Raw genomic sequence first — 113,985 nt, forward strand, 5'->3', positions numbered from 1 at the left:
CGCTCGGCTGGGTGGTCTACTCCTTCGACATCACCGACGCTGGGTGGTGGTACTTGGTGCCATCGGTCGCGCTCACCGGCGCGCTGATTGACGCGTTCCAGCTCGCTTTCAACGCGCCAGCGTGGCTCGCGCTCATCGGTTGGGGCATCGCAGGAGCCTTGGCGGCGGCGCGCTGGTTCCGGTTCGACGCCTAAGCGGATGGGTGGATCTGGGCAGCTGTCAGTTAAGCTAAGCCCCGAAGGCACTCATACCAAAGTTGGAGAGGAAGGGAGCGTCCGTGAGCACCACGCACGCGAGTACGGCTGGGGCGGATAAAGGGGCCGTCGATAAGCGAAAAAGCTCCGGGCCGAGCGTGAAGCTCCAGCGAACTTTGGCAATGATCCTGCTGCTGTGCCAGGGCGGCATCACCGTGACCGGCTCGCTGGTGCGAGTCACCGGATCGGGCCTGGGCTGCAATACCTGGCCCCTGTGCCACGAGGGCTCGCTTGTGCCGGTGGCCGGTGCCGCGCCGTGGATCCATCAGGCGATCGAATTTGGCAATCGTCTGCTCGCTTTCGTGGTGGCCGCGGCCGCTGTCGCGGTCCTGGTCGCGGTGTACCGTGCGTCGCGCCGCTCCGAGATCAAGAACCTCGCCATCGCCTCCCTTGCTGGCGTGGCGCTGCAGGCGATCATCGGCGGCATTTCCGTGCTGCTGGATCTGCGGTGGTGGTCTGTGGCGGTGCACTTCCTACCGTCGATGGTGCTGGTGTTCATCGCCGCCGTGCTCTACATGCGCATCGCTGAGCCGGACGATGCCGCTCCGACCACCCGCTACCCAAACGCCGTGCGGACCTGGGTGATCGCAGCCGCCGTCGCCGTGTGCTTCGTGCTGGTCACCGGCACGATGGTGACCGGTTCCGGGCCGCACTCGGGCGACTCGGGAGTGGGCATGGAGGGCCGCCTCCAGCTGGACACACAGCTGCTCGCCTACGTCCACGCCGCCTGCATGTACATCTACCTCGGCGCGACCCTGGCCAGCGTCTACCTGCTGCGCCGCCACCACGCGCCGAAGGACGCGTTCAACACCGCGCTGGTGCTCGTCGGCATGATCGTCGTGCAGTGGGCAATCGGGGTCGCACAGTTCTACCTCGGCGTGCCGCGTTGGACGGTGCCGATGCACATCGCGATGAGCTCCGTCGTGGTGGCGTTCTCCGCATTCCTCTACGCGCACGGCAAGCGCCGCCTGCCGCTGCTCACTGAACGCTCCGCCAAAGTCTAAGTACGGTGGGATGGTATGAAAGCCATCCAAGTCTCAGAACACGGCGGGCCTGAGGTCCTCCGCTACACCGATGTCGACGCACCGCAGCCTTCAGAGGAGCAATTGCTTATCGACGTCTCCTTTACCGGCGTCAACTACATCGACACCTACTTTCGCTCGGGAACGTACCCGCAGGAGGTGCCGTACATCCCCGGCACTGAGGGGTCTGGCCGCGTCGTCCACGACCCGAAGGGCGAGATCTCCGAGGGCACACTTGTGGCGTTCAACGAGGCGGTGGGTACCTATGCAGAACAGACCGTAGTGAACCGAAACCGCGTGGTCGCAGTGCCGGAGGGAGTCGCCCCTGAGGTGGCCGCGTCGATGCTGTTGCAGGGCATGACGGCGCACTACCTCACCGAGGGTGTGTGGCACGTGGACGCGGACACGTCGCTGGTAGTCACCGCAGGTGCGGGCGGCGTTGGGTTGATTCTTACCCAGATGGCGGCGGCGAAGGGGGCACGGATCTTCTCTGTGGTGTCTACCGAGGAGAAGGCCGTGCTAGCTCGCGCAGCGGGCGCTACCGAGGTGTTCACCTACTCCGACGACTTGGCTGATCGCATCAAGGCGGCCAACGGCGGCGAGGGTGTCGACGTGGTCTACGACGGCGTGGGCAAAGACACCTTCGACTTCGCACTCGACGTCACCCGGCGCCGCGGGATGGTGTGCTCCTTCGGCTCCGCCTCCGGCGACGTTGAGCCGTTTGAGATCCAGCGCCTCAACCGCGACGGCTCGCTGTTTCTCACCCGCCCGAAGCTCGGGGACTACACCGCAACTGACGACGAGTTCCGGCTCCGCGCCCAGGCCGTCGCCCGCGGCGTGGAAGACGGCACGCTGTCCTTCCGCATCCACCCGCCGTATGCACTCGAGGACGCGCGCCAAGCGCACGAGGATTTGCAGGCGCGTAAGACGACGGGATCTGTGGTCTTGCGGGTGGGTTAGAGGCCGAACACCGTCGGTAGGCCCAACACCGCGTCCACCGATAGGCCGAGGAAGAGCGCGGCGAGGTAGTTGTTCGACAAAATGAACAGCTTCAGCGGCTTCACCTCGGCACCAGCCTTGATGCCGTTGTGCAGCCGGGTGGCCATGATGAGGAATGCTGTGCCCGACGCCACCGCGACGGCCAGGTAAATCCAAGACGCCGCCGGCACAAGCAGCAGCGACGTCGCCACCGTGAGCCAGGAGTACAGCAGGATCTGCCTGGTGGTTTCCTCTGGAGAGGCGACCACGGGCAGCATTGGCACGTTGGCGCGGGCGTAGTCGTCCTTGTACTTCATGGCCAGCGCCCACGTGTGCGGCGGTGTCCAGAAGAAGATGATCATGAACATCACGATCGCCTGCCACCAGCGATCCGGGGAGCCGTCGTGGACGTTGTCGCGGATCACGGCCCAGCCGACCAGCACGGGCATGCATCCAGCTGCTCCGCCCCAGATCACGTTCTGCCAGGTCCGGCGCTTGAGCCACTTCGTATACACGAAGATGTAGAACACGTTTGTCAGCACGATGAACAGCGCCGCGAGCCACGAGTTGCAGACGAAGCCTAGGAACAACACGGACGCGACCAGCAGCGTCCAGGCGAATACCGCGGCCTTCTGCTTAGTCACCCGTTCACGCACCAGCGGGCGCGCACGTGTTCGGCCCATGAGTTGGTCGATATCGTAGTCTGCGACCATGTTGAAAGTGTTGGCTGCGGCCGCGCCCATCCAGCCGCCGAGGAGCGTGCCCAGAATCAGCCACAGGTGCACCTCGCCGCGGTGGGCCTGGAGCATCGCGGGTATTGCGGCGACGAGGAGGAGCTCGATGACCCTCGGCTTCGTCAACGCGAAATACGCCTTGATGGTCTCCAATACGTCTCCTTCACCACAGTTGCCGGTGGCTTCGACGATCCTTTGTCGGCCCCGGCATCATTCCTTTGGTTGATACTAGTCTCCGGGTTGCAGGGGCAGCGAATCGCCGGGCTTGAATTTGGTGCACGCTTGTCGACGGCCCTTTCAACGGCCCCAGTGCAACCGTTGCACAACCCACCCCCACCCCGTACCTGGCGCGGTAGAATCCCTGGTGCACCAAACACATCTACAAAGTGAGGAAACTGTGCCAGAGTCAACGCTGCCCCCCGAACTTCAGGCCATGGCCGTCCGTAACTACCCGGGCGACTGGACGGAGACCGATACAAGGGCAGTGGACACCGCGCGCGTCCTCGCTGCCGATGCCGTTGAGAACTGCGGTTCCGGTCACCCGGGCACGGCAATGTCGCTGGCACCGTTGGCTTACACGCTGTTCCAGCGCGTCATGGGCATCGACCCGGCCGACCCGAAGTGGCTCGGCCGCGACCGCTTCGTGCTGTCTAACGGCCACTCTTCACTGACCCAGTACATCCAGCTGTACCTCGGCGGCATGGGCCTAGAGATGGAGGATCTGAAGGCGCTGCGCACCTGGGCCTCGAAGACGCCGGGCCACCCGGAGTACAACCACACCGATCACATCGAGATCACCACCGGCCCACTCGGCCAGGGTCTCGCCTCCGCGGTCGGCATGGCGATGGCGGCGCGCTACGAGCGCGGCCTTCTCGACCCGGACGCTGCTCCCGGTGAGAGCCCGTTCGACCACTACATCTACGTGATCGCCGGCGACGGCTGCCTCCAGGAGGGCGTCACCTCCGAGGCATCGTCGCTCGCAGGCACCCAAAAGCTGGGCAACCTCATCCTGTTCTGGGACGACAACCGCATCTCCATCGAAGACGACACGCAGATCGCCTTCACCGAGGACGTGCTCGCACGCTTTGAGGCGTACGGTTGGCAGACGCTAACCGTGGAGTCCGGCGAGGACGTCGCCGCCATCGAGGCCGCCGTCGCAGAGGCGAAGGCTGAGACCTCCCGGCCGACCATCATCCGCGTCAAGACGGTGATCGGCTACCCGGCCCCGACGCTGATGAACACCGGCGCGATCCACGGCGCGGCACTTGGCGCAGACGAGGTCGCCCGCGTCAAGGAGGCGCTCGGCTTCGACACCGACGTGCACTTCCCCGAAGAGGCCGAGGTCATCGAACACACCCGCAAGCTGCGCGACCGCGGAGCTGAGAAGCACGCCGCTTGGCAGGAGCGTTTCGACGCCTGGGCCGAGGCGAACCCGGAGGCGAAGGCGCTGCTCGATCGCATGCGAAACCGCGGCCTGCCGGAGAACTGGGCAAACGAGTTCCCAACCTGGGAGCCGGACGCGAAAGGCCTGGCCACCCGCAAGGCATCCGAGGCCGCCATTCAGGCCGCCGCAGCAGCACTTCCGGAGCTCTGGGGCGGCTCGGCCGACCTCGCCGGTTCCAACAACACGCTGATCAAGGGCGCTGCCTCCTTCGGCCCGGAGGAGATCTCCACCGAGATGTTCACGGCACACCCGTACGGCCGCAACCTGCACTTCGGCATCCGCGAACACGCCATGGGCGCCGTGATGAACGGCATTAACCTGCATGGACCGACCCGCGTCTATGGCGGCACCTTCCTGATCTTCTCGGAGTACCTCTACCCCGCCATCCGCGTCGCGGCGCTGTCCGGCATCGACGGCTACTACGTGTTCACCCACGACTCGATCGGTCTCGGCGAGGACGGCCCGACCCACCAGCCGGTGGAGACCCTCGCTGCCCTGCGCGCCATCCCGGACCTCGCCGTGATCCGCCCGGCGGACGCCAACGAGACTTCCGCCGCGTGGCGCGCGGCGCTCGAGGCAAAGCCGCAGCCGAAAGCGCTCGCGCTCTCGCGCCAGAACCTGCCGGTGCTCGAAGGCACCAAGGAGAAGGCCTACGAAGGCATGAAGCGCGGCGGCTACGTCCTAGTGCAGGAGTCAGGCGACAAAGCGGATCTTGTGCTTATCGCAACCGGCTCCGAGGTTCAGTACGCCGTCGAGGCAGCTAATCAGCTCGAGGCCGATGGCGTTTCCACCCGCGTGGTCTCGATGCCGTGCATGGAGTGGTTCATGGAGCAGGACGATGCCTACATCGACGAAGTCCTGCCGCGCGACGTGCAGGCGCGCGTCACCGTCGAGGCCGGTGTCTCCATGCCGTGGTTCCGCTTCCTCGGCGAGCACGGCCGCGCCGTCTCGCTGGAGCACTTCGGTGCCTCGGCACCGGGTTCGGAGCTGTTCGAGCGCTTTGGCTTTACGACGGACAACGTGGTCCGCGTCGCCCGCGAAACCCTCGAGTGCGTCGCAAACAATCACACGGTGCCCGTCAGCGAGCGCGTCGGCGAGACCGAATCTGAACCCACCCGCGGCGACGGCAAGTAATCCACTCCCCACGTAAGGATGCAAAGCTATGACTGCAATCGATGACCTGTTCAACGTTGGTACCTCGACCTGGCTTGACGACCTCTCCCGCGAGCGCATCACCTCGGGCAACCTCGACGAGATCAAGGCGCAGAAATCCATCGTGGGCGTGACCACGAACCCAGCGATCTTCGCCAAGGCGATGAGCGCCGGCGATGCGTACAGCGAGCAGCTTGCTGAACTGCGCGCCGCAAGTTCGCTTGCCGACGCCGCCGTGTACGCCATGAGCGTCAAAGATGTCCAAGACGCGTGCGACCTGTTCATGGACACCTACGAGGCCACCGGCGGTAAAGACGGCCGCGTCTCCATCGAGGTAGATCCGCGCTATGCCGCCGACGAGGAGAAGACCGTTGCGCAAGCCGCCGAGCTGTGGAAGCTGGTCGGGCGCGAGAACGTGATGATCAAAATCCCAGCGACCGATGAGTCCATGCCGGCCATCACCGCCTCGCTGGCAGAGGGAATCTCGGTGAACGTGACCCTAATCTTCTCCGTTGACCGTTACCGCGAGGTCATCGCAGCGTACAAGGAGGGTATCCGCCAAGCCGCTGCGAACGGCAAGGACGTTTCAAAGATTCACTCCGTCGCGTCGTTCTTCGTCTCTCGCATGGACACCGAAGTCGATAACCGTCTGGAGCAGATCGGCTCCGAGGAGGCACTCGCGCTGCGTGGGAAGGCGGGCATCGCTAATGCGCGGCTGGCCTACCAGCTCTTCGAAACCGAGTTTGCCGACATGTCTGATCTCCCTGCGGGCGCGAACAAACAGCGTCCGTTGTGGGCGTCGACAGGCGTGAAGAACCCGGACTACCCAGCGGACATGTACGTGGTAGAGCTCGCTGGCCCCGACACGGTGAATACCATGCCCGAGGCCACCATCGACGCGGCGATCGCGGGCGACAACGTGCGCGGCGACACCCTTACCGGCGCTGCGGCGGTATCCGAGGAGACCTTTGCCAAGCTCGTCGAGGTGGGCATTGACCTGGAAGATGTTTACGCTGTACTCGAGCGTGAGGGCGTCGAAAAGTTCGTGGACGCATGGCAAGAGCTGCTCGACTCCATGGAAGCTAACCTCAAGTGACCAATCCGCTCCGCGCCTCCGACGACACCCGCCTGCCGCGGATTGCCGGTCCGTCCGGCATGGTCATCTTCGGTGTGACGGGTGACCTGGCACGCAAGAAACTCCTGCCGGCCGTCTACGACCTCGCGAGCCGCGGTCTGCTGCCCGCCGGGTTCACCCTGGTCGGTTTTGGGCGCCGCGAATGGTCGAAGCAGGACTTCGAAGACTACGTCCGCGACGCCGTCACCTCGTCTGCGCGCACTGAATTCGACGAGAACGTGTGGAACCGGCTCGCCGAGGGCATGCACTTTGTCACGGGCGCCTTCAACGACGATGCCGCCTTCGACCGCCTCGCTGCGCTGCTGTCTGAGATGGATACCACCCGTGGCACCGGCGGCAACTGGGCGTTTTACCTCTCGGTGCCGCCGGAGCATTTCGCGGGCGTCGTCCACCAGCTCGATCGCTGCGGCATGGCGGCGCAACACAGTGCCGACGGAGCGCATCGCTGGCGCCGCGTGATCATTGAGAAGCCATTCGGCCACGACTTGGAGTCAGCCAAGGAGCTCAACGCGGTAGTCAACTCCGTCTTTCCGGAGAACGCGGTCTTCCGCATCGACCACTACCTGGGCAAGGAAACGGTGCAGAACATCATGGCGCTGCGCTTTTCCAACCAGATGTTTGAGCCTGTGTGGAACTCGCACTACATCGACCACGTCCAAATCACCATGGCTGAGGACATCGGCCTTGGCGGGCGCGCCGGGTACTACGACGGCATCGGTGCCGCCCGCGACGTGATCCAAAACCACCTGATCCAGCTGCTCGCCCTGGTGGCGATGGAGGAGCCGACTTCGTTTTCACCGAAGCGTCTCAAAGCGGAAAAGCTCAAGGTCCTGCGAGCGACCTCCGCCATCGAACCTTTCGACGAGACCACCGCACGCGGACAGTACACCGAGGGCTGGCAAGGCTCCGAGCACGTGGTGGGGCTGCGCGAAGAGGAAGGCTTCGACCCGGAATCGACCACCGAGACCTACGCGGCGTGCACACTGCAGATCAACTCCCGCCGCTGGGCCGGCGTGCCGTTCTATTTGCGCACCGGCAAGCGCCTCGGGCGGCGCGTCACCGAAATCGCCTTGGTGTTCAAACGCCCGCCGTACCAGCCGTTCACCGAGGGTCAAACCAACCTGCTGACCAACAACGCAGTGGTGATCCGGATCCAGCCGGACGAGGGTGTACTCATGCGCTTCGGTTCGAAGGTGCCGGGTTCCGCTTTCGAGGTGCGCGACGTGAACATGGACTTTTCCTACTCCGAGGCGTTCACGGAGCAATCGCCGGAGGCCTACGAGCGCCTCATCCTCGACGCCCTCTTGGACGAGTCCAGCCTCTTCCCCACCAACGACGAGGTGGAGCAGAGCTGGGAAATCCTCGACCCGGTGCTGGAGTACTGGGCCGCGAACGGCCGCCCCGACGAGTATGCGGCGGGCACCTGGGGACCGGAATCCGCCCACCGCATGCTGGCGAAAGACGGCCGCGAATGGAGGCGCCCGTAATGATCATCTCCCTGCCCGACACCACCACCCGCCAGATCGCCGCCACCCTGATTAATGCGCGCGAGAACTACTCGCTGGCCACCGGGCGTGTGCTCACGCTGATTGCTGCACTGAAGGCGCGCGACGACGTGAACCAGATTCTGTCGACGCTGCGCGACGCGACGCGCGAGCACCCCGCACGCGTGCTGGTGCTTATCCTCGGGGACGAGAACCACCCGACTTCCCTCGACGCGGAGCTAGTGCTCGCGGCCGACGCCGGCGCCTCCGAAATGGTGGTCATGCACCTGTACGGCGAGCTGACTCGCCACCTGGATGCAGTGGTCACTCCCCTGCTGCTGCCCGACACTCCGATTGTGGCCTGGTGGCCGACACACGCGCCGGCGCGTCCGGCCGAGGCCCCGCTGGGCAACATCGCGCAGCGCCGCATCGCCAACACGCACAACAACGTCACCGGCAACGCCCTGCTGCGCGCTAGCACCGGCTACACGCCGGGAGACTCGGACATGATGTGGTCTCGGATTACCCCGTGGCGCGGTGTGGTCGCCTCCGCGCTGGACCGCTGCCCCGATGCCACCATCACGGCTGCGGAGGTCACCGGCGCGCCGCAGGATCCGAGCGTCGATATCGCGGCCGGCTGGCTTGCAAGCGCCCTGGGCACCACCGTCACGCGCCACACTTCCAGCCAAAACGCCGCTGTCGGCGCACCGATTGACCTGCTCACGCTGCACGCAGACATCGGCGACATCACTGTCGAGGTCGTCGACCAGCACACAGTCAAGGTCGCGGTCCCCGACCGCGCCGACACCTTCGTGGCGCTTACCGCTCGCTCGGATGCAGAATGCCTCGCCGAGGAGCTGCGCCACCTTCACGCCGATGCCACTTACGCCCGCGCACTCGCAGGCCTCGCTCACGTACAGGCGGTATGACATGGAAATCCAACGCTTCCCGGAGCTCGATTCGCTTATCGACGGCTCCTCCCAACGCCTCACCGACACCCTCCTCTCCATCCAGAGCGAACCCGAGGGTGTCGCCCGGGTAGTACTCACCGGCGGCACCGCCGGGATTGCGCTGCTCCGCCGCATGGCGGAGCCCGATCGCGCTAGCGGGATTGACTGGTCCCGCGTGCACGTGTTCTTCGGCGATGAGCGCAACGTGCCCGTCGACCACCCAGATTCGAACGAGGGCCAGGCACGCGAAGCGCTGCTTGACCATGTGCCCATTCCCGAGGAGAACATCCACGGATACGGTTTGACCGGCGGCGAGATGGACGAGGCGGTGGACGCATACCGGCGCATCATCGTCGAATTCGCCCCCAATGGTTTCGACGTGCACCTGCTTGGCATGGGCGGCGAAGGCCACATCAACTCCCTATTCCCCCACACCGATGCGGTGCGGGAGGACCAGGAGCTGGTGGTTGCAGTGACGGACTCCCCGAAACCTCCCGCAGAGCGGGCCACACTGACCCTGCCCACGGTGCGGAGCGCTCGTCGCGTTTGGTTCTTGGTTTCGGGCGAGGAGAAGGCGGAGGCCGCTGCCCACCTTGCCGCAGGTGCCGACCCACTTGACTGGCCCGCGGCTGGAGCCCATGGGACGGATGAAACCGTGCTGTTTGTCACCGAGGACGCCGCAGCCCAGATCCGCCAGTAGATCCGTAATCGCTTACCCAGCGGCCACAGCCACGCATGAAAAAACCGCGCCGAAGCGCGGTCATTTTCATGTTGCCTATCGGCGTTTAAGCCGGCACCGGGCCCGGATTCCCGGAGTAGGTGTTGATCAGGTTCAGCGCGATGATGCAGGCGATCCAGATCAGACCAAGCAGGATAGTCACGCGGTCCAGGTTCTTCTCCACCTGGGTGGAACCGGAGAGGTTCGCCTGGACGCCGCCGCCAAACAGGCTCGACAGGCCGCCGCCCTTGCCCCTGTGGAGCAGGACGAAAATCACCATGAGGATCGAGGTGATGACCAGCACGATCTCAAGCGCCAGTGTCATACGGGGTGCGCACCTTCCGCTGTAGAGGATGTTTCACAAGCTCGCGAGAGCTAACCTGCCATAGCGTACACCATGCCGTGCCCAGTTCCGGAACCGGACACCGCTGCGGCGCGCGCTCTTTGTCAGCTGGGTTAGCGCACTGCGTTCGCAGCCGCAGCCGCGAGCTTCGCAAAGTCCTGCCCGTCCAAAGACGCGCCGCCGACGAGGCCACCGTCGACGTCGGCCTCACCGATGATCTCTGCGATGGTGTCGGCCTTCACGGATCCGCCGTAGAGAATGCGGATGGAGTCGGCGACGGCGTCGTCGGCAAGCTCTCGAATGAGCTCCCGAATCGCGTGGCAAACTTCCTGCGCGTCGGCGGCAGAAGCTACCTTGCCGGTGCCGATCGCCCATACCGGCTCGTACGCGATGACAGCGTTCGCAAGATCGACGCCCTCAAGCGACGCCCGGGTCTGCTTCACCACGTAGTCGACGTGGTCGCCTGCTTCGCGGACCTCGAGCGGCTCGCCGACGCACACGATCGGGGTCATGTTGTGCGCCTGGGCCTTGGCAGCCTTCTGCGCGACGAGCTCGTCGGACTCGGAGTGGTACTCGCGGCGTTCGGAGTGGCCGACGACGACCCAGGTGCAGCCCAGCTTCTCCAGCATGGTCGCGGAGATCTCGCCGGTGTATGCGCCGTTGTCGTGTGCGGAAACATCTTGCGCGCCGTAGGTGATCTCGAGCTTGTCGCCCTCGACCAGGGTCTGGATCGAGCGCAGGTCCGTGAACGGGACCATCAGGGCGATGTCGACGTACTCGTAGCCGTCCTTCGGAAACGCGAACGCGAGCTTCTGGGCCGAGGAGATGGCCTCGAGGTGGTCGTGGTTCATCTTCCAGTTGCCGGCAATCAATGGGGTTCGTGCCATTGTGATAACTCCTTGTGTGTTACGCGGGCTGTTACGCGGACAAGACCGATACGCCCGGCAGGTCCTTGCCCTCGATGAGCTCGAGGGAAGCGCCGCCGCCGGTGGAGATGTGCGAGAAGCCGTCCTCGTCGAGGCCGAGGGTGCGCACCGATGCAGCGGAGTCGCCGCCGCCGACCACGGTGAAGGAATCGTTGTCGCGGGTGGCCGCGATCATCGCTTCGGCTACCGCCTTGGTGCCGTCGGCGAAGTTCGGGAACTCGAAGACACCCATCGGGCCGTTCCAGAACACGGTCTTGGAGTTCTTGATCGCTTCGGCGTACTTCTCGGCGGTCTCGGGTCCGATGTCCAGACCCATCCAGCCCTCCGGGATCTCGTCGAGGCCGACGATCTTCTTCTCGGCATCCTTGTCAAACTCCGGAGCCGCAGCCACGTCAACCGGAAGCAGCAGCTTCTCGCCGTACTTCTCCATCAGCTCCTTGCAGGTGTCAACCATGTCCTCCTGCAGCAGCGAGTTCTGTACGTTGTGGCCCTGAGCTGCGAGGAAGGTGTAGCACATGCCGCCGCCGATGATCACGCGGTCGGCCTTCTCCGCCAGCGCCTCGATCACGCCGAGCTTGTCGGACACCTTCGAACCACCGAGTACAACCACGTACGGGTGCTCCGGCGCGTCCTTTACGCGCGAGAGGGTCTCCACTTCCTTGTCCACAAGGAAGCCGGCGTATGCAGGCAGCTTCTTCGCCACGTCGTAGACCGAGGTCTGCGCGCGGTGCACCACGCCGAAGCCGTCGGAGACGAACGCGCCGTTGTCTGCCGCGAGCGCAGCCAACTCAGCAGCGAACTCCTCGCGCTCAGCCTCGTCCTTCGAGGTCTCGCGCGGATCGAAGCGCACGTTCTCGACGAGCATGATTTCGCCCTCGGTCAGGCCATTGGCGCGCTCATGCGCATCCTCACCCGAAACATCACCGGCGAGCGCCACGAACTGGCCCAGGCGCTCCGACAACGCTTCCGCCACCGGCGCGAGCGAGTACTTCGGGTTCACCTCACCCTTCGGCCGGCCGAGGTGGGCCATCACGATGACCTTGGCGCCGCCGTCGATAAGTGCCTGCAACGTAGGCAGCGATGCGTCGATGCGGCCGGCGTCGGTGATGTTGCCGTCGTCGTCGAGCGGAACGTTGAAGTCGGAGCGAACTAGGATGTGGCGGCCGTCGACGCCTTCGTCGAGAAGCTCTTGCAAATTCTTCGTAGCCATGTTTCTAAAAGTCCTTTGATCGAGTTGTAACGGGGTTTAGCTGCGACGAGAGGCCCGGCAGCGTGCTGCGGTGCACACACGCCGGGCCTCGGGCTGCGGATACGGGTTAGAGGTTATCCGCGACGTGCTTGGTCATGCGCACGTACTGGGAGGTGTAGGACCACTCGTTGTCGTACCAGGAGATGATCTTGACCATGTTGTTGTCAATGACGCGGGTCATGCCGGCGTCGAAGATCGCGCCGTGGGAGTTGCCGATGATGTCGGAGGAGACGATCTCATCCTCGGTGTACTCAAGCGCGCGGCCGAGAACCTCGTCCTGCACGGCGTTCTTCACCGCGTTGTTGACCTCCTCGACGGTGACGTCCTTACCAACGGTCACGGTCAGGTCGGTGGCGGAACCGGTGATCGTCGGCACGCGCATTGCGAAGCCGTCGAGCTTGCCCTCGAGGTTCGGCAGCACCAGGGACACGGCCTTGGCGGCACCGGTGGTGGTCGGCACGATGTTCTGCGCAGCGGCGCGTGCACGGCGCAGGTCCTTGTGCGGTGCGTCCTGGATGCGCTGGTCGCCGGTGTAAGCGTGGATGGTGGTCATCAGGCCGCGCTCGATGCTGAACGCCTCGTCGAGCACCTTTGCAACCGGTGCCAGCGAGTTGGTGGTGCAGGATGCGGCGGAGATGACGTTCTGCTCGTTGCTGTAATCGGTGTGGTTCACGCCCCACACGTAGGTGCCGTCGACGTTCTTGCCCGGTGCGGAGATGATGACCTTCTTCGCGCCAGCGTCGAGGTGAGCCTTCGCATCCTCACCGTTGGTGAAGCGGCCGGTGCAGTCGAGCACGATGTCCACGCCAGCGTCGCCCCATGCGAGGTTGGCCGGATCCTTCTCAGCGGTGACCTCGATACGGTGGCCGTCGACAGTGATGGACTCATCGTCGAAGGTGACCTCGTGGCCGAGCTGGCCGTAGGCGGTGTCGTACTTCAGCAGGTGTGCCAGGGTCTTGTTGTCGGTCAGGTCGTTGACCTTCACAACCTCGAGCTCGCCTGCGTACTCATTCAGCATGATGCGGAATGCGGAGCGGCCGATGCGGCCGAAACCGTTGATGCCGATGCGGGTAGCCATGAATTTTACTCCTCGTCGTAGCGGTAGTAGTGATTCGTTAGTGACTCACCGGACCATTTCGGCCCGTCGAAAACCAGTGTAGCTACCTGCGAAAAGCGCTGCAGAGGGCAAAAAATCCCGCCCCAGCAAACGGTCATCGTGTGTGCACCAGATGTCCGATTCCGTCCGGTTCGAGAAAGGTTCCAGGGCTTTTGCTTATCGACGGCACCCCCAACCCGCCCCCCTGAACCTCATTCCGGAACAGTTTGACAAACGTGTGAAATACGTCACTCCTCGCCGGCGGTGTCGTCTTCCTCAAGCGACGCATGCGTGTCGTCGATCCCAAGCTCCGCCGCACGCTTATCTGCCAGCGAGAGAAGGCGGCGGATTCGGCCCGCCACGGCGTCCTTAGTCATCTGCGGGTCTGCGAGCCGGCCAAGCTCCTCGAGCGAAGCGTGGCGGTGCTCGACGCGGAGGTACCCGGCCTCGGCGAGGTGCTCGGGCACATCGTCACCGAGAATCTCCAGCGCGCGCTCGACGCGCAGCGCCGCGGTGGCCGCAGCCTGTGCGGATCGGCGGGTGTTCGCGTCGTCGAAGGTCGCGAGGCGCTGCCCGGTCTTCATGCCGAACTGCTTGGACTGACGCTTCTCGTCCCACTCCAGGCGGGTTCGCGGCGCGCCCATGCGGCTGAGCAGGATGCCGATGGTCTCGCCTTCGCGGATGTAGACGCGTTCGACGCCGCGGGTTTCACGCGTCTTCGCCGCGACACCCAGCCTGCGAGCGAGGCCGACCAGTGCAAGAGCCGCCTCTTGGCCGGGCGAGGCGACCTCGAGCGCGGAAGTCCGGCCAGGCTCGGTGAGTGTGCCGCGGGCGAGAAATGCCCCGCTCCACGCGGCCTCTACCGCGGCGATCGTGCCGGAGATGACTTGCCGAGGCATGCCCACCACCGGGTGGCCGGACGGGGTGACCAGCTTGAGCCGGCGGATCACCTCTTCGGCACCATCCTCGACGGTGACCTGGTAGCGGGTCTCCTTGCTTGCGCTCCCCGGCTCGATGGTGTCGACGGCGACCTTGATCTCGCAGATGTCCTCGAGCATGTCCGCCAAACGCTGCGCGACCCGCTGTTCGGCGAAGTCGCAGACGATCGCAATCCCCCGCGACGTCTGGGCGAACGCACCGGCGAACCGGATCATCGCGGTCGCTTCGGCGGCCCGTGCCTCCGCACTCGTCCTGCGCACAGTGAGCAGTTCGTCTTTCACCTTCGCCGTCAGTGACACCGTCGTAGGTCCTTTCGTGGAGGCGTATCTGTAGACATCTTCTTTTCAGCTAGCTCAGTCTAACTGGTGCGCAAAAGATCAAGGAGCACGGCTGCCAGCTTGGCTGGATCATGCCGCGTCGACACCTCGCCGCTGCGTGGCGCCTCGCGCACATCCCGGAACTCCATCGCCGCGCCCACACCAGATGCCGCGCGCCGCAAATGGGTGCGTTCGCCCTCCGTAGGGCCTTTGACGCTGTCTGCGAGGAAGTAGTCGACGCGCAGCTCCGGGGCATGTTGGCCGAAGACATGAATGTGGCGCTCGGTGCTGAACCCGTGAGTCTCCCCTGCCTCCGGCGAGAGATTCAAGATCACCACCACCTTCGCCTCGGTCGCATTCAACGCTTGGACGATGTCCGGCACCAGCAAGTGCGGAATCACCGACGAGAACCACGATCCAGGACCGATTGTGACCAGGTCGGCAGCCATGATCGCTTCCACCGCCTGCGGCGTCGCGTCCGGCGCGGTGGGCAACAGCCGCACACGGCGGACCGCGCCGGGTGTCGTGGCGACCGCAACCTGGCCGCGAACCGAACGCAGCACCCGCGGGTCGTCGTCAAGCCCTGCGACATCCGCCTCGATCTCGAGTGGCTGCTGGCACACCGGGATGACCCGGCCCACTGACCCGCTCCAGCGGGCGACCGTGTCGAGGGCGAGCTGCATGTCCCCCAGCTCCTCGGCGAGACCGGCCAGGATGAGGTTGCCCACTGCGTGCCCGGCCATCGCGCCGTTGCCGCCGAAGCGGTGCTGGAGCGTGCTGCGCCACAGCACACCCTCGTCGGAATCCTCGGTCAGTGCGGACAGTGCCATCCGCAAGTCTCCCGGAGGAATCATGGAAAGCTCGCGGCGCAGGCGGCCGGACGAGCCGCCGTCGTCGGCGACAGTGACCACCGCATTGATGTCACCTGCCCCGGCCGCGCGGGCTGCGCGAAGCGTTTGGTACAGGCCATGACCTCCGCCGAGACAAGTGAACACCGGCGCATTCTCAAGGTTGTAGGTCACGTGAACCGCCTTTCTACTGCGGGCAAAGTCCCTGCTGCGGCGCGTGCGGCAGCAAACATAACGCGCGCGGGTGCACCGCGGCGACTCGGGCTAGATGCGATCTAGTTTCGATCGAGGTCTCGGTGCATGACGTTAACGTCTACTCTGCCATCCTCTCGCAAACGCCTCCCGATTTCCTCCGACACCGCCACCGAACGGTGGTGTCCGCCGGTGCAACCAATGCCCACGGTGATGAAGTCTTTGCCCTCGTGGCGGTACCCAGCCAAGGTCGCGTTCAAAAGCTGCAGGAAATTATCGACGAACTCTTGAGCGCCAGGCTGAGACAACACGTAATCCGACACCGGCTCGTCAACACCGCGGAAGTTTCGCAGCCCCTCGATCCAATACGGGTTCGGCAGGAAGCGCACATCGAGCACGAGATCCGCGTCCGGCGGCGAGCCGTGCTTGAAGCCGAAAGACTCAACGGTGACGTGCTGCTTGCCGTTCGGCAGCTCACCCACCGTAGCCTCGATGGCGCGGCGCAGGTCGTGCACCGAGAGGTTCGACGTATCGATGATTACGTCGGCCATCGCGCGCACCTTCCGCAGCGCCTCGCGCTCTCGGTTGATGCCGTCCTGAAGCGTCTCGCCGTCTTGCAGCGGGTGGGTGCGACGCACCGAGTCGAAGCGGCGAATCAGCACATCATCTCGCGATTCCAGGAACAGGACGAACGGGGTGATGCCGCGCTCCTTGATCTGGTTGATCGTCTCCTCGAGCGAGCCGTTGAACATGCGGGCGCGGACGTCGGTGACCACCGCGATCTGATCAACCGGGGAATTCTCCGCCGCGGCCATGTCGATCAGGTCAAGGATGAGCCTCGCCGGCAAATTCTGGGAAACGAAGAATCCCTTGTCCTCAAAGATTTTCGCCGCGGTGGACAAACCACCGCCGGAGAAACCGGTGATGATGACGGGGCGGAGCTCTTCAAGTCGATCCGCACCCGTTGCTGCCTCGTCCTGCGCGCCCATACGCTGCTCAGTCATGGGGTAAATCTTAACGAAGCAAATCGCTTCTGGAGGTGTTACGCGTCCTCGGCGTGCAAGTGATCGAAGATTGTTTGCGCCAACTTCGGGCCGACGCCCTTGACCGCCTGAATCTCCTCCACCGACGCTTCCTTGATCTTCTTCACGCTGCCGAAATGCTTGACCAGGTCGGTACGACGCGCGGGCCCGAGGCCGGGCACCGCGTCGAGCGCGGAGGCGCGCATGCGTTTGGAGCGTTGCTGGCGGTGGTACGTGATGGCGAAGCGGTGCGCCTCGTCGCGTATCTGCTGGAGTAGGTACATGCCTTCGGAGTTACGCGGCAAGATCACCGGCTCATCATCGTCGGGCACCCAGACCTCCTCGAGGCGCTTTGCCAAGCCGATGAGTTGGACGTCGACAATGCCCAGCTCCTCGAAGACTGCCTGGGCGGCGTTGACCTGCGGCTTACCTCCATCCACGATGAAAAGTTGCGGCGGGTAGGCGAAGCGCTTGTTGCCGGTGGACTCCACGTCGGCAGATTCATCTGCAAACATTAGCTCCGCGGCTTCCTCGTCCGGATTCGCCAGCTTGTCCTCGTTGTAGCGCTTGAAGCGGCGTCGCGTTACCTCGGCGATTGAGCCGACGTCGTCGGAGCGGCCGTCGCCAGCCGCCTCCTTGATGCGGTAGCGGCGGTAATCGTTCTTTTTCGGCAATCCGTCTTCAAAAACTACGAGCGACGCCACCACGTCGGTGCCCTGGATGTGGGAGATGTCAGTGCACTCGATGCGCAGCGGCGCCTCGTCCATGCCCAGCGCATCCTGGATATCTTGCAGTGCCTGCGATCGGGCGGTGAGATCACCGACCCGCTTCAGCTTGTGCTGGTGCAAGGCGTCGGCGGCATTCTTTTGCACCGTCTCCATCAATGCCCGCTTGTCGCCGCGCTGCGGCACGCGGATGTCCACCGGCCCGTCGCGCAATTCCGTGAGCAGCGCAGTGACATCCTCGAATTCATCCGGCAGCGTCTCAACCAGAATCTCCCGCGGCACCGGCATCGGCGGCTTCACCTGGGCGCGCGATTCCTGGTCCACGCCGCGACGGCGGACCTTCTGGGCCTCGATGCGCTTGTCCTCCTCCTCTTCTTGGCGCACCCGCTCCACCGCGTCGGAGTAGTACTGCACCAGAAAATTCTGCACAAGCGTCGGCAGTGCCGGGTCGGCTTGCCCCTCATCCAAGCGCTCCATGCTGCCGGGTTCGTCGCCGGTTTTTTCCACTACCCAGCCCCGTTGCGAACGGATGCGACCGTCGCGCACGGTGAAGATCTGCACCGCGGCTTCCAGTTCATCGGTTGCAAACGCGATGACATCCGCGTCAGTGTCCGTGGAGAGCACCACAGTTTGGCGTTCCATGACCTTGTTCACAGCACCCAGGTCGTCGCGAAGCCTTGCGGCCTTTTCAAACTCCAAGTTTTCGGCCGCTGCCTCCATCTGCTGGGTGATGCCACGCACCAGCGCATCCGTGCGCCCAGACATGAAGCCCATGAAGCCTTGGACGATTTCGTCGTACTCTTCCTCGTTCACACGACCCACGCACGGTGCCGAGCACTTGTCGATGTAACCGAGCAAGCACGGCCGCCCGAGCTGCTCATGGCGGTTGTACACACCGTTCGAGCAGGTGCGGATCGGAAACACCCGCGTGAGCAGGTCGAGCGTCTCACGCACCGCCCACGCGTGGCTAAACGGTCCGAAGTAGCGCACACCCTTTCGCTTCGGGCCACGGTAGAAGAACGCGCGCGGATACTTCTCTTTTACGCTGACGGCAAGCAGCGGGTAGGTCTTGTCGTCGCGGTACATGACGTTGAACCACGGATCGAAGCGCTTGATCCAGGTGTATTCCAGCTGCAGCGCCTCAACTTCGCTGGCGACCACGGTCCACTCCACCGACGCCGCGGTGAACACCATCTGGCGGGTGCGCGGGTGCAGTGTTCGGGGAGGCTGGAAATAGTTGTTCAGCCGCGAGCGCAGGTTCTTCGCCTTGCCGACGTACACGACGCGCCCGTTCGCGTCGCGGAATTTGTACACGCCCGGCTCGGTCGGGATGGTCCCCGGTGCCGGGCGGTAGTCCTTGGGGTTGGCCACAGTTAAGCGAAGGCCTCCTAATCTTCCGGCATGTATTGCGCTTCAAGCACACGGAACTTATCGACGGCCTGGAGTGCGCGTTCCTTATCCCCAATGTGAATCGCCCACAGCGGCACATACTCGAAATCGGGGAGCTCGAGGCGAGCCATCCGGGAGCCCTGCGGGAAATTGAGTCCGTAGATGACTGCCCACGGGTAAAAGCGGGTGCCGATGATGTTGGTCACCTGCACGCCGTCTTCGTTCGCGCGCACACGCGGCCGGCTCAGTGCGATCCAGGACAGCACCGAGATGATCAATCCGATGCCGATGAAGGCGAACTTGTCGATGCCTGTAATCGCTACGCCAGTGAACTCGACGTCAACCACCGCGGCCATGAAGAAGTGCACCGCCATGACGACAAGGATCCATACCACCGCCACGCGCCGCAGGTACACTGAGCGCACTTCGAACTCCCACGGCTTTGTCGTGGTCGCGGCGTGGGGGTCGGTGGCGGTGAGGTACGCAAGCTCGCTGTCGCTCAACCTGGGTTGGGATTTCTCGTGGTCGCTCACTGCGCTCAAAATACTCCGCTCAGAAGACTCCGGTCGAATGCATGATCAATCTTTTGATTGAGTCTAACCCTTGACCCGCAAGGATTGGACTTTGCGCAGCTCAACAGCGGTGCTGAGTGCGGCGCGCAGGGCGTCAGCGCCTTTGTCCTCGACTGCCCCCTCACCGCCGGCACGCTCACGCGCTTGGGCATCATTGTCGACGGTCAGCACTCCATTGCCCACTGGAGTTTCCTCATCGAGTGCGATGCGAGTCAGCCCTTGGGTGACGGAATCGCAAACATAGTCAAAGTGGGCAGTTTGGCCGCGAATCACGCACCCTAGTGCCACCACTGCGTCGTACCGCCTGGCGCACGCCTGCACCACAACCGGGAGCTCCAATGCGCCGTCCACCCGATAGGTATCAGCTTTGACTCCCAATTCGCGCGCCGTTGCCAATGCCCGTTCCAAGAGGTCGTCGACAATTGCCTGGTTCCAACGCGCGGCCACCACGGCAACTGTGAGTCCCTCTGCGCGCAGCTGCTGATGTTGCGGCAACCCTTTCGCAACCATGTCTATCTGCCCCCTTCGGCGTTCGCATTCGGCCCTCTTGTTCGGCCGTCCGATTCGGATGTGTCATATTCCGGATGAGCCGCCAGCCAGGTCCCGATCGCGGTGAGGTCGTGACCGAGACGGTCACGCTTCGTGCGCAGGTAGTCAATGTTGTCATGCGAAGGGGCTATTTCAATCCTGGTGCGCCCCAGCACTTTAGGACCAAAGCCACTCAGCGCTTCCACCTTTTCCGGGTTATTCGACAAGGCGGTGAATGCACTCACGCCGAGATCCGCAAGGATCTGACCCGCGACAGAGTACTCACGAGCGTCGATAGGTAATCCCTGCTCCAAATTCGCGTCGACAGTATCCATCCCCTCGTCCTGGAGCCGGTACGCCGCAAGCTTTGCGACGAGTCCGATACCGCGCCCTTCGTGCCCCCGCACGTACACCACTACCCCGCGCCCAGCTTCTTGCACCCGCCGCATTGATTCGTGCAGCTGGGGGCCGCAATCGCAACGGCGCGAAGCGAACACGTCGCCGGTGAGGCATTCCGAGTGCACCCGCACGAGCACGCCTTCGCCGCCGGTGACGTCCCCGGCGACGAGCGCGATGTGCTCTGAGCCGTCGATCTCATTGTGATACCCGTATGCAGTGAACTCGCCGAATTCCGTTGGCAGGCGCGTCTGGGTCTCGCGGTGCACAAAACGCTGTTCACGCCGCACGTGCGCGATGAGTTGCTCAATGGAGATCAACTTGAGGTGATGAGTATCGGCAAACCGGCGCAGCTCGTCGAAGCGGGCCATCTCGCTCGGATCGTCTTCCGAGACAATCTCGCAGAGCACCCCAGCGGGTCGCAGACCCGCCAACCGCGCGAGGTCAACCGCTGCTTCTGTGTGCCCGTCGCGGGCCAGCACGCCGCCGCGACGCGCGCGCAGCGGCACCACGTGGCCAGGCCGGGTGAAATCCCCCGGTTGCGCAGCTGCGCTGGCAAGCCGAGTGATGGTTTCGGCGCGCGATCGAGCCGAGATCCCGGTGGTGCCGGTAGCTGCATCAACGGTCACGGCGTAGGCGGTGCCGCGCGCATCCTCGTTGTGCGCCACCATTGGGGGTAGGCCGAGCCTTGTCGCGTCCGCGTCCTCCAGCGACACGCAGATGAAGCCGGAGGTGTGGCGCACCATGAACGCCACCAGCTCCGGGGTGGCCAGCTCGGCTGCGAAGATAAGGTCCCCTTCGTTCTCACGGTCTTCGCTGTCCACCACCACTACCGCCTCTCCGCGGGCGATTGCCGCAATGGCGTCCTCCACCGAGTCCAAGCTGGCAGCGTGATCGCGCGAGTCTGAGGGGGTATTCATGTGGGCTTACTCTAGCCCTGCACCATTTTCTCCACGTACTTGGCCACAATGTCCACTTCAAGGTTCACTGGTTGGCCCACCAAGAGGTCCCCGGCCGTGGTGTCTCGCAACGTGGTGGGAATCAAGGACACCTCGAACCACGGTTGGGTTTGGTCGGTCGCACCAGAGTCGTTGGACGCAACAGTCGCACTGGAAACTGCCGACACTGTCAACGAGGTGCCGTTGACGGCGATCGACCCCTTTTCCACGACGTATCGCGACAGCTCTGAAGGCACGCTGAAGCGAAACACCTCCCAGTGCTGCGACGGCTCGCGCGCGAGCAACGTGCCGACACCGTCGACATGGCCTTGGACGATGTGGCCGCCAAAGCGCGCGCTGGCCGCCAGCGCCCGTTCAAGGTTGACTTTGGACCCGGGCTCATAGGTTGCTAACCGGGAACGGATCAGCGTTTCGCGCATCACATCGGCGGTGAAAACGCCAGCGTTGACGTCGATCACCGTGAGACAGACGCCGTCGACTGCGATCGAGTCACCCGGTGTCGCGTCCGAGGTTGCTTTGGGCGCCCGCACCGCGATGCGCACTGCGTCGTCAAGCTTGCGAAGCTCCTCAACCGTGCCGATTTCTTCAACGAGTCCGGTGAACATCTCTCTCCATTTCAATGAGCACATCTTCGCCCACGCCGCGAACGTCGGTAATGCGGAAACGATGAGCTTCGGTGATGGTGTCTGCAATTGCGCGATCCACTACCCCGCGGCCAGCACCGAGAAGCGCCGGGGCAATATACGCCTGCACCGCATCGACGAGGTCGAGCTCGAGGAAACTGGCATTAAGCTTCGCTCCGCCCTCGACAAGTGCGTCGCGTGCCCCGGCTTCCCAGAGCGCATTCAGGGCCTCCTGGGGCGTGGGGTACTGCTCAAACCCAAGCCTTGTCAGGTTGCCCTCGGGCACACATCGCTTGCCGACGACCACGCGACGCGGCTGATGCTCACGCAACGAGCCGTCCGGGTAGCGCCCACTCAGCGATGGGTTATCCGCGATTACAGTGCCGGTACCAACGATAATGGCGTCGCGTTTCGTGCGATCTTGGTGCACATGCTCACGCGCCTCGCTGCCGGTGATCCATTTGCTCGTTCCATCCGCTGCCGCAGTGAACCCATCGAGTGTGGAGGCGAATTTAAGCGTCACGCTGGGCCGGCCGAGGCGCACTGATCGCAACCACGGCTGGAGCGCCGCGACCCGCATAGGCTGAAACACCACTTCAATGCCGTTGGCGCGCAGGTGCTCCGCCCCACCCGCGGCCGGCGCGAACGGGTCCGCGGTAAGGTAGACCACCCGCGCGATGCCTGCTTCGACCAGTGCACGCGAGCACGGGCCGGTGCGGCCAGTGTGGTTGCACGGCTCCAGGGTAACCACGGCCGTCGCACCGTGGGCGCGTGCTCCTGCTGAGGTTAAGGCGTTGATCTCTGCGTGCGGGCCGCCGGCAGGCGCTGTGGAGCCGGTGGCGATGAGCTCGCCGGTGGCACCGACGATTGCGCACCCCACTGGCGGATTCGGCGATGTTGTGCCGCGCACGACCTCACCTACACGGATCGCTGCTGAAATGGCAGCAGTAAGGCCTGTGAGGTCAGTGAGGTCGGTGAGGTCTTGGTTCACGCTTGCCGCGCTTCGCCTGCCAGCGCCCGCAAGCGATCCACCGCTTCCGCCGGGTTTTCGGCGCCGAACACGGCGCTACCTGCTACAAACGCATCCACACCAGCCTCGGCAGCCTGCGCAATGGTCTCCACGCCGATGCCGCCATCGATGCCAATGAGAGTGTCCAGTCCCTGCGCGGAGATCGCATCGCGCAGCGTCATCACCTTGCCCAGCACCTCCGGCATGAACTTCTGCCCGCCGAAACCGGGTTCAACGCTCATCACCATCACCTGGTCGAAGTGCTCTAAAGAGTCCAGGTAAGGCTCGATAGGAGTGCCAGGTTTGATCGCAAACCCGGATTGCACACCCAGCTCGCGGCACTGCTTTGCGGCCGCCACGTGATCATCCACCGCCTCTACGTGGAACACCAGCCGGTCGCCGCCGGCGTTGACGTAGGTCTCGAACCACCGCTGCGGCTCCTCAATCATCAGGTGCATGTCGAGGAACTGGTCAGTCACCCCGTCCACAGCCTTAGTCACGTCGGGGCCGAAGGACAGATTAGGCACGAAGTGGCCGTCCATGATGTCGACGTGGATGAGGTCGGCGTTTGCGACCTTGCGCACGTCGTCGCCAAGCGCGGCGTAGTCAGCGGCCAAGATCGAAGGCGCAATGTAAATCATGCGTCCAAGGGTAGCTTTCGCAGCACAGCCAAGAACATCGCGTCGGTGCCATGCCGGTGCGGCCACATCTGCGCACTCGGATGCTCGCCCACATCGTCCATCCCATTCAAAAACTCGCGCGCGTCAAGTTCCTCAATGCCCCCAAGAGCTTTTTGCTTATCGACGACTCCCCTGGTCTCCCTCATATCAGGAGAACACGTCGAATACACGACCACACCGCCGGGTTTCACGAGGTTGACCGCAGAAGCCAACAGCTCGGATTGGAGCGTATTCAGCTCGGCGATGTCTTCCTCGGTCTTCGTCCAGCGCGCCTCTGGGCGGCGGCGCAGGGCGCCGAGACCGGAGCACGGGGCGTCGACAAGCACTCGATCGAAACTGCCTGCCTCGAGACCTGGATCCCGACCGTCGGCGACTTTGACTGTCACCGGCAGCTCGCCGACTGCCTTGCGGATCAGCTCGGCGCGGTGCGGGGCGATTTCGATGGCGGTGACGTCGGCGGCATCGATGGCTGCCAGGGAGCCGACGAGTGCGGCCTTTCCGCCGGGGCCCGCGCAGAGATCGAGCCAGCGCCCCTGATCGTCGTCGACCGGTACCTCCGTGAGAGCGCGGGCAATGAGCTGCGAGCCCTCGTCCTGCACCCCGGCTAGTCCGTCGCGGACTTCTTGGAGCTGGCCCGGGTCGCCTTCTGGCAGGTAGACGGCGTAAGGCGAGTACTTGCCCTCTTCCCCGCCGGTGGTCAGCGCGAGTTCCTCGGCGCTGATCTCGCCAGGGCGGGCCACAAGATGCACGATGGGGCGCTCCGAGTCGGCGGCCAGTGCGGCGTCGAGTTCGGCCTCGGCGCGGTCACCGAGGGCCGTCGCAAAGCTGCGGGAGATCCACTCGGGGTGCGCATGGTGGGTGTCGTGCTGGGCCAGCCACTTCTCCGCCGGGGTGCGCGAGATCGAGCGGAGCACGCCGTTGGCGAAGCCCTTGGCCTTCTCCTGGTTCGCGGCCTCGACGAGACGCACCGAGGTGTCCACCGCCGCGTGATCCTCGACGCGGGTGTAGAGGAGCTGGTACGCGCCGAGTCGCACGGCTGCGAGCACCTCCGGCGCGATCTGCTCTAGCGGGCGCGAGGCGTTTTCGGCGATGACGGCGTCGAGCACGCCCATGGTGCGCAGCGTGCCGTACGTCAGCTCGGTGGCGAACGCCGCGTCACGGCCCTTGATCTTGCGCTCCTTGAGCAGGCCGGGCAGCGTGAGGTTGGCGAATGCCCCGTCGCGGGTGACGCGCAGGATGACCTCGAAAGCTGCCTCGCGGGGAGCGTCGCCGATTGAGGCAGGACGCGACTTCACGCTGTAGCGCTGCTTCCCTTGCTCTTGCTTCGCCTGCCGCTGCGTTTGCTGCTTCGGCTGCTCGCGCCGGCCCGCAGCACGGGAACGGAATCCGCCACTCATTCGAACACCACCTTGTTCTCTGCGTTCCCTGGGTTTGCGAAGTATCCACGCGCCCAGTCGGCTGCATTCATCATCTTCTTGCCGGGCGGCTGAATGCGGCTCAGAACCACATCGCTTGTACCAGTGCCGACGCGCACCTCCTTCTTGGTAGCTACGACCTCACCCGGGGCCAAGTCGGCCGTGTCCGTAGGCCGCACGGGCTCCACCTTGACGCGCTCCCCACCCAGCGTGGTCCATGCACCCGGCGCCGCGGTGTAGGCGCGGATCGCGCGGTCGACGACCTCCACCGGCTGCGTCCAATCGATCCGGGCGTCCTCGACGGCGATCTTCGGTGCGTAGGTGCCGTCCTCCGGTTGGGGCTTGGGCACGATGGCGCCATCTTCGAGCCCGTCCATGGTCTCCACGAGGGTCGCCGCACCTTGAGACGCAAGGCGCGCGAGCAATGCATCAGCAGTGTCGTCGGAGCCGATTGGCTCGGGCATGACGTTGAGCACGTCACCGGTGTCCAGGCCTTCGTCGATGCGGAACACGGTGGCCGCGGTCTCGGTGTCTCCGTTGAGGATCGCGTGCTGCACCGGCGCCGCCCCGCGCCATTGCGGAAGCAACGAGAAGTGGAGGTTCACCCAGCCGTGGGTCGGGATGTCGAGCATGTCGGCCGGGATCAGGTTGCCGTAGGCCACCACCGGGATGCAGTCCGGAGCCAGCTCGCGCAGCCGGGCGCGGATCTCCTCGTTGTTTTTCAGCGTTTCCGGCGTGAGCACCTCAATGCCGTGCTCGAGCGCGAGCTCCTTGACCGGCGAGGGGTGCAGCGTGCGGCCACGACCCTTGCGGGCGTCTGGGCGGCTGAGCACGCCAACGACCTCGTGGCGCGATGCGATGAGCTGCCGCAGCGGCTCGACGGCCGGCTCGGGGGTGCCTGCGAACACTAGGCGCATGAAGGTGTGTCCTCCTTAGTTGTTGAACCAGTCAGCTGCGCGAATCTCCGCCATCGCGGCCTTGCGGTCAGCTGGTTCCATCCGTGACAGGAACAGTACCCCGTCCAGGTGGTCGGTTTCGTGCTGGATGCAGCGCGCCAGCAACCCGTTCGCCCGCAGCGTCACCGGCCTGCCATACATGTCGTACCCTGTCGCCACCACCGCCGCGTGTCGGGTGACTTCCGCGCGAATGCCGGGGATGGACAAGCACCCTTCCCCTCCGGTCTGCATCGCATCTCCCAGCGGGTGCCAGACAGGGTTGATCAGGTGGCCGCGCATGCCCAGGCAGGCATACACGAACACCCGCTGGGTCACTCCGATTTGGTTGGCAGCGAGCCCCACGCCCCCGGCGGCGTCCATGGTGGCCTCCATGTCCCGCACCAGCACCCTCAGCCCGTCGTCGAACCGTTCGACAGGTGAGGCTGCGGTGGTAAGCACTGGGTCGCCGAAGTAGCGGAGGGGTCGTTGGGCCATGCCGGACAAGTCTAGTGACCCGCAGTCGATCAACTCACCCGATGTCGATCGGGTTGACCTGGATGCGCAGTGGCAGCTCCTGTTTGCGCGCCCCGCGGTTCACCGCACCCGCGCGCAGCGCTTTGCCCAGCGCCGTGCGGCTCGCCAATGGCACCCGCACCAGCATGCGTTGCGCCGGCCCATGCTCCCTCGTGTCCCACTCCCCCGGCAGGTGCGTGCCCCCCGGCAGATCGACCGGGCCGAGCAGTTCGGCGTGCTCGGGCAGATCGACGTGCGCAAAGAAGTCGGTAAGCGCGTCGGACGGGGCGTCGATAAGCGCAATGTGCACCGCTGGAGGGAAGCGAGCGTCGCGACGCTGCGCAAGCTCAAGCTCGGCAAACCCCGGCATGTCCCAGCGGATCAGGTGCTGCACGGCCGGGGCCGCAGGGTCGGCGACTATCACCACCTCCCCGCCCGCAGCATGGGGCTCGACCAGGGTCGCGGCGGCAGCCCATTTCGCAAACGCATCCTCTACCGCGCGCAGGTCCGGCCGCCCCACAAGCGCCCAGGTATCCAGCAGTATCGCCGCGCCGTAGCTTTGCTTATCGACGCCCCCTTCTACCCGCGGTTCCGCTCCCGGAGTCGCCACCACGATGGCGGGCGCAGCCGGAACGGTGTCGCGGACCTTTTCACCCCAGGACGTGATCACGCGGTGTTTCGGGAACGCGCGGCCGAGTTCCTCCGCGGTGCGCTCGGTACCCAGCACCACGGCGCGGACTTTGCGGGAGCCGCAGACCGGGCACACGTGCTGCGCGTCCATGCGGCCACACCAGCGGCAGGTTGGCGCGGCGGCCTCGCCGCCCTCCGGGAGGCCGAGCGGGCCATTGCACCAGCGGCACCGCGACGGGGCACGGCAGTTCCCGCAGGCCAGCGTTTGGATGTAGCCGGTGCGCGGCACATGGAAGAGCACGGGCTTGCCGCGCTCGAGCGCCTTTGTCGCCGCCTGGAACGCCACCGACGGCAGGCGAGCCTGGCGGGCGCGGGGGTCGCGCTCCAGCTCGAAGTCGGAGTCGCCCGCGGCGTGGATGTGGGGCGCGCGGGTACGCAGCGTCTCGCGAGGGGCGGTCAGGCTGTGCATCCACCCCGATTCGACGAGCAGCTGCGCCTCGGCGGTGCGGGTGTGGCCGCCAATGATCAGCGAAGTCTGCTCGAGCGCGGCGCGGGTAGTAGCCACCTCGCGGGCGTGGAAATAGGGCTCGCGCGGGTCGACGAGGTTGTCGTCGCCGTCGAACATCACCGCAATGAGGCGGAGATCGACGAGCGGTGCAAATGCGGCCGAGCGGGTGCCGACCACGATGCGCGCTTGGCCGTGCAGCACGGACAGGTAGCGCGAGTAGCGCGCTTGGGGGCCTTGGGAGGCGGTGAGCGTGGTTATCTGTTTCGCGCCGACACTGTCTCGCAGTGCTGCTGCAACGCGATCCACGTCGCGTTGGTCTGGCACAACGATCAGGGCGCTTCCGCCCTCGATGGCTACCTTCGCGGCCAGCGCCGATAGCGCCGCCGCCCAGTCGTCGCCAGGCGCGACCTGCCAGGCGGCGCGGGCGACCTTGCCGGCGAGCACCGCGTCCACGAAGGACTCCCCATAGGAGTACGCACTCCACGCGGAGAGATCAGGCTCTTGGGTTTCGCTAAGGTCGCTCCACGGCGTGTTGGTGTCGGTTTCCTCTGCCTTGGCGTGGCGCGCGGGAATCGCTGCCCGGTAGAGGTCGGATCGGGTGCCGGCGTAGCGGTTGGCCAGGTCGTCGATAAGCATGCGGAGCTGCTCCGGCGCGACGACTTCCGGGGAGATGACTCTCTCGATGAACCTGAGCTTGCCCTGGTGGGCGGTGGCTGAGGCGCGTTCGAGCACGAGCGCGTCGACGAGGCGACCGGCAAAGCGGATGCGAACCTTCACCCCGGGCTGAGCCGCGCTGGAGTCGGCTTCGGTGACGAGGTAGTCGAAGGGGCGGTCGAGGTGTGCGAGCCCAAGCAGCGGCAGTACCCGCACCACGGGTAACGAAGCAGCCTGAGCATTGGACATGGAGGTTGATCCTAGTGCAGCGGCGACACTGGGCCTGTGCCGTATTGAGTACTCTAGTTAATGCTGGGTTGAGTGCAGGAATAACTAGACCTTAAGATAAGCTGCCTATGCACTGTATGTTGGCCGTCACGCGCGGCGACTAGTTTCTACATTTATAAGGACAACTATGAATTTCTTGCAGCCGGTGTTTGCCACTCTGGCAGCCCTTGCCCTATTGCTGGGCATTCCAGGCCAAAGCTCGTCGTCTTCGTCGTCTCGACCGGCTCCGGCGCCTACGACCACTGCTACCTCGGCGCCATCTACGGAGCCGTCCTCGGCACCATCTACGGAGCCGTCTTCAGAGCCATCTTCGGAGCCGTCGACCGAGCCCGCAGCTCCAGCACCCACCCCGGCCGCCGACTGCAGCAACTGCGTCGCCCTGACCTACGACGACGGCCCGATGCCCGGCACCACCGATGCAATCCTGGACATCTACGCCAGCCGCGGTGTCAAGGCAAGCTTCTTCATGATTGGCCAGAACGTGGCTGAGCACCCGGAGCTGGCTCGCCGAGTGAAGGACGAAGGCCACACCGTGGGCAACCACAGCTACAACCACCTGCGCCTTCCGGAGCACCCGGACAAGAAGATCTGGAACGAGCTCTTCGCCACCAACTGGGAGATCCAGGAGCAGACCGGCGTTGAAGCGAAGTGGATGCGCCCGCCGTACACCGACTACGACGGCCGCGTCACCGAGGCGTCTCGCGACGCAGGCCTGTCCGTGACCGCATGGGATGTGGACACCGCCGACTGGGAGCACAAGAACCCGGAGCGCACCTGCAAGACCGTGCTCGACCAGGCCAAGGGCGGCTCCATCGTGGTCATGCACGACGTTCACAAGGAAACCGTAGCGTCGACCGAGTGCATCATTGACGGCCTCCTTGCGAAGGGCCTCGTTCCAGTCACCCTGGACCAGCTCGTGCCGAACCCGACCCCGGGCACCGTCTACCGCACCCGCACCGACTTCGACGCCTTCAGCAACTAGATTTCACTAGAAGCCGAGCCGAGTTCACCGCTCAGCCGCCGTGGCGCTTTCCGTCGCGGCGGCTTTCGCCTTCGCTGTTCCCGGTCGCTTTCTCTCCAGCCACCGCCCAACCGGCAGACCTACTGCCGAATCTCACCACGGGCCGCGCGTATGCGCAACGTCCGTAAACTCTCAAGGCATGAGCGAGAATTCGACATTTGACATCGACAAGCCGTCTGAACGCCGCGGCTGGCAGCATGCCACGCCATACCTCATGTTCGCGGCGTACGTGCTCGGCCCTCTCATCCTCATCCCCACATTCGGCGGGCAGCGGGCCGTCGTCCCAGTGCTCATCCTCATCTTCGCAACCGCGGCGATCGCCGGGTTCGTCGACGGCTTGACGTACCGCTTCACCTGGTCGCTGCCCATTCTCACGGGCTTCGGGTTCGGCGTCGCCAGGTGGCTGTACTTCAACGACGAGACCTTCATCTACGCCCTGGGGTGCACGGTGGTTGCGGCCGCCGCGGCAGCCGTAGGCCAGCAGGTAGCAGCACACCGCTTGTCGACGAAAGGCTGACCGACGTGGAAACCTGGAATCTTCAACACCCAGAGCACGGGCGCATCGAAATCCGCACCGGCTTCGACAACGAGTTCCTCGCCGAGGACCCTTCGTGGCCGGAGCAGCTGCCTGAGCGCTTTGCCAAGGATCCCGATGCGATCACGCCGGTGCCAGCCTACGGCTCGCCGTGGCAGCGTGTGCGGGCGCTAAAGAATAAGCCCCCGACGCGCGTCGAGGTGCGCGTCGACGACAAGGTGCAAAACCAATACGCAGACCTCGACTCCGGGCGCGTCCCGCTGTTCGGCACGGGACCGGGTGAGACCCTCCCGCCGATGATGCACATTGGCATCGACCGCGCTAAGCCGCACCTGAAACTGGTGGTAAGCCCATTCAAGGAGCTGCTGCAGGTGGAGTTCCGCGAAGGCGACCGAGTTGTCGAGTTTGACCCGCCGGAGGGTACCCGCGGCGAGAAGCGGCGCGACGCGATGCAGTCGAGCTCGTTCAAGCGCACCGTCATCCCGATGCTAGAGGGGTTGGGTAAGGGTGCGTGGGCGGTCATCGTGCTGCTGCTCGCACCTGTGATCTCCCGCTTCTTCGACTGGCTAGGCCAATACCTCCCCGACTGGCAGATGCCAGACATCACGCTGCCTCACCTCGACCTGCCGATACCGAACTTGCCGCAGCTTGACCTGCCTAGCCCGAACTGGCCCGGTCTCAACCTCCCGGATCGTCCCGAGATGCCCATGTGGATCGAGTGGCTGGTCGAGTATTCGGGCATCTGGGGGCCGGTGGCGTTGGGCATCGTGGTCGGCATCCTGGCACTTCGCAATCACCGCAAGTCGGAGGCCGAAAAGGCGCGGTGGGACCAAGCACGCGCAGAGGCCACGCGCAATGAAGCAGCCGCTGCCGATGCGGCGCCGGAGGAGGAAACGACGTCGCACGGGCCGTCGTAAAGCGAACTGCTTTTAGGCCCCGGCTGCTGCCTTGAGATCCTCGACCTTGTTGAGCTGCTCCCAAGGCAGGTCTAGATCGGTGCGGCCGAAATGGCCGTAGGTCGCGGTCTGGGCGTAGATGGGGCGCAGCAGGTCGAGCTCGCGGATGATCGCGTCGGGGCGCAGGTCGAAGACCTTGTCCACGGCCTGCTGGATGGACTCGTTGGTCTGGCCCTCGGCGGCGGTGCCGAAGGACTCAACGTAGAGCCCGACCGGGTTCGCGCGGCCGATGGCGTAGGCGACCTGCACCTCGACGCGGTCTGCAAGACCCGCTGCGACAATGTTCTTGGCCACCCAACGCATGGCGTACGCGGCGGAGCGGTCCACCTTTGATGGGTCCTTGCCGGAGAACGCGCCGCCGCCGTGGCGGGCCATGCCGCCGTAGGTGTCCACGATGATCTTGCGGCCGGTGAGTCCTGCATCGCCCATCGGGCCGCCGAGCACGAACGAACCGGACGGATTGACCAGCAGCTTCGTCTCTTCCGAGTAGAACTGCTCCAAGCCCGCGTCCTTGATCACCCACTCGAGGACGTGGGTGCGCATTGCATCGGCGAGTGCCGTACCGGTGAAGTCTGGGTCGTGCTGCGTAGAGATGACCACGGTGTCCAAGTAAACGGGGCGCTCGCCGTCGTAGGCGAAGGTGACCTGGGTCTTGCCGTCCGGGCGCAGACCGCTGACGATGCCCTCATGGCGCACCTGGCTCAGGCGGCGCGACAGGCGGTGCGCCGTGGCGATCGGCAGCGGCATGTACTCCGGGGTCTCGTTCGTGGCGTAGCCGAACATGAGACCCTGGTCGCCGGCGCCGGACTGGGCGAGCTCTTCAGCGTCACCGAACTCGCGCACCTCCTGCGAGGTGGTCACGCCTGCGGCGATCTCCTCGGACTGGTCGCCGATGGCCACGTTCACGCCGCAGGTGTGGCCGTCGAAACCCACCTCGGAAGAGGTGAACCCGATCTCTACGAGCCGCTCGCGCACAATGCGGGCGATGTTGGAGTACGCGGAAGTGCGCACCTCCCCCACCACGTGCACCTGACCGGTGGTCACCAGCGTCTCCACCGCGACGCGCGAGCTCGGGTCCTGCGAGAGCATGTCGTCGAGGATGGCATCCGAGATCGAGTCGCAGATCTTGTCCGGGTGGCCCTCGGTCACGGACTCGGAGGTGAACAGGCGGTAGAACTCGCCTGTGGTGCTTGCGGCGCTAGTTGCAGACAAAGCAGTCTCACACTTTCAAAACGATGGGGTCTACGAAGAGATTTCGTTGCCGGCCTCGAAGCGGGCCGAATGCAATCACGATAGACCAAGCTGTCTAACTCTGCAAAGTAGAGTCCCAGTAGCGCTCCACCGCGTCTAAGATCTGCACGGCGACGACTTGCTTCGACCCATCCTGCACCGGGGTCTCCGACCCGTCCGCCCCAAGGATCCAACCACTATTGCGCTCCTCCCCGAACACCTTCCCGCCGGCGACCGAGTTCACCATCAACAGGTCCGCACCCTTGCGCTCCAGCTTCGCGCGGCCGTACTCCAGCGGGTTGTCCGTCTCCGCAGCAAAGCCCACAATCACGGTGTCAGCGCCAGAAGCATTTCGCTTATCGACGAGTCCTTTGAGAATGTCAGGGTTTTCCACCAAACGAATCGTCGAGAGCGCATCATCAGCGCTCCCCTTCTTCAGCTTCGAATCCGCCTCGTGCTCTGGGCGATAGTCCGCGACGGCTGCGGTCATGATGATCAGGTCCGCATCGTCCGCGCGTTCTTGCATCGCTGCCTCCATCTCGCGGGTGGAGCGCACGCGCACGATCTCGGCTCCCGCCGGGGTGTTTAGCTCGGCGGTGTTGCCAGCGACGATCGTGACTTCGGCGCCGCGCTGCGCGGCCACTTCTGCAAGCGCGAACCCCTGCTTGCCCGACGAGCGATTGCCGATGTAGCGCACCGGGTCGATGTTCTCCTGCGTGCCACCGGCGCTGATGAGAACGCGCTTCCCTGCCAGGCTGCGCGTAATCCTTCCGGTGGCTGCCACGGTGCGCGCGAGCTCCGCGATCTGGGCTGGTTCGAGCATGCGTCCCGGGCCGGTGTCTTTTCCGGTGAGCCGGCCATGGGCCGGGTCGAGCACCGTGTAGCCGAACGTGCGGAGAGTATCCACGTTCATTTGAGTCGCGGGCTTGAGCCACATCTCCGTATGCATTGCCGGGGCGATGACCACGGGGCACATTGCCACCAGAATCGTCGAGGTGAGCAGATCGTCAGCACGTCCGGCCGCGATGCGCGCCATCAAGTCCGCGGTCGCGGGAGCAACGACGATCAGATCCGCCTCTTGCCCCACGCGCACATGCTGCACCTCGTCAACTCGGGTGAATACACCGGTATCGACCGGGTTGCCGGATAACGCCTCGAATGTGGCCGCACCGACGAATTCCAATGCGTTCTCGGTCGGCACCAACCGCACATTCGCGCCCGATTCGGTGAACTCGCGGACGAGGTGGCACGCCTTGTAGGCGGCAATACCGCCTGCAACGCCGATCACCACGTTCATGGGTCGCTGGGCAGCCACGCCATCTCCAACCTCGTTAGTCTGGCTCATCTCACTCATGCTGGCTAAGTCTACGCAGCAGCGCACCGGCAGCCCGTTTGAAACGCACTCGCCATATTTCGGGTATGCGGCGGCTCTAGCTGCGTTAAACTTCGCCTACCAAACTGCCTTCACACTTCGTGCTTCAGGAGCAACACGTTGACGACCACTGATTTCCTCGCCCTCATCGGAGTCTTTGCCGCTGCGGTGGCGGTACCAGGCCCCGACGTTGTCCAGATCATTCGCTTCAGCGTGAAATCACGGGCATCCGGAATCGCTTGCGCCACTGGGATTATGGTTGGCTACGCAATCTGGATCGCAACCTCACTTCTGGGATTGAGCGCTCTTATGCAAGCAGCCCCTAACCTGTTGGCCGGATTGCAGCTGGTCGGTGGAGCGTATCTGCTGTACATGGGTATCAGTGCGGTGAGGAGCGGTTACTCGGCTTGGCGAAATGGAACCAAGGTCACTCTCCCCGGCAACGGCCACAGCCAGACGCTTGTAACCCGCACGGCTTTCGGCGTGGGTTTGGCGACGAATCTCTCTAACCCCAAGTCGGTCCTCTTCTTCGGAGCGGTTTTCGCTCAATTCATAACTCCGGGCATGGGGTGGGAATGGATGACGATCATCCTCATCACCCTTTTCGTGATCGGGCTGGTGATGTCAGTCGGGTTCGCGCTGCTAGTCGATCTTTTCGCAGGTCTACTCGCCCGGTGCGGGCACGTCGTCGACATGGTCACCGGTTCCATCTTCGTCGGTTTGGGCGCTTGGATGATGGCCGAAGGCGCCGTGAGCGTGAAGAGCAATCGCTGACTTCTGGCCGTTCACCGCTTTCTTCCTATCCCGCTTGGTGCAAAACGTCAAAGAGCCGACCCCAAAAGGGTCGGCTCTACGCGCATCACATTCCGCGGCGCGGAAAATCTGGGGGCTTACTGGCCCTCTTCGTGCTCGAGGAGACCAGCTTCAATCTCACGCAGCGCGATGGAGAGCGGCTTCTCGCCCGGTTCCGGGTTGACCAGGGGGCCGATGAACTCGAACACGCCCTCGTCGGAGTTCTGGTAGAAGCTGTTGATCTGGCGAGCACGCTTGGCCGCGAAGATGACCAGTGCGTACTTGGACGAAACCTTAGTCAGCAGCTCATCGATCGGGGGCTCGGTGATGCCCTCCGGGGTGTCATACACCAGGTCCTGCTCCGCGGTTGCGGACTGGGACGAGGTCTGCGACAGATCGTCGGTTACGTTGCTCACTTAAACCTTCTCGCTAATGTTCGCTATCCGTGGTGTCAGAGACACCAGTATCGGCGATGTTGTGTGTGTCAGTCAAAATTGCCGCAATCGCGGCAACAGCGCGTTCCACGTCGTCGTTTACCACGACGGAGTCGAACTCGCCTTGGGCGCCAAGTTCTTCACGCGCAGTCTGCAGACGGCGCTGAATCACGTCCTCGGTCTCCGTACCGCGGCCAGTAAGGCGCTCGACAAGCACCTCCCACGACGGCGGGGCGAGAAACACAGTGGCAGCTTCCGGCTTCAAGCGCTTGATCTCACGCGCACCTGCCAAATCCACTTCCGCGAGGACGGGACGTCCCGCCGCCAGCGCCTCTTCAACCGGACCAGCTGGGGTGCCGGACCGCTGAAGACCGCCGTGAATGTCCGCCCACTCAAGCATCTCTCCGGAATCAATCCGCTCCTGGAAATGTGCCGGGCTGACAAAGAAGTAGTCTTGGCCGTCGACTTCACCTGGGCGGGGTGCCCGAGTGGTCATCGACACGGAGAAGTAAAGGTTCGGCACATCGGTGATCAGCCGGTGGACCACCGTGGATTTTCCAACAGCGGACGGGCCGGCCAGAACGACCAGCTTGCCACGCGGTGTGCCTTCTGCCACGGGTCTTACGCCTCGTAACCGAAGCGCTCCAGGAGGGCGCGACGCTGGCGCTCGCCCAGGCCGCGCAGGCGGCGGGTCTGAGCGATCTCGAGCTCTTCCATGATCTCGCGGGCCTTGACCTTGCCCACCTTCGGCATTGCCTCGAGGAGTGCGGAGACCTTGGTCTTACCCACGATCTCGTCGGTGTCAGCCTTGTCCAGGACGTCCTTGAGCGTGGTCTCGCCGCGCTTCAGGGATGCCTTCAGCTCAGCGCGCTGCTTGCGAGCTTCCGCTGCCTTCTCCAGGGCTGCCTTGCGCTGCTCATCGGTCAACTGTGGAAGTGCCACGGGTTCCTCCAAATGTGTAGTCAGTATGTTGTGGTCCAGTCTCATCAACCGAACCCGGCCAAGTGCCATGGTGCACTGTATTCGGTGGGACCCGAATTGCACCGTTGCAACTCGCCAGCTTCGGCCAAGTGTAGCACTGCGGTTGTGCAACCACGTTTCCGCCACCTGCGTTTAGGCACGTCAACGCGTCGACGCACCTAAACTACCAGGCTTTTTGCCACACGAAAATTAGACCCTCTTTAATCACCGCGCCGACCTGCAATCTTCACGTGTTTCCGCAGCTCAGCAGCATCTGGACCAAACCGCAGAATCGAGCGCGAAACACTGGGAAATACCAGCACCGGATCAATCCCAGCCACTCGTTCCGCATCCTCGTAGGTCGCACCCTGCGCCCCCACCCCAGGCATCAGCACACACCCATTCAGGTACTCAAGGACAGGAGGCTTGACGACGGTTGCGCCCACCACAACACCGACATCCCCCACTCCATCCGCAGCACCTTCGGTGCCGGGGTTGTTTGCGTCGTGGTTGTAGGCCGCGCACTCGTCGACCATGAACTGCGCCACCGTGACCTCGCCGTCACCGACGCCCAGTGACGCAGCCTGAAAGGCCTCCGCCTCCGGGTTGGAGTTCGCCGCCATGACAAACACGCCCTTGCCGTGCGCCTGCGCCAGCTCGATCGCCGGCGCGAGGGAACCCACGCCCAGGTAAGGAGTGAGCGTCACCGCGTCCGCCTCGAGTGGCGAGCCGGGTTCCAGCCACGCGGACGCGTAGCCGGCCATCGTGGAGCCAATGTCGCCGCGCTTCGCGTCCGCGATCACCAACGTCCCAGTCTCCCGCAGCCCCGCAAGCGCCTCTTCGAGCACCGCGAACCCACGGGAGCCGAAGCGCTCGAAGAACGCCACCTGCGGTTTCACCAGCGCGGCAGCGTCCGCAAACGCTTCCACGCAAGTGAGCGCGAAGGTGCGCAGCCCGTCCGCCGAGTCGGGCAACCCCCACTGCTCCAAGAGAGCCGCGTGTGGGTCGATGCCGACGCAGAGTCGGCCCCGTTCACGCCCGGCGTCGACAAGCTTCTGCCCGAACCCCACTACTGCTCACCACCGGCGAGGTGGTCGAGCTCCTGCAGGCTGGTGACGGTGATCTCGTTGCCGCGCAGCGCCTCGATGCCCTGCACCGCGGCGGTCACGCCCTGGACCGTCGTCATGATCGGCACACCTGCGACCACCGCAGCCGCGCGGATGTCATAGCCGTCGTGGCGGGCGCCGGCCGAACCAGCCGGGGTGTTGAGCACGAGGTCGATCTCACCATCGAGCAGGCGATCGACGATCGACTCGCCGTCCGCGCCGTCGCGCACGTCGGAGGCCTTGAGCACGGTCTCGCACTCGATGCCGTTGCGGCGCAGCATCTGGGCAGTGCCAGCGGTGGCAAGCACCTTGAAGCCCATGGTGTACAGGCGCTGGATCGGAAAGATCAGCGTGCGCTTATCGCGGTTGGCCACCGAGACGAACACCGTGCCCTGGGTCGGCAGCTCGCCGAACGCCGCTGCTTCTGCCTTAGCGAAAGCCACGCCGAAGGACGGCGCGAGCCCCATGACCTCGCCGGTGGACTTCATCTCCGGACCGAGAATCGTGTCCAGCACCGAGCCGTCCGGGCGGCGGAAGCGGCTGAACGGGAGCACCGCCTCCTTGACGGCGATGGGGTGCTCGAGCGGCAGCGACCCACCGTCGTAGCTCGACGGAATCAAGCCCTCGGACTTGAGCTGCGCGATAGAGGCACCCATCATGATGCGGCTCGCGGCCTTGGCAAGGTGCACGCCGGTCGCCTTGGAGACGAACGGAACCGTGCGTGAGGCGCGCGGGTTGGCCTCGATGACGTAGAGGATGTCGTCCTTGAGCGCGAACTGCACATTCATCAGGCCTTTGACGCCGATGCCGTGCGCGAGCGCTTCAGCGGAGCGGCGAACGGTGTCGATGTCGTCCGGGCCGAGCGTCATCGGCGGAAGCGCACACGCCGAGTCGCCGGAGTGGATGCCGGCTTCCTCGATGTGCTCCATAACGCCGCCGAGGTAGACGTCGGTGCCGTCGCAAAGCACGTCCACGTCGATCTCGATGGCGGAGTCGAGGAAGCGGTCCACCAGCACCGGGTGGTCCGGCGAGAGCTCCGTGGCCCGGTTGATGTAGTCCTCCAGGCTCGCCTCGTCGTAGACGATCTCCATGCCGCGCCCGCCGAGCACGTAGGAGGGGCGTACGAGCACGGGGTAGCCGATGCCGGCAGCCACCTTGCGTGCCTCTTCGAAAGTGGTCGCGGTGCCGTACGCCGGCGCAGGCAGGCCAGCTTCTTCGAGCACCTTGCCGAACTCGCCGCGGTCCTCGGCCAGGTCAATCGCCTCGGGCGTGGTACCCACCACCGGCACACCAGCATCGGCGAGGCGCTGTGCCAGGCCCAGCGGGGTCTGGCCGCCGAGCTGGACGATCACGCCGGCGACGGTGCCGAGCGCAGCCTCCGCGCGGTAGATCTCCATGACGTCTTCAAACGTCAGCGGCTCGAAGTAGAGGCGGTCTGCGGTGTCGTAATCGGTGGAAACCGTCTCCGGGTTGCAGTTGACCATCACGGTTTCGTAGCCCACGCGCGAGAGCTCGAGCGTTGCGTGCACGCAGGAGTAGTCGAACTCGATGCCCTGGCCGATGCGGTTCGGGCCGGAGCCGAGGATGATGACCTTCTCCTTCGACCCGTCGCTGGTCAAGCCCTCTTCGCTCTCCGCCTGCGGGTCCAGCTCGTACGCGGAGTACAGGTACGGCGTCTTCGCCTCGTATTCGCCGGCGCAGGTATCCACCGTCTTGTAGACGGGGTGGATGGCGAGCGACCAGCGCAGAGCGCGCACGCCGTCCTCGCCCGCCAGCTCCGGGCGAAGCGCGGCGATCTGCGCGTCGGAAAGGCCGTACGCCTTTGCCTCTCGGAGCAGATCGGCGTCGAGCACGGGGGCGTCGATAAGCACTTGGCGAAACTCAACGAGTGCCGCAAGCTCGGCGATGAACCATGGATCGATGCCACTGGCCTCGTGGAGTTCTTCGGTGGTGGCGCCGAGTCGCAGGGCGAGCTCGACGTCGTAGAGACGCTTGTCGGTGGGCACCTTGAGGTCCTCGAGGACCGCTGCCTTGTCGGTGGCGCGCTCGCCGGCGAAGTACTCGTCCGGCTTGGTCCAGAAGCCGTTGGGCTTATCTTCCATCGAGCGCATGACCTTGTTCAGGCCCTGGATGTAGTTGCGGCCGATGCCCATGGCCTCGCCAACGGCCTTCATGGAAGTGCCGAGGGTCTCGTCGGAGCCGGGGAATTTCTCGAAGGCGAAGCGCGGCATTTTCACGATGACGTAATCGAGCGTCGGCTCGGTCAGTGCCGTGAGGGCGCCGCCGGTGATGTCGTTGGCAATCTCGTCGAGCGTGTATCCGATGGCCAGGCGGACCGCCACCTTCGCGATCGGGTAGCCGGTGGCCTTGGAGGCCAGCGCCGAGGAGCGCGAGACGCGCGGGTTCATCTCGATGACGATCATGCGGCCGTTGTCCGGGTGCAGGGCGAACTGCAGGTTGCAGCCGCCGGTCTTCACACCGACCTCGCGGATGATCGCCTTGCCCAGCTCGATCATCTTGGTCACTTCTGGCTCAGTCATCGTGAGCGCCGGCGCGACCGTGACGGAGTCGCCAGTGTGCACGCCCATTGCGTCGACGTTCTCGATCGTGGCGATAGTGATGCAGTTGTCATCCTTGTCGCGGATGAGCTCGAGCTCCATTTCCTTCCAGCCGAGAATGGACTCTTCGATCAACACGTTGGCCTCGGGCGAGGCGGCCAAGCCGTCGCCGGCGATACGGTGCAGATCATCCATGTTGTAGGCGAGGCCGGAGCCGAGACCACCCATGGTGAACGACGGGCGCACCACGCACGGGAAGCCAAGTTCTGCGACGGTCTCCTCGATCTCTTCCATGGTGTAGCAAACCCGGGAGCGGGCGGACTCGCCGCCGACCTTCTCAACGATGTCCTTGAACTTCTGGCGGTCCTCGCCGCGCTCGATCGCGTCGATGTCCGCACCGATGAGCTCAACGTCGTGCTTACCCAGGATGCCGAGGCGGTCGAGCTGAATGGCGGCGTTCAGCGCGGTCTGGCCACCGAGAGTGGGCAGGATCGCGTCGACTGGGCGGCCCAGCTCTGCCTCCTTGGCCAGGATCATGTCGATGTAGCCGGGCTCGATTGGCTCGACGTAGGTGGCGTCGGCGAACTCCGGGTCTGTCATGATGGTTGCCGGGTTGGAGTTGACCAGGGTGACGCGCAGGCCCTCGTCCTTGAGCACGCGGCAGGCCTGGGTGCCGGAGTAGTCGAACTCGCAGGCCTGGCCGATCACGATCGGCCCGGAGCCGATCACCATGACGTGGTTGAGATCTTCGCGCTTCATTTACTTGGCCTCCTCGCTGGCTTCGACGGTGATGGTGGCCTGCTGCGGGCCGGTCTTGGACAGGTGGCGCACGAGCTTGCGGGTGTCCACGCCGCGGATGCCAGTCACGCCCTGGTTTTGCAGCTCGTCTTCCAGCGAGCGCTCCGAGCGGAAGTTCGACGGGATGCGCGAGACGTCGCGAACTACCACGGCCGCGGCAGTGATGGAACCGTCGCCGGACTCGGCCACGTCCTCGCTGTTCCATCCCACGTTGCCGATCTGCGGGGTAGCGAAAACGAGGATCTCCCCGCTGCGGGCGGGATCCGTCAGCTCGCGCTGGTAGGCGAACATGTCAGTGGTGAAAGTGCAGTTGCCCTGGATTGCCTGGGCGGCATCTGGCGCATCACCGAAGAGAAAACCGGGGAAGGTGGCGCCGTCATCAAGCACCAGCTTCGCGTTAACGCGATGAGTCATTGTGTGGTTACTCCTTATCCAGTGCGTACGTTTGGGTGCCGCGCAGCCAGGTGGCCACGACTTTGGCGTTGAAGTCCATGCCTTCGTATGGGGTGTTGCTCGCCTTCGAGGCCATCGCCTCGCCGCTCGCGGTCCAGGCGTGCTCGGGATCGACCAGAGTGAGGTTGGCAGGCTCCCCGACGGCAATCGGGCGGCCCTGGTCTTCCAGCTGCATGATCTCTGCGGGTCGCTCGCTCATCACCTTTGCGACGAAGCGCCAGTCGGCAAGACCCGGCTCGACGAAGACTTGGTGCACGACCGCAAGCGACGTCTCAAGGCCCAGCATGCCGGGCTTCGCGTGCTCGAACTCCACGCACTTGTCCTCGGAACCGTGCGGGGCGTGGTCGGTGGCGACGACGTCGATCGTGCCGTCGAGAAGCGCCTCGCGCAGCGCAACCGTGTCGCGGTCCTCGCGCAGCGGCGGATTCACGCGGAAGTTGCCGTCGTAGGTGACCAACTTCTCGTCGGTAAGCAACAAGTGGTGAGGGGTGACCTCGGCACTTGCCGCAATCCCCTGCTCCTTCGCCCAGCGCAGGAGCTGGACGGTGCCCTCGGTGGAGGCGTGGCAGAGGTGGTAGCGCCCGCCGTAGTCGCGCGTCATGATCAGGTCGCGGGCGACGATCGACTCTTCGGCAACGCGCGGCCAGCCACGCAGCCCAAGACGAGCAGCGTTTTCGCCCTCGTGCGCGACTGCGCCGGCGGTCATGCGGTGGTCCTCGGCGTGCTGGGCAAGTACTACATTGTGCGCTTTCGCGTACTCGATCGCGCGGCGCATGAGCTGCGGATCGTTGACGCACTTGCCGTCGTCGGAGAACATCCGCACGTGGTTGCGCGCGAGAAGCCCGATCTCAGTGAGCTCCTCGCCCTCGAGCCCCTTGGTGATGGAGCCGACCGGGTAGACGTCGCACTTGCCGTACGTCTGCCCCTTTTCCCACACCGCCTCGGCCAGGAAGGGTTGGTCGATCACCGGCTGGGTGTTCGCCATGGTGAACACGGCGGTGAATCCGCCCTTCGCCGCGGCGTCCGAGCCGGTGGCGATGGTCTCGGTGTCCTCGCGGCCCGGCTCGCGCAGGTGCACGTGCATGTCCACCAATCCAGGCAGCAGTACGTGACCTTCGCAGTCGACCACCTCGTCGGCCTCGAACGGGCCGCTGTTGATCGCCTCGATAACCCCGGACTCAAGGTCGATGAGCAGGTTCGTCGCATCCTCGCCGTAGGGGCGGACGTTGTTCAGCGCAAGCGTTTTCGGCGTGCTCACAGCTGCACTCCTTCCTGGCCGTCGCGGCCACTCGCCAACAGGGTGAACAGGACGGCCATGCGGGTGTAGACGCCGTTGGACACCTGGCCAAGCACCACGGCATTGTCGCGGTCCGCCACCGCATAGTTAATCTCCATGCCCCGCAGCATCGGCCCCGGGTGCATGATGAGGGCATTTGCTTGAAGACGGTCCGCCCGCTGCCCCGACAGACCATAAAGCGTCGCGTATTCGCGGTGCGAGGGAAAGAACCCGCCCTGCATACGCTCGGCCTGGACACGCAGCATCATGACGACGTCTGGCTTAGTACCGGATTCGCCGCCGTCGATTTCCGCGTCGAAGTCGTAGCTCACTGTCGCAGGCCAGTGCTCTACCCCGGTTGGGAGCAGCGTCGGTGGCGCAACCAACACGACCTCGGCGCCGAGCGTGGAAAGCAGATCGACGTTGGAGCGGGCCACGCGCGAGTGCAGAATGTCGCCGACGATGAGGACCTTCTTACCGGCTACATCCCCGATGTGCTGGCGCATGGTCACCGCGTCCAGCAGCGCCTGGGTGGGGTGCTGGTGCTGACCGTCACCGGCGTTGATGATCGAGGTCTCCGGCAACCACTGGGTCAGAAGCTGCGCCGCGCCTGAGGCCGGGTGGCGCATGATGATTGCGTCGGCACCCACCGCCGCCAGCGTCGCGGCGGTGTCTTTGAGCGATTCACCCTTCTTCACACTCGACGAAGAAGCCGACACGTTGATCACGTCCGCGCTCATCCACTTACCCGCGGTCTCGAAAGAGGAACGGGTGCGCGTCGAGTTCTCGTAGAACAGGGTGAAGATGGTGCGCCCGCGCAAGGTCGGGAGCTTCTTGATCTCGCGGCCGTCCAGCGCCTCGCGGAACCGGTCGGCTTCGTCCATCAACCCGATGATTTCGTCGCGGGTGAGGTCTCCGATGTCAATGAGGTGTTTCATCTAGTTCGCCTCCCGGGTCAGGGTCACGCCGTCGGTGCCGTCGATAGGCGTCAAGCTCACGGTGACATCCTCCGTCTTCGCGGTAGGGATGTTCTTGCCCACGTAATCGGCGCGGATCGGCAGCTCGCGGTGACCGCGATCGACCAACACCGCGAGTTGAATGGCTCGCGGGCGACCGATATCGCGAAGCGAATCCAGGGCGGCGCGGATGGTGCGGCCTGAATACAAAACGTCGTCGACCAGAATGACCAGCGATCCATCGACCTCGGCCGGGATGTGGGTGGGGCGCAGCGCGCGGTGCGGCTTGTCGCGCAAGTCGTCGCGGTAGAGCGTCACGTCGAGGGAACCGACGGGCACCGCCACCCCCGAGAATTCTTCAACCGCTGCAGCGATGCGCTGTGCGAGCGGGACTCCACCTGATGGGATGCCCAGCAGCATCACCCCAGGCTGGCTGGCCTCACCTGCGTCATCGAGCGCAGTCTTTTCAATGATTTGGTGCGCGATGCGTGCAATCGTGCGCGAAACGTCTTGGGCTGATAACAGCTCGACCGTTTCGCGTGTGTTTTCACTCATCGGACCTCCTTCCCCGCCTCACAGTGCGGAATTTAAAGGATGTCGAACGGAAAGTTTCTCTACTGTCGGAAATGACGTTGAGACACAATGAAACTTTAGCGCACAAGGAACTCTCATGGGCATTACTGCTTCCCACCTCGTACCCGCCGATCGCGACCGAGTCTGGGACTGGCACACGCGCAAAGGTGCCGTCGTCAGGCTCACTCCCCCATTCCCCCCAATGACACCGGTGAAGCAGGCCGAAAGCCTGCGCAGCGGCACGACCGTCTTCTCCCTCCCTGCAGGTGTGAAGTGGGAGGCGCGCCACCTCGTGGATCAGTACCGCGCTGGCGAACAGTTCGCGGACCAGGCGGTGAACCAGCCGATCAAGACCATCACCGGCTGGACCCACACCCACCAGTTCGCCGATGCCACCACTAACGACGGCTCGCCCGCCACCGGCATCACGGACACGGTTGAAGCAAACGTCCCCGAGTTCGCACTGCGCTCTGCGTTCGCGTATCGGCAGCACCAACTGATCGAGGATTTCAAGTTCATCAACTCGCTGCCCGCCACGGAGCCGCTCACCATCGCCATGACTGGCGCGTCCGGGTTGGTTGGGTCCCACCTGAGCGCTCAGCTGACCACTGCTGGACATTCGGTGGTCTCGCTGACCCGCAGCGACCCGGGTGAGGACGAGCGTAAGTGGGATCCGGACAATCCCGCTTCAGACCTCCTCGAGGGTGTGGATGCGGTGGTACATCTCGCGGGCGAATCCATCATGGGCCGCTTCACCGAGGAGAAGAAGCGCAAAATCCGCGACTCGCGCATTGGGCCAACCCGGAAGCTGGCGAAGCTCGCCGCGGATTCCGGAGTGGAGACTTTCGTGTGCGCGTCCGCAGTCGGCTACTACGGCACTGACGCCGGAGATCGTCCCCACACCGAAGCTGACGGCCCAGGCAAAGGATTCCTCGCAGAGGTCTGTGCTGAGTGGGAAGATGCGGCGCAGGTCGACGGCGTGCGCGCGGTGAACATCCGCACTGGACTGGCGCTCTCCGGCGCCGGCGGCCTGCTGCCGGTGCTCAAGGCATCCGTTTCCGCGGGCCTGGGTGCGCGCTTCGGCGACGGCGACTTCTGGATGTCCTGGGTCGCCCTCGACGACCTCACCGACATCTACGTGCGCGCGCTGGTGGACGATTCACTGCACGGACCGATCAACGCCACCGCGCCGAACCCGGTCACCAACGCGGAAATGTCAGCGACTCTGGCTCGCATGTTGCACCGCCCCGATTTCTTCCCCATCCCCGAATTCGGACCGAAGATCCTGCTTGGCCACGAAGGCGCACACGAGCTCGCGCTCGCGGACCAGCGCGTCGCCCCTACCGTCGCCAAGCAAGCGGGAATGGCCTTCCGCTACCCCACCTTGGAAGCTGCACTTGCTCACGAGCTCGGCAAAGAGCAACTCCTCGAGGGCGAAGGGCGCGGTGTCGGCAGGGCAAGCCGGTAGGCTCGATGCGGTGAGCACTGAGCAAGAAGCACCTAACGTTGTCGAGCCCGTGACGGCCGAGTCGGTGGCGGCGATTTTCACGGAAGAAAATCTCGAGCACCGCATCGAGGGCGATGTCGTCCGCTCCGGGTTCGTTAACGCGGCCATCGTTGTCGCCGTTGACGGCTCCACCCTCGTATTTGAGACGCTGTGGCGCGGCATGGCACCGAAAGAGTTGGCGAACCACCTGCTGCTAGCGGTCAACGAGCACAACCAGACGCGCTTTGCGCCCACCCTGCGCATGCTCGAGGGCCAGGGCGAGCAGCTCGCGGTATCAGCAATCCGCTCCTTCGATATCGCGCATGGGGCGTCGTTCAACCAGCTCGGAGCATTCATCGTGAACTCCATCGAGGCCACCCTGCAGGCATTCAACTTCCTCGAGAACTCGTTCCCCACCCTCGTGACCTGGAAGGATCCGCACAGTGAACACTAACCCAGAGCAGGTCACCATCGACCGGGTCATCGCCGCCGCCGCCGAGTTGGGCTTTTCGCTTGACGACGACCTGTCGGGACGTGCAGCCCACGCCCACGTAAGCGGGTTCGACGTTCTCGTCGTCTTGCTCGACACCGTGTTAATCGTGCGAGCCGACGCAGCCACGGATATCCCGTCAGATTCCACCGACGCGACGCTGTACTTTGCCGCTAACCAGGTCAACTCCACCTTTGTCGACGCCCGCGCGTTGGTGGTCAACTGCACCGAGACGCTCATCGTGCGCACCGAGGCGGAGATCAACGTCGCCGCAGGTTTGAACGACGCGCAGCTGCAAAACGCCTTGAAGGTCGCCTTCGATGGGATCATCCAGACGCAAGACGCCATGGTTGCGCTCAGCGAGACCCTGCAAGCCGCAACCGAGGAATAAGGCGAAGCGACTACCGGATCTCGGTGAGCCTCCAAACTCCGGCTTCTTTGGTGAACACCAGCGTTTCCCTTGGTTGGAGCTCACGTACACCGTACGAATGACCGCTGCCTCTGCACACTTCGACCCTGGTGTGACTGAGTTCCTCGGCGATGAATGCGCCGTCGGTGGACTTCCATGCAAGCCAATCCACCGCGTCGGACGAGGTCATATGGCCTGTAAAAACGGTTTCACCGAAGAACTCGTTAGCGTACTTCCCGCTATACGGGCACACAATGGCGGTTTGCTTCGACTCAGGCAGCAAATCTGCAACCATAACACTTGCCGACGACCCGCTCTGGTATTCAAGCCATAGATCGAGGGATTCGACATGCTCAAACGCGTTGCAGCCGGCCAGCACTCGGGCGGACACGAGGGTGCAGAAGAACCAGCCGCGGCGAAAGCTACTCATAGTGCACAATTTGCTCTAGGACTGCGCGAGACGCGCCAGTTCCATTTCAGGATCGAAGTCTGCCTTGGGCCATTCCAGCTGCAGCGACTGCAGCGCTTCCAGCATTAGGGTCTTCACCACCGTGCGGCAGTACTTCTTGTTGTCGGACGGAACGCAGTACCACGGTGCAACATCGGTCGACGTGCGCGTCATCGCGATCTGGTACGCAGCCATGTACTGCGACCACAGCTTGCGGTCGTCGATATCGCCCGGGTTGTACTTCCAGTGCTTCTCCGGGTTCTCGATGCGCTCTTTGAGGTTTTCGGCTTGGTACTCGCGGGAGATATGCGGCATCACTTTGATGATGCGCGTGCCGCGCGCCGCCAGCTCGTTTTCGAACTCCACGATCGCGCCGTAGCGCCGCTCGATCTCTTCCGGCGGTGCCAACTGCTTGACCCGCTGCACCAGCACATCCTCGTAGTGGGAACGGTCGAACACCGAAATCTGGCCAGGCTCCGGCAGGTGGGGCCCGAAGCGCCAAAGGAAGTCGTGCGCAGCTTCCTCTTCCGTCGGCCGGCCAAAGGCCTTCACATGCACACCCTGCAGGTCCATGGTTTTGCCGATGACGTGGCGGATGATGCCGCCCTTGCCAGCCGTATCCATGCCCTGCAGCACCAAGAGCACCGAACCGGCGTTCTCATTGCCCGCCCGACCGTTGGCGTAGAGCTTCTCCTGCTCCTCATCGAGGGCGTCATCGAGATCATTGAAAGCCTCGTCAACACTGCTCTTGCCGGAAAGCCCGGGAGTAGATGAAGGGTCGACATCTGCGAGCTGAAAGTTCGGGCCAACCTTGAGCTCGTAAGCTTCCTCGACGGTCAGTTTCGCCATCTAGCTTTCTTTCTCTTCCTCGCCAGTGAGAGGTTCTGCGGCAGCGGGTGCCTCGGCTCCCGCCTCGACATCCTGGGTCACGACCCCCTCAGCCACAGCCGGGGCGTTGGGCGAGATCGACTGCGCGATGCCGTCGAGCATGGCGTGGATGTACGGAGGTGCCTGGTTGCCGGAGTACTCCGTGGCCATCTCGAGCGCGTTGGCGATGGCGATCGCGGTGGGGACCTCGTCGTTGAACATGATCTCCCACGTGCCCACGCGCAGAATCTGGCGATCGACGGCCGGCAGGCGGTGTAGTTCCCAATCACGGTCGAGGAAACGCTCGATAGCGTCATCGAGATCGTCGAGCTTCTCGGCAACCCCCGTGATGATCTCACGGGTGAAGTCCGCAATCGGAGCGACCGCGTTCTGCGGATCCTTGGCCAGCTCCGTGCGGTCGTCGAGAACCGCTACCGGGTCAATATCGCGAGTCTCAGCCTCGAAGAGGATGTCAACTGCACGGCGCCGGGCACGGTAGCGGGCGCCGTGACGCTTGTAGTCAGGCATTAGTTGTTCACGCGGGAGAGGTACTCACCCGTGCGGGTATCCACCTTGACCACGTTGCCGGTCTCCAAGAACAGCGGAACCTGGATCTCTGCGCCGGTTTCCAGGGTTGCCGGCTTGGTTCCGCCGGTGGAGCGGTCGCCCTGCAGGCCCGGCTCGGTGTGGTCGATCTTCAGGTCCACAGAGATCGGCAGCTCGCCGAAGAGCGCCTCACCCTCGTGGAAAGAGACCTGCACGCGCATGTTCTCCAGCAAGAAGCGGCCGGCGTCGCCGAAAGCCTCGGTCGGCAGCTCGTACTGTTCGTAGGTCTTGTCATCCATCACGACGAAGTTGGTGCCGTCGTTGTAGAGGTAGGTCATGTCGCGGCGGTCAACGGTCGCGGTCTCCACCTTCACGCCAGCGTTCCAGGTCTTGTCCACGGTCTTGCCGGAGACGACGTCCTTGAGCTTGGTGCGGACGAATGCTGGGCCCTTGCCCGGCTTCACGTGCTGGAACTCGATGATCTGCTGGAGTTTGCCGTCAACCTTCAGCACCAGGCCGTTCTTGAAATCGGCGGTAGTTGCCACGGAAATACCTTCCCTTATCTCTCGTTCAAAGCTCGCGTGTGCGCAGCTTACAGGCGTTCAAACATGCTCATGCTACAGCACGATCAATTCTTTCGGGTACTGGGTGATCACGCGCGGCGCGCTCGACGTAATTAACAACGTGTCTTCGATGCGCACCCCGCCGCGGCCCGGTACGTAGATGCCCGGCTCGATCGTGAGCGTCATGTGCTCTTCCAACTTGCCCGTGCCGGTCTGCGACGCGGAAGGTGCCTCGTGCACCTCAAGCCCGATGCCGTGGCCGGTCGAGTGGACGAAGTAGTCGCCGTAGCCGGCTTCAACAATCACCTCGCGGGCTGCGGCGTCGACGTCCACCAGCTCCGTACCCGGAGTCGCTGCTTTCACACCGGCGAGCTGCGCGGCAAGGGTGACCTCGTAGATCTCGCGCAAGAAAGCATCGGGCTCGCCGATGGCAAAGGTGCGCGTCATATCTGAGTTGAAGCCGAGGCGGTGCATGCCGAAATCGATCGTCACCAGGTCGCCGTCGACAAGCACTCGCTCCCCTGCACCGTGGTGCGGCATGGCTGAGTTCGGCCCGGACGCGACAATGGAGTCGAAGCTGGGCCGCTCCGCACCCAGCAGCCGCATGCGGTGCTCGAGGTCGGCTGCGATGTCGCGTTCGGTGCGGCCCGCGCGCACCCCGCCGGCTTCGATGAGCTCGGTGAGTGCTTGCACGGAAAGCTCCGCGGCCTCGGTGAGGCGGGTGCGCTCGAGGTTGTCCTTGGTCAGGCGGATGCCTTCGATTACCCCGGTGACCGGCACCAACGTGACCCCGTCCGGAAGGGCCGCCTTCAGCTTGTCCAGCTGCGCGACGGACACATAGTCCGCTTCGAACCCAACGCGGCGGCCTTCGACGACTCCTCCCAGCAGCTCTGAGGTGAGCTGGCGCGTAATCGTCGCCGGGATATCCGGAACCTCCGCGGCGAGTTGGGTGGTGTAGCGGCCGTCGGTGGCAATCTTCGCGGTGCGGTCCTTCGACACCAGCAGCGCGCCGTTGGAACCGGTAAAGCCGGACAGATAGCGCACATGCAGGATGTGGGTGACCAGCATGTCGTCGATGCGCTTCGCAGCGAGCTCGGAGGCGAGCTTGCGGCGTCGGGTTTCAAACCTGGTGTCTGCCATGCCCATGGGCCTTATCCTTCCTGCAGGGTGTTGACGATGGAATCCAGCGCCAGCAGGTAGCCGTAGGTGCCAAGCCCGGCGATGACACCGCGTGCGATCGGCGACAGGTACGAATGCGCCCGGAACGGTTCGCGCGCGTGCACGTTGGAGATGTGCACCTCGATAAAACCAGCACCGTCCGCAACCTCCGCCAGCGCGTCGCGCAGCGCCACCGACGTGTGCGTAAACCCGCCAGGGTTGATGATCACGGGCCAACCATGGTCGGCAGCCTCGTGCACCCAGTCGATCAACTCACCCTCGTGGTTCGATTGCCGGAAGTACAGGTCAATCCCCAGCTCACCGGCTCGCTCGAGCAATTGCTTTTCGACGTCTGCCAACGTGGTTGTCCCATACACCTCTGGTTGGCGCTTGCCGAGGCGGTTCAGATTGGGACCGTTGAGAACCATGATTGAGGTCGGTGAATTCGTCATCGCTGCCCCCCTATTCCGAAATCGCTTCGTAGGCGGCGCGCATCTCGTCGACGGTCGCGTCCTCGAGTCGGGTGCAGGACCCGAGACCGTCGAGGACGACGAAGCGGATGCGGCCGTCGCGGTTCTTCTTGTCACGCGTCATGCCGGCGTACAGCTCGTCGAACGCGCCCGCCTCGTAGCGGGTCGGCAACCCGACTGTGGAGATGATTTCGTGGTGGAGCGCTAACAAGGAGTCGTCGATAAGCTTGCGCCCGTGCGCAAGGTGGGCTGCGAACATCATGCCGACAGCCACCGCATTGCCGTGGCGCCAGCAGTAATCTTCGCGCAGTTCGATGGCGTGGCCGAGCGTGTGGCCGTAGTTGAGGATTTCGCGCAGGCCGGATTCTTTGAGGTCCTGGCCGACGACCTTGGCTTTGACTGCGACGGAGCGCTGGACGAGTTCTTCGATGTGCTTGTCCGCGCCATCGCGGTAGAGCTCAAGGATGCGGGGATCGGCAATGAACCCGGTCTTGATCAGCTCCGCTGAGCCGGAGACCAGCTCTTCTTCCGGCAGTGTGTAGAGACGCTCGAGGTCGATGACCACGGCGCTCGGCTCGTGGAACGCGCCGACGAGGTTCTTGCCGGTGGCGGTGTTGATGCCGGTCTTGCCGCCGACGGCCGCGTCCACCATTGCGAGCAACGTGGTGGGCACCTGGAAGACCTTGATGCCGCGCATCCACGTGGCGGCGACGAAGCCGGCGAGGTCGGTTGCCGCACCGCCGCCGAGGCCGATCACCGCGTCCTGGCGGGCGAAGCCTGCTTCACCGAGCTCGTCCCACAGGCGGCCGGCGACGGCTAGGTCTTTGCCGTCTTCGGCATCAGGCACGGAGGTGAGCATTGGGGTCACGCCGGAGGCATCGAGGTCGGCTGCGATGCTGCGTGCCACCGCGCCGAGCGCCGGCTGGTGAATAATCGCCGCTTGGCGTGCGCCGGATGCTTTGACTAGTCCTGCGACCTCTTTGGTGATGTCGTAGCCGATGTGGATCTCGTACGGCGACGGCCCGGTGACCTCAATCGTTGCCATGGTGAACCTCCAGCCAGCCTATTCGGAATCGATGATGTTGAGCACTTCAGCCACGACGCGCTGCGGCGGGCGCGAATCGGTGCGCACCCGGTGGTCTGCCACCTCGCGGTAGTACGGCTCGCGGGTGGTGAGCAGGGTGCGGTAGTGCTCTGCGGGGTCGTCCGCGGCGAGCACCGGCCGAGAGGTATCGCCCGCGGTGCGGCGAATGCCTTCCTCGGCGGTCACGTCGATCCACACCACGTTGTGGTGCTGCAGGAGTTTGCGGGTGGATTCGGTGAGCACTGCTCCCCCGCCCAGGCTCACGACACCGCCAGTTGCCAGCGCGCGTGCAACGTATCCCGCCTCGATCTTGCGAAACTCCTCTTCACCCAACTCAGCGAACAGGTCGCCGCAGCGCTTACCTTCGCCTTCCTCGATGAGCTTGTCCGAATCCACCAACGGCAAGCTCAGTGCTCGGGACAAACGTCGGCCGATCGTCGACTTGCCGGCGCCAGGCGGGCCGACGAGGACAACGCGGGGGGCGTCGTTGACCATCTGCGAACCCGACGGCTGCGCCACCGCATCAGCATCGGCTTCGTCGAAGATGTCGTCTGTCACGTCGTTGACAATGCCGCCGACCAGATCTTCTGCATCGTGCACGAAGTTCACCTTTCCCTGTAATTGCTCAGGCATCGAACGACAGACGTTCCCGGACGTAGTCGTTATAAGACTCAATGTTGCGCTTGACCTCATCGAGGCTGTCGCCGCCGAACTTCTCGGTCACGGCACGCGCGAGCACGAGCGCCACCATCGCCTCGGCCACGACACCGCCGGCCGGCACCGCACACACGTCGGAGCGCTGGTGGATACCGGTCGCCGCGTCACCGGTCGCCATGTCCACCGTTTGCAGCGCGCGCGGCACAGTCGAAATCGGCTTCATTGCCGCACGCACCCGCAGTTGCTCGCCATTGGTCATGCCGCCCTCCAGACCACCCGCACGGTTGGTCAAGCGGTGCAGGCCAGCCTCGTCGCGCACCATTTCGTCGTGAGCTTCGGAGCCGCGTCGGCGCGCCTCGGCGAAGCCGTCGCCAATCTCCACCCCCTTGACGGACTGGATGCCCATCAGCGCCGCTGCCAGCTGCGCGTCGAGGCGGTGCTCGCCAGAGATGTGCGAGCCGAGACCGATCGGCAGCCCGTCCACAATCACCTCAACGATGCCGCCGAGCGTGTCGCCGGACTTCTTCGCCGCCTCAATGCAGGCAACCATGTCAGCCTCGGCATCAGCATCGTAGGCACGCACCGGGGAGGCATCGATTGTGGCAAGGTCTCCAAAGCTTGGCGACGGTCCCTCGTACGGCGCCGACTCCCCAATCGAAATGACGTGGGAAAACACCTCTACACCGAGCGTCTCGCGCAGGAACGCGCGTGCCACCGATGCGGCGGCCACGCGTGCGGCGGTCTCGCGGGCAGACGAACGCTCCAGCACCGGACGCGCCGAGTCGAATCCGTACTTGATCATTCCAGCGAAATCGGCGTGGCCTGGACGCGGGCGCGTCAATGTTGCGCCGCGGCCAGACGCCATCGCCTTGGCTACCTCGGGGTCATCCATGTCAACCGGATCCGGAGACATGATCGTGGTCCACTTCGGCCACTCGGTGTTGCCGATCATGATGGCGATGGGACTTCCGATGGTGCGCCCGTGCAGGATGCCGGTGAGCAGGGTCAGTTCGTCGGCCTCGAACTTCATCCGGGCGCCGCGTCCGTATCCGAGGCGGCGGCGGGCGAGCTGGTCGCTGATCTCTTCTTGAGTGATCGGCACGCCAGCCGGCATGTTCTCGACAAGCGCCACGAGCGCTTGCCCATGGGATTCCCCAGAGGTGGTCCAACGAAGCATGCGTGCATTGTCTCACACCGCCTCTCGCCTGGGCTGCGTTAGGAGCCGAACGGGTGGGGCCACAGCACACCCACGATCACCACTACCCATGCGGCAGCGAGCATCGAGGGGCCGTGCGGCAGCGGTCGAGCGTCGAGCAGCCACGACAAAAGGACGGTGAGCAGGCCAGACAGTCCTACAGCGGAGATGACCCCAGCGAGCCCCGCAACCCAGGCGACGGCGACGCCGAGCGGGACGGCGAGCTTGATATCACCGCCCCCGATCCCACGTCCGATAACGAGGTAACCCGCCGGCCACACCCACCCCCACAACGCGAGCGGGTGAAAGGCGCACGTCACAAGCGCAAGCGCACCCGCCGGCAGGGTCAGGGTGTTGGGAAGGCGTCTGAAATGGACGTCGAAAAGCGCGAGCGCGATGCTCCATAACCCGCATACCGCAACGAGTGTGACTCCCCCAAGCCCCATGCCCACGCAGTGTAGCGGGCGCGGGAACCTGAGTGCTGCCCTAATGCTGGGAGGCGACGTGCGCGAAGAGCGCCTCGCGCATCGCTTCGCGCGGGGCAGGCACGCCTGTGAACTGCTCGAACTGCGAGTACGACTGGCCGGCGAGCATGACCAGACCGCCGACCGTGTTATAGCCGTGGGAGGCGGCGCGCACTGCGAGGGGCGTGGGCCACGGGTTGTAGATCACGTCGAGGACCGGTGCGTGGGCGAGGTCGTTGACGTAAGCCTCGATGGCTTGCGACGGCACCGTAGACACCACGACGTCCGCGGCAACGGTGGCCGCGGCGATGTCGGTGTCGAAAGTGGAGAAGGTGACATCGATGCTATCGGTGAGGTCAGCGAGCTCTGCGGCGCGGTCAGAGCGGTTAAGCACGTGGATGCGCACCGCGCCGAGCTGGGCCAGCGCCCACAGGGCGGGCCGCGCGGTGCCTCCCGCGCCAACCACAACTGCGCTGCGGATGGGCTCACCGCGGGTGAGCTCGTCGAGCGCTGCGAGCAGGCCTTCGCAGTCGGTGTTGTCGGCGCGCCAACCGGCGCTTGGCTTGTCCGGGTCAATGCGCACCAACGTGTTCGCGGAGCCGATTGCCCGAGCACGTTCGGTGACTTCGTCGGCGAACTCCAGCGCGGCGAACTTCGCCGGCATGGTGACGGAGAACCCGCGGAACTCGGGCCCGGCCTCGCCGACGATTCGCGGTAGATCGTCTGCCGTGCATTCGATGCGGCTATAGCTCCAGTCGGCCAATCCCGCCGCCAGATATCCGGAATTGTGCAGCACCGGGGAAAGCGAGTGCGCAATCGGCGAGCCAAGGACTGCGGCGCGATACCCCGGGTTAGCGTGGCCGGGGTCGACGGAGGCGTCGTTAAGCATGAAGCTCCTAGCGCTGCGAATCCAAGATGCCGGAGTCAACTGCGCGCTGGGTGTCGCGCAGGTGATCCTCGAAGGTGCTGTTGAACACGGTGGTGCCGTCCTGGTCCACGGTGACGAAGAAGAGCCAGTCGCCGTCCGCCGGATTCTCCATAGCGTCAATCGCCTCCATCGACGGGGATGCGATCGGAGTCTGGGGCAGGCCGTCCATGGCGTAAGTGTTCCACGGGGTGACCGCCGCGCGGTCCTCGTCGGTGGTGGCTACCTCGACGTCGGTGAGGCCGTAGTTGACCGTGGAGTCGAACTCCAGGCGCATCGGAACGTCGAGGCGGTTCAGAATCACGCGGGCGACCTTGTCGAACTCTCCAGCCGGCGCCTCACGCTCCACCAGGGATGCCGCGACTAGCAGCTCGTACGGGCTCAGCCCGATCGCGTTCGCGCGCTCGACGATCCCGGTGTCGTTGTACTGCTTCGCGGAACGGGTCACCAGATCGGTGATGATCTCCTGGGCCGAGGCGTCCGGGTCGATGATGTACTCACCGGGTGCGATGAGGCCTTCGAGGCGCTTCGGATCGCCCGCGCGGGCGGCCACGGTTTCGACGGCCCACTCCGGCACGCCGAGCTCCTTCGGGTCCGCGTTCGCGGCCACGTCCTGCAGCTGCTCAGCGTCGACACAGTCTTGCGTGTTCGAGCCGCGGCAGGTGACCTCTTGAATCATGGAGTAGATGCCGTAGCGGGTCTGGCCGCCGAGTACGTTCACGTCCATCAGGGTCGCGCCGCCGTAGACCTTCACCGGGGTAATGCGGTTTTCCTCACTCAGCAGTGCATCCACCGCGGCCTTCGCGCTCATCTGCCCCTCGAGGAGGTAGTAGCCCGGGTGGATGTTGTCGGCGTCCGGGTGGTTCGCAGCCGCGGTTTGGAACGCGCCGTTGGAGGCAACGATGTCGCGCTTCTCCAGCTCAGGCCCGAGCTGGGAGATAGTGGAGCCCTCAGGGATCTCCACAATCTCCTCGACTCCGTTGCCGGCGCCCTCGTAGTCCTTCGGCGCGGCACCGTTGCGCGCCACCGCGATCCAAGCGATCAAGCCGACGATCAGCAGAATTGAGGCGATGAGCACGGCGGTGCTGCGGGTTCGCCCCTGAGCGTGTGATCGGGTGGTCACGATTCGTTCTCCTTGAGGTTGGTCTTGCGGCCATCGAGCCACGACTGCAGAATCTCTACTGCCGCGGCCTGGTCGATGAACTTTCGGCCTTGCTTCTCCGAGGTGCCGGCAGCCCGCATCGCGTTCGTTGCCACCACGGTAGTCAACCGCTCGTCCGCCATCCGCACCGGCACATTGGTGCGGCGGTGGATGCGGAATGCGATCTCCTTCGCGTGCTTTACGCTTGCGGAGCCGTTGCCTTGTAGATCCCGCGGCAAACCAACGACTACTTCGACCACGTCATAGTCGGTAACCAGTTGCACCAGCCGATCGATGTCTGCACCGTCGCGGTCTTTGAACCCGGTGACCCGGTCCACGGTTTCAGCCGGTGTCGCCAGCCGCGCGTCCCGATCCGAGATCGCAACGCCGATGCGCACAGTGCCCACGTCAACGCCTAAGCGCCGCCCCGGACCCGGGTCGTCCACACCGGGGGTGTCTGGCTCAACTTTCATGGTGGTTGTCTTTCGGTCGCAGGTCGCGCAAGTCACGGCCGTCAGTTCGACGCTATCGCTTATCGACGATTCTCCCAGGCCGCCCTACCGGCGTGTCACGTAATCGATTCGTTACCTAAGCTAGCGCGTCACGGATCGCGGCGAGGCCGGCATCAATGCCGGCCGGGTTAGCGCCGGAACCCTGCGCCAGATCCGGCTTGCCGCCGCCCTTGCCGTCAACGTAGGTGCCGAACGTTTTCACCAGCTCGCCGGCCTTCACACCGGATTCGACTGCGGCCGGGGTCGCGGCGACTGCGAACGCTGCCTTGCCGTTGTCCGCGGACGCCAGAACCACAACCGCGTCCTCACCTGTGAGCTTGCCGCGGACATCGCTGACCATGGTGCGTAGGTCGCCGGTGTTGATTCCGTCGGGCAGATGGACGGCGACGAGCTTGTGTGCTCCAACTGTTTCTGCCTTCGCCGCGAGATCGCCGGTGCCGGCAAGCAGCTGCTGGCGGTGGAGGTTCTCGATTTCCTTCTCCGCCGCGCGCAGACGCTCAGTCAGCTGCGCGATGCGCTCCGGCAGCTGCTCGGACGGGGTCTTCAGCTCGGAAGCCAACCCGGAAGCCAGCGCCGCCTCCTTGGAGAAATAGCGGAAGGACTCCAAACCGGAGTACGCCTCGATGCGGCGCGCGCCGGAGCCCACGGAAGACTCACCGAGCACGGCCACCGGGCCGATCTGCGACGAGTGCTCTACGTGCGTGCCGCCGCACAGCTCAATCGAGAACGGCCCACCGATCTCAACAACGCGTACGCGGTCGCCGTAGTTCTCGCCGAAGAGAGCCATCGCGCCCATCGCCTTCGCCTCCTCGAGGGAAGTTTCGATCGTGTTCACCGCAAAGTCCGCGTCGACAGCCTGGTTGGTGATTGTGGCGATCTCCTCCAGCTGCGCATCCGAGAGCTGATCGGTGTAGTTGAAGTCGAAGCGCAGGTAACCCGGCTTGTTCAACGAACCCGCCTGCACCGCGGTCGGGCCGAGCACCTGGCGCAGCGCCGCGTGAATGAGGTGGGTGGCGGTGTGCGCCTGGCGCGCACCGTGACGCCACGCGCCGTCGACCTCGGCGGTCACAGTGGAGCCCAGATCGAGCCCGCCGTTTTGGACCGTCGCCTTGTGCACCCAAAGCTTCTTGCCGATGCGCTGCACGTCGCCGACGTTGAGCACCGTCTCCCCCATTACCAGGCGTCCGCGGTCCGCCATCTGGCCGCCGGCCTCGGCGTACATCGGAGTGACGTCGAGGATGACCTCGACCTCGTCGCCCTGGTTGACCTCGGTGACCTTCTCGCCGTCCTTGACCAGGCCGATCACGTTCGCGTCGTGAGTGAGCTGGTCGTAGCCGACGAACTCGGTTGGGTGCGCGTCCACCCACTCGCGGTACAGCGAGTCGTCGCGGTTGCCCATCTTCTTGGCCTTGTTGTCGGCCTTCGCACGGTTGCGCTGCTCCTCCATGGCGGCGTTAAACGCATCCATGTCGACCTCCAAGCCCGCCTCCTGCGCCATCTCCATGGTCAGATCGATCGGGAAGCCGTAGGTGTCGTGCAGCTCGAAGGCCTGCTCGCCGCTGAGCGTGGTCACGCCGGACGCCTTGAGCGTCTCGGCGGCTTCATCGAAGCGGTGCGTGCCGGATTCCAGCGTCTTGGAAAACGCCCGCTCCTCCGCCAGCGCCACGCGCAGGATGCGATCGCGGTTGTCGGCGATCTCCGGGAAGGACGGCGTCATCGTGTCCATGATGGTGTTGATCAACGGTTCCATCACTTCGCCAGTCGCACCGAGCAGACGCGCGGAGCGGATGATGCGGCGCAGCAGGCGACGCAGGATGTAACCGCGGCCCTCGTTCGACGGGGTGACACCGTCCAGGATGATCATCATGGAGGTGCGCGAGTGGTCCGCAATCACACGGAAGCGGACGTCATCGGCTGGGCTACCGGCGTCGTACTGAGTACCGGTCAGCTCCTGCGCCACGTCGATCACCGGGCGCAGCAGGTCGGTCTCGTAAACATTGTCGACGCCCTGCAGGATGCAAGCCACGCGCTCCACGCCGAGGCCGGTATCGATGTTCTTGTTCGGCAGCTCGCCGAGAATCTCGAAGCCGCCCTTCTTGTCGCCGGCGCCGCGGATGGACTCCATGAACACGAGGTTCCAGATCTCCATGTAGCGGTTGTCGTCCGCGATCGGGCCGCCCTCTTGACCGTACTCCGGGCCACGGTCGTAATAGATCTCGGAGCACGGGCCACACGGGCCAGGCACGCCCATAGACCAGAAGTTGTCTTCCATGCCCATGCGCTGGATGCGCTCGACCGGCACGCCGATCTTGTGCTCCCAGATCTCGGCGGCCTCATCGTCGTCGGTGTAGACCGTGACCCAGAGGCGTTCCGGGTCCAGGCCAAGACCGCCCTCCTCAACCGGACCGGTCAAAAGCGTCCAGGCGTGCGTAATCGCACCCTCTTTGAAGTACTGGCCGAAGGAGAAGTTTCCGGCCATCTGGAAGAAGGTGTTGTGGCGGGTCGTAATGCCCACCTCTTCGATATCCAGGGTGCGCACACACTTCTGGATCGAAGTAGCCAGACCGTTTTCAAACGGCGGGGTCTGCTGGCCCAAGAAGTACGGCTTGAACGGCACCATGCCCGCGTTGACAAACAGCAGGGTCGGGTCGTCGAGAATCAGCGAGGCGCTGGGCACCTCGGTGTGCCCGGTTTCGACGAAGTGGTTGGTAAACCGCTCCCGGATTTCGTGTGTCTGCACGGGGTGTACGTCCTTTCGCTGGCGCGTGTACTGGCCTTGGGTCAATCCCGCACCATGTTACTCCGGCCCGTGTAGGCCCCCGCACCCTACCGTCCGCGCACGATCGCGCGCAGCCGGCTGAAGTAGTCGCGGATCCGCTTCTCCGCGCCGTGGTCCGTCGGCTGGTAGTACTCGCGGTCCTCCAGGCAGTCGGGAATGTACTGCTGCTCCACCACCCCGCGCGGGTCGTCGTGCGGGTAGAGGTAGCCCACCGCATTGCCCAGCTTCTTCGCACCCTCGTAGTGCCCGTCGCGCAAATGCGGCGGCACGGTGCCAACATGACCCGCGCGAATGTCCGCCTGCGCGGCGTTGATCGCCTGGTACACCGACGCCGACTTCGGAGCGGTGGCCAGGTGAATCGTCGCCTGCGCAAGCGCGAGACGCCCCTCTGGCATGCCGATGAACTGGACCGCCTGCGCCGCAGCCGTCGCGGTCTGGAGCGCGGTCGGATCCGCCATCCCCACATCCTCAGATGCATGGATGACCAGGCGCCGCGCAATGAACCGCGGGTCCTCCCCCGCCTCAATCATCCGAGCCAAATAGTGCAGCGCCGCATCCACGTCCGAACCGCGAATCGACTTGATGAACGCGCTGACCACGTCGTAGTGTTGGTCGCCGTCACGGTCGTAGCGCACCACCGCGCGGTTGACGTTGTCGCGCACCACCTCCAGCGTCACCGTGCCACCCTCCGGCACCGCGTCTGCCGCGGCCTCGAGGTACGTCAGGGCACGGCGCGCGTCGCCTCCAGCAAGGAGGATGAGCTGGTCACACGCATCGTCGTCAAGCGAAATGCTCCCTTGAAGCCCCCGCTCGTCGCGCACGGCACGGGTAAGCACCTCGCGGACATCGTCGTCCGAGAGCGACTCGAGCTTGAGCAGCAGCGAGCGGCTGAGTAGCGGCGCAACCACCGAGAAGCTGGGGTTCTCCGTGGTCGCGGCGACGAGTAGGACCGTGCGGTTCTCCACCGCCGCGAGCAGCGCATCTTGCTGGGTTTTGGAAAACCGGTGCACCTCGTCGATGAACAGCACCGTCTTCTCGCCGCGGACCAGGTCGCGCCGCGCGGCATCAATCACGGCGCGCACCTCCTTCACCCCGGAGCTCAGCGCCGAAAGCCCCACGAAGTTCTGCCCCATGGTCTGTGCGATCAGCGACGCAATCGTCGTCTTGCCCGTCCCCGGCGGGCCGTACAAGATCACGCTCGCCGCGCCCGAGCCTTCCACCAGCCGGCGCAGGGGCTTGCCTTCGGAAAGCAGGTGTTGCTGCCCCGCAATCTCGTCCAGCGAGCGCGGGCGCATCCGCGCAGCCAGCGGTGCGTCGCGGCCAGCTTCAAAAAAGCTCGCCCCGCGGGCCGGGGCAGTTTCGCCTATCGACGCCCCCTTCACCACCTCCCCGTCCCCAAACAGACCTTCCTGCGTCACGGCTTCGTCCTTTACTGGAACCGGTCGGCGACGCGGTTGGCGAAGTCGGCGATGACGAGGTACGCCGTGTCGCGGCCTGTGCCGGCGTAGCTCGCGAGCGCCAGGAACGTCTCGCGGAGATCGGCGCGCACGAGAGTTTCGGACGGGTCGAAGGGGCCGCTTTCAGAGGGGCGCAGCACATCCTCGCCGTCGTCGAGATCGAAGTCCTCCACATCGCCCTCTGGGTCGATGCCGGCGCGCTCGAACTCTTCCGCCAGCTCCGCGTCGTTGGCCACCAGATCGGTCACACCGACTGGGTTCAGCACGGAGACGCTAGACAGCGCCCAGCCGATCATCGCACCGGTAATGCGTGCCTGGAGGGTGTCTTCGTGGTTGAGCAGCGGCCAGGTGCCGCGGACTTCGTGGAGCCAGGCGTCGATGAAGGCGTGGCACGCTTCCTCGTTGTACGGCCGCGGGGACAGGTAGAGCGGAAAGCCAGCGACGACGAAGGCGACGTCGAAGCTCGCGTCGCGAAAGCCCGCCCACTCGTAGTCCAAGAATTGGGTGCCGCCGGCGGTGTAGATCACGTTGTCTGGTGAGAGATCGAAGGGCGTGAACGCGCGCACGCCACCGCGCAGGAGCCGCGACTGCAGGTTCGCGGCGCTTACCGTGACCTCGTTGGGCACCTCGATACCGGCTTGCACCAGCATCTCCAGTCCAAGACGGATGCGGTGCGCAAGAAGGCGGTCGCGCAACTGCTGGATCTTCTCCGCACCGGTGCGCGACCTGGTCATGCGGTTGAACAGCACGTTGAAGGAATCTTCCTTGTCTGCAGTGCCCGCATGCAGTCGCCCGAGTGCGCTGCCGAGGTTGCGCAGAATCTGCACGTGCTGTTCCTCATCGGCTCGCTCCAGCATGGCGGCGAGCGTGTCGCCGTCGCCAGCATCCGAAAGGATGATCATCCGCGCGTCCGTGTCATACGCCAGCAACACTGGGCCCGGACGAATCTCGCTGGAGAGCGAGGTTGTGAATTGGTAGGCGACGATTTCGCGGAGAAACGCTGCGTCGTCAAGCGCGTAGCCGGTCTCTGGGGCGTGCTTCACCACCACCGAGCGGTGCTGCAGAAACGGGTTGGTGGCCACTTTGACGCGGTAGACCCCAGCGAGACCGGAGCCGGACAGCCGGGTGACCTCACTGAGTTTCTGTGTCCCTCCGTAGCGGCGGGTGAGGATGTCTTCGGCTGCGGCGATGATGGAATCCTGCTGCATGGTGTTCCTCTCCTCGGCGTTGCGGGCCGATGCGAATCAATCCCTATTTTCGCACAGGCCAGTTCCCGGCCCCCTGGGCATTGACTGTTAGCTCTGTCAGGGTTCCGGGAATCTTGAGCGCGTGCTTGTGCCGCTTACTTGGTCTCTCCTGCGCCGGCAGCTTCTGCCTCGTTGTCCGCCGCCTCGTTGTCCAGGCGGACCTCGTTGTGACGCTCACCGGCTGCGGCCATGTCGTCCTGCTTCTTCGGCTTGAAGTCGACGCCGGTTTCCGCGCGCTGGGCTGCCGGGATTGGCGCGGGCGCGTCGGTGAGCGGATCGACGCCGCCGCCGGACTTCGGGAATGCAATCACGTCGCGGATCGAGTCGAAGCCGCCGAGTAGGCTGACAATGCGGTCCCAACCGAACGCGATGCCGCCGTGCGGCGGAGCACCGAATGCGAAGGCGTCGAGGAGGAAGCCGAACTTCTCCTGGGCCTCTTCCTCGGTGATGCCCATGACCTCGAAGACACGCTCCTGCACGTCGCGCTGGTGGATACGGATCGAACCGCCGCCGATCTCGTTGCCGTTGCAGACGATGTCGTACGCGTACGCCAGCGCTTCGCCCGGCTCCTGATCGAAGTTGTCCAGGTACTCAGGCTTCGGCGAGGTGAACGCGTGGTGCACGGCGGTCCACTTCGAGTTGCCCAGCGCCACGTCGCCGGACGCGGTGGCGTCGGCTGCGGGCTCAAACATCGGGGCGTCGACAACCCAGGTGAATGCCCAGGCGTCGTCGTCGATGAGGTCGAGCTTGCGGGCAATCTCACCGCGGGCTGCGCCGAGCAGCGCACGCGAAGCCTTCGTGTCGCCTGCGGCGAAGAAGATCGCGTCGCCCGGCTGGGCACCGACGTGGGAGACGATGCCGGCCTTTTCCTCGTCGGTGATGTTCTTTGCCACCGGGCCGGTGAGCTCGCCGTCGTCCTGAACCAGGATGTATGCCAAACCCTTCGCGCCGCGCTGCTTCGCCCACTCCTGCCATGCATCGAGCTGGCGACGCGGCTGGGATGCGCCGCCCGCCATGACCACAGCGCCGACGTACTCGGCCTGGAAGACACGGAACGGGGTGTCTTTGAAGAACTCGGTGCATTCCACCAGCGGGATGTCGAAGCGCAGATCCGGCTTGTCGGAGCCGTACTTTTCCATCGCCTCGGCGTAGGTCATGCGCGGGATCGGTGTCTGGATCTCGTAGCCAATGAGCTTCCACAGCTCCACGAGGATCTCTTCGGCGAGCGAGATCACGTCGTCCTGGTCGACGAACGACGCCTCGACGTCGAGCTGGGTGAACTCCGGCTGGCGGTCCGCGCGGAAGTCCTCGTCGCGGTAGCAGCGAGCGATCTGGTAGTAGCGCTCCATGCCGGCGACCATGAGCAGCTGCTTGAACAGCTGCGGCGACTGCGGCAGCGCGTACCAGGAACCCGGCTTCAAACGCGCCGGCACCAGGAAGTCGCGGGCACCTTCCGGGGTCGAGCGGGTGAGCGTCGGGGTCTCGATCTCGACGAAGTCGTGGTTGTCCAGCACCCGGCGTGCCGCCTGGTTTGCTTGCGCGCGCAGGCGCATCGCGTTGGCTTGGCGGTCGCGGCGCAGGTCGAGGTAACGGTACTTCAGACGGGTCTCCTCGCCCACCTCGCTCGACGATGCGTCCTCGATCTGGAACGGCAGTGCGGCCGCCTTATTCAGCACAGTCAGCTCGGTGGCGTTGACCTCGATCTCGCCCGAGGCAAGGTTCGGGTTCGCGGAGCCCTCCGGACGCGGCTCGACAACGCCGGTGACCTGCACAACGAACTCGCTGCGCAGATCGTGGGCGGCCTCGGCCACCTCCGACTCACGGAAGACGACCTGGGCAAGTCCAGAGCGGTCGCGCAGGTCGATGAAGATCACACCGCCGTGGTCGCGGCGCCTGGCCACCCAACCGGTCAGGGTGACGGTCTGACCGTCGAGGTCTTTGTTGAGGTTCCCAGCGAGGTGTGTGCGCAGCACGGTGTCTTCCACGTCCTTCTTTATGTGGCGAAGTGAGGGCTGAATCTATCGGGCAAGAGTTTACCGCGCGGGTTTTTCGCCCGCCCACGCACCCAGATACCTGCCGTGGCGTTGGACACATTTTTGAGTTCTTTGGCACAATGCTTGCCATGACCTTCAGAGGAAACGCCAGCCGGGGCGCGAACCAGCGAGTCCAAACCAGCACAGGCGCTGGCCGCCAGCCTCAAGGCGGCGGCGCCGGCGGTTTACTCGCTCTGCCCCTGCTGCTCGGCGGCGGTGGCGGCGGCACGATCCTGGTGATCCTGTTGCTGTGGTTCCTGTTCAGCGGCGGCCTTGGCGGCGGTGGCGGCCAGCAAAGCCAGACGCAGGGTCAGTACCAGTCCCAGGGTGACTACAACCTGGAGCACTGCGACACCGAAGGCGCAGCGAACGAGCACGTGGACTGCCGCGCCGCCGCAACTGTCATTTCCGTCGACGATGTGTGGTCGCGGGTGCTGCCTGAGCAGGCCAACGTTGATTACCGCCAACCCGGCATGCACATCTTCCAGGGCGACGTCACTACCGGCTGCGGCTACGCCACCGCCGCGACGGGTCCGTTCTACTGCCCACGCGATGAGACCGCGTACCTTGACGTGACCTTCTTCGACGAGTTGCACAAGCTCGGCGGCAGCTCCGGCCCGCTGGCGCAGATGTACGCCACCGCGCACGAGATGGGCCACCACATCCAGCAGCTCGAGGGCACGCTGGGTCTAAGCGACTACAAGAACCCCGGCGAGGACTCTGCAGCTGTAGCCATCGAGCTGCAGGCGGACTGCTACGCCGGCCTGTGGGCACATTACGCAGAGCAAGACGGCGCGCTCGAGCCGATCACCCAGCAGCAGCTTGACGACGCAATCCAGACGGCGCAGGCCATCGGCGACGACAACATTCAGCGCCGCTCCGGCGGCGAGGTCGACCCAGACGCCTGGACCCACGGTTCCTCCGAGCAGCGCGGCCAAGCGTTCTTGTCCGGCTACGAAACCGGCAAGATGTCCGCCTGCGACACGCTCAACCGCGGCGTCTACAACGGCTAGTGGCTACCCAGGAAGCCCCCAACCGGGCCGTCGAGTTCCTCGCAGCGTTCAACGACATTGAGGCGTTCTTGCGCACTGAACTCGACGCGAAGAAATCCGATTCCTTCAAATGGATGGCCACCCAGGCAGCCAAGCGCGGCGTCATCAGCCGCGATCAAGCCGATGACCTAAAAGAGTTCGCGGAGCTGCGCAACGCGATCAGCCACGGCGAGTATCGGGACTTCCGCCCAATCGCGGAACCGCTCCAGGAAACGGTCGACGAGATCAAGCACATCCGCGATGTGCTCCTCGAACCAACCCTCGCCGTCGACGTCGTCGGCTACGACCAGAGCATCATCACCTTGAGCCCCGACGACGCCATCGGCGACGCACTGCGCGCCATCCGCGAATCAGGCCACACCCAGTTCCCGATTTACGACGACGGCACCTGCGTCGGCCTCCTCACCACCAACGCCATCGCCCGCTGGGTTGCCGAGGAGCTCGAGACCGCAGACAGCATCGACGCAGACACCATGGCAAACACGACCGTCGCCGATGCACTTGAGCTCTCCGGCCAGCACGACAAAGCGGTATTTCTCCCCCGCACCGCCACCGCAGCAGCAGCCGTCGACGCGCTCACCACGCCCCTTCCATCCGGCGCGCTGCCCCGCCTCGGCATCATCACCGAGCACGGCAACACCGACCAACGTCCAATCGCAGTGGTGAACGCCACCGACATCCCACACCTCGCGGAGGCCTCATGACATCCAGCCACCCAGTCAGCGTCATCGACCTGTTCTCCATCGGCATCGGCCCGTCCTCTTCACACACCGTCGGCCCGATGCGCGCCGCCGAACTCTTCGTCGAGTCACTCGGCCAGCTACCGCACACCGTCGCCATTGAGCTGCGCGGCTCACTCGCCGCCACCGGCATCGGGCACGGCACCGACCGCGCAGTCCTCCTCGGCCTCGTGGGCTACACCCCCACCACCACAACCGCGGACACCGCCCCACTGCCCGGCGAACTCATTCCCGCAAGTGGCACCATCGAAGGCCCGTCCGGCACCGTCAACTACGAGATCAAGTACAACCCCCAGCCGGTCCCCGAGCACCCAAACTGCGTCATCTTCAGCGCTTGGGACGAGCACGGCACAGCGCTCGCCACCGGCCGCGAGTACTTCTCCGGGGGCGGCGGCTTCATCCTCGACCGCGCCGGCCTCGACGGTTTCGAAGGCGTCGGCACAGAGGAAGATTCCAGCATCACGGTCCCCTTCCCGTTCCGCACCGCGCAGGAGCTCCTTTCGCTTATCGACGAACACTCCCTGACGATCTCCCAACTCGTCCGCGCCAACGAAGAAGCGCTGCACGACCGCGAGGTTGTCGATGCCCACCTCGACGCCGTGTGGGACGTGATGCAAGAATGCGTCGCCCGCGGGCTGAAATCCGAAGGCACCCTGCCAGGCGGACTGAACGTGAAACGCCGTGCGAACCGCATGTATCGCATGCTCACCGCGGAGGCGGAGGCTGAGACATCCCGCGGCCTCGACGCGATGATGTGGGTCAACCTCTACGCCCTCGCCGTCAATGAGGAGAACGCCGCCCACGGTCAGGTGGTGACCGCCCCGACCAACGGCGCCGCAGGCATCATCCCGGCAGTGATGCATTACTGCCTGGACTTCACGGATGACTTCACCACGGAGCGGGCGCGCGAGTTTTTGCTCACCGCTGCCGCGATCGGCGCGATCATCAAGACCAACGCGTCGATCTCGGGCGCCGAGGTGGGGTGTCAGGGCGAAGTCGGTTCGGCGTCAGCGATGGCTGCTGCCGGTATGTGCGCAATCCTTGGCGGGACACCGCAGCAGGTGGAAAACGCCGCCGAGATCGCGTTGGAGCACAATCTTGGCCTCACCTGCGACCCGGTCGGCGGCCTCGTGCAGGTACCCTGCATCGAGCGCAACGCCATCGGCGCGGTGAAAGCCATCAACGCGGCGCGCCTGGCCAGGTTCGGCGACGGCACCAACATTGTCACGCTCGACGACGTGGTGGAGACTATGGCGTCTACCGGCCGCGACATGATGACCAAGTACAAAGAGACGTCCATGGGCGGCCTCGCGGTGCAGCTCGGCCTGCCCGTGAACATCACGGAGTGTTAGCGGCGTTTATTCCTCATCTTCGGGGATGAAGATCGCGTCGATCACCGCGGCGAGATCCAGCGGCACCGTGCGCTGGGTTTGGGTTTCAAGGTTCTTCACCGTCACCTCGCCGGTCTCGAGCTCGCGGTCTCCGAGCACCAGCGCGGTGTGAGCGCCGGAGCGGTCTGCGCCCTTCATCGCGCCCTTGAGTCCGCGGCCGCCGTAGGACATGTCGGCGGAAATGCCGTTGGCACGAAGTTCGTCGATAAGCAATGCCATGCCTGACTGTGCCTGATCGCCGATGGCGACGCCGAACACATCAACCCTTGACTCGACTCCGTCGAGCGTGACGCCTTCTGCTTCGAGTGCGAGCACGGTGCGGTCGACGCCGAGGCCGAAACCGATGCCGGAGAGGTCCTGCCCGCCGATCTGGGCCATGAGGCCGTCGTAGCGCCCGCCGCCGCCGATGCCGGACTGCGCGCCGAGGCCGTCGTGGACGAACTCGAAAGTGGTCTTGGTGTAGTAGTCCAGGCCGCGGACCATGCGCGCATTGATCACGTAGGTCACGCCCATTGCCTCGAGCGTGCCGGTGACCGTCTCGAAGTGAGTACGGCAGTTTTCGCAGAGGTGGTCGAGCATGAGCGGCGCGTTCTCGGTCATGGCGCGGACGTCCTCGCGCTTGTCGTCGAGCACGCGCAGCGGGTTGATCTCGGCACGGTGGCGGGTTTCCTCATCCAGCGGAAGGTCGAAGAGGAACGCCTGCAGCTTCTCGCGGTAGGCCGGGCGGCATTCGGCGCAGCCCAAGCTGGTGAGCTCGAGGCGGAATCCGGTCAGCCCCACGGAGCGGTAGCAGCGGTCGGCGAGCGCGATGATCTCCGCGTCCAGCAGCGGGTCGTCGACACCGATTGCCTCCACACCGACCTGCTGGAGCTGGCGGTAGCGGCCCGCCTGGGGGCGCTCGTAGCGGAAAAACGGACCGTAGTAGCTGAGCTTCACCGGCAGGTAGCCGCGATCAAGGTTGTGCTCGATGACAGCGCGCATCACGCCGGCGGTGCCCTCGGGACGAAGCGTGACGGAGCGGTCGCCGCGATCGGCGAAGGTGTACATCTCCTTGCTCACGACATCGGTGGATTCGCCGACGCCGCGCGCGAAGAGTGCGGTGTCCTCGAAAACCGGCAGCTCGATGTGTTGGTATCCGGCGATGCGCGCCTGGTTGGCGAATTCGTCGCGCACGGCGATGAACGTCGCCGACGTCGGCGGCACGTAGTCGGGCACGCCCTTCGGGGCGGACAGGGCCTGAAACTTCTGCTCACTCACGTTCAACGAGTTTAGCCCGCGGGGTTTTACGCGCCGCTGTGGATCCTGTCGGCGTTCGCCTCGCGCAGAAACGGGTTGGTCGCGCGTTCAGCGCGCATGGTGGTGGTTGGCCCATGCCCCGGGAGCACCGCCAGCGAATCATCGAGGTCCCATACCGGGCCGCGCAGCGACTCGGTCATGGCCTCTGGGTCGGAGTAGGCCAGGTCAGTGCGCCCGATGGAGCCTCGGAACAGGACGTCGCCGCTGAAGACGAGCTCGTCCGCGACCAGCAGCACACTACCCGGCGAATGCCCAGGGGCGTGCTGAACGGTGAACTCGTAACCGGCCAATTCAATAGTTTCGCCGTGGTGGAGGTGCGTGATGGTTTCCGGGGCGGCCATGGACGAGGCGTCGAAAAGCAATCTTGAATGCTCCGGGAGGCCTCCACCTGCATCGAGCATGAAGGCATCATCCGGGTGGATGAATACCTCGACCCCGAGCTCTGCGGCGTCGCGAATATGGTCGAGGTGGCCGTGGGTGAGCACCACCGCGCTCAATCTCGCGTGATGCTGGGCGAAGAGCTCACGGACCTGCGGAGCCGCCCCCATGCCGGGATCGACCACGAAGCCTTCGCCTGCTTCCGGGTTGATCACCGCGTAGCAGTTGGTCTGATACGGGCCTACGACAAATCCAGCAAGCTGCATGCCTCAGATATTAGGGCCGCGGTGCGCTGCTGCTAGGCTTTGACCGTTCATACACCCCTTGCGGTGCGCGGTTGAGTTTGGCTGCCCAAGCCCTCGCGCGCACCGCCGACGCGAGAAGTGAGGTCCGGTCACGGTGGCAAGCAACGAGCAGCGCGGCAAGGAAGCCCTGTCCAACTTGGAGAAGGAGCTGGCTGCGCGCGACCGCAAGCAGAAAACGCGACCGTGGGTCACTGCGCTTGCATCCGTCGCGGTGATCGGCGTACTCGGCGGCGGCATTTACTACTTTGCGACCCAGGACGGCGGGGAAGATCTCGCTGCTGAAGAGACCACGGCTACGGAGACAACGGCTGAAACGGCTACGGAAGAGCCGAACTACGAGCCGATTGCGACTGAACGCGCGGTCGCCCTGCCGCCGACCGTGAGCTGCGCATACAACGAAGCCGGCGACAACGCGAACTTCGTTGGCCTGCCCCCGCAGGAAGACGTGTCTACCGAAGGCACCGTCACCATCGACCTCGAGACCTCGGCTGGCCCGATCGGCATGGAGCTGGATCGCTCGGTGTCCCCGTGCACCGTGAACGCAATTGAGTACCTGGCGGCGGAGGGCTACTACAACGACACGGTTTGCCACCGCCTGACTACTTCTGAGGGCCTGAAGGTGCTGCAGTGCGGCGACCCAACCGGTACCGGTGCTGGCGGCCCAGGATTCCAATTCGCGAACGAGTTCCCTACGGACGAGGCGCTTGAGAACGTAGATCTCTCCGCGCTCGGCTTACCGGAAGACCTCAGTGAGGAGGAGAAACAGGGGTACGCGTCCCAGCTACTGGAATTCGAGAAGTACGAACGCGGCACGATCGCGATGGCGAACTCAGGCATCGACACCAACGGCTCCCAGTTCTTCTTGAACTACGGTGATGGCTTCCTCACGCCGACGTACACCTACTTCGGACAGATCGACGAGGCGGGATTGGCCACCCTTGACGCCATTGCGGAGAAAGGCGTGAAGGAAGACCCGAGTATTGGGGGCCCAAGCAATGATGGCGAGCCCGTCGAGGAAGTCAGGATTACGACCGCCACCGTTCGGTAGTCTCTCCTGGACATTTCCTGTGAAGCTGAGTATTCAATTGGCCTTGCGTAGTTGAGATCAAAACGTTATGCTGACCACCGTCGTCTGACGTCCTCTAAAGATTGGATATATCCCATGCAGTTCCGTAAGGGTCTCATCGCTGCAGCTACCGCTGCTGCTGTCATGACCACCGGCGCGACCGTCGTCTCCGCGCAGACCACCCCGACCGTGCAGGCTTCCACGAACACTACCCAGCCCACTCCGGTCACCGTCACCGTGACCGCAACGCCGGAGCCCACTGAGGAGAAGTCCTCCATCAAGAACGCAGACACGAAGGAAATCCTCAACTGGATCTCCGTGATCACCGCGATCTTCGGTCTGTTCGGCACCATCGCTACCTTCGCCGACAAGTACCTGATCAAGTAAGTTCTTGATGCGGGTTCGCCCGAACCGCTTGGCCACTGAATGGTCAAGCGGTTTTTTCATGCGGCAGCGAAAAGCCACCGCATACCCCTACTTGCAAGGGGCGAGCGGTGGCTCGGCGCGTGTGGTCTAGCGGAAGTTCGCAATCGGGCCGAAGATGGCGTCAATCTGCGGTGCGAAGAACAGAAGAATCAGGCTACCGAGGCCAAGCACACCGAGCAGTGCCGCGAGGATTCCACCCGCGTTCACCGAGCTGCCCTGCTTGTCCTGCTTCGCAGCGCCAACCGAGACTGGCATCGAGACATCGGTTCCAGCGTCTGTGGTGATTTGCAGCGTCTGCTCGCCGGTAATGCCTGCCGGCAGGTCGATGGTGACGGTGGCACGGCCCTGCTCACCCAGCCCCTTGTCCGCGTCGGTGACGGCGTTATCAACGTCAGCGGTCGCAGTCGCGTCACCGATCTTGACGGTGACCTTCTCCGCCTTCGGCTCGCCCTCGGAGGAGTAGCTCAAAGAGGTCAGCTGGATCTGGTTCGCACCAGACTTCAGGCCACCTTCCGGCAGAACCACGCCGACGTCCTTCTGGCCTTTGCGAACCTTGGCTTCGCCGCTCTTGAGGTAGTCGACGAATGCCTGCAGGTCGTTGTAGCCGACATCGTTGCGATTCTTCACCTGGGACTTGTCGATGAAGTCATCGCCGCCTTCAAGCAGGAAGGAGGACGCTGCAACGGTGTAGTCCTTCTCCGGGTCGAGGTTCTCGCCGTTGATGGTGACGTTGAGGATGCGCTCGCCGCGGAGTGCCTGCGGGTTGTAGGTGTACGACACGTTGTCGGACAGGCCCATGTCCAAACGCGGGCGGCCGGAGGACGCAGTCTTCTCCTCGGTTTGCCACTGGTTCTCCAGCATCTCCTTGATGGTCGCACCGGACAGGGTTGCCAGCGAAATGTCGTTGCCGAACGGCTGGACGGTGAAGGCATCCTTGTAGGACACCTCGCCCGCCGAGAGGTCGGCGCGAACGCCACCGGCGTTCATGATGCCGAAGTCAATGTCCTGGTTGAGGAATTTGCCAAGAGCGGCAACCGCAGACTGAGCGATCATGTTGTTTGCGGTGGACTCGGTACCGCGGTTCGAACCCGGGTCGCCACCTGGGTTGGAGCCGCGCTTGTAATCGGCGTCAATCGTTGCGACAACCTCAGCACCGAGGACGTCAGCCTGCTTCTTCGCCTCGTCGACAATCGCGGCGACCTTCTCATCCGGCTTGATGTCGAGGGTGGCCAGGCTCGTCGCGTCGTGCTGCTCAACGGAGTTGATGGTGAACTCGCCGGTGGACTTGTTGTAGGAGAAGTCCAAGTCGGTCACCGTCTTGCCGTACTCCCACGACTGGGCGTAGGGGACGTCCGCTTCGGTGTCTAGCGCCAGCACGTGGGAATCGCCGCCGAAGAGGAAGTCGACGTACTCGCTGTCCAGCTTCGGCGCGCGCTCGGCGGCGTCGTCGTGGATGAGCGCAATGACAACGTCAGCCTTCTTGTCGTCCTTGAGCTTCTTCGCCTCAATGTTGACCCACTCAGCGGAGTCCTTGATGTCAACGTCGGCAACATTCGCCGGGCTCGACTTGGCGACCGTGAGGTTCGAGGTGGTGCCAATGAGCGCAACCTTGACGCCGTCAACCTCAACGACCTCGTACGGTTTCACGTCGCGCTCACCGTTGTCCTTGCGGAAGATGTTGGCGCCGAGCTGTTTGTTCTTGGTGCCTGGGTTAATGCGATCGACCAGATCCTTGTAACCCTGGTCGAACTCGTGGTTGCCGACGGCGGTGCCGTTGGTACCGATCGCGTTGACGAACTCCATCGTGTGCTTGTCGTCCGAGATCGCCGAGACAAACGCGGAGCCACCCTGGTTGTCGCCAGAGTTGGTCACCAGCGTGTTCGGGTTCTCTTTGCGGATGTAGTTGATGATGCCGGCGACGTTCGCCGCGCCCATCTCATCACCCTGCTTCGGCGTGACGGCCTTGGTTTCTTTGTTCTTGGTGAGGTTTGCCTCGAGACGACCGTGGAAATCGGTGATGTTGGCGACGCGAATGTTGACGACGTTGCCGTTCTCGTCGGCGATTGCGACGGTGGTGCCGGAAAGCACCAGAGCGGTGGTAGCGGTTGCAGCAATCAGGCTGCCTGCGCGACGGAAGTTGAACACGTGAAGCTCCTAGTGAGGTGGAAACAAGTTCATCCGCCTTTGTATCCACAATCACGCCACTGTGCAGGTCATTATGAGGTGCTCCACAGCTTACGCTGGCTCGCTAACCTGCCCGTTACTAAGAATTCATTTTGCATCCACTCAGCGTTGCGCAAGACGTCACCTCAAAGAGGGTGCAGCGGTTACGACATGACGCGATAAATGTCGAAAACCCCTTCGACGTTTCGAATCTGGTTCATGATCTGGCCGAGTTGTTTCGTGTCAGACACTTCGAGGGTCACCCGGACGGTAGCGATCCGGTCCTCGCTTGCGTGCGATGACAACGAAATGATCGGCAACTTCTGCTCCGCGAGAACGCTCGTCATTTCGGCAAGGAGCCCGTTGCGGTCAAGCGCCTCAACTTCGAGGGTCGCGATGGAGGCGCTGCCAGCACCCGAGGCGTTAGCCCAGGCGACGTCGATAAGCCTTTCTGGCTCCTCTTTGAGCTTGGTGGCATTGGTGCAGTCCGCGCGGTGCACCGACACTCCCCCGCCTCGGGTGACAAAACCGAAGATCTCGTCCCCCGGTACGGGCTGGCAGCATTTCGCGAGCTTGGCCATAACGTCGGGGCTGCCCTGGACGAGGATGCCTGGGCCGTCGTGACGCGACGCTTGGTGGACGAGGTCGGCGATGGGTGTGCGGGCGGCGAGTGCTGCCACGGCGTCGTCCTCGTTGCCGAACATCTCGACGAGCAACTTGCTCACATGCTGGGCGGACACGTTGCCTGCGCCGATTGCGGTGTAGAGCGCGTCGACGTCCGGGTAGTGGAGCTGGGTGGCCACCCGGCGCATCGATTCCGCCGTGAAGAGGCGGTGCATGGGCAGCCCACCGCGCTGAACCTCGGCGGCGAGCGCGTCGCGGCCAGCCTCGAGGTGCTCCTCGCGGCGCTCCTTGGCAAACCACTGGCGGATCTTCGACTTCGCACGAGGCGAGACGACGAAGTCCTGCCAATCGCGCGATGGGCCGGCGTTCTGGTCCTTCGAGGTGAAGATTTCGATGCGGTCGCCCGATTTGAGCTCGGACTCGAGCGCCACGAGCTTGCCGTTGACCTTCGCGCCGATGCAACGGTGCCCCACCTCCGTGTGCACGGCATAGGCGAAGTCCACCGGGGTCGAACCCGCCGGCAGGTTCACCACATCACCCTTTGGAGTGAAGACGAAGATCTGCTGGCTGGTGAGGTCGTAGCGCAGCGAGTCGAGGAACTCGTTGGGGTCTGCTGCTTCCTTCTGCCAGTCGAGCAACTGGCGCATCCAGGCCATCTGGTCAACCTCGGCCTGATCGCCCTTGTGCGAGCCCTTGGTTTCCTTGTAGCGCCAGTGGGCAGCCACGCCGTACTCGGCGTTGTAGTGCATCTCGTGGGTGCGCACCTGCACCTCGAGGGGGCGACCGGTGTCCGTCATCACCGTCGTGTGCAGCGACTGGTACACCCCGAAGCGCGGGTTGGAAACGTAGTCCTTGAAACGCCCCGGCATCGGTGAGTAGAGCGCGTGCACCACACCGATTGCGGCGTAGCAGTCGTGCACACTGTCCACGAGCACGCGGATGCCAACCAGGTCGAAGATCTCGTTAAAGTCGTGGCCGCGCACCACCATCTTCTGGTAGATCGACCAGTAGTGCTTGGGTCGCCCCATGACTTCAGCGTTAATGCCGTTTGCGCGCAGCTCAGCTTGCAACTCGGTTGTGATCTCGTTGAGCGCCCGGTCCCTGGAAGGTGCGCGGTCCGCGACAAGGCGGACGATCTCTTCATACTTCTTCGGATACAGAATCGCGAACGCGAGGTCTTCGAGTTCCCACTTCACACTCGCCATGCCGAGGCGGTGCGCGAGCGGCGCGATCACGTCGAGCGTCTCTCGAGCCTTCTTCGCTTGCTTCTCCGGTGGGAGGAAGCGCATCGTGCGCATGTTGTGCAAGCGGTCCGCCACCTTGATCACCAGCACACGCGGATCCTCCGACATGGCCACGATCATCTTGCGGATAGTCTCCGCCTCCGCAGCTGCACCGAGGGCGACCTTGTCCAGCTTGGTCACGCCATCAACCAAGCGCGCGACCTCGGGTCCGAATTCTTCGGTGAGCTGCTCGAGGCCATACTCGGTGTCCTCGACAGTGTCGTGCAGCAGCGCCGCGACCAGCGTCGTGGTGTCCATGCCAAGCTCACCGCAAATAGTCGCCACCGCGAGCGGGTGCGTGATGTAGGGATCCCCGGACTTGCGGTATACGCCCTCGTGAAGTCGCTCGGCGGTCTCGTAAGCGCGGTTGAGCTGTTCCGCGTCGGCCTTGGGGTGGTACCGGCGGTGGATCGACAGCAGTGGATCCAGCACCGGGTTGGTTTTCGCGCGCCCGCCTCCGGTCAGCGATCGGGCAAGGCGCGCGGAGACGCTGCGCACGCTCGGTCCTGACCGCTTGGCTGGTTTGTCGTGCGTCACCGCGGGCCTCCGATCAAGCGTGATGATTCAGCGCGTAGAAACAGTAATACTACTGTGCCCCCGCGCGTTACTGGTCGAGCACCCTGAGCTTGCCGTCGGCAAGCTTCTCACGACCTCCCAGCCCCTCAACCTCCAGCACCACGACATAGCCCGAGACAATCCCACCCGCGCGCTCGATCAGATCCGTCGCGGCAACGAGGGTGCCGCCGGTGGCCAGCACATCATCCACCAGCACGACCCGCTTGCCCTCAAGGTCCATGCCGTTGGCGGGGATCTCCAGTGCCGCGGTGCTGTACTCGGTCGAGTACTCCTGGGTGATCACCGGCGGCGGCAGCTTCCCCTTCTTGCGAATGGCCAAGATGCCCAGCCCCATCTCGTAGGCCACGGCAGATCCCAAAAGGAACCCGCGCGCGTCAAGGCCGCCGATAACGTCTGCGCCGAGTTCCTCGCTCACCCGAGCCATCTCGGCAACGACAACGTGGAGCGCGTCAGGATCTGCAAGCACCGGGGTGAGGTCTTCGAACAGCACACCCTCTTCGGGGAAGTCCGGCACGCGCCGGATCTTTTGCTTAAGGGCCTGTTTTGCGGAGGAGTATTTGGGCTCGGTCAGAGGCATGGAAGTGACGTCCTTTTGCAGGCGAATGGGGTTACTTGGGCTCAGTGGATTCTTCGGGCGCTTCAGCGCCGGGGTCGAGATACCAACGGTTCATGTTCCAGCCGATGCCAGACAGGCCCGTATATGGCACTACGTTACTCACGTTCCGATCGATCGCGAACGTCGCCGGTTGCGCCGCCAGCGGCAGAGACGGCAGCTCCTGCCACAGCGTCTTCTCCTGAGCGCGCAGCAACCCGATCTCTTGGCTCCGGTTCGTGGTAGCTGGATACTCGCGCATGGGATCGATCGCGTGCAGGATCACGTCGACTTCGCCCTCGGTCCAGATCTCTTGGCCCCACTCCCCGTATTCGATTCGGGGCAGATCGGCGAGGGTCTTCCCGTCACCCGTGACGTCGATAATGGTGATGCCTGCCGGTTCACATGACTGCCTGATGGATTCAACCATGGCTGCGTAACGCTCGTTCGGGTACGCATACCCGATGCGCACCTCCGTGCCCGCGAGCTCGCTGGCACGGGAAATATCGACGTCGAGATTCGGCCCAGCCTCACCCATCAGGCGCTTCGCCAGCGGATCTCCGTGCTGCACGATGTGCAGCGGCGTGACGGGGACCTCGATTCCTGCAACCGATGACGACGCCTCGGCGACGCGTCGCGGATCAACGCACTTCGACAGCGCTTGCCGGTTCGCCGGCTGCGACCAGGTCCCCACCTCGGGGAACATAAGCGCCTCAGTCAACTCTCCCACCATGGTCTCAACGGTGAGCCGGTTGATCTCAGCATTCGGGTCGTACCAGTCCGGCGTGAGGTCGCGCAGGTCACCCACGACTAGCCCGCCAGTTTCAGCCAGGTGCGCCGAATCCGCCGAACCCGGCCAGACAACCAGCTCAGGCTCCTGCGGCGCGTCCCCGTAATAGAATTCATTCGCCCGCAGCACCACCTCGCCCTGCTCACCCACCCTGGCCACCGCGTACGGCCCGAAGGACACCTGCAGCTCAGGGTTGAAGTTTCGCAGGTCGAACCCTTCGCGCCACACCTGAGCAATCGGTTGCAGGTCGGTCAGGTTCTCAGAGAGTAAGTCTTGGTGCAGCTCATCAAGGGGGATTTGCAGTTGCTTAGCGACGGCATGCGCTGGCAGCACAGTGCCCGCCTCGAACAACCCACGCCACCGCGCTCCCCTCCCTTCCTTGAAGATCAAGGTGAAGTCTTTGCTCCCGGGGGCGCAGGTGAGTTTGGCGGTGTCCTCAAACAGCGGCATGTGGGAGCCGAAGATCCCCGGGTTCGTCCCGGCAGTGAACGCGAGGAGGTAATCCGAACAGGTAACGGGAGTGCCGTCAGAGAACACGGCGCTGTCAGAGAGCGTGTAGTTGACGCGGCGAACCGGCCCAGGGATCTCCTGCATCCGGACCAGGTCGGTGTTCGGGATCATCTGCCCCTGCGGTCCGGGTACGTAGACACCCGGATAGAGACTGCCGGAGAGGGCCTGCGCCGCAGTGGAGACGCCTTCCAACGACCCAGCGTTTGTTGTCCGCAGCTCACTCGCAACTTGGTAACCGAAAGCAGGGTGTTCTTCGTCCGCATCTTCCTGGTTGTCAGGTTGCGTGCATGCGGAGGCGAAGGCGACCGAGGCAGCGGCGATCGCCCTAAGGATTCGCTTCATGCGAAGCGAACGGGAGTGACGGGTCACGCAATCACGCTCCTTACCGCGCGTTCGGCCTCCACGTGGCGGTGCCGGTACCCTCGCGGGGTGCAATCTCATCGTTCGAATCAGCGACGTGGTACGCCGCTGGGGTGGTTACGGTGCGCTTCGTCGCCTCCACCTCGTCGTCGCCGACCAGCTCGCTGCCCTGGCCATCGCGGTAGGCGGCGACCTGCTCGTTGTGGCGCCGGTACTTCTTCTGACGCTCAACCAGGCTAACCAGCAGCGGGGTAGCCAAGAAGAGCGAGGAGAAGATGCCCTCGATCACGCCGATGAGCTGAATCAAAGCGAGGTCGCGCAGCGTACCCACGCCGAGCATCCACACTGCGACGATCATCAGCGCGATGATCGGCAGGGCGGAAATCACCGACGTCGAGATGGAACGCATCACCGTCTGGTTCAGCGCCAGGTTGGCTTCCTCGGCGTAGGTGGAGCGGCGCGATTCGAGCACACCCGAGGTGTTCTCCTTCACCTTGTCGAACACGATGACCGTGTCGTAGATGGAGAAGGTCAACACTGTGAGCAGACCGATGATCATCGCCGGGGTGACCTCGAGGCCGAACAGTGCGTAGATGCCCATAATCACGACACCGTCAACCAGCAGTGCGACCATCGCGGCGACAGCCATTTCGCGCTGCAGGCGCAGGGCCACGTACACCGCAGCAGCGATGAGGAAGGCGGCCATTGCGAGCAGCATGCGCTGCGTGATGGTGTCGCCCCAGGATTCGGAAACGGTGGAGTCACCGATGGCATCGGGGCTCGGCACGCCCTCCTGATCCAGCGGCTGGTGCTTATCGAAGATTGACTGGCGCGCCTGATCGATTTGCTCCTGAGTGAGGTGCTGGGAGTTGATCTCCAGGGTGCGCGCGTCGCCGGCGCCCACGATCTGGGTCAGTTCCGGCGTGACACCCGTCGCGTCGATGAAGGTTTCCTCAACCTGCTCTGCAACCAGGTCGCCGGCCGGCATCGACATCTTTGTACCGCCCTCAAAGTCGATGCCGAGGTTGAACCCACGCAGGAGCATCGCCACGATGGAAATCGCGACAAACGCCAGCGTGATCAGGTACCAAATCTTGCGACGTCCGACGAAGTCGATGGCGCCTTCGCGGGTGTAGATGCGTTCCCAGCCACGGACGTCGCCCGCGACGTCATCGGAAGCTACCGGTGCGGCTGGAGCAGAAATCTTTGTGCTCGACATGGTGCTACTTCTCCTCCTCCGCGTCCGCAGAAGCGGGCGCGCTCGGCGACGTCACGGTGCGTTTGGTCGATCCGGAAGTGTGAACGGGGGCAAGCTCGTTTTCTGCGTCGACGCGGGATTCGGTCGCGGACTCAGCGTCAGCGCGCACGGCTGCCGGCTCCGCCGAGCGGCTGGAGCGTCGGTTCCGGTCTCCCACGGCGAATGCCTTGGTCATGCCGTTGACCGACGGCTTGGACCAGAACCCGCTGCGCGAAGCCACAACGAGCAGCGGAGCGGTGATCAGGAAGGTCACCAAAAGGTCGAAGACGGTGGTCAGCCCCATGGTGAAGGCGAAGCCCTTCACGTCGCCAACGGCGAGGAAGTAAATGATCACCGCGCCGATGAGCGTCACCATGTTGCCTGTCACGATCGTGTCCTTCGCTCGGTCCCAGCCGGAAGCCGTGGCGGAGCGGAACGTCTTGCCCTTGCGCACCTCGTCCTTGATGCGCTCGTAGATCACGACGAAGGAGTCGGCGGTGGTACCGATACCGATAACCAGACCGGCGATGCCGGACAGGTCAAGCGAGTACCCGATCCAGCGGCCCAGAAGCACCAGGGCACCGTAGACCAGCAGGCCCGCAGCGAACAGTGTGAACAGCGAGATCAGGCCGTAGAGGCGGTAGTAGGCGAAGACGAAGATGGCTACCAACAGCAAGCCGACCAAGCCGGCGTAAATGCCCGCCTGCAGCGAGGCCAGACCCAGAGACGGCGGCACGGTGATCGCGGTGCCACCCGGCTCGCCGTTCTCACCGGCGAAGGACAGCGGCAGCGCACCGTAGCGCAGGTTGTTCGCCAGTGCCTCGGCTTCCTCCTGCGTGAACTGGCCGGTGATCGACGTTGCCGAACCCACCGGGGTCGCACCCTGGATTACCGGTGCGGAGATCACCTGAGAGTCCAGGGTGATCGCGATCTGCTGGCCAATCATCTCGCTGGTGAGCGTGGCCCACGTCTGCGAGCCGTTGTGCTCGCCGTTCTGGCTGAATGCGAAGCTGATCTCCATCTGGCTGGTTTGCAGGTTCGGACCACCAGTGATCGGGCGACCCGTGTCAATCTGCTGGCCGGTCAGGCGCGGGCCTGCTGGATCCTCGACGCCTGCGAGCAACGGCACCTCGTCGAGAAGCAATGTCTGGCCGGTGGAGGGATCGCAGGCGACGAGCGGCAGCGTCTCGTCGTCAGTGCCGGCGAGCGGATCGGTCGGCTGGTCCAGGCAGCGCTCGGCGAGCAGCACGAACGAAGCGAACTGCTGGGTGGGATCCGTGGACTGGCGGGTCTCGCGCAGCATGTCGGTCGTATCCTGGCGGCGCTGGGACGCCTCGACCGGGCCGGTCGGGTCAGGCAGCGGAGAAGCCGTCACCTTCGGCGCGTCCACCTCGGGCGCCGCGTCGGCTTCGGCCTCAGCAGCCTCGCCCTCAGCAGCAACCTCGCCCTCGGCGCCCTCAGCGTTCTCCAGCGCTTCCTCCTGCTGGGCCTGCATCTCAAAGACCTGGTCAATCGCGGTCTGCGCCTGCTCCTGCGTCAGCACACCGTACTCCACCCAGGAGTTGGCGGTGCTCAGGATGACCTCTTCCATCTTCTCGAAGTCCGGCATCGGCAGGTTCAGCACCGGGCGGAACAGCAGCTGCGAGGTCTGGCCGATGTTGCGGATCTCCGAGGTGTCATCGCCGGCCGCGGTGATCACCAGAGTGTTGCCGTCTACCACGACCGAAGCGCCGGAAACACCCATGCCGTTCACACGGTTTTCCAGAATGTTGCGCGCGTCCTCGAGCTGCTCCCGGGTCGGCTCCGCACCCTGCGGGACCAGGGTTACGCGGGTGCCGCCCTGCAGGTCAATGCCCAGCTTGGGAGACGCAGCGCGATCCCCGGTAAAGAATACGAGGGAATACACGCCAATCACTATGAGCGCGAAAAGCGCCATAGCGCGCACCGGCCATTGGCGCGACGCTTCCCTGGATCGCCGAGTGCTTGTTGACACTGAGCTTTCTCCTTGAATTTGCGAACTGAATCTCTACGCCCCGCGCACGCTGGCGTGCACGATCGGGGCATGCACATCGGAACATGCTACGGCATGCGCCCGAAAAGTCTTAAGCCCGGCCACCGTGTCCGGCGAGCTCGGGCCATTGCTTATCGACGGTTGCGCCGTACCCCCTACCGCGATTCTTCAACTTTCTTCATTACCCCTCCAGTGTCCATCGTCACTACCACGCCAGGTGCAATCTCGACCTCAATCGCTTCGCCGGTATTGGCCACCACGGTGCCGTGCAGCCCAGAGACGGTAATAATGCGGTCGCCGGATGCAATCGACGCCCGCATCTGCGAAACCTCCTGCGCGCGCTTGCGCTGACTGCGCATGAGCAACATCGGCGGGACGAGGAAGAGTAGCAGGATAACGAGGAGCGGAAGGGCTTCCATCACGGTTCCTTTCAGTTCGCGAACAGATCGATCTGGCCTGGGGCATCCGGCGGCGGGGTCATGCCTAAGTGGTGCCACGCCGCGGCGGTGGCGACGCGGCCGCGGCCGGTGCGCGACATCAGCCCCGCGCGCACGAGGTAGGGCTCGCAGACTTCCTCGACAGTGCCGGGTTCTTCACCCACAGCGATTGCCAACGTGTTCACGCCGACCGGCCCACCGCCGTGGCCCCGAATCAATGAGTCCAGCACCGCACGGTCCAAGCGGTCGAGGCCGAGTTCATCGACGTCGAACACTGCGAGCGCGGCGCGCGCGGAGTCCAGATCAACGTGCCCGTCGCCGTTCACGTCGGCCCAGTCGCGCACGCGCCTCAGCAGGCGGTTGGCAATACGCGGGGTGCCGCGGGAGCGGGAGGCGATCTCCACCGCGGCGTCGTCGTCGATGTTCACGCCCAGAATCGTCGCCGCGCGCGTGACCACCTTGGTCAGGTCGTCGGTGTCGTAGAACTCCATCTGCGCGGTGAACCCGAAGCGGTCGCGCAGAGGCCCGGTGAGCATACCGGCACGCGTCGTTGCTCCCACGAGCGTAAACGGCGGGATCTCCAACGGGATCGAGGTCGCACCTGGGCCTTTGCCCACGATCACGTCGATGCGGAAATCCTCCATCGCCATGTACAGCATTTCCTCGGCCGGGCGCGCGATGCGGTGGATCTCATCGATGAAAAGCACATCGCCTTCCATCAGGTTCGACAGCATCGCGGCCAGATCACCGGCGCGCTCCAGCGCAGGACCCGAGGTCATCCGCAGCGAGGTGCCGAGCTCTTGGGCGATGATCATCGCCATCGTCGTCTTGCCCAGTCCGGGCGGGCCGGAAAGCAGAATGTGGTCGGGCGTGACGCCGCGGCGTTTCGCACCGGTCAGAACCAGCCCGAGCTGCTCGCGCACTTTCGGCTGGCCGATGAACTCGGTGAGCGACTTGGGGCGAAGCGTCTTCTCTACGTCGCGCTCGTCCGGTTGCGCTTCGACGCTGACCACGGAGTCGTCGTCAAGCGAAAAGCCCTCAGGGAGCGTGAACTCGGTCTTTTCAACATCCGACATGTGCCCGAGCCTACTTCGTGCCCAACTGCGTCAACGCCGCGCGAAGCAGCGCCGATGTGGCCTCGTCCGGGTTTTCGGCAACAAGCTTATCGACGACCGGGCGCGCCACCTTCTCCCCAAATCCGAGTCCCACCAGCGCCTCAATCACCTGCTCGGCCGCGAAGGACGCACCGGCCGGAGCTGCAGGCGCGCTCGCGGTTGCATCGGCGGCGACCACGTAGAGGCCTTCGAGCTTGTCCTTGAGCTCGAGAACGATGCGGTCTGCCATCTTCTTGCCCACGCCCGGGATAGACTGCACGGCCTTGGCGTCGGAGGCGGAGATTCGCGCGGCAAGCTCACCCGGCTCGAACACGGCGAGTGCGGCGAGCGCCAGCTTCGGACCGAGCCCGGTGACAGTCTGGAGCTTGTGGAACATGGTGCGCTCGTCGGCATCGCCGAAACCGTAAAGCGTCACGCCGTCATCTTTGACCACCATGGAGGTGAGCACCCGTCGGTTCTCTCCGCGGGTGAGCCGCCCGAGCGTCGGCGGGGTTGCGAGGAAGCGGTAGCCGACACCCGCGCATTCGATCACCGCGTGGTCGAGGCCGATGGAGAGCACTTCGCCGTTGAGGGAGTCAATCATGCCGTGGCGGTCCTTTCATGAGCGCGGGTGGTGCGGGCGATCAGCGGGGCGCGCCAGCAGTGGCACACTGCGATAGCGAGCGCGTCCGCGGCGTCGGCGGGCTTCGGGGCTTCGCTCAGCCCCAGGATGCGGGTGATCATGTTGGTCATCTGCTTCTTGTCCGCGCGGCCGTTGCCGGATATCGCCTTCTTCACCTCTGACGGGGTGTATTGGTACACCGGGATCCCGCGCTCTGCGGCCGCCAGCACCATCACGCCGAAAGCGTGGGCTGTGTGCATGACGGTGGAGACGTTGCCGCGCTCGAAGATTCGCTCCATGGCCACCATGTCAGGACGGTACTCATCCATCCATTCCCCGACTGCTGCCGAGAGGCGCAGGAGACGCTCGGGCAGTTCCGCTGTGGAGGGCGTGCGCACCACGCCGACGGCCACCGGCAGGATCTGGCGGCCGCGGCCGGCCTGAACCACGGACAGCCCGCAGCGGGTCAGCCCCGGGTCGATCCCCATGACACGGAGCCCTTCAAGAGTAGTCACACACATGTTCTACCACAGGGCTCCAACGCGGCCAGGCGGCGCGCCTGCCGCGTTGCGCAGCGGGTGCGACTAGTCGTCGAGCTGCTCGGCGACCTCGTCGGAGATGCTCATGTTGGTGTAGACGTTCTGCACGTCGTCAGACTCTTCGAGCGCATCGATGAGGCGCATCATCTTCTTCGCGCCATCAACATCGAGCTCAACTTCGACATCTGCGCGGAACTCCTGCTCGGAATCCTCCACCTCGATGTCCTCTGCTGCGAGGGCTTCCTTGACCGCCGGAAGGTCCGTCGGCTGGCAGATGATCTCGAACTCCTCGCCGAGGTCGTTGACCTCTTCGGCGCCGGCGTCGAGCACGGCCATGAGGACATCGTCCTCGCTCAGCTCGCCCTTTTGGATGGTGACCACGCCGGTGCGCTCGAACATGTAGCCGACGGAGCCGGACTCGCCGAGGTTGCCGCCGTTCTTGGTCATCGCGGTGCGCACCTCGGTTGCGGCACGGTTGCGGTTATCCGTCAGGCACTCGATGAGCACGGCCACACCGTTGGCGCCGTAGCCCTCATACATCACGGTCTCCCAGTTGGAGCCGCCCGCGATCTCGCCGGAGCCGCGCTTGCGGGCGCGCTCGATGTTGTCGCCCGGCACGGAGGCCTTCTTGGCCTTCTTGATCATGTCGTCCAGGGTCGGGTTGCCAGCCGGATCGCCACCACCGGTGCGGGCGGCGACCTCAATATCCTTGATCAACTTCGCCCACAGTTTGGAACGCTTCGCGTCGTTCGCGGCCTTTTTGTGCTTGGTAGTAGCCCACTTTGAGTGGCCAGCCATCTCGCACCCCTCTTCTTCGTTGAACGTTATTCGCCGTGCGAATCTTCTAAATTCTGTTTAGCGAGTATACGCGGGGCGCTACGAGCGCCGAACCGGCACCTGGGTCTCCCCCGTCTGCAACTCGCGGGTCAAGCCTTCTTGCGCCACGAGAGCGACGAGGTTGCCCGAGGCGTCGAAAAGCCGCCCCTGAACAAGCGACCGGCCGGAGGTAGCTGAGGGCGAGGACTGGTGGTAGAGCAACCACTCGTTCACCCGCACGGGCCGGAAGAACCACACGGTGTGGTCGAGGGAAGCGAGCTGCGCCTCATACTCCGGGTGCGCCGCAAGCGCGGAAAACAACAGGGTCATGTCGGACATGTAGACCAGCGCGCAAGCGTGGAACGCGTCTTCATCGGGCAACTCGTATTTGTACCTGAACCAGATTGAACGCCCGCTGACGGTGCTCGCCGCGTCCGGCGTTGGGCCGTCGGCGGCGATGCGAATGTCCCACTCGCGGTAATCCCTCTCCGCTCCAGTCACCCCGCTCGGGATTGTGCTTGGTATCTCCAACGTTTCCGGCGCGGGCAAGTCCGGCATGGGCTCGGCGTGCTCCGGGCCGGCGTCGTTCGCGTGGTGGAAGCTGGCGATCATGGAGTAACACAACGCTTCGTCCTGCCACGCCTCTACCCGTCGTGTGCTGAAGCTGCGGCCGTCTTTGAGCCGCGTCACCGTGTAAGTGGTGTCGTCATCCGCCTTACACGGACGCAGGAAGTAGCTATGCAGCGAGTGCACCCGCTTGTCGTCCTCAATCGTGGCGGTGGCCGCGGCGATCGCCTGGGCGGCGGTGTGGCCGCCGAAGGTGCGCACAAACACGTCGCTGTCCATCGCGGGGCCGCGGAAGGTGTCGTCTCCCATCGGTTCAAGGTCCAGCACGCGGTGCAGCTCATGAGATTCGTGCATGGATGCTCACCCTACCAACGGGCACGCGAGTGCACCCGCCTACTCGGCTTGCAGCGGCAGCTGTTCGAGTACGGCGTAGTCAGGCAGCGCGGCGGTGCCACCCAGGCGCAGCGCGCGCACCGCCGGCACCAGGCGCAGCGCGCGGGTGTCTGTCACCGCGTCGTTGTAGAACCGCAGGGCAAGCATTACTCGGGTGTCGGCGTCCTTCAGCGCCTGGCGCACGCTTTCCGCCACCGCGCCCAAGTCGTGCATCTGGTGCACCAGCGCTTCGTTCAGCAGATGCTCCTGCGCCAGCCGGGAACCCAGATCGAGCGGGGTCAGCCGCACCTCTTCGGTGGCGTGCGCTTGCACGGCTAGCTCGGGCACGGTCGCGGCGATCACCGCGCAGCGCCGGTCGAGCGCAGCCTGCAGCGCGTCGCGGGAGCGGTCGAGGCGGATGTGCAGCCGGTCGAGGCGCTGCGCGGTCGAGACCGCCCACGCGATGACCAGCGTCACCAGGACCGCCACCAGCACCAGCATCAGGGTCGTCGCGCTCACCTGATCAACCCCACTTTCTCGCCGGTGGCAACCGCCTCGTAGACCGCCATGACTTGGTCGGCCACCCGTGACCAGTCGTATTCGCGCGCCCGGGCAGTGCCGGCATCGATGAGGGCATTGCGTTTGCCGGGGTCGTCGATAAGCATTTGCAAGCTGGAGGCGAGTGCATCGCTGTTGCCGACCTCGAAGAGTAAACCCGCCGGCGTTGCGGACTCGGCGTCGCACACCGCGGCGAAGGCTTCGATGTCGCTAGCCACCACCGCGCAGCCCGCAGCCATCGCCTCCACCAACACGATGCCGAAGGACTCCCCGCCTAGATTCGGCGCCACATAGATGTCGGCCCGGCCCAAAATGCGCGCCTTCTCCGCCTCACTCACCTGCCCCACAAAACGCACGCCGGGCGCGCTGCGGGCTCGACCACCACCGACCACAGTCACTCGCGCAGGTCGGGCAAGCTTATCGACGGCTTCGAGCAACACGTCCAGCCCTTTTCGCGGCTCATCCCTGCGCCCGAGGAAAACGATCTCGACTTCGCTCGAGTAGTTCCGCGGACCGCGCGCCGCCGCAAAATGCGCGGTGTCGATGCCGTTCGGGATCACGATCGGGTTGGTGCCCACTTGTTCCACCTGCCAGCGGCGTGCGACCTCTGACACTGCGATGCCCGCCCGGATCTTCTCCAGGTTGCCGCGCAACACCGGCAGCGCCAACTGCAACACCAACGAGGCTGTCGCGGAGGTGTGATAGGTGGCCACGATCGGGCCTTGCGCGATTCGCAGGGCAGCCAGCGAGAAACTCGTCGCGTTCGGTTCGTGAATGTGGAGTACGTCGAAATCGCCGCGGAGGATGAACTCGCGGGCATAGCGCGTGACATGCGGGCCCACCGCAATCCGGGCGATCGAGCCGTTGAACGGCACCGGCAGTGATGCACCGCCGCGGGTGACGTAGTCCGGGAGGTCCATGTTGGCGTCGGCCGGGCCGAGCACGCCCACGTAGTGCCCCCGGGCGGTGAACTCCGCCGCGAGGTCACGGATGTGGGCCTGAACCCCGCCGGGCGCGTCGAAGGAGTAAGGGCACACCACGCCGATACGCACGCGAGAACCCCTTACCGATCCCCTGCTTTGCCTGGGCTAGCGTTGCCTGGGCGGCGTTTGCGTTTCCGGCGATCCGCCGGCCACAGCGGCTGGAGCATGTGCCAGTCCGCGGGGTGAGCGGCGATGTTGGCGGCGAACTGGTCTGCGACTCGCTGGGTCGTCTCCTCCAAGGTGGTCACCTCGGTGGGTGGGTTGGCTTTCAGCCCCCAGCCGGGGCCGCGCGCGTCCTCGGTGAACCACGTGTGCACCACCAGCAGTGCCGCGCCGGTATCCAGCGCGAGTTTCGCGGGGCCAGCGGGGAACGTCGTTTCCTCGCCGAAGAAGGTCACCGGCACGCCGTGGCCGCCCAGATCGCGTTCGCCGAGCAGGCACACGATGCCGTTGGCTTCCAGCACCTCTTTGAGCCGCGCGTACGGGGGTGTCTCACCGCCGCTGTGTGCGAGCACCTCGAACCCGAGGGACTCGCGGTAGTCCACGAAGGCGTCGAAAAGCACCTCCGGTTTGAGCCGCTCAGCGACGGTGGCAAAGCTGGCGTAGTTCTTCACCAGCCACAGGCCGGCGAAGTCCCAGTTGCCGGTGTGCGGCAGGGTGAGGATCACGCCTTTGCCCTTCGCCAAGCCCGCTTCGAGGTGTTCGATGCCCTCGACGCCTTCGGTGAAGCGGGCAAGCGCCGCCTCGTCGTCTGCAATGCGCGGCAGCCGGAATGCCTCGAGCCAGTAGCGCGCGTAGGAGCGCATTGAATCGCGTACGAGTTCACGCGTGACGTTTTCGGCTCCCACCACGCGCGTGAGGTTGCGGCGCAGCATCTCCATGCCGGCCCCGTCACCGGACACGCGATCTGCACCGCGGCGAAACAGGGGTGCGGTGATGGCCGGCGGCAAAGCTCCGATGACCTTCCACCCGGCGATGTAGCCGAACGCGACGAGCGAATCTTTCATGGTCACGCTCCCGGGGGTGGCGCGAGCTGCACGTTCGCCCGCGGGTCGCGCGCCGCGTACGCCAGGCGCTGAATCACGGTGATCACCGAGCCGACCAGCAGCAGCCAGATCGCCACCTCCACAGCATGCGGCACTCCGAAGCCCTGCAGCCCCAGCCCGACAAGGGCGACAATCAAGCGCTCAGGCCGCTCCACCAAACCGCCCACAATCTTGAGCCCGCCAGCCTCACCGCGGGCCTTGATGTAACTGATCGCCTGCGACAGCACCAGCACGATCAGGCACGCCGCGACGTGCACACGTGGGGTCTGATCGACGTACACCATCCAGATCACGATCGCGCCGAACAGCGCCCCGTCGGTCAGCCGGTCGCAGCTCGCGTCCAGCGTTGCCCCGTAGGCGGTACCGCCGCCACTGAGGCGCGCCATCGTCCCGTCCACCATGTCGAAGGCGGAGAAGATCCCAATCAGAATCGCGGCCGCGACAAGCCAGTTCGCCGGGATGAGCACCACCGCGAGCAGGATCGACACCGCCGTGCCGATCAAGGTGGTCACGTTCGGGGTCAGCCCGGCGCGCAGCAGCGCCTTTGCCACCGGCTCCGCGACGCGCTTCGCGGGTTTGCGCCCGTGCACGCTAAGCATCGTCGCCACCCTCCGCGTCGCGGGCTTGGGAGGTGGTCGCTTCGACTTCACGCCAGCCGTCAGCAAGCAATGCCCGAGTTTCCCGCAACAGTTGGGGCAAGACCTTCGTGCCGCCGATCACCGTCATGAAGTTCGAATCCCCTGCCCAGCGCGGCACAACGTGCAGGTGCAAGTGGTCGCTGACCGACCCGCCTGCGGCCTTGCCCAGGTTCAACCCGACGTTGATGGCCTCTGGTTTGGACACGTGCTTCAGCGTGCGCACCGCGTGCTTGGCAAACACGGCCATCTCCGCGGTCTCGGCATCGGTGAGCTGCTCAAGCTCGGCGACCTTGCGGTACGGCACCACCATCAGGTGCCCCGCGTTGTACGGGTACAGGTTCAGCACCGCGTACACCGACTCGCCCCGCGCGATGACCAGGCCGTCCTCATCACTCATCGCAGGAATTGCAAGGAAAGGGTCGGAGCTTTCCCCGCTTGTCGACGGCATGTTGGCAATGTAGTTCGACCGATACGGCGCCCACAGGCGCGCGAGGCGGTCCTCATCGCCGACACCGGTATCGACGTAGTCGGTCTTATGCCCGCCGGGAAGCAATGGAGTCCTCGCTCGGCTGCGCATTGTTCTTCTCCGCCACCCAGTTGGTGATCAGTGCGACCGCCTCGTCCACCGGGACGCCGTTGACCTGGGAGCCGTCGAGGAATCGGAAGCTCACCGCGTTGGCCTCCACATCGCGCTCGCCGGCGAGCAGCATGAACGGCACCTTGGAGGTGGTGTGGGTGCGGATCTTCTTCTGCATGCGGTCGTCGGAGTGGTCGACTTCCGCGCGGATGCCCTGTGCGCGAAGCTGGTTGATCACGCCGTCGAGGTGGTCGGCGAACGCGTCAGCGACCGGGATGCCCACCACCTGGTGCGGGGCGAGCCAGGCCGGGAACGCGCCGGCGTAGTGCTCGAGCAGCACGCCGAAGAAGCGCTCGATGGAGCCGAAGAGCGCGCGGTGGATCATCACCGGGCGCTGCTTCGTGCCGTCCGGGGAGGTGTACTGCAGGTCGAAGCGCTCCGGCAGGTTGAAGTCGAGCTGCACGGTGGACATCTGCCAGGTACGGCCGATCGCATCGCGCGCCTGCACGGAGATCTTCGGGCCGTAGAACGCGGCGCCTGCAGGGTCCGGCACCAGCTCAAGGCCGGACTTGGTGGCCACGGATTCCAGGATGTTGGTGGAACGCTCCCAGATGTCATCGTCGCCGATGTACTTCTCCGGATCCTTGGTGGACAGCTCGAGGTAGAAGTCGTCGAGGCCGTAGTCCTTGAGCAGCGAGATGATGAACTCGAGCACGCTGGTCAGCTCTTCTTCGAGCTGGTCTTCGGTGCAGTAGATGTGCGCGTCATCTTGGGTGAAGCCGCGGGCGCGGGTCAGGCCGTGCACCACGCCCGACTTTTCGTAGCGGTAGACGGTACCGAACTCGAACAGGCGCAGCGGCAGCTCGCGGTAGGAACGCCCGCGCGAATCGAAGATGAGGTTGTGCATCGGGCAGTTCATCGGCTTGACGTAGTAGTCCACCGCCTGTTTAGTCACGTTGCCCTTGTCGTCCACTTCGCCGTCAAGCTTCATCGGCGGGAACATGCCGTCGGCGTACCAGTCGAGGTGGCCGGACTTTTGGAACAGCTCGCCCTTGGTCACGTGCGGAGTGTTCACAAACGAGTAGCCGGCTGCCACGTGGCGCTCGCGCGAGTGCTGCTCCATGACCATGCGCACGATGCCGCCGTCCGGGTGGAAGACGGGCAGGCCAGAGCCGACCTCCTCCGGGAACGAGAACAAATCCATCTCGTTGCCCAGGCGGCGGTGGTCACGCTTCTCCGCTTCCTCGAGCATGGTGAGATACTCGTCGAGCTTCTCCTTCGACTCCCACGCGGTGCCGTAGACGCGCTGTAGGCCGGCGTTGGACTGGTCACCGCGCCAGTACGCCGCGGACGAGCGGGTCAAGGAGAACGCCGGGATGTACTTGGTCGTGGGCACGTGCGGGCCGCGGCACAGATCGCTCCACTCCACCTCGTCGGTGCGCGGGTTCAGGTTGTCGTAGTGGGTGAGCTCGCCGGCGCCAACCTCGGTCGCCTCGTCTGAGTTCGGATCGACGTTGCCCTTGTCGTTGATCAGCTCGAGCTTGTACGGCTCGTCCTTGAGGTCCTCGGCCGCTTCCTCCACCGAGGCGTAGACACCGCGCGCGAACTTCTGACCCTGTTTGATGATTTTCTTCATCCGCTTTTCCAGCGTCTTCAGATCCTCTGGGGTGAACGGTTCGGCGACATCGAAGTCGTAGTAAAAGCCGTCGTTAATCGCCGGGCCGATGCCGAGCTTTGTGCCCGGGAACTCGGCCTGCACCGCCTGGGCGAGCACGTGCGCGCAGGAGTGGCGGATGACGGAGCGCCCCAGTTCCGTGTTCGCAGCAATCGGCATGAACGTAGCGGTCTGATCCGGCACATGGGAAAGGTCCTTGAGGTTGCCCTCTTCGTCCTGGACCACCACGATTGCCTGCTCGCCCTTGTTGGGCAAGTCCAGCTCCCGCATCGCCGCGCCCACCGGGGTACCGGCGGGAACCTCGAACGGCTCAAAGGTGAGGATTTGGGGTGCTTCGGTCTCTGCCATGGTCAGCTGCGCTCCTTTGCGCGTCATGGACACGCGTCATACCTGGACGCGGCCCGGGGTCAATGCGTTTGCAAAGTCTACCCCGGTACGTAGGCCCAGACCGACTCAGCGTGAGCCGGAGAGCACCGCTTCGCCCCAGAACGTATCACCGCTGCCGTCAGTGCTCGTGCCCGGCGGCAGCCAGTACACCGCGGAGCCGATGTGGGTGATCCACTCGTTCAACCGGTCCGCTTCATCCAGCCGCTTGAGCACCGGGGTGAGCTGCACGTCCGGGTCCTTTTGGTACGCGAAGAAGATCTGGCCGGCGTTGGAAAGCTCCCCCGAACCCGGCTCAGGCGGCAGGTTGTAGTTGTACGGCCGACGCTTGAACCGCTGCTCAGGGTGGTCGGCCGGAGGCATCGCCCGGGCCATGTGCGAGTTGCGGTCGATCACGGGCAAGCCGTAGTCGTCGATCGCCTCCATGTCAGGCTCTGAGAATTCCTCGCCGCCGCTCAACGGCGCGCCGTCGTCAAGCGTTCGCCCCACTGCTTCCTCCCTTGAGGCTCGATCGAGCATCTCCCACTCATCGAGATGCATCGCAATGCGCCGCACCACCAGCGAGGTCGAACCGGCGAAGCCCTCCGGCCCCTCGATCCACACCTGCTCGGCGTACTCGTCCTCCTCGTACGGGTTGACGGTTCCGTCCACCTGGCCGAAGAGGTTGCGCGGGGTCTGCCCCTGCGGGATGGCGCCGTAGGCGTTCATGAACCCCTGCTGCACCCAGGCGGTGGACACGTAGTCGGTGCCCGCGCGCGTCATGTGCCGCATCGCCCACGCGCACATGATCGGATCGTCGGCGCAGATCTGCAGTGCTAGATCGGTCTGGCCCCACTCTTCGCGCAGTTCGTCGCGATTCATCGCGGGGATGTCGTGCAGCCACTCCGGCTTCTTCCCCGGCGCGGCGATGTCAAAGATGCGCGGGCCGAAGCCGACAGTGATGGTGAGGTTCGCGGGCCACTCGTTCATCTCCGGCTCGAGGCTGCCGAGCGGGGTCTCCCCGGCCGTCAGTGCGCGGGCGTCCTCGGTCCACAATCGCATCAGGCGGGTGATGCCGTCCGCATCCACCCCATCTCTGAGGTTGAAGCCGATCAAGTTCAGGCTGGCCTGGGTCTCCGTGGCAATTCCCGCCTGGTGCGCTCCGTCGAACGACACAACCGAGCTCTTGAGCGGCTCGTTGTCGGGTTCAGAGTTGCTCGGCACGCCCGCCGGAGCGTCCGGGTCCCTCGAGCAAGAGGCAAGCATGCCTGTCGACGCCACCATCGCCGACGTCCCCGCCAGAAACCCCCGCCTAGAAACCTGCACTACCTATTTACTCTTTCTCCCCCAAGTCGCCCTCGAGGTCTTCGGTCTTCTTACGGCGGGCCAGCGCCGCGAAAGCCGCACCGGCAACCGCAACCACACCGAGCACCGCGAGAATGAGGTTCATGTTGGACTGCGTTTCATCGTCGAGGTTCTCCGGCTGCACAATGCTCTCCCCGCTCTCCCCCGCAGTCTCGGAATCAACCGGCGAAACCTCGCTGCCGGCCGGAGCGTAGGTGAAGTTGGTCATGCCCTTTGTGGCGTGCCCGTCGGAGGAAACGATCTGGAAACCGATGCGGTAATCCCCCGGCTTAGTGTCCAGCCCGCTCGGAACATCGAGCGACACCCACTGGCCGTCGAGTTCCGGCTCACCGGAGTAAAGCACTTCCGGCTGGCCGTCGGAGACTCGGGACAAGGCGAAAGTGTTGAAACCGTCTTGCGGCACGCCCGAGAACTCTAGCGACAACGTCGACGGGAACTCCTCGAGTACTTCACCGTTAGCAGGTGAACCACCGATGACCGCATCGTGGGCGAGCGCGTTAGGAGCGGCGATTAGCGCAACGGACGCGGCGGCGACGATGACTCCGCTCGTACGAATCCGATCTAGCCTTCTCACTACTCGCTCCCCTCAGCGGCTCTTGCGGTATCACCATCCACTGTAGCGGCCATGGGCGCAGCAACCCCAGTGGGTATTACGCTGGGCCGTTAGTGGCCGGAATGCCCCGTTTGCTCTGCGTGGTCTGCGTTCTCACCCGTACCGTGCTGGTGCCCCTGCAGGTCGCCGTCTTCGCCGTACTCTTCGTGGCCGGCGCCCATAGTGCGCACCGCGACATCCGGGATGACCACCTCGGAACCGTCTGCAAGCTGCAGGGTCAGCTCAACGGTGTCGCCGGCCGCGATCTCCGGTGCGTAATCCATGATCATCAGGTGGTCGCCGCCTGGTTTGAACTCGTGGGAGCCGCCGGCCGGAATCGTCACGCCGCCTTCCTTCTGTCGCATTGTGCCGTCCACAACCTCGTGAATCTCGTAGGCCGAATCTCCCAAGGAGGTGGTGAAACCAACCAGCTCCACGTCCTCACCGGAGCCGTTGTGCACGGTGCCAAAGATTGCCGTCATGTCAGAGCCGTCCGGGGTGTCGGCTGCAGCCTTCGCTCGGATCGTCGCGTCCTGAAGGTGAAGCTGATCGTCGCCATGGTCTTCCCCATGCGCCGCAGCGCTCGATTCCGTCGCGGCGGCCGAGGCCGCTTCCGCCGTAGTTGCCTCGCTCGCGCTGCCGGAGGTGTCGTCATTGCCGCATCCTGCCAAGGAGACAGTGAAGGCTACCGTTGCAGCGCCTGCAACGAAGCGTCGATAAGCGGTGCGTCGCATAGATTCGTCCTTTCCTTCTGCGCCCGCAATAAGCTCGGGCGCACATATATAAGTAGTCGTGCCACGGCGTCAGATAGTTCCCGGGTCAAAGCAAGCGTCCACATACGACAAGAACCCCAAGCTTTAAAACCTGGGGTTCTGCGTTGCAATTGTGGTCCTAGCTGGGATCGAACCAGCGACCTTTCCGGTGTGAACGGAACGCTCTTCCACTGAGCCATAGGACCGAACGGGAAATACTTTACACAGGCCTATCGTTTCCACCGAATCGCCAGCTCACCTCGTTAGACGCTGGCGAATCACATCGATGTCATCCAGCCGCCAGCCCCACCCACCGTTTGCGCCACCAGACGCACCCCCTCCTAACTGGCGATTTGGCACTCCGGCCACGAAACGGATAATGTTCTTTCTCGCATAACAGCAAGCAGTGCTCGCGATCAGGTGCACAGTTTGCAGCATGCGGATGTAGCGCAGTTGGTAGCGCATCACCTTGCCAAGGTGAGGGTCGCGAGTTCGAGTCTCGTCATCCGCTCCAAGCCCCCTAGCGGGGCTTTGCCCGCGCGATTAGCTCAGCGGGAGAGCGCTTCCCTGACACGGAAGAGGTCACTGGTTCAATCCCAGTATCGCGCACGGAGTCCCCAGAGGCCTCCGGTTGCAAGCTTCAAAGCCTGCAACCTGCGGATGTAGCGCAGTTGGTAGCGCATCACCTTGCCAAGGTGAGGGTCGCGAGTTCGAGTCTCGTCATCCGCTCAAGTACTTTCCACGTACTTCGGGGCAATCCCGCCCCAACCACGGTGGATTGGTCGAGTGGTTAGGCAACGGTCTGCAAAACCGTGTACACGGGTTCGATTCCCGTATCCACCTCCACTTCTTAACCAACCCACCCTTCGCGCGTTTAGCTCAGCGGGAGAGCGCTTCCCTGACACGGAAGAGGTCACTGGTTCAATCCCAGTATCGCGCACGCGGATGTAGCGCAGTTGGTAGCGCATCACCTTGCCAAGGTGAGGGTCGCGAGTTCGAGTCTCGTCATCCGCTCCACGTATCGTCATCGGCATGCTGCATGCCACCGACATCCCCTCCCTCATCGGCCCCACGCTCGCCCAAGGTGAGCGCGAAGTCCGCGCCGTAGCCATCAATGCGCTCTTCGGCGCCTTCGGCCGCAGCGGAACATCCGGCCCGCTCGGCAACGACACCGACGCATCCCTCATCGCGGGCCTGCGCGACTGGGCGGATGTCATCCTCGTCGGCGCGGGCACCGTCACCGCCGAGGATTACGGCCCCGCCGACACACCCATGGCTGTCCTCAGCACCTCACTCAAGCTCGACACAGGGCTCGGCATATTCAACAGTCCCCGTTTGCTCATTCTCACCCCGAAGCATTCGCTTATCGACGCCTCGTTTGAACCGCATCGATCAACCCCCACCGCCAAAGGCGCCGAACTGATCAGCACCGGCAGCGGCTCCATCACTGAGGCTGTCGAAGCGCTGCACGACCTCGGTTTCAACCGCATCCTGTGCGAAGGCGGCCCAAGCGTCTACGCCGCCGCAATCTCAGCCGACCTCATCGACGTACTGCACCTGACCGTGGATCCTTCCACGAGCGCAAGCGACGACACCCACGGCCTCGACACCACGGGAGACGACATCCGTCGGTTCCAGCTCGAACACGTTGGTGTGGACGACGATTCCATGATGTTCTGCCGCTACCGGCGGGTGCCGGCCCAAGACCGCCCTTAGCCCCGGTACGGTAATTCGCGTGACTTCCACGCGCTGGCAGCGCCTCGACGCTGCATGGACCTCCCCCGCCGCCCCGGGCGGCCAGCGCGCCACCCGCGCCGGCAATGCGATCGCCTGGCCGCTCGCGGTGCTGCTCATCCTGCACCGGCTCCTGGTGCTCGCGCGCACCGGCTCGATCACCGACGACTTCACCACCGTGTGGTCCGCCACCCGGCGCTTCATTGAACGCGTGCCGGTGTACAACGAGGTCTACCACCACGTCAACCCGCACTACCTCTACAACCCCGGGGCCACACTGCTGCTCAGCCCCCTCGGGCTGATTCCGAGCGTTGATGCAGCGCGGCCCTGGTTCATACTGCTGAATGCACTGGCGATCATTGCCGCGATCGCGTGGCTGGCCAGGCTGTCCGGTTATTCGCTTTCCCACCCACTCTTCCCTGCCGCGCTCGCGCTCGCCTTCGCTACCGAGGCCGTCACCAACACCCTGGTGTTCTCCAACATCAACGGCATGTTGCTTCTGACACTCGTGGCGTTTCTCGCATGCATGCGATCGCGTCGCGAGCTGGTGGCTGGGGTGGTGATCGGGCTCGCAATCGTCGTCAAGCCAATGTTCCTGCCTTTGCTGGTGCTTCCCTTGATGAAGCTGCGGTGGGTGACCCTGGCTGCGGGAGTGGCGGTGCCGGTGCTGCTGAACGTGGCTGCGTGGCCGCTAACTCCGGGCGCGAGTGACTACCTGGACAAGCTGGTGCCGTATTTGGGAATCACGCGCGACTATGCGAACTCCTCGCTCGCCGGTTTCGCGGTGTACTTCGGCATGCCCGGGTGGCTGCACGCGGTATTGTTCGTGCTTTTCGCGGTCGCTGTCGCAGTGGCGGTGCTCGGGCTGGCGCGCTGGCGCCATTCCGACGAGTGGCTCTGGCTCACAGCGACGACTGGGGTGTTGATTGCTGGAGTGTGCCTGCTTTCATCCCTTGGCCAGGCGTATTACTCCATGATGCTGTTTCCGGCATTGTTCACCGTCGTGCACCGGGTCTCGCCGATGCACACGTGGACGGCATGGCTCGGTGCCGCGCTGTGCTTAAGCCCGCTTGACTGGACCAGCCCCCACTGGCCTGCACTCGGCGGCTGGCTGAACACGTTCCTCCCCACCGCCGGGTGGGCGGTGTTCATCGTCGCGGTGGCGGCATGGGTAGTCTCGGTGCAAACCAGTACCCAGATGAAAGGCGTACGCAATGAACCAGCCGAACAACCCCGACTTCGCAAACTGGACCGAGGAGCAGTGGCGGGAGAAACTCAGCCCTGAGGAGTTCTACGTGCTGCGCCAGGCAGGCACTGAACCTCCGGGGGTCGGCGAGTACACCGACACCACCACCGAGGGCACCTACCGCTGCCGCGCTTGCGGGGAGGAATTGTTCCGCTCGACTGAGAAGTTCGATTCGCACTGCGGGTGGCCGTCGTTCTTCTCCCCGGCGGACAGTGACAAGATCATCGAGCGCGAAGATCGCTCGCTCGGCATGGTGCGCACCGAGGTGCTTTGCGCGAACTGCGGCTCTCATCTCGGCCACGTGTTTGCCGGCGAGGGCTACGCAACGCCAACGGATCTGCGCTACTGCATCAACTCCATCTCGATGACGCTTGATCAGCGCGAGGTTTAAGGCAGGATCTCGATCACCTCGCTGATGTCCGCGACGCGGCGGCCGGTCTGGAACGGGATCTCCTCGCGCACATGCAGGCGCGCCTCGGTGTAGCGCATCTTGTGCATGAGTTCCTCGATGCGGGTGAGCGTCGGCGCTTCGAAGGCGAGCATCCACTCGTAATCGCCGAGCGTGAACGCCTCAACGGTGTTGGCGCGCACGTCTGCGAAATCGCGGGCAGCCATCCCGTGCTCGGCGAGAATACGGCGGCGTTCAGTGGGTTCGAGTAGGTACCAGTCGTAGGAACGAACGAACGGGTAGACCGTGATCCAGTCTTGTGGGTCCTCCCCCATGATGAAGCTGGGCAGGTGGGACTTGTTGAACTCGGCCGGGCGGTGCAAGCCGTTACCGATCCAGCTCACCTCGACGAGTTGGCCCAAGGCGGTGGTTCGGCGGAAATCTGCGAACGCCTTCTGCAGCTGCTCGAACTCCTCCGCGTGCCACCAGATCATGAAATCGGCGTCCGCGCGGATGCCCGTGTTGTCGTAAATGCCGCGGACGGTGACCACGCCTTCGTCGTCAAGCTTTGTGAAGAATGCGCGAGCTTCATTGATGATCTCTGTCCGCTCCGAGCCCAGTGCGCCGGGGATTGCGCGAAAGACCGCGAACTGGAGGTAGCGCTGTACGGAGTTCAGAGCCTCATAATCGAGCTTGGCCATGGAACCGAGAGTCCTTTCTGCCCGCGAAGGCACATCAATCAAAAGTCTGATACGAGTCTACCCCCGGCCGCCGGTGGATCCTCCGCCACGGTGGCTGGACGGCGCGCCTCCCACCAAACTGACAGCCGTCTCGATACCTTTGGGTGCTGTGAAGCATTCGGACACCTCTCCCGCCCCGACCGTCAGCGCCGTCGGCGGTGCCGGCAACGGTGGAAACGGCAGCGACGCTGCGGCAACGCAGGCTGCGACACCCGCCGAATTCTCGGCAGCAGTGGAATCCATGCACGCTGCCAAGCTGCGCCCAGAGATCACCCTGGGCACCATCCGCCCGCCCCAGCGTCCGGCACCGTACAGCCACGCTATTGGCTTGGAAGTTGACCTTGGCGAAGAAGCCCACGGACACGTCCCCATCGACTCCGAAGGAGATGCATTCGGGCGTCTGATTCTGCTACATTCCCCCGATGCCGAAGAGGCGTGGGAGGGCTCCATGCGCCTGGTGGCCTACATCCAGGCGGACATGGATGACGCGGTGGCTTCCGACCCCCTCCTGCCCGACGTAGCTTGGCAGTGGCTCAACGAATCGCTGGCGGAGACCGGTGCCGGGTTTACCAACCTGGGCGGTACCGTCACCTCTACCGCATCTGTTCGATTCGGAGAGATCGGCGGGCCGCCGCGCGCGTACCAGTTGGAGATGCGTGCCTCTTGGACCGCTGAGGGGCTGGATTTGTCCTCCCACGTCGAGGCATTTGCTGCGGTGCTCGCGCTTGTTGCCGGGCTCCCACCGGAAGGCGTCACTGAGTTGGGCAGGCAGTAGCCGGGCCACCCTGTACACTTTCCCGTTGTGGAACATCGCCTGGAATACGAGCTTGTAGCCACCCCAAATGGGTTTTCCCAGGCGGCACGTGCCCTGGCCTCTGGCCGCGGCCCGTTCGCGATTGACACCGAGCGTGCTTCTGCGTTCCGCTACGACGACCGGGCATTTCTGATTCAGATCCACCGGCGCGATGCAGGTACGTTCCTGTTCGCACCGGAAGGCCACCGAGAGGAACTCACCGCGCAGCTCGGTCCGGTAGTAAACGGTGCAGATTGGATCGTGCACGCTGCCGGTGAGGATCTCGCGAGCCTGGCGCTGCTCGGATTACACCCAGGAAGGTTGTTCGACACCGAGTTGGCCGCACGGTTCGCTGGTTTTGAACGACCCAACCTGGGCGCGATGGTGCAAGTGTTTACCGGTGTCGAGTTGGAAAAGGGGCACGGCCGCGAAGACTGGTCGACCCTGCCGCTTCCCCGGGATTGGCTCGACTACGCCGCGCTCGATGTCGTTTACCTCCATGACCTCGCTGACGCCTTAACTGAGCAGCTTGAGCAACGCGGTTTCCTCTCCTTTGCCGAAGAGGAGTTCGCGCACCTTGTCAAGTCTCGCTCGCTTACCCCTATGGAACCGAAGACGTGGCGCGACCTCAAAGGGCTTTCCGCGGTGCGCACGCAGGCGGGCCTCCAGATCGCAAAGGAACTGTGGCACGAACGCGACGCTATAGCACTCGAGCGCGATGTCTCTCCCGGCGTCGTGCTTCCAAACCGCGTCATTATTGAGATCGGGAAAGCCGTCCCAATTACCCCGAGCGAACTGGCCCGTGTGCACGGGTTTCCTGGCCGTCAGAGACGGGCTACGGCGCAATGGTTCGGCTACATCGAAACGGCACTTGCCCACCCCCGAGACCAGTGGCCGGAACGCGCGCCTCGTGACCCGATGACTCCGCCCTCGAAGGGGAACTGGGAACGAAACCATCCTGAGTCGTGGCAGTTTTACGTAGAGGCGCGCGAACTCATTGCCGCGCGGGCTTCAAAGATGGGCATAAGCCCGGAACACTTACTCGCGCCGTCCACGCTGCGCGACGTGATCTGGCAGGCTGCCGCTGAACGAGCGGAAGCAGACGAGGCGAAATGGGAAGTGATGATCCGCGGCACAGATTTTGCGGTGCGCCGCCTGTGCGCCGCTGGGGCCAGGCAGTGGCAGGCCGAAATCGTTGCCCCGATGCTCGCGGCAGCGTTCCTCTCGGTTCGCAGTGGCGCTGCTTGGTACAGCACCCGCCAGCTAGGCGGGTGGGATTGCCGAAAAACTAACGGAACTCGTTGACCACATGCAGCGACGTGTTTCCCGCACCGCCGTCAGTGCCACTGGCGTCACTGGTGCCACTGGCGTCACTGGCGTCACTGTCGTCTCGGTCAGCAAGTCCCAGCGCCCACTCGCGCACCTGTTGCGCGGCCGAAACAGCGTCTAGGCCATACATCGCCAAAATCTCGCCGCGCGAGGCGTGAGGCGGGAAAACGTCCGGGAACGCAAGCTGGCGCACCGGCACGTCGATCTCAGCGGCAGAGAGGGCCTCGGCGACTGCGGAACCGACGCCACCCCGGATGATGCCGTCTTCGTAGACCACTACCAGATCCGACTGCACTGCAAGCTCCGCGATGTCTTTCGACACCGGAATCACCCAGCGGGGGTCGACAACCGTGCACCGGATGCCGTCCGTCTCGACCGCCTCGGCGACCTCGAGAGCGGCTTCGGCAAAGGTGCCAACGGCAACGATGAGGACCTCGAGCGTCTCGTCCGCGTCCGCGCTCTCTGCGAGCTCCTCCGGAACCCGGAGGACATCTACACCGTTGTCGAGTCGTTCGATTGCCTCAATGTCGCCCGCGACGGCGCCTTTGGGGAAACGGACAACGGTCGGACCGTCGTCAATCGCAATGGCCTCACTGAATTCCTCCCGCAACCTGGCTGGATCGCGGGGTGCCGCGATACGGCTGCCCGGCACGATCGAGGAGATCGCCATGTCCCACACGCCGTTGTGGCTGGCCCCGTCTGAACCTGTAACTCCGGCGCGGTCCAGCACAAACGTCACCGGCTGGCCGAGCAACCCGACGTCCATCAGCATCTGGTCGAATGCGCGGTTCAAGAACGTGGAGTACACCGCCACTACCGGGTGCATGCCGCCAAGCGCGAGACCTGCCGCAGAGGCCACCGCATGTTGCTCTGCAATGCCCACGTCAAAAAAGCGGTCCGGGAACTGCTCCGCAAACGGCACTAGCCCGGTCGGGCCAGCCATCGCGGCGGTAATGGCCACAATATCTTTGCGCTCATGGCCGGCTTTCAGCAGCTCCTCGGTGAATACGGCGGTCCACCCTGGCGGGGTCGCAGCCAACGCCTCACCCGTCACCGGGTCGATAGCGCCGGTGGAATGCATCTGGTCGGCCTCGTCGTTCACCGCGGGAGCGAAACCGTGGCCCTTTTCCGTCGCCACGTGAATGATCAGCGGGCCCTCGTATTGCCACGCGTACTGGAACGCGTTGGTCAGTGCCTTCAGGTCGTGCCCCTCGACCGGGCCGACGTATTTCATGCCCAGCTCGGAGAACATTTCCGTTGGCACCACCTGATGCTTCACGCCCGCCTTCAGTGCCTGTAGCGCCTCAAACGTGCGCTCCCCGACCCACCCCAGCGACTTAAGCGTCTTCTTGCCGGACTGCATCACCTCGTCGTAGCCGGGCTGGATCCGGATCTGCGCGAACTGGTCGCGCAGGCGCGTCAGGTTGCGGGCAAACCCGCCGATGGTCGGTGCGTAGGAGCGGCCGTTGTCGTTGACCACGATCACGACGTTGCGCTCGCCCGCCGCAATGTTATTCAGCGCTTCCCAGCACATGCCGCCGGTCAGTGCGCCGTCGCCGACCACGGCGACAACGTGGTCTGAACCGTTGCCGCTGAGCTGCTTCGCCTTCGCCAACCCGTCGGCATACGACAGCGCCGCAGACGCGTGCGAAGACTCCGTCCAGTCATGCTCCGACTCGGCCCGCGAAGTGTAGCCGGACAGCCCGTCCTTCTTCCGCAGCGTGTCAAACTGGTCCGCGCGCCCGGTGAGAATCTTGTGCACGTAGGACTGGTGCGAGGTGTCAAAAATAATCGGGTCATTCGGCGAGTTGAACACGCTATGCAGCGCGATCGTCAGCTCCACCACACCGAGGTTCGGCCCGAGGTGGCCGCCTGTTGCTGAGACTTTCTCAATCAGCAACTGCCGAATTTCGTCCGCGAGCTGGCCCAACTCTTCCTGCGACAGCTTCTTCAAGTCTGCCGGGGAAGCAATTGCGTCTAGCAGTCTCACAGTAGAAATGCGCTCCTTGACCGAAGTTCCGTACTTCCCCGCAATCTTACACGCGGGCCTCTGTCATTCGTTAACGCTTTGGTGCCCGCGGCTCGAGCAACACCAGCGTCTCAAAGTGATGCGTCGCCGGGAAGGCGTCGACAAGCATCATGCGCGACACCGCATAGCCCCCACGGCCCCATGCCGCGAGGTCGCGCGCCAGCGTCGCCGGGTCGCACCCGATATGGATGACCCGCTCTGGCGACGCAGCAGCCACAGCCGAAACGACCGTTTCCCCAGCACCTGCACGCGGCGGGTCCAACACCACAAGTCCAGGGGCTTCAAGCTTATCGACGGCCCCTTCAACCCGCCTTTGATGCACCTCAACCGACATCCCTGCAAGCGCGTCCTGGGTCTCCGAGGTCGCCGCTGCCGAGCTGTCCACGGTGTGGATGCGCGAACCTCCGGTCGCAGCGTGAATGGCAGGCACGAACGCGCCGACCCCGCCGTAGAGGTCCCACGCCGTCTCTCGCGAGTAGTTAGCCGCGCCCCATTCGCGGATCACATCGGCGTAGTGCTGCGGCGCAGCTTTATGGGCCTGCCAAAACGCGGTCGCAGGGAAGCGAAACGCATGATGTCCCGCCGGGCTCTCGAGGTGTTCGACGACCTCGCCAGAGCCCCCCTTCACCGTGGTCACGCTCTCCGCGCGGCGACCACGCGGGCTGCGCGCAATCTCCACGACGTGGCGGGCAGCCTCGGAGTCGCGAACCGCGACCACTTCGCTTCCCGGGGTGAATCGTTGCTCCCCCACCAGCCCATCGAGTAATCCTTCCACCGGCTGGGTGCACTGTTCCGATGCAACGACATCGTTCGAGCGCGCGCGCCGAACCCCGGCCCGCCCCTCGGCGTCGACACCAAGGCGCACGCGCGTGCGCCACCCTTGGTGTGGTTGCAGCCCGATCGTCTCAATAGCGGATTGAATGCCGGGGGCAAATACGGTGCCGTCGAACACCGTCGACCCCTTCGCAAGCGATCGCAACTGGCCGGCCAGCACCTCGAGCTTTAACCCGAGTTGAGCTGCGGGGTCGATGTGACTGTAGTCGCAGCATCCGGCCCCCGCCGCAGCCGCGGGGCACGCATGGGGGACGCGGAGATCGGACACCGAAACTATCTCGTCGAGCTCCGCGCGAGCCCAGCGCTTCTTCGCTTGAGTCACGTGAGCGAGGACGGTGTCTCCCGGCACGGCACCTCTGACGAAGACCACCCTGCCATCGGCATCGGTGCCGATGCCGTCACCGCCGTGCGCGATTCGGTCAATTTTGAGGGTGGGCAGTGGTGAGGTCGAGGGCATTACTGGCGGTTCGGGTTTTCCGGGTTGTTGTATTCCATGATCTGGCGAAGCGCATCTTGCAGCGCGTTTGGGTTCCCGCCAGCCGGTACTTGCCCCTCAGCGCCGTCCTGCTGCGCTGCGCGCGCCTGCACCGCCTGCTGCACCTGCTGCGCCAGCTGTGTCGGCAGCGTCACGGGTAGCGAGTTGCCGGCGAGGATTGCATCCTGCCCTCGGTAAACGAAGGAGCGCGCCACGGTCTCGCGCGCGAGTTCCGTCATGCCTTCCTCCCGGCCAGCGGGTGCAGCGGCGGTGACACGGTACAGCCAACGCGGACCATCCACACCGATGATGCGGATGGCACCGTTCGTACCAGTGCCCACAACTTCCCTGCCCCACGGGCCCATCTCGAAGCTGACCGGCATGCCCTCGGAGCGCATCCCGTCGGCAATCTCTTCGATCGACTCTTCCCAGAGCCCTCCCTTATTCGGAGCGGCAAAAGCAACGGGGGTCAAACGGCCGTACTGGGTGACAATGTGAATCATCTTCGGGCCTTGCTCGCCCATCTCCACCTGCACCTGCGAGCCCTTCGGCAGCGGCACCTGCATTGAGCCAAGGTTTAGCGTGACTTCGGAGAAGTCGGTGAAGTCAAAGTCCTCGATCTCCACCGAGTCGCCGTCGAAGGGGCCCGTCGAGCCGTTCACCGGGTCATAGTCCTCGAGCAAAGGCGCTCCGCTCAGCTCCGTATCCGCGTCACCGGCTAATGTTTCCGCCTGGGCCTGTCCGGCCGAGTCACTCTCAGGCTCCGTAACAACCTCCTCTGGGTGCACCGCTGCATCCTGCGGCTCGTTTGCGTCAGGCCCAGTGTTGCTTCCGGTGTTCTTCTTGCCGAACGGCCACAATGCCATTGCGTACTCGCTTTCTGTATCGGGGTTTAAAACGGTACTTCGTCGCGTTTCTGCGTGTTGCTTTACGTATTCCGAGCCTAATCGCCGATCTCTCAGGATGCGGAGGCCCTGGAAGTGGGCCTAGTAGGCCTTGCGCGTCTAGTGCGTACCCGTTGAGCCGTAGCCGGCCGCGCCGCGGGCCGTAGCATCGAGCTCGTCAACCTCTTCGAACTCGACCAGTTCAACACGTTGAACCACCAGTTGCGCAATACGCATCCCGCGGGTGACCTCGAAGGGCTGGGAGGCATCGGTGTTCAAGAGGCACACCTTCAGCTCGCCGCGGTACTCGGCATCAACGGTTCCCGGTGCGTTCACGATGGTCAGGCCGTGCTTTGCAGCAAGCCCGGAGCGGGGATGGATTAACCCGACGGTCCCCAGCGGCAGCGCGATGGCGATGCCGGTGCCCACGAGCGCGCGCTGCCCCGGTTGCAGTGTCACGTCTTCCGCGGCGTGCAGATCGGCACCAGCGTCTCCAAGATGAGCGCGCTTGGGCAGGGGCAGCTCAGCATCGAGCCGCTTCACACGAATTGGCGGCAGGGTCGGCGGCAGGGTCGTAAACGCATCAGCAGAGTCTGGAGTCGTCACGTAGCACAGGGTACGGCAGCACCCGCTCCGCAGCTTCGACCAGCCCGGGTGTGGGCGGCTCTGACCCTCAACTAAAGTTTGAAACCGTGACCGACAACAACGTTTCGAAGTCTGGAGCCGTCTCTGGCGCCGCAGCCTCGGCACCCCAGGTGCTTTACTCGGAGCGGCAGTGGGTTCCGTGGTACTGGTGGGCGGCAGGTCTCGGTCTGACCCTGCTGCTTTCTGCCCAGTTCGCTTTGAACCGCAATGTGTGGTGGTTCGTCGTCCCGCTCATTGTGGTCGGCGCACTGATCGGTTGGTTCCTTACGTGGCTTTCCAGCACAGTGGTGCGCGTAGAGGCGGATCCAGACGGCACCCGCTGGCTCACGGTCGACGGCGCCAACCTGCCAGACTCGGTTGTCACGCGGTCAATGGTGGTCCCGCTTTCCGCGCGGCAGAATGCGCTCGGGCGGCAGCTCGATCCAGCGGCATTCCTCGTCTCACACGCTTGGGTCCCTGAGCACGTGCTGCTCGTGCTCGATGATCCAAACGACCCCACCCCGTATTGGATGGTGTCTGCCCGCAACCCCGAAGCGGTTCTTGCAGCGTTCGTTCCGGAACAGCAAACGACTAACGGCTGACTAACGGCTAAACCCGACTGGACCTACTCGCAGTCGAGGCAGATCATCGAGCCGTCCGGCTCAACGCGCGCGAGACGCTTACGGTTTTGCACTAGGAAGCACGATGCGCAGGTGAACTCGTCTTCCTGGCGCGGCTTCACCTCGACGTTGAGCTCCTCGCCGGAGAGATCCTGGGAGGGCAGCTCGAACGGCTCCACGATTTCGCCATCGTCATCCATGCTGCTTCCAGCAACCTCGGCGGCCTTCAGGCCCTCGAGCGAATCAGTCTCGATGTCGTCGTCCATGCGACGACGCGGCGCATCGTAGTCGGTAGCCATGACGCGAAATCCTCCAGCTAAAGCAGTGCCTTTTTCACGCGCTGTCCAGCGCGCTTTCAGCGGAATACTAAAACACCGGGGTGCGTCTGTCATCCCTCCTGCTCAATAGGGGTAGCGGGGGAGGAATCACGCTTCAAGCGCGTTTGTAGCACCCGCCGTTTCAAGCAGCTCGTAGAGGCTGTCCCACAACCCTGGTGCGGCAGCGATGAGCGGCGCGCCAATCTCAGCTCTATCGGCCAACCCCGGGTGCCGCACGGTCGCGCCTGCTTCGGCGGCAATCACGGCGCCCGCTGCGTAATCCCACGGATGGGTGGCGTGCTCGTAGTACGCATCGACCCTGCCTTCAGCCACGTGGCAGAGATCAAGCGCGGCAGACCCTAAGCGGCGAATATCGCGCACGTTCGGCAGGATCTTACGCAGCATCTCTGCCTGCTTGCCGCGCCAGTTCGCGTTGTAGGAGAAACCGGTAGCCACCAGCGCGGTTTCCGTGTCCTGCGCCCGCGAGGCGCGCAGTGCCGTGCGCTTTTCCTGCCGCTCCACAAAGGCACCGCATCCCACCGCGGCGGCATACACATCTCCGTTTGCGACGTTGATCACCGCCCCTGCGGTAAGTTCACCGTTCACCGCAACCCCAAGCGAAACCGCGTACACCGGCAGCCCGTAAAGGAAGTTCACGGTGCCATCGATTGGGTCTACCACCCAGTCGATTCCTGTGGTTCCAGCGATGTTTGCGCCTTCTTCGCCCACAATCCCGTCATCCGGGCGCGCCTCGCGCAGCCGTTCAGTGATCCGCTGCTCCGCAGCTTTATCCACCGCCGTCACCGGGTCGACGGCAGATGTCTTCGTGCTGGTGACTTGGGCGATCGACCCGTGCTTGGACAGGAAGTCACGCTGGTTGGCAATCAGGTCAGCGGCATCGGCAGCAATGTCGAGGGCAAGGTCGCGCAGTGCCTCAGCGGTGGCAACGTTGGGATTCGATTCGTGCATGCTCTCCATCGTGCCCCGGCATCGGGGGTTTTGTACACTGCCTGGCATGACCAAGGTGGCAGTGGGAAACAATCTCGGCGCAGGTGTCGACGTCGGAGGATCAGGCATCAAGGGCGCGATCGTGGACCTCGATACCGGCGAGTTCGTCTCGGAACGGGTCAAGATCACCACGCCGAAACCCGCGACACCGGAAGCTGTCGCAGAGACGGTCGCGGAAGTCCTCCGTCAGCTCGAATGGGACGGCCCGGTGGGAATCGCGCTTCCGTCCGTGATCAAGCACCAGGTGGCCATGACCGCAGCGAACATCGACCCCTCATGGATCGGCACCAACGTGCACGAACTGCTCACCCACCAGCTTGGCGGCCGCGAGATCGCAGTGCTCAACGACGCGGACGCCGCAGGTCTCGCCGAGGTCGCTTTCGGCGAAGCCGACGCCAAGCAAGGCGCCGTCATCTTCCTCACCTTCGGCACAGGCATCGGCTCGGCCTTCTTCGCTGAAGGCAAGCTGTTCCCCAACACAGAACTGGGACATTTGCTTATCGACGGCACGGAGTGCGAGCACATGGCTTCCTCCGCCGTCAAGGACGCAGAAGACCTGAGCTACAAAAAGTGGGCCAAGCGCGTCGATCTCGTGCTGAAAGAATACGACCGACTGTTCAACCCCACTGCGTTCATTGTGGGCGGCGGAATTTCCCGTAAGGCGGAGAAATGGGTCCCGGAGCTCACCGTTCACGTGCCGGTGATTGCTGCCAGGCTTCGCAACCGGGCGGGCATCGTGGGCGCAGCTATGGCAGCGCACGAGCATGTTGCTCCGTAACTCTAGGCGGATCAAAGGTGCGTCGATAAGCAAACTGCTCTTCTGGCCGAGCTACGGTGGGGCACGGGAATAGAATCCGGCAAACTATTGCTATTATGGGCGTTCTGAAATATAGGGCGTAAGCCCGTACCCTGGTTGGCTAGCACCCATCCAGGGGGCGCGCCATGGCGAAGACCGTGAGAGCGCGGGAAGTATCCGACAGTCGAAAGGGCGTACGTGGTAGCCAGCGAAGCTTCAGGCAACAACCCCGTCGATCAGGCGGCGGTGAACGTGTCCGACGGCGCAGCGGAGGCAGCCGGGGCACCGGCGAAGAAAACGGCGAAAAAGACCGCCAAGAAATCCGCCAAGAAAGCGGTGAAGAAGACGGCGAAGAAGACGGCGAAAAAAGCCGCAAAGAAGAAGGCCACCAAGAAGACCGCGAAAAAGACGGTGAAGAAGTCAGCCAAGATGGCGGCCTCTACCGAAGCGCTCGATGGTGGGGACGACGCGCTGGTGGACACCTCCGTTGAGGATGTCGACGGTTTGGACGACGCTGACGGCATCGAAGACTCCGAGGAGTCCGGTGACATCGATTACGACCCCGAGCTAATCGACGACGAGGAAGAGGACGACTTCGACGACCCGCTCAGCGACGACCTGGGTGACGACGAGTTGGGCGACGACGAAGCTGAGTCCGACGATGATGAGGACGACGAAGATGGCTCCGAGGAGGATGCCGGAGCTTCCGTCTGGGACATCGAGGAATCGGCGGCACTGCGCCAGGCACGTAAGGACGCGCAGCTCACCGCCTCCGCCGACTCCGTACGTGCGTACCTGAAGCAGATCGGCAAGGTCGCGCTGCTCGATGCCGAGCAGGAGGTCTCCCTGGCGAAGCGCATCGAGGCTGGCCTGTACGCCCAGTACCGGCTTGATGAGATGCAACGCGCAACCGAAGATGGCGACAAGGAAGCGAAACTCACGCCGGCGCTGAAGCGTGACTTGCGCGCGGTGGCACGTGATGGCCGCAAGGCAAAGAACCACCTCTTGGAGGCAAACCTGCGTCTAGTGGTGTCGTTGGCAAAGCGCTACACCGGCCGCGGTATGGCGTTCCTGGACTTGATCCAGGAAGGCAACCTGGGCCTGATCCGCGCGGTGGAGAAGTTCGACTACTCAAAGGGCTACAAGTTCTCCACCTACGCCACCTGGTGGATCCGCCAGGCGATTACCCGTGCAATGGCGGACCAGGCACGCACCATCCGCATTCCGGTGCACATGGTCGAGGTGATCAACAAGCTTGGCCGCATCCAGCGCGAGCTGCTGCAGGACCTGGGGCGCGAACCGACGCCGCTGGAGCTGGCCAAGGAAATGGACATCACCGAGGAGAAGGTCCTCGAGATCCAGCAGTACGCTCGCGAGCCGATCTCCCTCGACCAGACGATCGGCGATGAGGGCGACAGCCAGCTCGGCGACTTCATCGAGGACTCGGAAGCAGTCGTCGCGGTCGATGCCGTGTCGTTCACGCTCCTCCAGGATCAGCTGCAGGATGTGCTGCACACGCTCTCCGAGCGCGAGGCAGGCGTTGTGCGTTTGCGCTTCGGGCTTACCGACGGCATGCCGCGGACGCTGGACGAGATCGGCCAGGTCTACGGCGTGACCCGTGAACGCATTCGCCAGATTGAATCGAAGACGATGTCGAAGCTGCGCCACCCGTCTCGCTCGCAGGTGCTGCGCGACTACCTGGACTAGGCAGCAGGCCTGCGGTAGCTACATCAAAGGGCCCCGGTGTCAAACCGGGGCCCTTTCGAAACTTCTACTTCGGGAAGTTGGGGTTATTCTCCAGCTCTCGCTCCAGACATTCTTCCAACGCCTTATTGTCTCCGACGTACTGCTCGCAGGCCTCGACGACTCCGCTGTCCACCAGATCCTGCGCAATCTTCACGCCTAAGACCATGAGGATGACGGAAACCACGGTCGCAATGATGCCCGTCACCAGACCGCCGATGGCGAAACCCCGGCGCGAAGTCTGCACCCCGTACTGGTTTGTTTCTTCGATCGCCTTAGCCCGTCGCATGCCCATCACGCCGAGCACGATGGCCACCAATCCGAGCACGATAGCTAGCGGGAAGAACAGCACAATGAAGACGAGGCCGATAATGCCGACGATGAGCGAGGCAAGCGCCAGGTTGTTGTCCTGCTGCGGCACCGCCTGTCCACCGAAGGCGCCAGGCTGGCCGTATGACTGCTCGCCGTGGTAAGGCTGCCCGTAGTCGGCCTGGTCGAACCCGGACTGGCCCGAATCGTAGGCCGAGTACCCCTCCGGATGGTTGAACCCGGAAGGATCCGGCCCGTCGTTGCGACCGCCGTTCGGGTTATACGTCATAGCGAACCTCTCTTGTTGTTTGTAAAAAGTGTGCCCCATCGTACATGTGGAGGCACCGAGCCCCGTTCACCAGTCGCGGAGGTAGGCGATGCGCTCGCGCAGCTGCTCGGCGTTACACAGGGCAGTCGGCGGACCACCGCACGCTTTGCGGGCCTCGGTATGAATCGCACCGTGGGGCCTGCCAGTCTTGCCTGCAACGATAGCTACCCGGGCGTTGAGTTCCTTGCGCAGTTGAGGAATCTCCTCGCCAGCACTCACTGGAGCGGCGCCCCCTGCGCTGGCGGAGGCGAGGATGTCTCCATTCGATCCAGCGGCTTGACCGGGTGCCGGCTCCCCCAGCACCTTGGCCCTCTCCCGAGCTTCGCGTTCAGCGGCCTTCCGGGCACGCTCCTCGGCCTCCCGGGCATCGAGCTGATCGCTCTGGCGCTTGCGCAACAGCGTCTTCACCTGCTCCGCGTCTAACAACCCAGGCAGACCAAGGAAATCCTGTTCCTCCTCCGAGCCGGCCACTGTCGGGGTGCCGTAAGTCGAGCCGTCGAAAATCAGCGAATCGAGCTCTGCCGACGCACCGATGGCTTGGTAATTCGGCTCCTCATCGGGCTCGTTCTGGGTGCGGTTCGCTTGCTCGAGCAGCTCATCCGACCAGCCCGATTCGCGGTGTGGTTTGCCCAGCACGTGGTCGCGGGAGACCTCCATGTCCTCTGCGAGGCGGAGCAGCACCGGCACCGACGGCAGGAACACGGACGCTGACTCGCCCGGCAGGCGCGAACGAACGAAGCGTCCGATCGCCTGGGCGAAGAACAGCGGTGTGGACGCGGAGGTGGCGTACACCCCCACGGCAAGGCGCGGCACGTCCACACCTTCGGAGACCATGCGCACCGCCACCATCCATTCGGACGTGGATTGGGAGAACTCGTCGATTCGCTCCGAGGCGCCAGCTTCGTCGGAAAGCACCACAGTGACCGGAGTCGAACTTAAACGTTCGAGGATGCGCGCATAGGCACGCGCCGTGGTCTTGTTGGTGGCAATCACCAGCCCGCCTGCATCGGGCATGTTTGTGCGAACCTTTTGCAGGCGGGTGTGCGCGGCGGTGAGCACCGCGGCGATCCAATCACCTTTCGGGTCGAGCGCGGTGCGCCACGCCTTCGCAGTCTGCTCCGGGTTCAGGGGCTCGCCGAGGCGCGCGGAGTATTCCTCGCCGGCGGAGTCGCGCCACTGAGCTTCGCCGGAGTAAGCCAGGAACACCACCGGGCGCACGACACCGTCACGCAGCGCTTCGGCGTAGCCGTAGGTGTAGTCCGACTGGGACACCAGATGGCCTTCGCCGTCCTCGTCGTAGCGCACAAACGGGATCTGCGAATCGTCCGAGCGAAACGGAGTACCCGTGAGTGCGAGGCGATGCTCCACGTCGTTGTACGCCTCGTAGACACCGTCGCCCCAGCTCTTGGAGTCGCCTGCGTGGTGGATCTCATCCAAGATGACCAGGGTGCGCCGCGCCGATGCCACCGCGTGGTGCTTGAACGGATGCATGCTCACCTGCGCGTAGGTGACCACGATGCCGTCGTAGGCAGCATTCACCGCGGAGGAATTGGTGAAGTTCGGATCCAGGGAGAGCCCGAAGCGCTTGGCCGCGTCAGACCACTGGTGCTTCAGGTGCTCCGTCGGCACCACCACGATCACGCGCTGGACAGCCTTGGTTTCCACCAACCGGCTGGCAAGGGTCAAGGCAAACGTCGTCTTACCCGCGCCCGGGGTCGCCACTGCGAGGAAGTCTCGCGGCATCTCCGCCAAAAATGCGTCGAGGGCCTCCTGCTGCCACGCACGCAGCTGAGGCCCTGCACTGGGCACAGTCACCGCCGGCGCAACCCCTTGTAAATGCGCTCGCACTCGGCGCACACCGGTGAACCCGGTTTCGCCTGCTTCTTCACCGGAAACGTTTCCCCGCACAGTGCGACGACCATCTTGCCCGAGATAGCGGAATCCACGATCTGATCCTTCTTCACGTAGTGGAAGAACTTCGGGGTTCCGTCGTCGGTGGTTGACGCTGAATCTTCCCGTAGGTCGGTACGCTCAAGAGTCTTCGTCGTCGTTTTCACGCCTCCCATCATGCACCACAACTCGCCGGAACTTAAGCCGGAGGGCTACCCTCGGAGACCATGAGCGCTGCGGATGGGCATTTCGACGACCCGAACACGGTCGACGTGGATGCGGAACTGCCCGCGTCGCGCAAAACCCGCCGCAGGCGAACCCAGCGCGCATTGATCACTGACGCGCAGCACACCCCAGAGCAGAACCGCCGCAGCCGTGAAATGCAGTACGCAATCCTGCAGGGTCTGCGCTTGCCGTTCATTGCCCTGGCGCTGCTTTCCGGGTTCGTGTTCGACAACTGGTGGATCGCTGCAGTTCTGTTCACTATCTCGGTGCCGCTGCCGTGGATTTCCGTCATGATCGCCAACGGCCAGGGCGAGGTCCGCGATTCACGCCAGAAGAACGTCTACAAGCCCGCGGCCGCACGCGAGGCCATGCGCCTTGAAGCTGCCCGCCAGGCGCAGCTCGAAGCGGATGGGCCTGCAGACCGCCCCACTATCATCGACCACGACGATTTGCCTTAATCCCTGGCCAGAAGGATCCGCCTTGTCTCATCCCACCCCGAAACCGCAGGTCATGCGGGATCTCGTCGATATCCTCACCGCAGCCAACTTCACGGCGGACGGCATCGCCGCTCATCTCGGACCGGATGCCACCGAGGCCCTTTACCGCGGCGAACCAGGCGTCGTCCTCGCCGCCACCCACGCCGGCACGCAGCTTGACGGGCTCATCCGCTTCTTCCTCCTGCGTCGCCCACTGCCAGGAGACCAGGTTGCAGATCTGCTCGGCTCAAGGCTTGCACTTTCGCTTATCGACGACTCTTTGATCCGCGACACCCCCTCCGGCGATCTGGAGGTGGCGTTCGACGTGCGTCCCCACGTCGTTGCCGGCCACGACCGCATCGTCGTCTCGGACTGCGATGCCTCTGTGACCGACCTCGTTCCGGGCCACGACCATGTGCTCGGCGTCGGCGCCGCGTCGCTTTCTCTATTGGCCGCTACCCCACTGTCCCCTGTCGAAACTGTCCTCGACCTGGGCACCGGTTCCGGGGTACAGGCGCTCGCGCAGGCGGATGCCGCGGAGCGCGTGGTGGCGACCGACATTCACCAGCGAGCGCTTGAACTCGCGAAAGTGAATCTGGCGGCTAACGGCATACGAAACGTCGAACTTCGACAGGGGGCATGGTTCGAGCCCGTGGCCGATGAGCGTTTCGACCGGATCGTGGCCAACCCGCCGTTCGTCGTCGGTCTGCCGGAGGTGGGCCACGTCTACCGCGATTCCGGGCTCTCACTTGACGGCGCAACTGAGCTCGTCGTCGGAGAGGCGTGCAACCATCTCGCGGTTGATGGAACCGCATGCATCCTCGGTGCGTGGGTGCACACCTTGGACGAGCCATGGCAGTCCCGAGTCGCCGGCTGGATTCCTTCCACCGGAGTGAGCGCGTGGGTCCTGCAGCGTGATGTAGTGGACCCCGGGATGTACGTGTCCACTTGGTTGAAGGACGAATCGCTCGACCCGCGCTCGCGCGAGGCTATAAAGCGCACCGATGCTTGGCTTTCTCATTTCGATGAGCATCACGTGCACGCCGTCGGCTTCGGCTGGGTCTTTATCCGGGACATCGGCGATGCGCCGTCCGAGGTCACCGCCGAGGAATTGCGTCAGCCGTTCAGCGACCCACTGGGACCGGAAGTGGAGGAATACTTCCTGCGAGCTGGGTGGTTGCGCGGCCGAAGCGCTGACGAGCTGCTCGACTCCACCTTTGTAGTACGCCCTGGAGTCGCCCTCGAAGAAGTAAGCCTTGCGGATACCTCGGCGGGGATCGGATTCACACGCGAAGTCACCCGAGTCAGCCGAACCGACGGCCCGAGGTTCTCCCATGAAATTGACGCCGGAGTGCGCGCGGTGCTCGCAGGACTCCACCCTCAGGGGCTATCGCTTCGAGATGTCGTCGGCCTCTTCGCCGCGTCCCGTTCCATGACATCGGAGAACCAGATGCAGGGACTCGAGACCACTGCGGCGGCAGCCATCGTGGATTTGATCAGACATGGCATCGTGGTCCCTGCGGAGATCGCCGAGGTGATTTCTCCGACAACCCAGCGGAAGGAATAGAAGATGAAGGCGGTACTCACACGAGTTTCACGCGCGTCGGTAACCGTAGATGGCGAGACGGTTGGGGCTATCGAGTGTCCGGAGACTGGCGGCGTGCTCGCCCTCGTCGGTGTAGGGGCGGATGACGACGCTTCCTCCTGGGAGACCATGGCGCGCAAGATAGCTGAGCTACGCATTCTTGAAGGCGAGCGCTCCGTTGTCGACGCCGGCGCGCCAGTACTTTTGGTCAGCCAGTTCACGCTCATGGGGCGCACAG

111 protein-coding genes and 7 tRNA genes (2 of these 118 cut by a window edge) are annotated in these 113,985 nt (G+C 64.2%); 37 read left to right on the forward strand and 81 right to left on the reverse strand.

Annotation, left to right across the window (positions count from 1 at the left end):
• The 3 genes from CGLAU_RS06605 to CGLAU_RS06615 all read left to right on the forward strand — a co-directional run.
• A protein-coding gene (locus CGLAU_RS06605; protein ID WP_095660005.1) for an ABC-2 transporter permease crosses the window boundary here: on the forward strand, positions 1-194 show its final stretch. It extends 592 nt beyond the left edge of the window; 194 of the gene's 786 nt are visible here — the last part of the coding sequence; its start codon lies off the left edge, out of view; it ends in the stop codon at positions 192-194.
• Between the two features lie 182 nt (positions 195-376).
• Positions 377-1,258 carry a COX15/CtaA family protein gene (locus tag CGLAU_RS06610; protein WP_095661088.1) on the forward strand — a complete coding sequence of 294 codons (882 nt, stop codon included), beginning with the start codon at positions 377-379 and terminating at the stop codon, positions 1,256-1,258.
• A 15-nt stretch (positions 1,259-1,273) separates the two neighbouring features.
• Positions 1,274-2,236, forward strand: coding sequence for a quinone oxidoreductase family protein (locus CGLAU_RS06615; RefSeq protein WP_095660006.1), 963 nt, complete (start codon positions 1,274-1,276; stop codon positions 2,234-2,236).
• Here the strand turns inward: CGLAU_RS06615 and CGLAU_RS06620 are convergent.
• The gene (locus CGLAU_RS06620; protein ID WP_269768561.1) at positions 2,233-3,180 is read right to left on the reverse strand and encodes a heme o synthase; all 948 of its coding nucleotides are present in this window, start codon (positions 3,178-3,180) and stop codon (positions 2,233-2,235) included. The two genes, CGLAU_RS06615 and CGLAU_RS06620, sit on opposite strands and share 4 nt — an antisense overlap.
• 241 nt (positions 3,181-3,421) lie before the next feature.
• Between CGLAU_RS06620 and tkt the strand changes: the two genes are divergently transcribed.
• The 5 genes from tkt to pgl are packed head-to-tail and all read left to right on the forward strand — an operon-like array spanning position 3,422 to position 9,853.
• Complete coding sequence (tkt, locus tag CGLAU_RS06625) at positions 3,422-5,566, forward strand: transketolase (RefSeq protein WP_095660008.1); 2,145 nt, start codon at positions 3,422-3,424, stop codon at positions 5,564-5,566.
• A gap of 28 nt (positions 5,567-5,594) precedes the next feature.
• Positions 5,595-6,680, forward strand: coding sequence for a transaldolase (gene tal, locus CGLAU_RS06630; RefSeq protein ID WP_095660009.1), 1,086 nt, complete (start codon positions 5,595-5,597; stop codon positions 6,678-6,680).
• Positions 6,681-6,739: 59 nt separating this feature from the next.
• Positions 6,740-8,206, forward strand: coding sequence for a glucose-6-phosphate dehydrogenase (zwf, locus tag CGLAU_RS06635; protein ID WP_332461826.1), 1,467 nt, complete (start codon positions 6,740-6,742; stop codon positions 8,204-8,206).
• Positions 8,206-9,132: a glucose-6-phosphate dehydrogenase assembly protein OpcA gene (locus tag CGLAU_RS06640; protein WP_095661089.1), complete on the forward strand. Its 927-nt coding sequence runs from the start codon at positions 8,206-8,208 to the stop codon at positions 9,130-9,132. The genes zwf and CGLAU_RS06640 overlap by 1 nt, the downstream gene beginning before the upstream one ends.
• Position 9,133: 1 nt before the next feature.
• The gene (pgl, locus tag CGLAU_RS06645; protein WP_095660011.1) at positions 9,134-9,853 is read left to right on the forward strand and encodes a 6-phosphogluconolactonase; all 720 of its coding nucleotides are present in this window, start codon (positions 9,134-9,136) and stop codon (positions 9,851-9,853) included.
• A gap of 85 nt (positions 9,854-9,938) precedes the next feature.
• On the opposite strand, the gene secG is transcribed toward pgl, so the two are convergent.
• The 18 genes from secG to CGLAU_RS06735 form a co-directional block, all read right to left on the reverse strand.
• Positions 9,939-10,196: a preprotein translocase subunit SecG gene (secG, locus tag CGLAU_RS06650; protein WP_095660012.1), complete on the reverse strand. Its 258-nt coding sequence runs from the start codon at positions 10,194-10,196 to the stop codon at positions 9,939-9,941.
• Positions 10,197-10,327: 131 nt separating this feature from the next.
• Positions 10,328-11,101, reverse strand: a complete 774-nt coding sequence (gene tpiA, locus CGLAU_RS06655) for a triose-phosphate isomerase (protein WP_095660013.1) — start codon at positions 11,099-11,101, stop codon at positions 10,328-10,330.
• 31 nt (positions 11,102-11,132) lie between these two features.
• A complete protein-coding gene (locus tag CGLAU_RS06660) occupies positions 11,133-12,350 on the reverse strand; it encodes a phosphoglycerate kinase (RefSeq protein ID WP_095660014.1) in 1,218 nt (405 codons plus the stop codon).
• A gap of 106 nt (positions 12,351-12,456) precedes the next feature.
• Complete coding sequence (gap, locus tag CGLAU_RS06665) at positions 12,457-13,467, reverse strand: type I glyceraldehyde-3-phosphate dehydrogenase (RefSeq protein WP_095660015.1); 1,011 nt, start codon at positions 13,465-13,467, stop codon at positions 12,457-12,459.
• A 266-nt stretch (positions 13,468-13,733) separates the two neighbouring features.
• The gene (gene whiA, locus CGLAU_RS06670) at positions 13,734-14,723 is read right to left on the reverse strand and encodes a DNA-binding protein WhiA (RefSeq protein ID WP_095660016.1); all 990 of its coding nucleotides are present in this window, start codon (positions 14,721-14,723) and stop codon (positions 13,734-13,736) included.
• 59 nt (positions 14,724-14,782) lie between these two features.
• Positions 14,783-15,763, reverse strand: coding sequence for a gluconeogenesis factor YvcK family protein (locus tag CGLAU_RS06675; RefSeq protein WP_232507066.1), 981 nt, complete (start codon positions 15,761-15,763; stop codon positions 14,783-14,785).
• A gap of 101 nt (positions 15,764-15,864) precedes the next feature.
• A complete protein-coding gene (rapZ, locus tag CGLAU_RS06680; protein WP_232507253.1) occupies positions 15,865-16,770 on the reverse strand; it encodes an RNase adapter RapZ in 906 nt (301 codons plus the stop codon).
• A gap of 53 nt (positions 16,771-16,823) precedes the next feature.
• On the reverse strand, positions 16,824-18,899 hold the full coding sequence (gene uvrC, locus CGLAU_RS06685) for an excinuclease ABC subunit UvrC (protein WP_095660018.1): 2,076 nt from the start codon (positions 18,897-18,899) through the stop codon (positions 16,824-16,826).
• A gap of 17 nt (positions 18,900-18,916) precedes the next feature.
• Complete coding sequence (locus CGLAU_RS06690) at positions 18,917-19,450, reverse strand: PH domain-containing protein (protein WP_415877116.1); 534 nt, start codon at positions 19,448-19,450, stop codon at positions 18,917-18,919.
• A gap of 63 nt (positions 19,451-19,513) precedes the next feature.
• The gene (gene ribH, locus CGLAU_RS06695) at positions 19,514-19,999 is read right to left on the reverse strand and encodes a 6,7-dimethyl-8-ribityllumazine synthase (protein WP_095660020.1); all 486 of its coding nucleotides are present in this window, start codon (positions 19,997-19,999) and stop codon (positions 19,514-19,516) included.
• A gap of 2 nt (positions 20,000-20,001) precedes the next feature.
• A complete protein-coding gene (locus tag CGLAU_RS06700; protein ID WP_095660021.1) occupies positions 20,002-21,333 on the reverse strand; it encodes a bifunctional 3,4-dihydroxy-2-butanone-4-phosphate synthase/GTP cyclohydrolase II in 1,332 nt (443 codons plus the stop codon).
• An 11-nt stretch (positions 21,334-21,344) separates the two neighbouring features.
• Positions 21,345-21,977, reverse strand: a complete 633-nt coding sequence (locus CGLAU_RS06705; RefSeq protein WP_095660022.1) for a riboflavin synthase — start codon at positions 21,975-21,977, stop codon at positions 21,345-21,347.
• Positions 21,958-22,986: a bifunctional diaminohydroxyphosphoribosylaminopyrimidine deaminase/5-amino-6-(5-phosphoribosylamino)uracil reductase RibD gene (gene ribD / locus CGLAU_RS06710; RefSeq protein ID WP_415877117.1), complete on the reverse strand. Its 1,029-nt coding sequence runs from the start codon at positions 22,984-22,986 to the stop codon at positions 21,958-21,960. Before ribD ends, CGLAU_RS06705 begins: the two co-directional genes overlap by 20 nt.
• On the reverse strand, positions 22,983-23,645 hold the full coding sequence (rpe, locus tag CGLAU_RS06715) for a ribulose-phosphate 3-epimerase (protein ID WP_095660023.1): 663 nt from the start codon (positions 23,643-23,645) through the stop codon (positions 22,983-22,985). The genes ribD and rpe overlap by 4 nt, the downstream gene beginning before the upstream one ends.
• Positions 23,642-25,081, reverse strand: a complete 1,440-nt coding sequence (locus tag CGLAU_RS06720) for an RsmB/NOP family class I SAM-dependent RNA methyltransferase (protein ID WP_095660024.1) — start codon at positions 25,079-25,081, stop codon at positions 23,642-23,644. The genes rpe and CGLAU_RS06720 overlap by 4 nt, the downstream gene beginning before the upstream one ends.
• Positions 25,078-26,016: a methionyl-tRNA formyltransferase gene (gene fmt / locus CGLAU_RS06725; RefSeq protein WP_095660025.1), complete on the reverse strand. Its 939-nt coding sequence runs from the start codon at positions 26,014-26,016 to the stop codon at positions 25,078-25,080. The genes CGLAU_RS06720 and fmt overlap by 4 nt, the downstream gene beginning before the upstream one ends.
• A 15-nt stretch (positions 26,017-26,031) precedes the next feature.
• On the reverse strand, positions 26,032-26,529 hold the full coding sequence (gene def, locus CGLAU_RS06730) for a peptide deformylase (RefSeq protein WP_095661092.1): 498 nt from the start codon (positions 26,527-26,529) through the stop codon (positions 26,032-26,034).
• 34 nt (positions 26,530-26,563) lie between these two features.
• Positions 26,564-28,588, reverse strand: a complete 2,025-nt coding sequence (locus tag CGLAU_RS06735) for a primosomal protein N' (RefSeq protein WP_095660026.1) — start codon at positions 28,586-28,588, stop codon at positions 26,564-26,566.
• 166 nt (positions 28,589-28,754) lie between these two features.
• Here CGLAU_RS06735 and CGLAU_RS06740 point away from each other — a divergent pair, with 166 nt between their 5' ends.
• From CGLAU_RS06740 to CGLAU_RS06750, 3 genes are all read left to right on the forward strand, one after another.
• Entirely contained in the window at positions 28,755-29,609 is an 855-nt protein-coding gene (locus CGLAU_RS06740; RefSeq protein WP_095660027.1) for a polysaccharide deacetylase family protein, read from the forward strand.
• A gap of 178 nt (positions 29,610-29,787) precedes the next feature.
• Positions 29,788-30,165, forward strand: coding sequence for a hypothetical protein (locus CGLAU_RS06745; protein ID WP_095660028.1), 378 nt, complete (start codon positions 29,788-29,790; stop codon positions 30,163-30,165).
• 5 nt (positions 30,166-30,170) lie between these two features.
• On the forward strand, positions 30,171-31,100 hold the full coding sequence (locus CGLAU_RS06750) for a hypothetical protein (protein ID WP_095660029.1): 930 nt from the start codon (positions 30,171-30,173) through the stop codon (positions 31,098-31,100).
• A gap of 12 nt (positions 31,101-31,112) precedes the next feature.
• Here CGLAU_RS06750 and metK read toward each other — a convergent pair whose 3' ends face one another.
• Positions 31,113-32,351 carry a methionine adenosyltransferase gene (gene metK, locus CGLAU_RS06755; RefSeq protein ID WP_095660030.1) on the reverse strand — a complete coding sequence of 413 codons (1,239 nt, stop codon included), beginning with the start codon at positions 32,349-32,351 and terminating at the stop codon, positions 31,113-31,115.
• 94 nt (positions 32,352-32,445) lie between these two features.
• Positions 32,446-33,714 (reverse strand): bifunctional phosphopantothenoylcysteine decarboxylase/phosphopantothenate--cysteine ligase CoaBC, encoded by a 1,269-nt coding sequence (coaBC, locus tag CGLAU_RS06760; RefSeq protein WP_198305091.1) that lies wholly within the window; start codon positions 33,712-33,714, stop codon positions 32,446-32,448.
• Positions 33,715-33,861: 147 nt separating this feature from the next.
• Here coaBC and CGLAU_RS06765 point away from each other — a divergent pair, with 147 nt between their 5' ends.
• Positions 33,862-34,515, forward strand: a complete 654-nt coding sequence (locus CGLAU_RS06765) for a LysE family translocator (protein WP_198304852.1) — start codon at positions 33,862-33,864, stop codon at positions 34,513-34,515.
• A 116-nt stretch (positions 34,516-34,631) separates the two neighbouring features.
• Here the strand turns inward: CGLAU_RS06765 and rpoZ are convergent, their stop codons facing one another.
• The 9 genes from rpoZ to pyrR all read right to left on the reverse strand — a co-directional run bounded on the left by rpoZ (position 34,632) and on the right by pyrR (position 43,629).
• The gene (gene rpoZ, locus CGLAU_RS06770; protein ID WP_415877118.1) at positions 34,632-34,949 is read right to left on the reverse strand and encodes a DNA-directed RNA polymerase subunit omega; all 318 of its coding nucleotides are present in this window, start codon (positions 34,947-34,949) and stop codon (positions 34,632-34,634) included.
• 13 nt (positions 34,950-34,962) lie between these two features.
• The gene (gmk, locus tag CGLAU_RS06775; protein WP_095660031.1) at positions 34,963-35,583 is read right to left on the reverse strand and encodes a guanylate kinase; all 621 of its coding nucleotides are present in this window, start codon (positions 35,581-35,583) and stop codon (positions 34,963-34,965) included.
• 5 nt (positions 35,584-35,588) lie between these two features.
• The gene (gene mihF, locus CGLAU_RS06780) at positions 35,589-35,909 is read right to left on the reverse strand and encodes an integration host factor, actinobacterial type (protein WP_095660032.1); all 321 of its coding nucleotides are present in this window, start codon (positions 35,907-35,909) and stop codon (positions 35,589-35,591) included.
• Between the two features lie 239 nt (positions 35,910-36,148).
• Positions 36,149-36,997: an orotidine-5'-phosphate decarboxylase gene (pyrF, locus tag CGLAU_RS06785; protein ID WP_095660033.1), complete on the reverse strand. Its 849-nt coding sequence runs from the start codon at positions 36,995-36,997 to the stop codon at positions 36,149-36,151.
• The gene (gene carB / locus CGLAU_RS06790; RefSeq protein WP_095660034.1) at positions 36,997-40,350 is read right to left on the reverse strand and encodes a carbamoyl-phosphate synthase large subunit; all 3,354 of its coding nucleotides are present in this window, start codon (positions 40,348-40,350) and stop codon (positions 36,997-36,999) included. Before carB ends, pyrF begins: the two co-directional genes overlap by 1 nt.
• Positions 40,351-40,803 carry a carbamoyl-phosphate synthase domain-containing protein gene (locus CGLAU_RS06795; protein ID WP_095660035.1) on the reverse strand — a complete coding sequence of 151 codons (453 nt, stop codon included), beginning with the start codon at positions 40,801-40,803 and terminating at the stop codon, positions 40,351-40,353.
• Positions 40,804-40,810: 7 nt separating this feature from the next.
• Positions 40,811-42,100, reverse strand: coding sequence for a dihydroorotase (locus tag CGLAU_RS06800; protein ID WP_095660036.1), 1,290 nt, complete (start codon positions 42,098-42,100; stop codon positions 40,811-40,813).
• Positions 42,097-43,056: an aspartate carbamoyltransferase catalytic subunit gene (locus CGLAU_RS06805; RefSeq protein ID WP_095660037.1), complete on the reverse strand. Its 960-nt coding sequence runs from the start codon at positions 43,054-43,056 to the stop codon at positions 42,097-42,099. The genes CGLAU_RS06800 and CGLAU_RS06805 overlap by 4 nt, the downstream gene beginning before the upstream one ends.
• A complete protein-coding gene (gene pyrR / locus CGLAU_RS06810; protein WP_095660038.1) occupies positions 43,057-43,629 on the reverse strand; it encodes a bifunctional pyr operon transcriptional regulator/uracil phosphoribosyltransferase PyrR in 573 nt (190 codons plus the stop codon). It lies immediately after the preceding gene.
• Between the two features lie 115 nt (positions 43,630-43,744).
• On the opposite strand from pyrR, the gene CGLAU_RS06815 reads away from it, so the two are divergent.
• From CGLAU_RS06815 to CGLAU_RS06825, 3 genes are read left to right on the forward strand one after another with little or no spacing between them, the layout of a single operon-like run.
• A complete protein-coding gene (locus CGLAU_RS06815) occupies positions 43,745-45,115 on the forward strand; it encodes a TIGR01777 family oxidoreductase (RefSeq protein ID WP_095660039.1) in 1,371 nt (456 codons plus the stop codon).
• Positions 45,116-45,125: 10 nt separating this feature from the next.
• A complete protein-coding gene (locus CGLAU_RS06820; protein ID WP_157731284.1) occupies positions 45,126-45,587 on the forward strand; it encodes a type III secretion system chaperone family protein in 462 nt (153 codons plus the stop codon).
• Positions 45,577-46,014: a hypothetical protein gene (locus CGLAU_RS06825; RefSeq protein ID WP_095660040.1), complete on the forward strand. Its 438-nt coding sequence runs from the start codon at positions 45,577-45,579 to the stop codon at positions 46,012-46,014. The genes CGLAU_RS06820 and CGLAU_RS06825 overlap by 11 nt, the downstream gene beginning before the upstream one ends.
• Positions 46,015-46,024: 10 nt before the next feature.
• Here the strand turns inward: CGLAU_RS06825 and CGLAU_RS06830 are convergent, their stop codons facing one another.
• The 17 genes from CGLAU_RS06830 to aspS all read right to left on the reverse strand — a co-directional run bounded on the left by CGLAU_RS06830 (position 46,025) and on the right by aspS (position 63,518).
• Positions 46,025-46,462 (reverse strand): hypothetical protein, encoded by a 438-nt coding sequence (locus CGLAU_RS06830; protein WP_095660041.1) that lies wholly within the window; start codon positions 46,460-46,462, stop codon positions 46,025-46,027.
• Between the two features lie 15 nt (positions 46,463-46,477).
• Entirely contained in the window at positions 46,478-47,329 is an 852-nt protein-coding gene (locus CGLAU_RS06835) for a PPK2 family polyphosphate kinase (protein ID WP_095660042.1), read from the reverse strand.
• Complete coding sequence (gene nusB, locus CGLAU_RS06840) at positions 47,330-47,875, reverse strand: transcription antitermination factor NusB (protein WP_095660043.1); 546 nt, start codon at positions 47,873-47,875, stop codon at positions 47,330-47,332. It lies immediately after the preceding gene.
• Complete coding sequence (efp, locus tag CGLAU_RS06845; RefSeq protein WP_095660044.1) at positions 47,875-48,438, reverse strand: elongation factor P; 564 nt, start codon at positions 48,436-48,438, stop codon at positions 47,875-47,877. The genes nusB and efp overlap by 1 nt, the downstream gene beginning before the upstream one ends.
• A 72-nt stretch (positions 48,439-48,510) precedes the next feature.
• Positions 48,511-49,602, reverse strand: a complete 1,092-nt coding sequence (locus CGLAU_RS06850) for an aminopeptidase P family protein (protein ID WP_095660045.1) — start codon at positions 49,600-49,602, stop codon at positions 48,511-48,513.
• 5 nt (positions 49,603-49,607) lie between these two features.
• Complete coding sequence (gene aroQ / locus CGLAU_RS06855) at positions 49,608-50,066, reverse strand: type II 3-dehydroquinate dehydratase (protein WP_095660046.1); 459 nt, start codon at positions 50,064-50,066, stop codon at positions 49,608-49,610.
• Between the two features lie 10 nt (positions 50,067-50,076).
• The gene (gene aroB, locus CGLAU_RS06860; protein ID WP_095660047.1) at positions 50,077-51,129 is read right to left on the reverse strand and encodes a 3-dehydroquinate synthase; all 1,053 of its coding nucleotides are present in this window, start codon (positions 51,127-51,129) and stop codon (positions 50,077-50,079) included.
• Positions 51,130-51,147: 18 nt separating this feature from the next.
• Positions 51,148-51,663, reverse strand: a complete 516-nt coding sequence (locus tag CGLAU_RS06865) for a shikimate kinase (protein ID WP_095661097.1) — start codon at positions 51,661-51,663, stop codon at positions 51,148-51,150.
• A gap of 130 nt (positions 51,664-51,793) precedes the next feature.
• Entirely contained in the window at positions 51,794-53,002 is a 1,209-nt protein-coding gene (gene aroC / locus CGLAU_RS06870; RefSeq protein WP_095660048.1) for a chorismate synthase, read from the reverse strand.
• 38 nt (positions 53,003-53,040) lie between these two features.
• Positions 53,041-53,466: a prepilin peptidase gene (locus CGLAU_RS06875; RefSeq protein WP_095660049.1), complete on the reverse strand. Its 426-nt coding sequence runs from the start codon at positions 53,464-53,466 to the stop codon at positions 53,041-53,043.
• 40 nt (positions 53,467-53,506) lie between these two features.
• The gene (locus tag CGLAU_RS06880; RefSeq protein WP_095660050.1) at positions 53,507-54,373 is read right to left on the reverse strand and encodes a shikimate dehydrogenase; all 867 of its coding nucleotides are present in this window, start codon (positions 54,371-54,373) and stop codon (positions 53,507-53,509) included.
• Between the two features lie 7 nt (positions 54,374-54,380).
• Positions 54,381-55,532: an endolytic transglycosylase MltG gene (gene mltG, locus CGLAU_RS06885; protein ID WP_095660051.1), complete on the reverse strand. Its 1,152-nt coding sequence runs from the start codon at positions 55,530-55,532 to the stop codon at positions 54,381-54,383.
• On the reverse strand, positions 55,529-56,023 hold the full coding sequence (gene ruvX, locus CGLAU_RS06890) for a Holliday junction resolvase RuvX (RefSeq protein ID WP_095660052.1): 495 nt from the start codon (positions 56,021-56,023) through the stop codon (positions 55,529-55,531). The genes mltG and ruvX overlap by 4 nt, the downstream gene beginning before the upstream one ends.
• 115 nt (positions 56,024-56,138) lie before the next feature.
• Positions 56,139-58,802 carry an alanine--tRNA ligase gene (alaS, locus tag CGLAU_RS06895; protein ID WP_095660053.1) on the reverse strand — a complete coding sequence of 888 codons (2,664 nt, stop codon included), beginning with the start codon at positions 58,800-58,802 and terminating at the stop codon, positions 56,139-56,141.
• A gap of 86 nt (positions 58,803-58,888) precedes the next feature.
• Complete coding sequence (locus CGLAU_RS06900; RefSeq protein WP_095660054.1) at positions 58,889-60,259, reverse strand: replication-associated recombination protein A; 1,371 nt, start codon at positions 60,257-60,259, stop codon at positions 58,889-58,891.
• 11 nt (positions 60,260-60,270) lie between these two features.
• The gene (locus tag CGLAU_RS06905; protein WP_095660055.1) at positions 60,271-61,506 is read right to left on the reverse strand and encodes a phosphotransferase family protein; all 1,236 of its coding nucleotides are present in this window, start codon (positions 61,504-61,506) and stop codon (positions 60,271-60,273) included.
• Between the two features lie 134 nt (positions 61,507-61,640).
• Positions 61,641-63,518 carry an aspartate--tRNA ligase gene (gene aspS, locus CGLAU_RS06910; protein ID WP_095661098.1) on the reverse strand — a complete coding sequence of 626 codons (1,878 nt, stop codon included), beginning with the start codon at positions 63,516-63,518 and terminating at the stop codon, positions 61,641-61,643.
• A gap of 149 nt (positions 63,519-63,667) precedes the next feature.
• Between aspS and ypfJ the strand changes: the two genes are divergently transcribed.
• Genes ypfJ through CGLAU_RS06925 form a run of 3 tightly spaced genes read left to right on the forward strand, consistent with a single transcriptional unit; the run spans position 63,668 to position 66,722 of the window.
• Entirely contained in the window at positions 63,668-64,591 is a 924-nt protein-coding gene (ypfJ, locus tag CGLAU_RS06915; protein WP_095660056.1) for a KPN_02809 family neutral zinc metallopeptidase, read from the forward strand.
• Positions 64,591-65,334 (forward strand): CBS domain-containing protein, encoded by a 744-nt coding sequence (locus CGLAU_RS06920; RefSeq protein ID WP_095660057.1) that lies wholly within the window; start codon positions 64,591-64,593, stop codon positions 65,332-65,334. The genes ypfJ and CGLAU_RS06920 overlap by 1 nt, the downstream gene beginning before the upstream one ends.
• On the forward strand, positions 65,331-66,722 hold the full coding sequence (locus CGLAU_RS06925; protein ID WP_095660058.1) for an L-serine ammonia-lyase: 1,392 nt from the start codon (positions 65,331-65,333) through the stop codon (positions 66,720-66,722). Before CGLAU_RS06920 ends, CGLAU_RS06925 begins: the two co-directional genes overlap by 4 nt.
• Before the next feature lie 6 nt (positions 66,723-66,728).
• On the opposite strand, the gene hisS is transcribed toward CGLAU_RS06925, so the two are convergent.
• Together hisS and CGLAU_RS06935 are read right to left on the reverse strand one after the other, a co-directional pair.
• Positions 66,729-68,018 carry a histidine--tRNA ligase gene (gene hisS, locus CGLAU_RS06930; protein WP_095660059.1) on the reverse strand — a complete coding sequence of 430 codons (1,290 nt, stop codon included), beginning with the start codon at positions 68,016-68,018 and terminating at the stop codon, positions 66,729-66,731.
• A 26-nt stretch (positions 68,019-68,044) separates the two neighbouring features.
• Positions 68,045-68,701, reverse strand: a complete 657-nt coding sequence (locus tag CGLAU_RS06935; RefSeq protein ID WP_095660060.1) for an MBL fold metallo-hydrolase — start codon at positions 68,699-68,701, stop codon at positions 68,045-68,047.
• A gap of 133 nt (positions 68,702-68,834) precedes the next feature.
• Between CGLAU_RS06935 and CGLAU_RS06940 the strand changes: the two genes are divergently transcribed.
• Positions 68,835-69,788 (forward strand): peptidylprolyl isomerase, encoded by a 954-nt coding sequence (locus tag CGLAU_RS06940; protein WP_095660061.1) that lies wholly within the window; start codon positions 68,835-68,837, stop codon positions 69,786-69,788.
• 114 nt (positions 69,789-69,902) lie between these two features.
• Positions 69,903-70,193 (forward strand): hypothetical protein, encoded by a 291-nt coding sequence (locus CGLAU_RS06945; protein ID WP_095660062.1) that lies wholly within the window; start codon positions 69,903-69,905, stop codon positions 70,191-70,193.
• A gap of 126 nt (positions 70,194-70,319) precedes the next feature.
• On the opposite strand, the gene CGLAU_RS06950 is transcribed toward CGLAU_RS06945, so the two are convergent.
• From CGLAU_RS06950 to CGLAU_RS07055, 22 genes are all read right to left on the reverse strand, one after another.
• Complete coding sequence (locus CGLAU_RS06950; RefSeq protein WP_095660063.1) at positions 70,320-72,377, reverse strand: bifunctional metallophosphatase/5'-nucleotidase; 2,058 nt, start codon at positions 72,375-72,377, stop codon at positions 70,320-70,322.
• A 182-nt stretch (positions 72,378-72,559) separates the two neighbouring features.
• Entirely contained in the window at positions 72,560-74,839 is a 2,280-nt protein-coding gene (locus CGLAU_RS06955; RefSeq protein WP_095660064.1) for a RelA/SpoT family protein, read from the reverse strand.
• A 67-nt stretch (positions 74,840-74,906) separates the two neighbouring features.
• Entirely contained in the window at positions 74,907-75,455 is a 549-nt protein-coding gene (locus tag CGLAU_RS06960; protein WP_095660065.1) for an adenine phosphoribosyltransferase, read from the reverse strand.
• 31 nt (positions 75,456-75,486) lie between these two features.
• Positions 75,487-77,139 carry an ABC transporter substrate-binding protein gene (locus tag CGLAU_RS06965; RefSeq protein WP_232507067.1) on the reverse strand — a complete coding sequence of 551 codons (1,653 nt, stop codon included), beginning with the start codon at positions 77,137-77,139 and terminating at the stop codon, positions 75,487-75,489.
• 13 nt (positions 77,140-77,152) lie between these two features.
• Complete coding sequence (gene secF / locus CGLAU_RS06970) at positions 77,153-78,349, reverse strand: protein translocase subunit SecF (RefSeq protein WP_095660066.1); 1,197 nt, start codon at positions 78,347-78,349, stop codon at positions 77,153-77,155.
• Positions 78,350-78,353: 4 nt separating this feature from the next.
• Entirely contained in the window at positions 78,354-80,360 is a 2,007-nt protein-coding gene (secD, locus tag CGLAU_RS06975) for a protein translocase subunit SecD (protein WP_415877119.1), read from the reverse strand.
• 173 nt (positions 80,361-80,533) lie between these two features.
• Positions 80,534-80,797, reverse strand: coding sequence for a preprotein translocase subunit YajC (gene yajC, locus CGLAU_RS06980; protein WP_095660068.1), 264 nt, complete (start codon positions 80,795-80,797; stop codon positions 80,534-80,536).
• Between the two features lie 11 nt (positions 80,798-80,808).
• On the reverse strand, positions 80,809-81,891 hold the full coding sequence (ruvB, locus tag CGLAU_RS06985; protein ID WP_095660069.1) for a Holliday junction branch migration DNA helicase RuvB: 1,083 nt from the start codon (positions 81,889-81,891) through the stop codon (positions 80,809-80,811).
• 10 nt (positions 81,892-81,901) lie between these two features.
• Entirely contained in the window at positions 81,902-82,513 is a 612-nt protein-coding gene (gene ruvA, locus CGLAU_RS06990) for a Holliday junction branch migration protein RuvA (protein WP_095660070.1), read from the reverse strand.
• Positions 82,510-83,052 (reverse strand): crossover junction endodeoxyribonuclease RuvC, encoded by a 543-nt coding sequence (gene ruvC, locus CGLAU_RS06995; protein ID WP_198304854.1) that lies wholly within the window; start codon positions 83,050-83,052, stop codon positions 82,510-82,512. Before ruvC ends, ruvA begins: the two co-directional genes overlap by 4 nt.
• A gap of 63 nt (positions 83,053-83,115) precedes the next feature.
• Positions 83,116-83,868 (reverse strand): YebC/PmpR family DNA-binding transcriptional regulator, encoded by a 753-nt coding sequence (locus tag CGLAU_RS07000; RefSeq protein WP_095660072.1) that lies wholly within the window; start codon positions 83,866-83,868, stop codon positions 83,116-83,118.
• 78 nt (positions 83,869-83,946) lie between these two features.
• Positions 83,947-84,807 carry an acyl-CoA thioesterase gene (locus tag CGLAU_RS07005; RefSeq protein WP_095660073.1) on the reverse strand — a complete coding sequence of 287 codons (861 nt, stop codon included), beginning with the start codon at positions 84,805-84,807 and terminating at the stop codon, positions 83,947-83,949.
• Between the two features lie 39 nt (positions 84,808-84,846).
• Complete coding sequence (locus CGLAU_RS07010; protein ID WP_095661100.1) at positions 84,847-85,326, reverse strand: hypothetical protein; 480 nt, start codon at positions 85,324-85,326, stop codon at positions 84,847-84,849.
• Positions 85,327-85,340: 14 nt separating this feature from the next.
• Entirely contained in the window at positions 85,341-86,435 is a 1,095-nt protein-coding gene (locus CGLAU_RS07015) for a glycosyltransferase family 4 protein (protein WP_095660074.1), read from the reverse strand.
• Between the two features lie 11 nt (positions 86,436-86,446).
• Complete coding sequence (locus CGLAU_RS07020) at positions 86,447-87,373, reverse strand: phosphatidylinositol mannoside acyltransferase (RefSeq protein ID WP_198304856.1); 927 nt, start codon at positions 87,371-87,373, stop codon at positions 86,447-86,449.
• 2 nt (positions 87,374-87,375) lie between these two features.
• Positions 87,376-88,011 carry a phosphatidylinositol phosphate synthase gene (gene pgsA / locus CGLAU_RS07025; protein WP_095660076.1) on the reverse strand — a complete coding sequence of 212 codons (636 nt, stop codon included), beginning with the start codon at positions 88,009-88,011 and terminating at the stop codon, positions 87,376-87,378.
• A complete protein-coding gene (locus CGLAU_RS07030; RefSeq protein ID WP_095660077.1) occupies positions 88,004-88,627 on the reverse strand; it encodes an ATP adenylyltransferase in 624 nt (207 codons plus the stop codon). Before CGLAU_RS07030 ends, pgsA begins: the two co-directional genes overlap by 8 nt.
• Positions 88,584-90,650, reverse strand: a complete 2,067-nt coding sequence (gene thrS, locus CGLAU_RS07035; RefSeq protein WP_095661101.1) for a threonine--tRNA ligase — start codon at positions 90,648-90,650, stop codon at positions 88,584-88,586. The genes CGLAU_RS07030 and thrS overlap by 44 nt, the downstream gene beginning before the upstream one ends.
• 105 nt (positions 90,651-90,755) lie before the next feature.
• The gene (locus tag CGLAU_RS07040; protein ID WP_095660078.1) at positions 90,756-91,949 is read right to left on the reverse strand and encodes a Dyp-type peroxidase; all 1,194 of its coding nucleotides are present in this window, start codon (positions 91,947-91,949) and stop codon (positions 90,756-90,758) included.
• A 49-nt stretch (positions 91,950-91,998) separates the two neighbouring features.
• Positions 91,999-92,604: a copper resistance CopC family protein gene (locus tag CGLAU_RS07045; RefSeq protein ID WP_095660079.1), complete on the reverse strand. Its 606-nt coding sequence runs from the start codon at positions 92,602-92,604 to the stop codon at positions 91,999-92,001.
• 89 nt (positions 92,605-92,693) lie between these two features.
• Complete coding sequence (locus CGLAU_RS07050; protein WP_095660080.1) at positions 92,694-93,356, reverse strand: copper chaperone PCu(A)C; 663 nt, start codon at positions 93,354-93,356, stop codon at positions 92,694-92,696.
• A 152-nt stretch (positions 93,357-93,508) separates the two neighbouring features.
• Positions 93,509-93,580, reverse strand: a tRNA-Val gene (locus CGLAU_RS07055).
• A gap of 232 nt (positions 93,581-93,812) precedes the next feature.
• On the opposite strand from CGLAU_RS07055, the gene CGLAU_RS07060 reads away from it, so the two are divergent.
• The 9 genes from CGLAU_RS07060 (at position 93,813) to msrB (ending at position 96,745) form a co-directional block, all read left to right on the forward strand.
• Positions 93,813-93,888 (forward strand) — tRNA-Gly (locus CGLAU_RS07060).
• A gap of 23 nt (positions 93,889-93,911) precedes the next feature.
• Positions 93,912-93,983: transfer RNA gene (locus CGLAU_RS07065), tRNA-Val, on the forward strand.
• A gap of 47 nt (positions 93,984-94,030) precedes the next feature.
• A tRNA-Gly gene (locus CGLAU_RS07070) sits at positions 94,031-94,103 on the forward strand.
• Positions 94,104-94,146: 43 nt separating this feature from the next.
• Positions 94,147-94,220: transfer RNA gene (locus CGLAU_RS07075), tRNA-Cys, on the forward strand.
• A gap of 22 nt (positions 94,221-94,242) precedes the next feature.
• Positions 94,243-94,314: transfer RNA gene (locus tag CGLAU_RS07080), tRNA-Val, on the forward strand.
• 1 nt (position 94,315) lies between these two features.
• A tRNA-Gly gene (locus CGLAU_RS07085) sits at positions 94,316-94,391 on the forward strand.
• A gap of 15 nt (positions 94,392-94,406) precedes the next feature.
• Positions 94,407-95,090, forward strand: a complete 684-nt coding sequence (locus CGLAU_RS07090; protein ID WP_095660081.1) for a dihydrofolate reductase family protein — start codon at positions 94,407-94,409, stop codon at positions 95,088-95,090.
• Between the two features lie 19 nt (positions 95,091-95,109).
• Positions 95,110-96,393 (forward strand): glycosyltransferase family 87 protein, encoded by a 1,284-nt coding sequence (locus CGLAU_RS07095; RefSeq protein ID WP_232507069.1) that lies wholly within the window; start codon positions 95,110-95,112, stop codon positions 96,391-96,393.
• Positions 96,323-96,745, forward strand: coding sequence for a peptide-methionine (R)-S-oxide reductase MsrB (gene msrB, locus CGLAU_RS07100; protein WP_095660082.1), 423 nt, complete (start codon positions 96,323-96,325; stop codon positions 96,743-96,745). The genes CGLAU_RS07095 and msrB overlap by 71 nt, the downstream gene beginning before the upstream one ends.
• On the opposite strand, the gene hemQ is transcribed toward msrB, so the two are convergent.
• Entirely contained in the window at positions 96,742-97,443 is a 702-nt protein-coding gene (gene hemQ / locus CGLAU_RS07105) for a hydrogen peroxide-dependent heme synthase (RefSeq protein WP_095660083.1), read from the reverse strand. The two genes, msrB and hemQ, sit on opposite strands and share 4 nt — an antisense overlap.
• A gap of 148 nt (positions 97,444-97,591) precedes the next feature.
• Between hemQ and CGLAU_RS07110 the strand changes: the two genes are divergently transcribed.
• Both CGLAU_RS07110 and CGLAU_RS07115 read left to right on the forward strand, forming a co-directional pair.
• Entirely contained in the window at positions 97,592-98,257 is a 666-nt protein-coding gene (locus tag CGLAU_RS07110) for a DUF3000 domain-containing protein (protein WP_095660084.1), read from the forward strand.
• Between the two features lie 27 nt (positions 98,258-98,284).
• The gene (locus CGLAU_RS07115; protein WP_232507070.1) at positions 98,285-99,580 is read left to right on the forward strand and encodes an HRDC domain-containing protein; all 1,296 of its coding nucleotides are present in this window, start codon (positions 98,285-98,287) and stop codon (positions 99,578-99,580) included.
• Here the strand turns inward: CGLAU_RS07115 and dxs are convergent.
• From dxs to dut, 4 genes are all read right to left on the reverse strand, one after another.
• Positions 99,564-101,594: a 1-deoxy-D-xylulose-5-phosphate synthase gene (dxs, locus tag CGLAU_RS07120; protein ID WP_095660085.1), complete on the reverse strand. Its 2,031-nt coding sequence runs from the start codon at positions 101,592-101,594 to the stop codon at positions 99,564-99,566. The two genes, CGLAU_RS07115 and dxs, sit on opposite strands and share 17 nt — an antisense overlap.
• A 70-nt stretch (positions 101,595-101,664) precedes the next feature.
• Positions 101,665-102,924: a class I SAM-dependent RNA methyltransferase gene (locus CGLAU_RS07125; RefSeq protein WP_095660086.1), complete on the reverse strand. Its 1,260-nt coding sequence runs from the start codon at positions 102,922-102,924 to the stop codon at positions 101,665-101,667.
• Entirely contained in the window at positions 102,924-103,808 is an 885-nt protein-coding gene (locus tag CGLAU_RS07130; RefSeq protein ID WP_095660087.1) for a DUF3710 domain-containing protein, read from the reverse strand. The genes CGLAU_RS07125 and CGLAU_RS07130 overlap by 1 nt, the downstream gene beginning before the upstream one ends.
• Positions 103,809-103,946: 138 nt before the next feature.
• Positions 103,947-104,432 carry a dUTP diphosphatase gene (gene dut, locus CGLAU_RS07135; protein WP_232507071.1) on the reverse strand — a complete coding sequence of 162 codons (486 nt, stop codon included), beginning with the start codon at positions 104,430-104,432 and terminating at the stop codon, positions 103,947-103,949.
• Between the two features lie 86 nt (positions 104,433-104,518).
• Here dut and CGLAU_RS07140 point away from each other — a divergent pair, with 86 nt between their 5' ends.
• Positions 104,519-105,052, forward strand: a complete 534-nt coding sequence (locus CGLAU_RS07140) for a DUF3093 domain-containing protein (RefSeq protein ID WP_095661105.1) — start codon at positions 104,519-104,521, stop codon at positions 105,050-105,052.
• Between the two features lie 23 nt (positions 105,053-105,075).
• Here CGLAU_RS07140 and CGLAU_RS07145 read toward each other — a convergent pair whose 3' ends face one another.
• Together CGLAU_RS07145 and CGLAU_RS07150 are read right to left on the reverse strand one after the other, a co-directional pair.
• Positions 105,076-105,369 carry a DUF4193 domain-containing protein gene (locus CGLAU_RS07145; RefSeq protein WP_095660088.1) on the reverse strand — a complete coding sequence of 98 codons (294 nt, stop codon included), beginning with the start codon at positions 105,367-105,369 and terminating at the stop codon, positions 105,076-105,078.
• Between the two features lie 126 nt (positions 105,370-105,495).
• Positions 105,496-106,356 (reverse strand): inositol monophosphatase family protein, encoded by an 861-nt coding sequence (locus CGLAU_RS07150; RefSeq protein WP_232507072.1) that lies wholly within the window; start codon positions 106,354-106,356, stop codon positions 105,496-105,498.
• A 46-nt stretch (positions 106,357-106,402) separates the two neighbouring features.
• On the opposite strand from CGLAU_RS07150, the gene ppgK reads away from it, so the two are divergent.
• The gene (ppgK, locus tag CGLAU_RS07155; RefSeq protein WP_095660090.1) at positions 106,403-107,173 is read left to right on the forward strand and encodes a polyphosphate--glucose phosphotransferase; all 771 of its coding nucleotides are present in this window, start codon (positions 106,403-106,405) and stop codon (positions 107,171-107,173) included.
• 216 nt (positions 107,174-107,389) lie between these two features.
• A complete protein-coding gene (locus tag CGLAU_RS07160) occupies positions 107,390-108,898 on the forward strand; it encodes an RNA polymerase sigma factor (RefSeq protein ID WP_095660091.1) in 1,509 nt (502 codons plus the stop codon).
• Positions 108,899-108,962: 64 nt separating this feature from the next.
• On the opposite strand, the gene CGLAU_RS07165 is transcribed toward CGLAU_RS07160, so the two are convergent.
• From CGLAU_RS07165 to CGLAU_RS07175, 3 genes are all read right to left on the reverse strand, one after another.
• Positions 108,963-109,532, reverse strand: a complete 570-nt coding sequence (locus CGLAU_RS07165; RefSeq protein WP_095660092.1) for a DUF4190 domain-containing protein — start codon at positions 109,530-109,532, stop codon at positions 108,963-108,965.
• 66 nt (positions 109,533-109,598) lie between these two features.
• Positions 109,599-111,314: a DEAD/DEAH box helicase gene (locus CGLAU_RS07170; protein WP_232507256.1), complete on the reverse strand. Its 1,716-nt coding sequence runs from the start codon at positions 111,312-111,314 to the stop codon at positions 109,599-109,601.
• A 68-nt stretch (positions 111,315-111,382) separates the two neighbouring features.
• Positions 111,383-111,640, reverse strand: a complete 258-nt coding sequence (locus CGLAU_RS07175) for a DUF3039 domain-containing protein (protein WP_095660093.1) — start codon at positions 111,638-111,640, stop codon at positions 111,383-111,385.
• 48 nt (positions 111,641-111,688) lie between these two features.
• Here CGLAU_RS07175 and CGLAU_RS07180 point away from each other — a divergent pair, with 48 nt between their 5' ends.
• The 3 genes in view from CGLAU_RS07180 to dtd are tightly spaced (at most 52 nt apart) and all read left to right on the forward strand, a layout consistent with a single transcriptional unit that may run on beyond the window.
• Positions 111,689-112,144, forward strand: a complete 456-nt coding sequence (locus CGLAU_RS07180; protein ID WP_095660094.1) for a DUF3099 domain-containing protein — start codon at positions 111,689-111,691, stop codon at positions 112,142-112,144.
• Between the two features lie 52 nt (positions 112,145-112,196).
• The gene (locus CGLAU_RS07185) at positions 112,197-113,729 is read left to right on the forward strand and encodes a DUF7782 domain-containing protein (RefSeq protein WP_095660095.1); all 1,533 of its coding nucleotides are present in this window, start codon (positions 112,197-112,199) and stop codon (positions 113,727-113,729) included.
• Positions 113,730-113,732: 3 nt separating this feature from the next.
• A protein-coding gene (gene dtd / locus CGLAU_RS07190; protein WP_095660096.1) for a D-aminoacyl-tRNA deacylase crosses the window boundary here: on the forward strand, positions 113,733-113,985 show its 5' portion. Its footprint extends 182 nt past the window's final position; the window shows 253 of its 435 coding nt (coding positions 1-253); the start codon lies at positions 113,733-113,735; its stop codon lies off the right edge, out of view.

It is taken from the genome of Corynebacterium glaucum, assembly GCF_002287505.1.
Taxonomy (GTDB): domain Bacteria; phylum Actinomycetota; class Actinomycetes; order Mycobacteriales; family Mycobacteriaceae; genus Corynebacterium; species Corynebacterium glaucum.

Coding starts and splice junctions, on each gene's coding strand:
- CGLAU_RS06610 (WP_095661088.1), top strand. CDS start 377: ATGATCCTGCTGCTGTGCCAGGGCGGCATCACCGTGACCGGCTCGCTG.
- CGLAU_RS06615 (WP_095660006.1), top strand. CDS start 1,274: ATGAAAGCCATCCAAGTCTCAGAACACGGCGGGCCTGAGGTCCTCCGC.
- tkt (WP_095660008.1), top strand. CDS start 3,422: ATGGCCGTCCGTAACTACCCGGGCGACTGGACGGAGACCGATACAAGG.
- tal (WP_095660009.1), top strand. CDS start 5,595: ATGACTGCAATCGATGACCTGTTCAACGTTGGTACCTCGACCTGGCTT.
- zwf (WP_332461826.1), top strand. CDS start 6,740: ATGGTCATCTTCGGTGTGACGGGTGACCTGGCACGCAAGAAACTCCTG.
- CGLAU_RS06640 (WP_095661089.1), top strand. CDS start 8,206: ATGATCATCTCCCTGCCCGACACCACCACCCGCCAGATCGCCGCCACC.
- pgl (WP_095660011.1), top strand. CDS start 9,134: ATGGAAATCCAACGCTTCCCGGAGCTCGATTCGCTTATCGACGGCTCC.
- secG (WP_095660012.1), bottom strand. CDS start 10,196: ATGACACTGGCGCTTGAGATCGTGCTGGTCATCACCTCGATCCTCATG.
- tpiA (WP_095660013.1), bottom strand. CDS start 11,101: ATGGCACGAACCCCATTGATTGCCGGCAACTGGAAGATGAACCACGAC.
- CGLAU_RS06660 (WP_095660014.1), bottom strand. CDS start 12,350: ATGGCTACGAAGAATTTGCAAGAGCTTCTCGACGAAGGCGTCGACGGC.
- gap (WP_095660015.1), bottom strand. CDS start 13,467: ATGGCTACCCGCATCGGCATCAACGGTTTCGGCCGCATCGGCCGCTCC.
- rapZ (WP_232507253.1), bottom strand. CDS start 16,770: ATGGGCGCGCAGGACGAGGCAGCAACGGGTGCGGATCGACTTGAAGAG.
- ribH (WP_095660020.1), bottom strand. CDS start 19,999: ATGGTTGCGAAAGGGTTGCCGCAACATCAGCAGCTGCGCGCAGAGGGA.
- CGLAU_RS06700 (WP_095660021.1), bottom strand. CDS start 21,333: ATGAATACCCCCTCAGACTCGCGCGATCACGCTGCCAGCTTGGACTCG.
- CGLAU_RS06705 (WP_095660022.1), bottom strand. CDS start 21,977: ATGTTCACCGGACTCGTTGAAGAAATCGGCACGGTTGAGGAGCTTCGC.
- rpe (WP_095660023.1), bottom strand. CDS start 23,645: ATGATTTACATTGCGCCTTCGATCTTGGCCGCTGACTACGCCGCGCTT.
- CGLAU_RS06720 (WP_095660024.1), bottom strand. CDS start 25,081: ATGAGTGGCGGATTCCGTTCCCGTGCTGCGGGCCGGCGCGAGCAGCCG.
- fmt (WP_095660025.1), bottom strand. CDS start 26,016: ATGCGCCTAGTGTTCGCAGGCACCCCCGAGCCGGCCGTCGAGCCGCTG.
- def (WP_095661092.1), bottom strand. CDS start 26,529: ATGGCCCAACGACCCCTCCGCTACTTCGGCGACCCAGTGCTTACCACC.
- CGLAU_RS06735 (WP_095660026.1), bottom strand. CDS start 28,588: ATGTCCAATGCTCAGGCTGCTTCGTTACCCGTGGTGCGGGTACTGCCG.
- CGLAU_RS06740 (WP_095660027.1), top strand. CDS start 28,755: ATGAATTTCTTGCAGCCGGTGTTTGCCACTCTGGCAGCCCTTGCCCTA.
- CGLAU_RS06745 (WP_095660028.1), top strand. CDS start 29,788: ATGAGCGAGAATTCGACATTTGACATCGACAAGCCGTCTGAACGCCGC.
- coaBC (WP_198305091.1), bottom strand. CDS start 33,714: ATGAGCCAGACTAACGAGGTTGGAGATGGCGTGGCTGCCCAGCGACCC.
- carB (WP_095660034.1), bottom strand. CDS start 40,350: ATGAAGCGCGAAGATCTCAACCACGTCATGGTGATCGGCTCCGGGCCG.
- CGLAU_RS06795 (WP_095660035.1), bottom strand. CDS start 40,803: ATGACTCATCGCGTTAACGCGAAGCTGGTGCTTGATGACGGCGCCACC.
- CGLAU_RS06805 (WP_095660037.1), bottom strand. CDS start 43,056: ATGAAACACCTCATTGACATCGGAGACCTCACCCGCGACGAAATCATC.
- pyrR (WP_095660038.1), bottom strand. CDS start 43,629: ATGAGTGAAAACACACGCGAAACGGTCGAGCTGTTATCAGCCCAAGAC.
- CGLAU_RS06815 (WP_095660039.1), top strand. CDS start 43,745: ATGGGCATTACTGCTTCCCACCTCGTACCCGCCGATCGCGACCGAGTC.
- CGLAU_RS06830 (WP_095660041.1), bottom strand. CDS start 46,462: ATGAGTAGCTTTCGCCGCGGCTGGTTCTTCTGCACCCTCGTGTCCGCC.
- CGLAU_RS06835 (WP_095660042.1), bottom strand. CDS start 47,329: ATGGCGAAACTGACCGTCGAGGAAGCTTACGAGCTCAAGGTTGGCCCG.
- nusB (WP_095660043.1), bottom strand. CDS start 47,875: ATGCCTGACTACAAGCGTCACGGCGCCCGCTACCGTGCCCGGCGCCGT.
- CGLAU_RS06850 (WP_095660045.1), bottom strand. CDS start 49,602: ATGGGCATGGCAGACACCAGGTTTGAAACCCGACGCCGCAAGCTCGCC.
- aroQ (WP_095660046.1), bottom strand. CDS start 50,066: ATGACGAATTCACCGACCTCAATCATGGTTCTCAACGGTCCCAATCTG.
- aroB (WP_095660047.1), bottom strand. CDS start 51,129: ATGGCAACGATTGAGGTCACCGGGCCGTCGCCGTACGAGATCCACATC.
- CGLAU_RS06865 (WP_095661097.1), bottom strand. CDS start 51,663: ATGGTCAACGACGCCCCCCGCGTTGTCCTCGTCGGCCCGCCTGGCGCC.
- aroC (WP_095660048.1), bottom strand. CDS start 53,002: ATGCTTCGTTGGACCACCTCTGGGGAATCCCATGGGCAAGCGCTCGTG.
- CGLAU_RS06875 (WP_095660049.1), bottom strand. CDS start 53,466: ATGGGGCTTGGGGGAGTCACACTCGTTGCGGTATGCGGGTTATGGAGC.
- CGLAU_RS06880 (WP_095660050.1), bottom strand. CDS start 54,373: ATGCTTAACGACGCCTCCGTCGACCCCGGCCACGCTAACCCGGGGTAT.
- ruvX (WP_095660052.1), bottom strand. CDS start 56,023: ATGAAAGTTGAGCCAGACACCCCCGGTGTGGACGACCCGGGTCCGGGG.
- CGLAU_RS06905 (WP_095660055.1), bottom strand. CDS start 61,506: ATGCAGCAGGATTCCATCATCGCCGCAGCCGAAGACATCCTCACCCGC.
- ypfJ (WP_095660056.1), top strand. CDS start 63,668: ATGACCTTCAGAGGAAACGCCAGCCGGGGCGCGAACCAGCGAGTCCAA.
- CGLAU_RS06925 (WP_095660058.1), top strand. CDS start 65,331: ATGACATCCAGCCACCCAGTCAGCGTCATCGACCTGTTCTCCATCGGC.
- CGLAU_RS06935 (WP_095660060.1), bottom strand. CDS start 68,701: ATGCAGCTTGCTGGATTTGTCGTAGGCCCGTATCAGACCAACTGCTAC.
- CGLAU_RS06945 (WP_095660062.1), top strand. CDS start 69,903: ATGCAGTTCCGTAAGGGTCTCATCGCTGCAGCTACCGCTGCTGCTGTC.
- CGLAU_RS06960 (WP_095660065.1), bottom strand. CDS start 75,455: ATGCCTCTGACCGAGCCCAAATACTCCTCCGCAAAACAGGCCCTTAAG.
- secF (WP_095660066.1), bottom strand. CDS start 78,349: ATGTCGAGCACAAAGATTTCTGCTCCAGCCGCACCGGTAGCTTCCGAT.
- yajC (WP_095660068.1), bottom strand. CDS start 80,797: ATGGAAGCCCTTCCGCTCCTCGTTATCCTGCTACTCTTCCTCGTCCCG.
- ruvB (WP_095660069.1), bottom strand. CDS start 81,891: ATGTCGGATGTTGAAAAGACCGAGTTCACGCTCCCTGAGGGCTTTTCG.
- ruvA (WP_095660070.1), bottom strand. CDS start 82,513: ATGATTGACTCCCTCAACGGCGAAGTGCTCTCCATCGGCCTCGACCAC.
- ruvC (WP_198304854.1), bottom strand. CDS start 83,052: ATGTGTGTGACTACTCTTGAAGGGCTCCGTGTCATGGGGATCGACCCG.
- CGLAU_RS07000 (WP_095660072.1), bottom strand. CDS start 83,868: ATGGCTGGCCACTCAAAGTGGGCTACTACCAAGCACAAAAAGGCCGCG.
- CGLAU_RS07005 (WP_095660073.1), bottom strand. CDS start 84,807: ATGCACGAATCTCATGAGCTGCACCGCGTGCTGGACCTTGAACCGATG.
- CGLAU_RS07010 (WP_095661100.1), bottom strand. CDS start 85,326: ATGCTGGTGCTGGTGGCGGTCCTGGTGACGCTGGTCATCGCGTGGGCG.
- CGLAU_RS07020 (WP_198304856.1), bottom strand. CDS start 87,373: ATGAAAGATTCGCTCGTCGCGTTCGGCTACATCGCCGGGTGGAAGGTC.
- pgsA (WP_095660076.1), bottom strand. CDS start 88,011: ATGCTTAGCGTGCACGGGCGCAAACCCGCGAAGCGCGTCGCGGAGCCG.
- CGLAU_RS07030 (WP_095660077.1), bottom strand. CDS start 88,627: ATGCGCAGCCGAGCGAGGACTCCATTGCTTCCCGGCGGGCATAAGACC.
- thrS (WP_095661101.1), bottom strand. CDS start 90,650: ATGGCAGAGACCGAAGCACCCCAAATCCTCACCTTTGAGCCGTTCGAG.
- CGLAU_RS07040 (WP_095660078.1), bottom strand. CDS start 91,949: ATGGTGGCGTCGACAGGCATGCTTGCCTCTTGCTCGAGGGACCCGGAC.
- CGLAU_RS07050 (WP_095660080.1), bottom strand. CDS start 93,356: ATGCGACGCACCGCTTATCGACGCTTCGTTGCAGGCGCTGCAACGGTA.
- CGLAU_RS07090 (WP_095660081.1), top strand. CDS start 94,407: ATGCTGCATGCCACCGACATCCCCTCCCTCATCGGCCCCACGCTCGCC.
- msrB (WP_095660082.1), top strand. CDS start 96,323: ATGAACCAGCCGAACAACCCCGACTTCGCAAACTGGACCGAGGAGCAG.
- hemQ (WP_095660083.1), bottom strand. CDS start 97,443: ATGGCCAAGCTCGATTATGAGGCTCTGAACTCCGTACAGCGCTACCTC.
- CGLAU_RS07125 (WP_095660086.1), bottom strand. CDS start 102,924: ATGCCCTCGACCTCACCACTGCCCACCCTCAAAATTGACCGAATCGCG.
- CGLAU_RS07130 (WP_095660087.1), bottom strand. CDS start 103,808: ATGGCATTGTGGCCGTTCGGCAAGAAGAACACCGGAAGCAACACTGGG.
- CGLAU_RS07145 (WP_095660088.1), bottom strand. CDS start 105,369: ATGGCTACCGACTACGATGCGCCGCGTCGTCGCATGGACGACGACATC.
- CGLAU_RS07150 (WP_232507072.1), bottom strand. CDS start 106,356: ATGCACGAATCGAATCCCAACGTTGCCACCGCTGAGGCACTGCGCGAC.
- ppgK (WP_095660090.1), top strand. CDS start 106,403: ATGACCAAGGTGGCAGTGGGAAACAATCTCGGCGCAGGTGTCGACGTC.
- CGLAU_RS07165 (WP_095660092.1), bottom strand. CDS start 109,532: ATGACGTATAACCCGAACGGCGGTCGCAACGACGGGCCGGATCCTTCC.
- CGLAU_RS07170 (WP_232507256.1), bottom strand. CDS start 111,314: ATGCCGCGAGACTTCCTCGCAGTGGCGACCCCGGGCGCGGGTAAGACG.
- CGLAU_RS07175 (WP_095660093.1), bottom strand. CDS start 111,640: ATGATGGGAGGCGTGAAAACGACGACGAAGACTCTTGAGCGTACCGAC.
- CGLAU_RS07180 (WP_095660094.1), top strand. CDS start 111,689: ATGAGCGCTGCGGATGGGCATTTCGACGACCCGAACACGGTCGACGTG.
- CGLAU_RS07185 (WP_095660095.1), top strand. CDS start 112,197: ATGCGGGATCTCGTCGATATCCTCACCGCAGCCAACTTCACGGCGGAC.